At 72.1% G+C, this 108644-nt stretch carries 99 protein-coding genes and 1 tRNA gene; 42 read left to right on the top strand and 58 right to left on the bottom strand.

What is annotated here, in order from left to right; genetic code table 11:
* Positions 1-234: 234 nt before the first annotated feature.
* Positions 235-546, bottom strand: coding sequence for a hypothetical protein (locus B207_RS0107565; protein WP_018635917.1), 312 nt, complete (start codon positions 544-546; stop codon positions 235-237).
* Between the two features lie 165 nt (positions 547-711).
* Between B207_RS0107565 and B207_RS0107560 the strand changes: the two genes are divergently transcribed.
* From B207_RS0107560 to B207_RS36735, 3 genes are all read left to right on the top strand, one after another.
* Positions 712-1353 (top strand): CatB-related O-acetyltransferase, encoded by a 642-nt coding sequence (locus B207_RS0107560; RefSeq protein ID WP_018635916.1) that lies wholly within the window; start codon positions 712-714, stop codon positions 1351-1353.
* A gap of 481 nt (positions 1354-1834) precedes the next feature.
* Positions 1835-2068, top strand: a complete 234-nt coding sequence (locus tag B207_RS0107555; RefSeq protein ID WP_154675196.1) for a hypothetical protein — start codon at positions 1835-1837, stop codon at positions 2066-2068.
* Between the two features lie 82 nt (positions 2069-2150).
* Positions 2151-2399, top strand: a complete 249-nt coding sequence (locus B207_RS36735; protein ID WP_018635914.1) for a hypothetical protein — start codon at positions 2151-2153, stop codon at positions 2397-2399.
* A 186-nt stretch (positions 2400-2585) separates the two neighbouring features.
* Here B207_RS36735 and B207_RS0107545 read toward each other — a convergent pair whose 3' ends face one another.
* Together B207_RS0107545 and B207_RS0107540 are read right to left on the bottom strand one after the other, a co-directional pair.
* Positions 2586-3236 (bottom strand): hypothetical protein, encoded by a 651-nt coding sequence (locus B207_RS0107545; RefSeq protein WP_018635913.1) that lies wholly within the window; start codon positions 3234-3236, stop codon positions 2586-2588.
* A 450-nt stretch (positions 3237-3686) separates the two neighbouring features.
* Entirely contained in the window at positions 3687-4055 is a 369-nt protein-coding gene (locus tag B207_RS0107540; protein WP_018635912.1) for a nuclear transport factor 2 family protein, read from the bottom strand.
* Positions 4056-4287: 232 nt separating this feature from the next.
* Between B207_RS0107540 and B207_RS0107535 the strand changes: the two genes are divergently transcribed.
* The 3 genes from B207_RS0107535 (at position 4288) to B207_RS38045 (ending at position 6513) form a co-directional block, all read left to right on the top strand.
* Positions 4288-5184, top strand: coding sequence for a helix-turn-helix domain-containing protein (locus tag B207_RS0107535; protein WP_026310794.1), 897 nt, complete (start codon positions 4288-4290; stop codon positions 5182-5184).
* 168 nt (positions 5185-5352) lie between these two features.
* On the top strand, positions 5353-5778 hold the full coding sequence (locus tag B207_RS0107530) for a hypothetical protein (protein ID WP_018635910.1): 426 nt from the start codon (positions 5353-5355) through the stop codon (positions 5776-5778).
* Between the two features lie 147 nt (positions 5779-5925).
* A complete protein-coding gene (locus tag B207_RS38045) occupies positions 5926-6513 on the top strand; it encodes a DUF4291 domain-containing protein (RefSeq protein ID WP_230204889.1) in 588 nt (195 codons plus the stop codon).
* Positions 6514-6934: 421 nt separating this feature from the next.
* Here the strand turns inward: B207_RS38045 and B207_RS0107525 are convergent, their stop codons facing one another.
* From B207_RS0107525 to B207_RS0107510, 4 genes are all read right to left on the bottom strand, one after another.
* Positions 6935-7174 (bottom strand): ribbon-helix-helix protein, CopG family, encoded by a 240-nt coding sequence (locus tag B207_RS0107525; protein WP_018635909.1) that lies wholly within the window; start codon positions 7172-7174, stop codon positions 6935-6937.
* Between the two features lie 440 nt (positions 7175-7614).
* The gene (locus B207_RS0107520; protein WP_018635908.1) at positions 7615-7884 is read right to left on the bottom strand and encodes a phosphopantetheine-binding protein; all 270 of its coding nucleotides are present in this window, start codon (positions 7882-7884) and stop codon (positions 7615-7617) included.
* A 41-nt stretch (positions 7885-7925) separates the two neighbouring features.
* Complete coding sequence (locus tag B207_RS0107515) at positions 7926-9644, bottom strand: pyridoxal-dependent decarboxylase (RefSeq protein ID WP_018635907.1); 1719 nt, start codon at positions 9642-9644, stop codon at positions 7926-7928.
* Positions 9645-9667: 23 nt separating this feature from the next.
* The gene (locus B207_RS0107510; protein ID WP_018635906.1) at positions 9668-10342 is read right to left on the bottom strand and encodes a hypothetical protein; all 675 of its coding nucleotides are present in this window, start codon (positions 10340-10342) and stop codon (positions 9668-9670) included.
* Between the two features lie 970 nt (positions 10343-11312).
* On the opposite strand from B207_RS0107510, the gene B207_RS41155 reads away from it, so the two are divergent.
* Positions 11313-11726 carry an AfsR/SARP family transcriptional regulator gene (locus B207_RS41155; RefSeq protein WP_230204888.1) on the top strand — a complete coding sequence of 138 codons (414 nt, stop codon included), beginning with the start codon at positions 11313-11315 and terminating at the stop codon, positions 11724-11726.
* Between the two features lie 622 nt (positions 11727-12348).
* Here the strand turns inward: B207_RS41155 and B207_RS0107495 are convergent.
* The 3 genes from B207_RS0107495 to B207_RS0107480 all read right to left on the bottom strand — a co-directional run bounded on the left by B207_RS0107495 (position 12349) and on the right by B207_RS0107480 (position 13895).
* On the bottom strand, positions 12349-12600 hold the full coding sequence (locus B207_RS0107495; RefSeq protein WP_407671379.1) for a ribbon-helix-helix protein, CopG family: 252 nt from the start codon (positions 12598-12600) through the stop codon (positions 12349-12351).
* A 41-nt stretch (positions 12601-12641) separates the two neighbouring features.
* Positions 12642-12848 carry a hypothetical protein gene (locus B207_RS0107490; RefSeq protein WP_018635902.1) on the bottom strand — a complete coding sequence of 69 codons (207 nt, stop codon included), beginning with the start codon at positions 12846-12848 and terminating at the stop codon, positions 12642-12644.
* 312 nt (positions 12849-13160) lie between these two features.
* A complete protein-coding gene (locus tag B207_RS0107480; protein WP_018635900.1) occupies positions 13161-13895 on the bottom strand; it encodes a class I SAM-dependent methyltransferase in 735 nt (244 codons plus the stop codon).
* A gap of 747 nt (positions 13896-14642) precedes the next feature.
* On the opposite strand from B207_RS0107480, the gene B207_RS0107475 reads away from it, so the two are divergent.
* The 3 genes from B207_RS0107475 to B207_RS0107465 all read left to right on the top strand — a co-directional run bounded on the left by B207_RS0107475 (position 14643) and on the right by B207_RS0107465 (position 19788).
* Positions 14643-17966: a type ISP restriction/modification enzyme gene (locus B207_RS0107475; protein ID WP_063820890.1), complete on the top strand. Its 3324-nt coding sequence runs from the start codon at positions 14643-14645 to the stop codon at positions 17964-17966.
* A gap of 155 nt (positions 17967-18121) precedes the next feature.
* On the top strand, positions 18122-18358 hold the full coding sequence (locus B207_RS0107470; RefSeq protein WP_018635898.1) for a hypothetical protein: 237 nt from the start codon (positions 18122-18124) through the stop codon (positions 18356-18358).
* 503 nt (positions 18359-18861) lie between these two features.
* The gene (locus B207_RS0107465) at positions 18862-19788 is read left to right on the top strand and encodes a phosphotransferase enzyme family protein (RefSeq protein ID WP_230204886.1); all 927 of its coding nucleotides are present in this window, start codon (positions 18862-18864) and stop codon (positions 19786-19788) included.
* 13 nt (positions 19789-19801) lie between these two features.
* On the opposite strand, the gene B207_RS0107460 is transcribed toward B207_RS0107465, so the two are convergent.
* On the bottom strand, positions 19802-21184 hold the full coding sequence (locus B207_RS0107460; protein ID WP_018635896.1) for a helix-turn-helix domain-containing protein: 1383 nt from the start codon (positions 21182-21184) through the stop codon (positions 19802-19804).
* Between the two features lie 257 nt (positions 21185-21441).
* Between B207_RS0107460 and B207_RS0107455 the strand changes: the two genes are divergently transcribed.
* Both B207_RS0107455 and B207_RS0107450 read left to right on the top strand, forming a co-directional pair.
* Positions 21442-21726 (top strand): hypothetical protein, encoded by a 285-nt coding sequence (locus tag B207_RS0107455; RefSeq protein WP_035740244.1) that lies wholly within the window; start codon positions 21442-21444, stop codon positions 21724-21726.
* Between the two features lie 65 nt (positions 21727-21791).
* Positions 21792-22178, top strand: a complete 387-nt coding sequence (locus tag B207_RS0107450) for a hypothetical protein (protein WP_154675199.1) — start codon at positions 21792-21794, stop codon at positions 22176-22178.
* Positions 22179-22209: 31 nt separating this feature from the next.
* On the opposite strand, the gene B207_RS0107445 is transcribed toward B207_RS0107450, so the two are convergent.
* Complete coding sequence (locus tag B207_RS0107445; protein ID WP_018635893.1) at positions 22210-22635, bottom strand: helix-turn-helix domain-containing protein; 426 nt, start codon at positions 22633-22635, stop codon at positions 22210-22212.
* A 223-nt stretch (positions 22636-22858) separates the two neighbouring features.
* On the opposite strand from B207_RS0107445, the gene B207_RS0107440 reads away from it, so the two are divergent.
* From B207_RS0107440 to B207_RS0107405, 8 genes are all read left to right on the top strand, one after another.
* Positions 22859-23263, top strand: a complete 405-nt coding sequence (locus B207_RS0107440) for a hypothetical protein (protein WP_026310790.1) — start codon at positions 22859-22861, stop codon at positions 23261-23263.
* On the top strand, positions 23260-23547 hold the full coding sequence (locus B207_RS0107435; RefSeq protein WP_018635891.1) for a hypothetical protein: 288 nt from the start codon (positions 23260-23262) through the stop codon (positions 23545-23547). The genes B207_RS0107440 and B207_RS0107435 overlap by 4 nt, the downstream gene beginning before the upstream one ends.
* Before the next feature lie 86 nt (positions 23548-23633).
* Positions 23634-25196: an FtsK/SpoIIIE domain-containing protein gene (locus B207_RS0107430; RefSeq protein WP_018635890.1), complete on the top strand. Its 1563-nt coding sequence runs from the start codon at positions 23634-23636 to the stop codon at positions 25194-25196.
* The gene (locus B207_RS0107425; RefSeq protein ID WP_018635889.1) at positions 25193-25390 is read left to right on the top strand and encodes a hypothetical protein; all 198 of its coding nucleotides are present in this window, start codon (positions 25193-25195) and stop codon (positions 25388-25390) included. Before B207_RS0107430 ends, B207_RS0107425 begins: the two co-directional genes overlap by 4 nt.
* Positions 25387-27108 (top strand): replication initiator, encoded by a 1722-nt coding sequence (locus B207_RS0107420; protein WP_018635888.1) that lies wholly within the window; start codon positions 25387-25389, stop codon positions 27106-27108. The genes B207_RS0107425 and B207_RS0107420 overlap by 4 nt, the downstream gene beginning before the upstream one ends.
* A gap of 30 nt (positions 27109-27138) precedes the next feature.
* Positions 27139-27327 carry a helix-turn-helix domain-containing protein gene (locus tag B207_RS0107415; RefSeq protein WP_018635887.1) on the top strand — a complete coding sequence of 63 codons (189 nt, stop codon included), beginning with the start codon at positions 27139-27141 and terminating at the stop codon, positions 27325-27327.
* 135 nt (positions 27328-27462) lie between these two features.
* A complete protein-coding gene (locus tag B207_RS0107410) occupies positions 27463-27762 on the top strand; it encodes a hypothetical protein (RefSeq protein ID WP_018635886.1) in 300 nt (99 codons plus the stop codon).
* 243 nt (positions 27763-28005) lie between these two features.
* Positions 28006-29268, top strand: a complete 1263-nt coding sequence (locus B207_RS0107405) for a tyrosine-type recombinase/integrase (protein WP_018635885.1) — start codon at positions 28006-28008, stop codon at positions 29266-29268.
* A 187-nt stretch (positions 29269-29455) separates the two neighbouring features.
* Here B207_RS0107405 and B207_RS0107400 read toward each other — a convergent pair.
* Positions 29456-29527 (bottom strand) — tRNA-Val (locus tag B207_RS0107400).
* 794 nt (positions 29528-30321) lie between these two features.
* On the bottom strand, positions 30322-30780 hold the full coding sequence (locus B207_RS0107395) for a peroxiredoxin (protein ID WP_018635884.1): 459 nt from the start codon (positions 30778-30780) through the stop codon (positions 30322-30324).
* A gap of 680 nt (positions 30781-31460) precedes the next feature.
* Here B207_RS0107395 and B207_RS0107390 point away from each other — a divergent pair.
* Positions 31461-32177, top strand: a complete 717-nt coding sequence (locus tag B207_RS0107390; RefSeq protein WP_026310789.1) for a DUF4234 domain-containing protein — start codon at positions 31461-31463, stop codon at positions 32175-32177.
* Between the two features lie 590 nt (positions 32178-32767).
* Here the strand turns inward: B207_RS0107390 and B207_RS0107385 are convergent.
* Both B207_RS0107385 and B207_RS0107380 read right to left on the bottom strand, forming a co-directional pair.
* A complete protein-coding gene (locus B207_RS0107385) occupies positions 32768-33205 on the bottom strand; it encodes a DUF3052 domain-containing protein (protein ID WP_018635882.1) in 438 nt (145 codons plus the stop codon).
* A 399-nt stretch (positions 33206-33604) separates the two neighbouring features.
* Complete coding sequence (locus tag B207_RS0107380; RefSeq protein WP_035740239.1) at positions 33605-33994, bottom strand: YjbQ family protein; 390 nt, start codon at positions 33992-33994, stop codon at positions 33605-33607.
* A gap of 455 nt (positions 33995-34449) precedes the next feature.
* Between B207_RS0107380 and aceE the strand changes: the two genes are divergently transcribed.
* Positions 34450-37266, top strand: coding sequence for a pyruvate dehydrogenase (acetyl-transferring), homodimeric type (gene aceE, locus B207_RS0107375; protein WP_018635880.1), 2817 nt, complete (start codon positions 34450-34452; stop codon positions 37264-37266).
* 710 nt (positions 37267-37976) lie between these two features.
* Complete coding sequence (locus tag B207_RS0107370; protein ID WP_018635879.1) at positions 37977-38816, top strand: hypothetical protein; 840 nt, start codon at positions 37977-37979, stop codon at positions 38814-38816.
* 38 nt (positions 38817-38854) lie between these two features.
* On the opposite strand, the gene B207_RS0107365 is transcribed toward B207_RS0107370, so the two are convergent.
* Both B207_RS0107365 and B207_RS42275 read right to left on the bottom strand, forming a co-directional pair.
* A complete protein-coding gene (locus B207_RS0107365) occupies positions 38855-40348 on the bottom strand; it encodes a bifunctional phosphatase PAP2/diacylglycerol kinase family protein (RefSeq protein ID WP_154675194.1) in 1494 nt (497 codons plus the stop codon).
* Positions 40349-40622: 274 nt separating this feature from the next.
* Positions 40623-40976: a DUF5999 family protein gene (locus B207_RS42275; protein ID WP_268258194.1), complete on the bottom strand. Its 354-nt coding sequence runs from the start codon at positions 40974-40976 to the stop codon at positions 40623-40625.
* A gap of 391 nt (positions 40977-41367) precedes the next feature.
* On the opposite strand from B207_RS42275, the gene B207_RS0107355 reads away from it, so the two are divergent.
* The gene (locus B207_RS0107355) at positions 41368-42924 is read left to right on the top strand and encodes a glycosyltransferase family 2 protein (RefSeq protein ID WP_018635876.1); all 1557 of its coding nucleotides are present in this window, start codon (positions 41368-41370) and stop codon (positions 42922-42924) included.
* Positions 42925-43278: 354 nt separating this feature from the next.
* Positions 43279-45561 carry a hypothetical protein gene (locus B207_RS0107350; protein WP_018635875.1) on the top strand — a complete coding sequence of 761 codons (2283 nt, stop codon included), beginning with the start codon at positions 43279-43281 and terminating at the stop codon, positions 45559-45561.
* A gap of 7 nt (positions 45562-45568) precedes the next feature.
* On the opposite strand, the gene B207_RS0107345 is transcribed toward B207_RS0107350, so the two are convergent.
* Together B207_RS0107345 and B207_RS0107340 are read right to left on the bottom strand one after the other, a co-directional pair.
* Entirely contained in the window at positions 45569-45985 is a 417-nt protein-coding gene (locus B207_RS0107345) for a CoA-binding protein (RefSeq protein WP_018635874.1), read from the bottom strand.
* 70 nt (positions 45986-46055) lie between these two features.
* On the bottom strand, positions 46056-46811 hold the full coding sequence (locus tag B207_RS0107340) for an HAD family hydrolase (protein WP_018635873.1): 756 nt from the start codon (positions 46809-46811) through the stop codon (positions 46056-46058).
* Positions 46812-47017: 206 nt separating this feature from the next.
* Here B207_RS0107340 and B207_RS0107335 point away from each other — a divergent pair, with 206 nt between their 5' ends.
* Positions 47018-47320, top strand: coding sequence for a type II toxin-antitoxin system RelE family toxin (locus tag B207_RS0107335; RefSeq protein WP_018635872.1), 303 nt, complete (start codon positions 47018-47020; stop codon positions 47318-47320).
* A gap of 59 nt (positions 47321-47379) precedes the next feature.
* On the opposite strand, the gene B207_RS0107330 is transcribed toward B207_RS0107335, so the two are convergent.
* Entirely contained in the window at positions 47380-47961 is a 582-nt protein-coding gene (locus B207_RS0107330; RefSeq protein WP_026310786.1) for a TerD family protein, read from the bottom strand.
* 202 nt (positions 47962-48163) lie between these two features.
* On the opposite strand from B207_RS0107330, the gene B207_RS0107320 reads away from it, so the two are divergent.
* From B207_RS0107320 to B207_RS32970, 3 genes are all read left to right on the top strand, one after another.
* The gene (locus B207_RS0107320) at positions 48164-49663 is read left to right on the top strand and encodes a hypothetical protein (protein ID WP_230204895.1); all 1500 of its coding nucleotides are present in this window, start codon (positions 48164-48166) and stop codon (positions 49661-49663) included.
* 122 nt (positions 49664-49785) lie between these two features.
* Positions 49786-50718, top strand: coding sequence for a hypothetical protein (locus B207_RS0107315; protein ID WP_018635868.1), 933 nt, complete (start codon positions 49786-49788; stop codon positions 50716-50718).
* Positions 50711-55564 (top strand): hypothetical protein, encoded by a 4854-nt coding sequence (locus B207_RS32970; RefSeq protein WP_018635867.1) that lies wholly within the window; start codon positions 50711-50713, stop codon positions 55562-55564. Before B207_RS0107315 ends, B207_RS32970 begins: the two co-directional genes overlap by 8 nt.
* A gap of 100 nt (positions 55565-55664) precedes the next feature.
* On the opposite strand, the gene B207_RS0107300 is transcribed toward B207_RS32970, so the two are convergent.
* The 10 genes from B207_RS0107300 to B207_RS0107255 all read right to left on the bottom strand — a co-directional run bounded on the left by B207_RS0107300 (position 55665) and on the right by B207_RS0107255 (position 64135).
* Positions 55665-56738 (bottom strand): hypothetical protein, encoded by a 1074-nt coding sequence (locus tag B207_RS0107300; RefSeq protein ID WP_020607773.1) that lies wholly within the window; start codon positions 56736-56738, stop codon positions 55665-55667.
* A gap of 42 nt (positions 56739-56780) precedes the next feature.
* The gene (locus B207_RS0107295) at positions 56781-57083 is read right to left on the bottom strand and encodes a lycopene cyclase domain-containing protein (RefSeq protein WP_018635866.1); all 303 of its coding nucleotides are present in this window, start codon (positions 57081-57083) and stop codon (positions 56781-56783) included.
* A complete protein-coding gene (locus B207_RS0107290) occupies positions 57080-57451 on the bottom strand; it encodes a lycopene cyclase domain-containing protein (protein WP_018635865.1) in 372 nt (123 codons plus the stop codon). Before B207_RS0107290 ends, B207_RS0107295 begins: the two co-directional genes overlap by 4 nt.
* A gap of 20 nt (positions 57452-57471) precedes the next feature.
* Positions 57472-58152: a thiamine phosphate synthase gene (locus B207_RS0107285; RefSeq protein ID WP_026310785.1), complete on the bottom strand. Its 681-nt coding sequence runs from the start codon at positions 58150-58152 to the stop codon at positions 57472-57474.
* Between the two features lie 4 nt (positions 58153-58156).
* The gene (gene thiS, locus B207_RS0107280) at positions 58157-58450 is read right to left on the bottom strand and encodes a sulfur carrier protein ThiS (RefSeq protein ID WP_018635863.1); all 294 of its coding nucleotides are present in this window, start codon (positions 58448-58450) and stop codon (positions 58157-58159) included.
* Positions 58451-58575: 125 nt separating this feature from the next.
* Positions 58576-58899, bottom strand: a complete 324-nt coding sequence (locus B207_RS0107275) for an Rv2175c family DNA-binding protein (protein WP_026310784.1) — start codon at positions 58897-58899, stop codon at positions 58576-58578.
* A gap of 31 nt (positions 58900-58930) precedes the next feature.
* Entirely contained in the window at positions 58931-60517 is a 1587-nt protein-coding gene (locus tag B207_RS0107270) for a Gfo/Idh/MocA family protein (protein ID WP_026310783.1), read from the bottom strand.
* 88 nt (positions 60518-60605) lie between these two features.
* Entirely contained in the window at positions 60606-61892 is a 1287-nt protein-coding gene (locus B207_RS0107265) for an NAD(P)/FAD-dependent oxidoreductase (protein ID WP_018635860.1), read from the bottom strand.
* Between the two features lie 129 nt (positions 61893-62021).
* Entirely contained in the window at positions 62022-63203 is a 1182-nt protein-coding gene (gene thiH / locus B207_RS0107260) for a 2-iminoacetate synthase ThiH (RefSeq protein WP_018635859.1), read from the bottom strand.
* A complete protein-coding gene (locus B207_RS0107255) occupies positions 63203-64135 on the bottom strand; it encodes a thiazole synthase (RefSeq protein ID WP_018635858.1) in 933 nt (310 codons plus the stop codon). Before B207_RS0107255 ends, thiH begins: the two co-directional genes overlap by 1 nt.
* Before the next feature lie 304 nt (positions 64136-64439).
* On the opposite strand from B207_RS0107255, the gene pknB reads away from it, so the two are divergent.
* Both pknB and B207_RS0107245 read left to right on the top strand, forming a co-directional pair.
* Positions 64440-66401 carry a Stk1 family PASTA domain-containing Ser/Thr kinase gene (gene pknB / locus B207_RS0107250; protein ID WP_018635857.1) on the top strand — a complete coding sequence of 654 codons (1962 nt, stop codon included), beginning with the start codon at positions 64440-64442 and terminating at the stop codon, positions 66399-66401.
* Positions 66402-66549: 148 nt separating this feature from the next.
* Positions 66550-68433, top strand: coding sequence for a DUF5667 domain-containing protein (locus B207_RS0107245; protein WP_026310781.1), 1884 nt, complete (start codon positions 66550-66552; stop codon positions 68431-68433).
* A 90-nt stretch (positions 68434-68523) separates the two neighbouring features.
* Here the strand turns inward: B207_RS0107245 and B207_RS0107240 are convergent, their stop codons facing one another.
* The 5 genes from B207_RS0107240 to B207_RS32965 form a co-directional block, all read right to left on the bottom strand.
* Positions 68524-69882 carry a class II 3-deoxy-7-phosphoheptulonate synthase gene (locus B207_RS0107240; RefSeq protein ID WP_018635856.1) on the bottom strand — a complete coding sequence of 453 codons (1359 nt, stop codon included), beginning with the start codon at positions 69880-69882 and terminating at the stop codon, positions 68524-68526.
* Between the two features lie 46 nt (positions 69883-69928).
* On the bottom strand, positions 69929-70954 hold the full coding sequence (locus B207_RS0107235; RefSeq protein WP_018635855.1) for a 6-phosphofructokinase: 1026 nt from the start codon (positions 70952-70954) through the stop codon (positions 69929-69931).
* Between the two features lie 139 nt (positions 70955-71093).
* Positions 71094-71621 carry a polyadenylate-specific 3'-exoribonuclease AS gene (locus B207_RS0107230; RefSeq protein ID WP_154675193.1) on the bottom strand — a complete coding sequence of 176 codons (528 nt, stop codon included), beginning with the start codon at positions 71619-71621 and terminating at the stop codon, positions 71094-71096.
* Positions 71622-71766: 145 nt separating this feature from the next.
* Entirely contained in the window at positions 71767-73200 is a 1434-nt protein-coding gene (locus tag B207_RS0107225) for a glycoside hydrolase family 5 protein (RefSeq protein WP_084692034.1), read from the bottom strand.
* Positions 73201-73320: 120 nt separating this feature from the next.
* The gene (locus B207_RS32965) at positions 73321-74208 is read right to left on the bottom strand and encodes a lysophospholipid acyltransferase family protein (protein ID WP_084692033.1); all 888 of its coding nucleotides are present in this window, start codon (positions 74206-74208) and stop codon (positions 73321-73323) included.
* Positions 74209-74824: 616 nt separating this feature from the next.
* Between B207_RS32965 and B207_RS0107215 the strand changes: the two genes are divergently transcribed.
* The 3 genes from B207_RS0107215 to B207_RS0107205 all read left to right on the top strand — a co-directional run bounded on the left by B207_RS0107215 (position 74825) and on the right by B207_RS0107205 (position 78107).
* Positions 74825-75643, top strand: a complete 819-nt coding sequence (locus B207_RS0107215) for an alpha/beta hydrolase (protein WP_018635852.1) — start codon at positions 74825-74827, stop codon at positions 75641-75643.
* The gene (locus tag B207_RS36730; protein WP_051102454.1) at positions 75636-76745 is read left to right on the top strand and encodes a hypothetical protein; all 1110 of its coding nucleotides are present in this window, start codon (positions 75636-75638) and stop codon (positions 76743-76745) included. The genes B207_RS0107215 and B207_RS36730 overlap by 8 nt, the downstream gene beginning before the upstream one ends.
* Positions 76746-76874: 129 nt before the next feature.
* Positions 76875-78107 (top strand): ornithine cyclodeaminase family domain, encoded by a 1233-nt coding sequence (locus B207_RS0107205; RefSeq protein WP_026310779.1) that lies wholly within the window; start codon positions 76875-76877, stop codon positions 78105-78107.
* A gap of 68 nt (positions 78108-78175) precedes the next feature.
* Here B207_RS0107205 and B207_RS0107200 read toward each other — a convergent pair whose 3' ends face one another.
* The 5 genes from B207_RS0107200 to B207_RS0107180 all read right to left on the bottom strand — a co-directional run bounded on the left by B207_RS0107200 (position 78176) and on the right by B207_RS0107180 (position 82391).
* Positions 78176-79162, bottom strand: a complete 987-nt coding sequence (locus B207_RS0107200; RefSeq protein WP_018635850.1) for an ROK family glucokinase — start codon at positions 79160-79162, stop codon at positions 78176-78178.
* A 7-nt stretch (positions 79163-79169) separates the two neighbouring features.
* Entirely contained in the window at positions 79170-79772 is a 603-nt protein-coding gene (locus B207_RS32950; protein WP_018635849.1) for a hypothetical protein, read from the bottom strand.
* A complete protein-coding gene (locus tag B207_RS0107190) occupies positions 79769-80989 on the bottom strand; it encodes an ArsA family ATPase (protein WP_026310778.1) in 1221 nt (406 codons plus the stop codon). Before B207_RS0107190 ends, B207_RS32950 begins: the two co-directional genes overlap by 4 nt.
* A gap of 7 nt (positions 80990-80996) precedes the next feature.
* Positions 80997-81443, bottom strand: a complete 447-nt coding sequence (locus B207_RS0107185) for an SRPBCC family protein (RefSeq protein WP_018635847.1) — start codon at positions 81441-81443, stop codon at positions 80997-80999.
* 180 nt (positions 81444-81623) lie between these two features.
* Positions 81624-82391 carry a metallophosphoesterase family protein gene (locus tag B207_RS0107180; protein ID WP_026310777.1) on the bottom strand — a complete coding sequence of 256 codons (768 nt, stop codon included), beginning with the start codon at positions 82389-82391 and terminating at the stop codon, positions 81624-81626.
* 253 nt (positions 82392-82644) lie between these two features.
* Between B207_RS0107180 and B207_RS0107175 the strand changes: the two genes are divergently transcribed.
* Positions 82645-84459 (top strand): AMP-dependent synthetase/ligase, encoded by a 1815-nt coding sequence (locus B207_RS0107175; protein WP_018635845.1) that lies wholly within the window; start codon positions 82645-82647, stop codon positions 84457-84459.
* A gap of 62 nt (positions 84460-84521) precedes the next feature.
* On the opposite strand, the gene B207_RS0107170 is transcribed toward B207_RS0107175, so the two are convergent.
* From B207_RS0107170 to B207_RS0107160, 3 genes are all read right to left on the bottom strand, one after another.
* Positions 84522-85643, bottom strand: coding sequence for a glycosyltransferase family 4 protein (locus B207_RS0107170; protein ID WP_026310776.1), 1122 nt, complete (start codon positions 85641-85643; stop codon positions 84522-84524).
* 196 nt (positions 85644-85839) lie between these two features.
* Positions 85840-86022 (bottom strand): hypothetical protein, encoded by a 183-nt coding sequence (locus B207_RS0107165; RefSeq protein WP_051102460.1) that lies wholly within the window; start codon positions 86020-86022, stop codon positions 85840-85842.
* 164 nt (positions 86023-86186) lie between these two features.
* Positions 86187-87500, bottom strand: coding sequence for an NYN domain-containing protein (locus tag B207_RS0107160; protein WP_018635842.1), 1314 nt, complete (start codon positions 87498-87500; stop codon positions 86187-86189).
* A gap of 547 nt (positions 87501-88047) precedes the next feature.
* Between B207_RS0107160 and B207_RS0107150 the strand changes: the two genes are divergently transcribed.
* Positions 88048-89328, top strand: a complete 1281-nt coding sequence (locus tag B207_RS0107150) for a DUF4352 domain-containing protein (RefSeq protein ID WP_018635840.1) — start codon at positions 88048-88050, stop codon at positions 89326-89328.
* 171 nt (positions 89329-89499) lie between these two features.
* Here B207_RS0107150 and B207_RS0107145 read toward each other — a convergent pair whose 3' ends face one another.
* The gene (locus B207_RS0107145) at positions 89500-89910 is read right to left on the bottom strand and encodes an HIT family protein (RefSeq protein ID WP_018635839.1); all 411 of its coding nucleotides are present in this window, start codon (positions 89908-89910) and stop codon (positions 89500-89502) included.
* A gap of 187 nt (positions 89911-90097) precedes the next feature.
* Here B207_RS0107145 and B207_RS0107140 point away from each other — a divergent pair, with 187 nt between their 5' ends.
* Entirely contained in the window at positions 90098-90565 is a 468-nt protein-coding gene (locus B207_RS0107140; protein WP_018635838.1) for a VOC family protein, read from the top strand.
* Positions 90566-90626: 61 nt separating this feature from the next.
* Positions 90627-92378, top strand: coding sequence for a DEDD exonuclease domain-containing protein (locus B207_RS32945; protein ID WP_018635837.1), 1752 nt, complete (start codon positions 90627-90629; stop codon positions 92376-92378).
* A gap of 166 nt (positions 92379-92544) precedes the next feature.
* Here the strand turns inward: B207_RS32945 and qcrB are convergent, their stop codons facing one another.
* From qcrB to B207_RS0107095, 8 genes are all read right to left on the bottom strand, one after another.
* On the bottom strand, positions 92545-94152 hold the full coding sequence (gene qcrB / locus B207_RS0107130; RefSeq protein WP_018635836.1) for a cytochrome bc1 complex cytochrome b subunit: 1608 nt from the start codon (positions 94150-94152) through the stop codon (positions 92545-92547).
* Positions 94149-95480, bottom strand: coding sequence for a cytochrome bc1 complex Rieske iron-sulfur subunit (qcrA, locus tag B207_RS0107125; protein ID WP_018635835.1), 1332 nt, complete (start codon positions 95478-95480; stop codon positions 94149-94151). Before qcrA ends, qcrB begins: the two co-directional genes overlap by 4 nt.
* Positions 95477-96355, bottom strand: a complete 879-nt coding sequence (qcrC, locus tag B207_RS0107120) for a cytochrome bc1 complex diheme cytochrome c subunit (RefSeq protein ID WP_051102459.1) — start codon at positions 96353-96355, stop codon at positions 95477-95479. Before qcrC ends, qcrA begins: the two co-directional genes overlap by 4 nt.
* Positions 96356-96360: 5 nt before the next feature.
* Positions 96361-96999 carry an aa3-type cytochrome oxidase subunit III gene (ctaE, locus tag B207_RS0107115; RefSeq protein ID WP_018635833.1) on the bottom strand — a complete coding sequence of 213 codons (639 nt, stop codon included), beginning with the start codon at positions 96997-96999 and terminating at the stop codon, positions 96361-96363.
* Positions 97000-97246: 247 nt separating this feature from the next.
* Complete coding sequence (locus B207_RS0107110; protein WP_018635832.1) at positions 97247-97666, bottom strand: SseB family protein; 420 nt, start codon at positions 97664-97666, stop codon at positions 97247-97249.
* A gap of 106 nt (positions 97667-97772) precedes the next feature.
* Entirely contained in the window at positions 97773-98369 is a 597-nt protein-coding gene (locus B207_RS0107105) for a DUF3501 family protein (protein WP_018635831.1), read from the bottom strand.
* A 308-nt stretch (positions 98370-98677) separates the two neighbouring features.
* Complete coding sequence (locus B207_RS0107100; protein ID WP_026310774.1) at positions 98678-99118, bottom strand: rubrerythrin family protein; 441 nt, start codon at positions 99116-99118, stop codon at positions 98678-98680.
* 35 nt (positions 99119-99153) lie between these two features.
* Positions 99154-99582: a Fur family transcriptional regulator gene (locus tag B207_RS0107095; RefSeq protein ID WP_018635829.1), complete on the bottom strand. Its 429-nt coding sequence runs from the start codon at positions 99580-99582 to the stop codon at positions 99154-99156.
* A gap of 503 nt (positions 99583-100085) precedes the next feature.
* Between B207_RS0107095 and B207_RS0107090 the strand changes: the two genes are divergently transcribed.
* Together B207_RS0107090 and trpD are read left to right on the top strand one after the other, a co-directional pair.
* The gene (locus B207_RS0107090) at positions 100086-100511 is read left to right on the top strand and encodes a response regulator transcription factor (RefSeq protein WP_018635828.1); all 426 of its coding nucleotides are present in this window, start codon (positions 100086-100088) and stop codon (positions 100509-100511) included.
* 17 nt (positions 100512-100528) lie between these two features.
* Positions 100529-101782: an anthranilate phosphoribosyltransferase gene (gene trpD, locus B207_RS0107085; protein ID WP_084692028.1), complete on the top strand. Its 1254-nt coding sequence runs from the start codon at positions 100529-100531 to the stop codon at positions 101780-101782.
* A 219-nt stretch (positions 101783-102001) separates the two neighbouring features.
* Here trpD and B207_RS0107080 read toward each other — a convergent pair whose 3' ends face one another.
* The 3 genes from B207_RS0107080 to ctaC are packed head-to-tail and all read right to left on the bottom strand — an operon-like array spanning position 102002 to position 105038.
* Positions 102002-102418 (bottom strand): cytochrome c oxidase subunit 4, encoded by a 417-nt coding sequence (locus tag B207_RS0107080; RefSeq protein ID WP_018635826.1) that lies wholly within the window; start codon positions 102416-102418, stop codon positions 102002-102004.
* Positions 102415-104124, bottom strand: coding sequence for an aa3-type cytochrome oxidase subunit I (ctaD, locus tag B207_RS0107075; RefSeq protein ID WP_018635825.1), 1710 nt, complete (start codon positions 104122-104124; stop codon positions 102415-102417). Before ctaD ends, B207_RS0107080 begins: the two co-directional genes overlap by 4 nt.
* Positions 104121-105038, bottom strand: coding sequence for an aa3-type cytochrome oxidase subunit II (gene ctaC / locus B207_RS0107070; RefSeq protein WP_018635824.1), 918 nt, complete (start codon positions 105036-105038; stop codon positions 104121-104123). Before ctaC ends, ctaD begins: the two co-directional genes overlap by 4 nt.
* 431 nt (positions 105039-105469) lie before the next feature.
* Between ctaC and B207_RS0107065 the strand changes: the two genes are divergently transcribed.
* Together B207_RS0107065 and B207_RS42525 are read left to right on the top strand one after the other, a co-directional pair.
* Positions 105470-106636: a cysteine desulfurase family protein gene (locus B207_RS0107065; protein WP_018635823.1), complete on the top strand. Its 1167-nt coding sequence runs from the start codon at positions 105470-105472 to the stop codon at positions 106634-106636.
* Positions 106633-107046: a sulfurtransferase TusA family protein gene (locus tag B207_RS42525; RefSeq protein ID WP_018635822.1), complete on the top strand. Its 414-nt coding sequence runs from the start codon at positions 106633-106635 to the stop codon at positions 107044-107046. Before B207_RS0107065 ends, B207_RS42525 begins: the two co-directional genes overlap by 4 nt.
* A gap of 7 nt (positions 107047-107053) precedes the next feature.
* Here the strand turns inward: B207_RS42525 and B207_RS0107055 are convergent, their stop codons facing one another.
* Positions 107054-108034, bottom strand: coding sequence for a carbohydrate kinase family protein (locus tag B207_RS0107055; protein WP_026310773.1), 981 nt, complete (start codon positions 108032-108034; stop codon positions 107054-107056).
* Positions 108035-108284: 250 nt separating this feature from the next.
* Complete coding sequence (gene erpA, locus B207_RS0107050; protein WP_018635820.1) at positions 108285-108644, bottom strand: iron-sulfur cluster insertion protein ErpA; 360 nt, start codon at positions 108642-108644, stop codon at positions 108285-108287.

The following is a 108644-nucleotide window of genomic DNA, read 5'->3' as shown; positions in this document are numbered from 1 at the left end:
CCCGCCGGCCGAACGCGCCGGTGAACGGCTCGTCGACGAACACCTCGGCGAGGCGGTCCCGCAGCCGCATCGCCAACGTCCCCCGCGGGAACGCCGCCCGCGCGACCGCCACCGTCTGCGCCGGGATCTCCGGCAGCCCCTTCGGCTGCAACGACATGTGCCCCACCTCCCGCGGCCCACGAGGCGACCCGGACCGCACAGGAGATCATGCCGCACCCACGACACCCAGCCGAATTAAGCAGCAGAGTCACAGGTCGCCACAAAGAACCCGGTGCCGCTGCACCAGGCACGGATCGCAGCCTCCCGCCAGGCGACAGCTGCCACGATCACCAGGGTTGCCGGCACCAGTCCGACGAGACCGACCGGCCACGCCGACGGCACGGGGAACGCCACCGCGGGCACCGCCCCGAACAACGCGGACAGCACCCGGTACCGCCACCTGGCCCGCCGGGTCGGCACCAGCCACGCATGCTCGCCCTCGCCGCCGCGGGCTGCCTGGTCAGGAGCCGCGCCGACGGGCACGGGGCGGCCGGTGCCGTTGGCCATATCTCGATGATGCTGCCTGGTCCGGCGACGTGCGCCCGCAGAAGCCGCGCATCAGCCCGGCGGCGCACCAGCCGATCCCCGGGGCGTCCGCGGCGCCGTGGTTGGGTCTCACCATGGCTGATCGTCGCGGCCTGAGCGTTGCGACCCGATGGGAGGTGGTCTGTGATGGTGGACGTCCCCGCCGATCCGACCATGGTGCACCCGGTACCCGGGCAGCCGCGGGTGGTGCTGCTGAAACCGCTGTGCACCTCCCCGCTGATCGACGTCGGCGAGTTCACCTACTACGACGACCCCGACAACCCGACAGCGTTCGAGACCCGCAACGTGCTCTACCACTACGGACCGGAGAAGCTGGTCATCGGCCGGTTCTGCGCACTGGGCGCGGGCGTGCGCTTCATCATGAACGGCGCGAACCACCGCCTGGACGGCCCGTCGACCTTCCCGTTCCCGATCATGGGCGGATCCTGGGCCGACCACTTCGACCTCATCACCGGCCTGCCCGACCGCGGCGACACCGTGGTCGGCAACGACGTCTGGTTCGGCTATCGCACCCTGGTGATGCCCGGCGTCCGCATCGGCCACGGCGCGATCATCGGATCCGGCTCGGTCGTCGTGGACGACGTCCCCGACTACGGCGTGGTCGGCGGCAACCCGGCACGACTCCTCCGCCTCCGCCACAGCGAGGCGGACGTCACCCGCCTCCTGGCGCTGGCCTGGTGGGACTGGCCGATCGAGCACATCACCCGCCACATCCGCACGATCATGGCCGGCACCGTCGACGACCTCGAGGCCGCGGCCCCTCACTGAGACGAGCCGCTCCAAGCCCGGAAGGCGCACAACCACTCCGACCGCGTCGAGCCGACCGACTCGTGACGAGCGACGAGCGACGAGCGACGAGCGACGAGCGACGAGCCCGGCCTACAGCCCTGACTGAGATCGGTCACCGCCAGTTCCTCTCGCCAACGCGAGCCGCTCAGGATCTTCGGTTGGATGCGACGGCCCTTCCGAGCCAGGCGAGCCAGTGAGGAGATCGGCGCCGGCGGGCGCATCAGGATCGTCAAGAGAAAACAACGCCAACCAGAATGTGGATCGCGAGCAGGACCCGGCCCATCTCTCCCGCCGGCCACCGACGGGACGATGAGTGTTCTGCTCGAACACGGATCCGCCGCGGTCCGGAGGCAAGCGAAACCGTGATCGAGCCAGCGCGTCGACCAGGAACTGGACGACATGGACGATCTCGCCGCGAGGTGAAACTGCTGATGGTATGGACCGTCCTATGATGCGTGGCATGCCGAATCTGAGCGTGTCGGTGCGCGAAGCGACCCTGCAGGACGCCCGGACGCAGGCCGAAGCTGCCGGGCTCACTCTGTCGGCCTGGGTCGACAAGACCCTGACCGAGGCCATCTGGACAGCCCGGTTCGCTCGGCAACAGCAGCGCAACGCAGCGCTCGGGATCACCTCCGAGGCCCTCGACGCCGAGTTCTCCCGCCTGGAGGAGTTGCGCCGCCGTACAGCAGGGTGAGGTCTGGGCACGCGCGGACGCGCCAGCCCACGCCCTGATCGTTTCAGCCGACCTGTACAACCGGGCGGGTACGCGCCGGGTCGTGACGTGCCCGGTCATCCCCGGCGAACCCCTGCCACACGACGACTACGCCGCCGACGCCGGGATCACCACTCCGATCAAGGGCACGATCGTGCCCGAACTCGTCGCGTGGATGCCGGTGTCCGGACTGTCTCATCTCCTCGGCCCCGTCCCCGCCGACGCGTGGCAGCGAATCGACCAGATCCTGCGCCGCGGGGAGCTCCGAAGCCATCACGACACTTCAGCGGCGCCAGGAGAGCACCGAGTGTGACCATGAAACGTAGCGCGCAGACCCCGTCCTTCAGGGCGGTGACAGCGCGTCGACTCCGATATCAGGGTGACGGCGGAAAGGTACTCGGCGTCCGTTGGGAAGCAGGAACCTGTATCGCGAGGTACAGGAATCTTCGGCCTTCGGCCCGGAGGGGACGTCAAGAAGCGCATCGTCGCCATGTCGTCGTCACGCAGCGGCGGACGTCTGCGAGCGGGTGCGGGCGTACTCCTGCGGGTCGCGGATCTCCCAGACCGCTTGCCCGATCGCAAGGACGCCGCGGGCTGGAAGCGGGACGTCGCCGATCGTCGGGTTTTCTCCCAGCCGAGCCGGACGGCCGAGGTCTGTACCGTCGAGAGTGGCGGCCGCGTCGTCGATGAGGTACATCCGCTGTGGCATCAAGATACCGGTGTGCCCGCTGGGCATGACGCCGGCCAGTTGCAGCCGGCCGATACCCAGGGTTCTTGCCAGCCGTTCCCGGATGTGCAGCATTGTGGGGGATCGCCACGTGGACAGCGGCAACGTGCCATTGACACTGTTGAGGAACCGCAGCAGCGGTGTCTCCACCGCGGTGAACCGCCAGTCCAGGACCGGCGAGTCCAAGCGCACCCTGAGCGTGGCCGGACCGACCCACTCCAGGTCGAGGCGACCGTGGCCAGTGTGGTCACACGCAGGGCCGTAGTAGCGCGGACAGGCCGTGTCGAGCCGAGGACCATCGACGTAGATCGACCAATGCCCTCCCGGATCGCGATGCCACAGCGTCCGGTAGGGACCGAAATCGTTCTCCGGGAAGACCCGCAGCGCCAGCACATGGCCGGTGTCGAAGGGTAGCCCGAACACCCCCCAACCCTTCACGTGCTCATATCCCGGCCACGGCGCCTGACCCCGAACGGCGGGAAGGTCACCAAGCCGGTGGCGTAGATCCAGCATCTCCCCTCACCTCCTCTGCGTCCAGGCTGGCAGGCCAGACCTCAGCCGGCAAAGGGAATCTGACTATGACGATTTCCGCCCTCGAGGATCTGGCCCTGCTGGAAGTGGGCAACAAGACGGTTGGGCCCGAGTTCAGGGCGCACACCGTGGGGCAGGCATCAGTTCGAAACCGGACGGAACCGAGATCTACCGCTACAGCGAGAAATGCCACGGCGAGGACCAGGCGGGCCGCCCCGGCTACGGCCGCCCGGCCATCCACTTCGACCAGGATGATCGCGGACCGTGCCGGAGCTTCCACCGCTGTGCGGTCACCCCATCAAGCAGCCGCCGGCTTCTACCAGGGCCCCCCAGGAGCTGGGGTCAGGCTCCGGCCGGCACCTTGTCGAGGAAGCCGAGCACCTTGACGATGCGGCCATCGGTGCCGCGCTCGATCACGTCGAATCCGACGACAAGCGGTTCGGCGCCGGCCGGGCCAAGCCCCCAGGCGAAACGGGCCTGGTCGTGGTGGCCGTCGACCGGTCCGGCCAGTGTCATCGTCAGGCCGGGGAACCTGCTCCGCACCGCGCCGATCATCTCGTTGACGGCGTCGTGTCCCTCGGCTGTGGCGATCGGATCGATGTACCGGACATCAGGGGCCAGGATCTTCTCCACGGCTACCCTCCGGGTGGCGGAGTCGGTCTCGTTCCACGCCGCGAGGTAGCTCAGTACCAGAGTCTCGAAGTCGTTCACGGGCGGTCCTCACTCTCAGACACGGTGTCGGGTACGCCGCCGGCGTCGCACGAGGAAGCACGGGCGACCGGGACCCGGGACTCCGGATTCCGTGTGGCGGGCATCGCTGCCGACCCACGAGATCCCGAGCTGTTCCAGCGACGGCGGGCTCGATGCTGCCCGCCGCGGTGCGGCCCGTCGATTACCTGAGAGGTCATGGCCGACCTCCTGGCACGGCCCTTAGGGTCATGACATGGCCCTCCCCCGCACGCACGACCAGCCTGTGGGCGTCTTGCTACGTGGATGGCGGGAACAGCGCCGACTCACCCAGATGGACCTCGCCGAACGCGAGAGCGTCTCGACACGCCACATCAGCTTCGTGGAGAACGGGCGGTCCCGCCCGACAAGCGAAATGATCATTGTGTTGGCCGAACAGCTCGACGTACCGTTGCGGGAACGTAACCAGCTACTGCTGGCCGGGGGCTACGCACCGGCCTATTCGGAGCGCGATCTGACCTCACCGTCAATGTCAGCGGTGAGTGAAGCGATCGATCGGGTGCTCACCGGCCTCGCGCCGCTGCCCGCCGTAGTCGTCGACCGGCGCTGGGAGCTCGTCGCCGCGAACGACGCGATTGTCCTTTTCACCACCGGGGTGGCTCCGTGGCTGTTGGACCCCCCGGTCAACGTGCTCCGACTCAGCCTGCATCCCGATGGCATGGCCCCGCGCATCCTGAACCTGCCCGAATGGAAGGCGCACCTGCTCGATCGGCTGGCACGACAGGCAGAAGCAGCCGGGGATGATGTTCTCCGAGACCTGCACGCCGAACTAAGCGGATACCCCGCACATGCTGGGCACCGCGCCCGGGACCGTGACGCCGACGGCCACCATCGCCAAGCTGCTACGAGCAAGACGACCAACCGGGACAACAGCGATCAGGAACGGGTGGGCTCTCGGGCAGGAATGTGGGCAGCGAACACGATTGTCGTTCCGATGCACTACCAGTCGCCCCGAGGTGAGCTCGCACTCTTCACCGCCACCACAGTGTTCGGTACACCCACCGACGTGACCGTATCGGAGCTCGCGATCGAAACCTTCTACCCGGCAGACCCCGCCAGCGCCGGTCTACTCAACGCATCCCCGCACTCATAGGCGACAGCGGCGAAGGTGAGCGACGGGCTCGGGCAGCCCTCCTGCATGCTCGACAATCGATGTGGCTGGTCTCGATGCGTACGGCTTCGAGACGAGAGCAGGCGGTTCCGGGCCCTGTCCGCCGTGAAGTGCGCACCACACCCCCGCCTCAGCCGGTACCGTCGTTCAATGGACAGGGTCGAGTTCCGATTGGAGACCGAGCCGTTCCCGACCGGCGAGGCACTGACCGTCTGCCCGTATGTGAACGGCGTCGACCTCCGGGAACTCACCCGTGCCGTCGAACTGCTGTCCGCCGAGGCCGACGGCCAGCCCGACCTCGCCAGCAGCTACGCCGGGCTTCGCGACCCGGGCATCCGCTGGCCCAGCCGTCACTTCCTCGGCGAGCCGACCGTGACATGGTCCGGCGACACCGTCCTGCTCGGCTGCGTCTGCGGTGACGCCGGCTGCGGGCCGTTGACGGCGCGTGTCGACATCACCGACGACGCCGTCACCTGGCGCGACTTCCGGACCGGCCACCGCGGCTGGAACCTCGGCGACCTCGGCCCGTTCCGCTTCGACGCACTCGCCTACAGGACCGCGCTTCGGCAGACCTGAAGTGAAGCCGCTGATATCACGGACTTTCACGGGGTCGCGGGCTTAGGAAGGCACCGCGAACGGCGCCCACCCGGCTCCGCCTCCGCGCTTCTCAGAAAACCGGTTGACGGTTCCACTCATCCCCTACACGCTGGGTCGGTGCGAAAAGTGAAAGCACTTTACACCGATGAGACAGTCACGATCTACCAGGCCTACCCTGACAGGATCGCCGATCCAGCGCTCGATGCAGGCACATTCGTCTCTCCGTTCCTACCCGTAAGGATGACCTGGATCAAACCATCATTTCTTTGGATGATGTACCGCTCCGGCTGGGCCACGAAGAAGGACCAGGAACGGGTTCTTGCCGTTAAGATCAGACGCGACGATTTTGTCTGGGCACTTTCTCAAGCATGCCCGAGCTCGTTCGACAGACGAGTTTTCAAGGATCACCAGGAATGGCGATCCGCACTGGCCAGCAGGCCGGTGCGGATCCAGTGGGACCCCGATCGGGATCTTCACCTAAGACCAACGGACTCCCGCGCCGTTCAGGTCGGTCTTGCGGCAGAAGCCAGCCAGCTCTATGTAAGAAACTGGATCAGAAAAATTCGCGACGTGACGCCACTCGCACGCGAGGTTAGATCACTCGTACGAGAGGGTGATCTGCTGGCCGCCCGAACCCGGCTCCCGGCGGAGCGCATCTTCCCCCTGGACCCACACCTCGCCTCACGTATCGGTTCCACCGTAGCTGGCCCGTAAGCGGTAATTCAGCGCATGTGATTAACGGATGAGACACGCAGCCCCGCGCGACACGGATTCGACCGATCTCACGGTCCGGATCTTCAGCATGCCTTCCTACGTGGCAACTACCAGCGTGGACACCGGCTGCGATGATCAGCGATCATACGGAACCGGCGCGTGGGCGGGGCAGGGATCGAACCTGCGGCCACTCGCCTGCGAGGCGACAGAAGGCGAACACTGCACTTGACCTGCATACACACAGGTCACGACGGAGCGTCTACGACACAATCGCGTTGCGTCTAAACGATCTCCATTCGCATGATTCAGAGAGTCCGTCATGATGGAAATCACAGGCGTCGCCGTGCTGCCGAATCTTCCGAATGAGTCACAGAGGATCACCTATTGAGAACGAACGCCCCATCGAGGAGCCCTCGCACCGTCAGGCGACGTCGAGCCATGCACGGAGAGCCTGCCGGATCACCTCGCTGGCATTCGTGTGATCGGCAGCCGCACGACTCGCCAGGGCCGCGCGCAGCTTCGGATCAAGCCGTACCGGCACGACATCCCCTGGCGCCGACCCGATCGGCCGCCGCCCACCTCGGCGCCGCAGGACCTCCACGTCGTAGCCGGCCTCAGCTTCCCCAGCGAGCCGCGCCACGAGATCCTCGGCCATCGGCATCCCACCTGACGTGGGGACACGCCTTGTCTCGTCGGTCATCTCACCCCTCCTTGTCACGGCAGGAGACCCCGGCGCTTCGGACGCATCCGCATCGCGCGGATGATCATTTCAGTGTCATCACCAAGGAGCAGTAGGACGATCTCCAGAAGGTTGCCCGCCCGATCCGGACCCAGCCGAAGCTCCCGCGGTGGGTGGGTTCTCGTCGTCGAGCGCGCAGGCGACCAAGTAGTCCGCATCGGCCGCCCGGTGCCTACGAGCCGACCGGTGGATCTCCACATCCAATTTCGTAATACGAAACCTCGACCTGCGGCCAGACCCCGCCGGCCGGGCTGGCCCCGGAGGCATCGGCCGGCGCCTGGGCACCGTCCACGGCACGTGGCCGAGGGTACCCAGGCGCCGGCCGACCCGACTCTGAACGGAGGCGTCAGATCAGCGTCAGATCAGCGCTCGGGAAGGTCCCGGGCGCGCGCCCGCTCGAGCAGCGCGCTGATGCCGTTCAGGGTCTGGAGATGCTCACGATTCGTAGTGGTCAGGTCGATGGGAGATTCGGTGATCTCCTCCAGCAACTGCAGGAATTCCACCATGGTCAGCGAGTCGAGGACTCCTGTCTCAACGAGGTCCTGGTCCCAGGCGATCGCCTCCGTGGAGTCGGTGAACCGTCCAAGCAGCTCGGTCACCGGACGCATGATTTCGCTGTCAGCCTGTGTCACTGCCGTTCTCCCTGTTCTGCGAAGGATTTCTTTCGCGACAACTACGTGTTTGCGGAATCGGGTGAAAAGGCCCCGGGTGCGGCGAGGTCACGGATCAGCGCGTCTATCAGGTCCCGGGTCACGTGTGGCATGGCGTACAGGTGGGCGTACGGTCGCACCAGCCCGGCAACGCGCGTCGTCTCGCACGACAGCGAGTACCGAGTGACGATCAAGGTGCTGGGGCGACGGAAACGGACCGCGAGGGAGAACGGGCTGCGGGCCACCCACAGGTCCCGCCCCGACTCCGCCTGGAGGTCCCGCAGCCGGTCATGGGCGTAGCGGGCGAGGCGGTCGCACTCGACAGCCGCGCGGATCTGGTCGTCGTAGGAGCGACGGGCGAGATGGTCCCACATGACAAGCGGTGAGAAACCGTTGCGCGATCCGCCGAACGTGGTGTCCGCGGAGCCGATGTACTCCGACTCCGCCGGCGGGAGCATCTGCAGCCTGGTCCGGGTCATGTAGACGCCGCACGGCCAAGGCGTACCCATCCACTTGTGACCGCTGGTCGTGATCGAGTGGATCTGCGGAAGCCGGAAGTCGAACAGCGGCGGGGCCGCCGCCACCAGCCCGGCCTGGTGGGCCATCTGCAGGTAGGGCGCGTACCCGGCCCCGAGGGCGCCGTCCACGTGCACCCAGTAGCCGGTCCGGACGTCCGTGGGGCCGGGCCTGCCGTGATCGACGTGGCGTTCGTCGAGGCCGTGTTCCGCGCAGATGTCGTGCACCATCCGGGCGGCGGACGCGACGTCGTCGTAGGCGCCTTTGAACGCCGAGCCGTAGTTCAGGTTGACGATGACGGGGAATCCGCGGGCAGCAAAGAACCGCACGATCACCGCGAGCCGGTCGACGTCGATCGTGCCGTCTCCGTCTCCGTCACCGTCGCCATCCCCTTTCCCGTCCGCGCCGCCGGCCGAAGGCACCGCCGCCGGCCAGGGGGTTCCGCGACCCAGCGGATTCTCACCGGGAAAACGCCGCTCGCCGAGAGACCGCATGGTGTCGAGGCCCAGCAGCCGGGTCGCCTTCGTCACCGAGTAATGCGTGTCCGCGGAGAAGAGGACGACCGGATGGAAGGAGTCGGAGCCCTGCTCGCGGTGGGCGGCGGCCAGCGTGTTCCGGGCGGTTCCCGGGGCGGACGGGCCCGGGGTCGGGGTCGGGGTCGGGTGCAGCAGCGGGCTTCCGGACAGGTACTCCCGGGCGTTCCACAGCGCGTACAGGTTCCCTTCGCTCGCGCCCATGGTCAGCGTGTAGCCCCAGTACGACTCGGGATCGTCGTCCCGATGCGGCCAGCGGGCGTTCCACAGGGACGCGAAGTAGTCGAGGACCGCCCGTTCGAGGATCTTGGTGTTGTGCGTGACCGAACCCGTCCGATAGGGGTCACCCGCGTTGTTGACGGGCAGGTCCAGGTACGGCGCCAGCCGGTGCTGGTAGTCGAGGTCGCCGTTCAGCTGGAATCCCACCGAGTTCCGGCACTGCCGCTGCAGGTGGGCCCGTAACAGGGACTCCGCCTCGGTGTACTGCTCCTCGGTGAGAGCACAGGCCGGCAGCTGGAACCCGGCGTAGGGAATCCCGGGGACGTCGTCGTAGGTCTCCCGGGGATCGCTGCTCGGCGGCGTCACCGTGGGTGTGCCATCAAGCGTGCGCAGGCCGCTGAACGCCTTCTGCCAGGGGACGTCCGCCGGCCCGAACGGAATGTCGGTGGGAACGGACCTCGCCGGCCCGGTCATGTCTGCTCCTCCGTCTGACGAGGTCACGCCCGGGGGGCCGACGCGTCCCGCCAGAGCGGGTAGAGGGACGGGCCGCCGTCGGGCAGGGTGATCTCGTCGCCGATCGGGCGCATGCCCATCCCCTGCCACAGGTCCCGGTTCCGCGGGGTGGAGGCCTCCGCGTAGATCCCGTGGCCGCCCAGGTGCTCCGTCCGCAGCAGCGTGTGCATGAGGAGGACCGCGCTGCCACTGGCTCCCGACTCGGGGCGGGTCGCGGAGAACATCACGTGGAAGTGCGGCGGCAGGTCCGTCGGGTAGTGCTCGTCCAGGGCTCGCATCAGGGCCACCGCCCGATCGCCGTGGGGTCCGCAGGCCGCGGCCAGGCGCTCGTCGAAGCGTGCCTGCTCGGCACCGTCCAGCGCGGGCTCCCCGGGCGGGGACCAGACCGTCAGCGCCGAGTAACCCGGTGTGGAGCCGACAAGTCCCCGATGGTCGAGCAGCATCCCGGTGACGGTCCGGAAGAATCCCGCGAGCCACCGGTCACGCTCGGCGGACCCGCGCGGGATCACCCAGTCGATGATCGGATCGGCGGCGAAGGCGAGGGTGAGGGTCCGGGTCACAGCGTCCAGGTCCGGTGTGCCGCTCACCTCGAACTGAGTGCGCCGGCGCGCCGAGGTCGGGCCGCCTCCCGGGCTCGTTCCGGTGATCGATGTCGTCATCACGCCTCCTCCTGTGGGGTGCGCCGCAGGGCGCGGGAGCTGTGTTCGCCTGGCCGGCGACGCCTCGACCGGCCGCTGCCCGGGGGCGGCGGCGTCCACGAGAAGAAGTCCCGGGCCGCGGCTGGAACCAACGATGCTTTCGTGCCCTGGCGGAACCCTGACCTCAGCCTGACAGGTGACCGCAAAGCACGCGGCGAATAAAATCGGAAGGTTGCGCGCCATCCACACCCGACCAGGCGAGGTTCCCCGGGAGGCCACAGGGAACGTCTTTGCCGCCGAGGAGCGGAATTTCCGGCAACAGCCGGCCACCTGTTCACGAGTGGACGGACGGACCCGACCGGGCAGCCCGGCAAGAGGATCCCGGCGGCAGTCAGATATCCGGAGATCCGTCTCGACCTTTTTGTGCACCGTGAGGAAACTAACAAGCCCGGAAAGGGTTTCCGGGATACGGCATGGGTGCGCGCGCACCGTCTTATGCTGACCACGTGGCGGCCGAGTGTTGCGCGGTGCGGACGACAGCGGTGCGGACGACAGCGATACGGAGTGGTCGACGCTGCGCCAGGGGGCCGGTGTTTCCGTTTCGAGGATGTCGCGCGGCAGGAGAAGCCTGAGGTGAAGTTCAGGGTGCTCGGGTCCGTGGAGGTCGAGGTCGATGGCAGGGCACACCGGATTCCCGGGGCACGCCAGCGGCTGCTGCTGGCGACACTCCTGGTCAGCGGCCCACATCCGGTGCCCACCAAACTGCTCCAGGCCGAGCTGTGGGGCGAGCTGTGGGACGGAAGTTCACCGCCGACCCTCGAGAACTCGCTGCATGTCACCGTCTCCCGGTTGCGCAGGACACTGAGAAGGATCGGCGGAGGACGGCCTCCCGAGCTGATCACCTGCGCGCGCGGCTACCTGCTCGACGTCGACGCGGACGATCTCGACCTGGCTGTCTTCCGCGCCGGTGTCGCCCGGGCGGGCCCGGGTCATGCGCGGCACCGACCCCGAGCGGGCTCACGGCATCCTGCAGGAGTCGCTGGGGCTGTGGCGGGGGGCTCCACTGCAGAACATCGCCGCCGGCCCGGTCTGCCGCGCCACCGTGCTGCAGCTTGAGGAGGAGTACCTGGCCGCCGTCGAGGACGGTCTGCGGTTCAGCGTCGAGCACCGGGATCCGGCGTACGTCGTCGGCGAGCTGCGGCGGATGAGTTTCACGCACCCATGGCATGAACGTCTCATCGACCTGCTGATGATCTCGCTTTATCGGTGCGGCCGGCAGGCGGAGGCCATCCTGACCTACCACGATGTACGTGAGCGGTTGTCCCGGGAGCTCGGAGTGGAGCCCTCCGCGCTGCTCCGGAACCGTCTGGATGAGATCCTGCACCACGCGCCGTCGCTGGGCTGAACCTCCTCTCAAGAAGATGTCCGATTTCGCGGCCGGCTCCGGTGGGTACAGAGAGCCCCGTCACCCACCGTCAGGACACACGGATGCGGTGCAACAGGTCACAGAACGGTGACATTGACCGACAATCTACGTATGGGACCAGCTGAGACGACCGATCCTGACGAGCCAGCCGCGATCCTGGTCGAGGGGCTCGCCGACTGCGGCCGGATCGTGGAGACCATCCGCGACAAGGGCCCCGTCATCATGGATCTACGCGCCGTTGATACCGCCGAGGCCCAGCGGGTTCGGACTACGTCATCGGCGCGGCCTTCGCACTCCGTGCCGAGGCTTCCAGTCTCGGCGTCGGTGTCTTCCTGGTCGGCGGGCAAAATCTGCCCCCGGAACAGGAACGCCAGCTCCGTCACCGTTGAACCGGGTCCTGACCCTCTCCGCCCAGGACCCACCACAGCCACCGCGGACGTTTTGCAAACGACCAGCTTGTCCGGCCCCAAGGACACCACAGGCGCCCGCCGGAGGCCTAAGCCAGCTCCCCACAAACCCGGATGGACACTCAGTTGCTGTCGGATGAGCGGCATGGGGTCACTCGACGGAAACGAACGCTCCACCCACGAGTCTCGCGCCGTCAGGCGACATCGAGCCAGGCACGGAGGGCCTGCCGGATCACCTCGCTGGCATTCGTGTGATCAGCGGCCGCACGACTCGCCAGCGCCGCACGCAGCTCAGGATCAAGCCGCACCGGCACGACCTCGCCCGGCGCCGACCCGATCGGCCGCCGCCCACCCCGGCGCCGCAGAACCTCGACGTCGTAGCCGGCCTCAGCCTCATCGGCAAGCCGCGCCACGAGCTCGTCGGTCACCGGCACCCCACCTGACATGGGGACACGCCCCGTCTCGTCTGTCACCTCACCCCTCCTCGTCACGGCAGGAGACCCCGGTACTTCGGACGCATACGCATCGCATGAATGATCATTTCGATGCCGTCGCCAAGGAGCAGGACGACGATCTCCAGAAGGTTGCCCGCTCGATCCGGCCCCAGCCGAAGCTCCCGCTGCGGGTTCTCGTCGTCGAGCGCATAGGCGACCAGGTACCTCACAGCGGCGTGGAGGAGGTCGGCGTCGGCCACTCCTGCTTACGCGCCGACCGGTGGACCTCCACATCCACTATCGTAATACGAAACCTTGGCCTGAGGTCGGACCGCTACAGAGCGCTTCGGAACCGGACCAGCTTGCCCCGCCGAGACCAACCGGCACGGATCGGTGAACGGGTCGCCAGCAGCACCCGCCAGAACGCGCCGACGACGCCGGTTCGGCGCGCGATGAGCAAGCGTCGCACGGCGTGCACACCCTGTCGCGTCGAGCACGCGCAGCAGGACGAACGCCTTACCAGGAAGGGTCTTGCGGCATCCCGGCGTGCTGGAACGGGTCAGGCGACAGCCCTACGGCTTACGCGCGACACCGATGACATGCGCGCTCGTTCCGAGCATCGACGGCTCGGTTTCGGTCAGGCGGACCGCCCTGAGCAAATCGGCGGGGTCGACCATCCGCTGTTCCAGGTCCCCCAGCAGCCAGGCGAAACCCTCGACCGCGACAAGGCGAATGTCCCGGAAACCGGCGAGGTCGAGCTCCGCGCGCAGCTCCTCGGGATGGCGAAAATAGGCCCAGAAGCCGCCTTCGGCTGGCTGGGCCGGGTCCTGACTCAGACCGAGACGCAAATTGCGGTCAAAGTCGTCCCAGATCTCGCTGCTTCCCAGCAGACTCTTCTTCGTTGCGTCGAGAACCCAGGCGTGCCGGGCGATGACCTCGACCAGAACATCACCCCCCGGCCGAAGGACCCGGGCCGCCTCACGTAGCGCCGCGAGCCGATCATTCCGCTGGACGAGGTGATAGAGCGGGCCCATCAGCAGCACGGCATCGGCCGTCCGATCGGGCGCAGGAAGACGACAGGCCTCGCCGAGCTCGACTCGAAACGGTGCATGCGGCTGCGACCGGGACCGGGCCTGCGCCATCTCGACATGGCGGGCTACAGGGTCAATGAGAACAACGTCGTAGCCGCGGCCGGCGAGGTACGCGGCGTGGGTACCTGGACCGCCACCCACATCCACGACATGGCCCTGCCCGACCAGGAACCGCGCAAAGATGTCCCAGGTCCGCAACCGGACCAGGTCACCCAAGCCCGGCCGCTACAGACGATCGTCCTCGTCAACCAGCTCATACCGGGCCGCCACTCGGCTGTCGATCTCCACCCGACCCAGTATGGGAAGCCCGCCCACGCCTGGCGATCTGTTTTGGCTGCCCGCCGAGACCACGTCAACAGCCTCATGATCGCGCACTTGAGTGGTGTCTGAGCGCTGTACTCTCCACGCAGACCCAAGGATCGATCTTCACGAGAGTCAGAGCTTCGACGTACCGTCCCCGGGCAGACATAAATGCTGGTCAGAAGCTCGGCCGAAGATCGGCGAACATGCGGAACCAGCGCGTGGGCGCGGCAGGGATCGAACCTGCGACCACTCGCTTGTAAGGCACGGCTCGATCCTTGCGGCGGCGGAACGTGCACAGGTCGCGATGTCCACCGGTGTCCATGGTCGTCCGCCGACGTACGCGGTCGTTGCTACAAGCGCTGCTACACCCGGCCGGGCGTACCGGGGCCCGTTGCGCCCACCGTGGTCACGCCCGAAACGATCCGGGCAACGTCCATCGACGTCCGGTGGCCACATCTTGAGCACATTCCTGTGAATCGTTCGACGAGTCCGAGGGCGCTTCACTCGTACTGGGGTGCCCACGCTGGGGCCTAACCTCTGCCCATTCGACCTCGCTGTCCGCCACTGTTCCATTCTGGTCCCGGAGGGACAGGTGTCCCTGGTCGCGCCATTCGTCCCCGTATTATGATCAATGCCCGGATTGATCAGGGTGGGGGATGCATGGCGCGGGCAGGTCAGTCAACCGTGGGCACCGGCGCACTTGGAGGCGCGGTCGCCGCTGCCATCTCGACGTTCGGAGCCTCGGTCAAGGTGAAGCTGGTCGGCGTCGGCCAGCCGGAAGACCAGCTACGAGGCCCGCTGGAGACAATGCTTGCCAGCGTCGGCGCCGCCCTGGGCCTCACCGTCGTGCCTGTCGGTGAAACACCCCTCACCGAACTTGGCGTCCGTCCCGACTACGCCATACAGGTCAACGGAGCCTTCTGCGGATACATCGAGGTCAAGGCACCAGGCAAGGGAGCCGACCCTACCCGCTGGAAGTCCAGCACCAGGGACTACAAGCAGTGGGAGAAGCTCCGCGCGCTCCCGAACGTGCTCTACACCGACGGCAACGAGTGGGCACTATACCGATCCGGCGAGCTGGCCAGCCCTGTCATACGGCTACCCGGTGACGTGCGCACCTCCGACGCCGCCCTGGTCGCAGACGGCGACGGTGAGCTCGCCACCCTGCTGTCCTCATTCCTGACCTGGGCGCCGATCACGCCAACCACCCTGCGACAGCTCGTCGTCTCCGTCGCAGGCCTGTGCCGCCTGCTCCGCGGCGAGGTCGAGGATGCTCTACGCCGCGAGAAGACCAAGAAGGGGCCGTTCGGCAGGCTCGCGGCCGACTGGCGCGAGCTGCTGTTCCCCGACGCCTCCGACTTCGAGTTCGCGGACGGCTACGCCCAGACGGTGACCTTCGCGCTCCTGCTCGCCCGCGTGGACGGCATCGACTTCGAGGGCCGCAACATCACCGACATCTCGCGGCGCCTTGGCAAGAGCCACTCCCTGATGGGCAAGGCTCTCGACATCCTCACGGACGAGTCGGTCGCCGACCTGACCGTCACCCTTCGGACCCTTGTCCGCGTCGCGGGTGCCGTGAACTGGGACCTGTTCGCCGGCGTAAGTCAGGATCTCTACCTACGGCTCTACGAGGACTTCCTCGAGGAATATGACCCGGAGCTGCGGAAGCAGACTGGCAGCTACTACACACCGAAAGAGATCGTCGACGGCATGGTCCGTCTTACCGACGAGATACTTCGGACCCGGCTCGACCGACCACTCGGTTTCGCCAGCGACGACGTGGTCGTCGTGGATCCCGCAATGGGAACCGGCGCATTCCTGCTGCAGATCATTGAGAGCGCCGCACAGGTGTTCGGCGACGAGGGACCAGGATCGGTCGGCCCCAGACTTCAGCAAATGACCCGCAACCTTGTTGGCCTGGAACGCCAGGTTGGGCCGTTCGCGGTGGCCGAGATGCGGGCCATCGAAGCGTTCCACCGGCATCACGCCGAGCTGCCTGAGGAGGGGATGCGGCTCTACGTCGCAGACACCCTGGAGAACCCGAACAGCCAGAATGCGCACATCTACGCCAGCCTCGAACAAATTGCACGGTCGCACGTTGACGCCAACCGCTTCAAGCGGGAGGACGAGGTCGTCGTCGTGATCGGCAACCCGCCGTACAAGGACAAGTCGCGGGACTCCGGAGGCTGGATCGTGGACCGCGGGGAGACGGTTGCGCCGCTGGACGCCTTCCGTTCGCCCGGCAACGGCCGACTGGAATACGTCCTGTCGAACATGTCGGTCTTCTTCTGGCGGTGGGCTACGTGGAAGGTGTTCGACGCGCACCCCGGCGCCCCCACCGGCGTCGTCGCATTCATCACCCCTGGCAGCTACCTCGCCGGCCCGGGATTCCGCGGCATGCGCGAGTACCTGCGACGCACCGCCGACGAGGGCTGGATCATCGACCTCACGCCGGAGGGCCACCAGCCCGACGTCTCCACTAGGCCGTTCCCGGAGGTACAGCAGCCGCTGGCGATCGGCATCTTCGCCCGCACGTCCCCGCCGGACGACGCCCCGGGCACCGCCCGGCCCCCGGCCAGGCTGTCGTTCCTCGCGCTCCATGGACATCGGGACGTCAAGTTTCAGGAGCTGACCAACCTGACGTTGTCCGACCCGCGCTGGCAGCCCTGCGTTTCGGGATGGGGTGACCCGTTCCTGCCGAGTCGCGGGGAGAGCTGGGAGTCGCTGCCCGCCATGCCAGACCTGATGCCGTGGTCATCGCCCGGCGTGAAGACGGAACGCTCCTGGGTGATCGCCCTAGACAAGACCACGCTGGCCAACCGATGGGCCGCCCTGCTGGAGGGCGACTCCCAGAGCGACCGGGACACGCTCCTCAAAGTCACACGGAACCGCAGTGTGCTGAGCAGGCCCGAGTATCTGCCCGGCTTCGGCCCGGTCGGCGAACGGATGCGCCCCCTGCGCGACGAGCCCGAGGATGCACCCTGCCCGCCCATCCTCCCGTACGGGCATCGGACCCTCGACCGCAAGTACATCGTCGCCGATCACCGGCTGATGTACCCGGCCCGACCCGACCTTTGGGGCGTACGCGGCGGCGAGCAGCTTTTCGTCGCCGAGCAGCACGCCGAACCGATCACGTCCGGCCCCGCGCTCACCTTCAGCGCCTACCTACCGGACATGCACTACTTCAACGGGCGCGGCGGTCGGGCCTTCCCACTTCACCGCGATGGCGACGGGGCTTCCCCGAACGTCGCGCCAGGACTGCTCACCCACCTGACCCAAACCTGGCAGACCGCTGTCTCCGCGAGGGACCTCGTCGCTTACCTGGCCGGTGTCCTCTCCCACTCGGGCTATACCCGCCGCTTCGCCGCCCAGCTCGCCACACCCGGCGTGCGCGTGCCGCTGACCGCCGACCCCGAGTCGTACCGCCGCGCCGCCGACCTGGGGCGGCAGGTGATCTGGCTCCACACCTACGGCGAACGGGCCGTCGACCCCGCCGCCGGTCGTCCAGCCGCAGTGCCTCGCCTGCCCGACGACCGCCGGCCCCTGGTCGTCCACGGCATAACCGGCCCCGAGATGCCGAAGGAGTTCAACTACGACCCGGCGACCGAGACCCTTCACATCGGCACCGGCCAGATCCGCCCAGTCCCACCAGCGGTGTGGGACTACGAACTCTCCGACTGGCAGGTCGTCCGACGCTGGTTGCGGTACCGGCTGGGCATCGGCGGCAAACGATCCTCAGAACTCGACGACATCCGCCCGAAGGCTTGGCTACCGGACTTCACCACCGAACTGCTGAACCTACTCAACATCGTCGGGCGTCTGGTCGACGTGGAGGGCGCCCAGGACGAGCTATTGGGCACGATCGTCGACGGCCCGCTGGTCACGGTCGCCGATCTGCAGGCAGCGGGGGTCCTGCCCTTGTCGGCGTCGGTGCGTGGCCCTCGGATTGGAGGCGTCCAGCAGGACGAACTGTTCGGGAGCTGAACCAGCGCGCCCATTTAGCTCGGCAGAGTTCCGCCGTCTACGTCTGACCTGATCCGAAGCCGGGGGATGCATCGCGTGAGATCTCTACGGTCACGACACGACTGGACGCCCCGCCATAGCGCGTCAGGGGAAGCGGTCGTCATGAAGGTACGGAGATGACCGAGAACACAGCCCTGATTGATGAAGAGGACGGCTCTCGGTGGACAGCCATCGACCCCGAGATCTTCCACGGTGCCGTCGTCCAGGCGGTCAAGCGGATACGGGAAGAGTTTGGCGGCGGACTCCGCGATGCACTGGACATCCTCGTGCGCCGCTACGAGCGACTCCGGCGTGAACGGCCGGATGACTTCACCGTAGACGTCGAATCCTTCGGCTCAGACGTATATACCTGAGCCGGAGCCAAAAACGATCTCGAAGGGTGACCGCTGACAGGCTCGCCGCTGTCAAGCCGGACGGGTCGGGCTGTCCGGAGAGCGAAGCGCCCTGGCACTGTCTCCCGGCAGGGCGCTGGCGTGCCCTCTGCTCGTTTTCGGCTGCCCACCGGCGTGCGCGGTGAAAGTCCGCGGTATCCCGCCCCCGTGCCTCGGCTGGTTCACCACCCCGTGCTGTCGACCGGCGGCACCGCTCCGAACGTCTCGGGTCGTTCTACGCGGTGTGGGGTGCGACGGGCCCGGCGAGCACGGCCGTTCACGGCCGCGCGCAGGCGGTCGCGCGGCGCGGCCCGCACCGCGGCTTGATCTCAAAACGAGAGATTCGGCAACGACACAGCTCTCCACGGTGTCCGGTCCCGGGTGGCGCTTGACACGCCGGTCCTGCCTGAGGCCCGACGACGGTCCGGGTCCGCTGGCTCTGCGCTTCGGCGTACGGGCGGCGAGCGCTCGGCTAGCGTTCTGGTGTGGCGGATGGCAGCGGGGACGGCGTGGACTCCGCGGGTTTCGGGGAGGCTGAGGCGCGGTTGGTGCTGGTCGCTGCCTGTGCCGCGGCCGGCCTTGAGCCTGCGGGCGCTCGGATGCTGCGGCTGGGTGAGCACGCGGTGTTCCGCCTGACCTCCGTGCCGTTGATCGTCCGGGTCGGACGATCGGTTGACTACCTGGGAGCTGCGCGGCAGGAACTCGCTGTGTCCGCCTGGTTGAACTCCTCCGGTGTTCCGACGGTCCGCGCGGCTGAGGTGGATGCGGATCAGCCGTTGATCGTCGATGACCGGGTGGTCGTGTTCTGGCGGACCTCAGGCAGCGGGGACGACTACGGCACGACCGATGAACTCGCGACGACGCTGCGGCGGATGCATGCCCTCGTCCCGCCGGTCGGACTGGTCCTGCCCGCGTTCACCCCTTTCGGGAGATCATCGCGGCGGCTCGACGACGCGGCCCACCTCGACCCGGCCGACCGGAGCTACCTCCTGCACCGGGTCGGGGTCCTGGACGACGCCTACCGGGGCCTGAGGTTCGCGCTACCGCCGGGCCCGATCCACGGGGATGCGAACGTCGGGAACCTGCTGCATGACGACGATGGCACCCCGGTCCTGATCGACCTGGACGGGTTCGCCACCGGCCCGCGGGAATGGGACCTGATCCTGACCGCGATGTACTACGACCTGTACGGCTGGCACTCGGCAGACGAGTACGCCGCGTTCGTCGACGGCTACGGGTTCGACGTCATGTCCTGGGACGGATACCACGTCCTGCGGGACGTACGGGAGACGATGATGGTCGTCTGGATGGCGCAGAACATCGGGAACGACGACCGGACAGCGGCGGAGTTCGCGAAGCGGATGCGGGCGCTGCGGACGGGTGCGAGTCGGCGGGACTGGGCACCGTTCTGACCGCGGCCATCGACTATGCGGCGGCGGTCCAGAGGCGGAATGTCTCGGCCTGCTCGGTGAACTCCCGCGCGATGCTGCTGGTGCCAACCTTCGTCAACCGGGTCCGGAACTCCTGGACGTAGGCGGCGCACCGGGCGGACTTCAACTGCTCGCCGATCTGCAGTGCCTGCAACGCGACCCGGCAGGCCGGTTCCGGGTCGCCGTGGTCCAGGTGGGCATCGGCAAGCACCATGGCGGCGAAGAAGTCGCTGCGCGGGAACGCGCCGTCGGCGTTGGCGCCGACCGAACGGCCTGCCCACGTCCGGGCTCCGGCCGCACGTCCCAGATCACGGAAGCAGTGCCCGAACTCGGCGGACAGCTCGGCCTCGTCGAAGTAGCTGATGAACGCCGGGTCGTCGGTGGGGTTGCGGCGGTTGAACGCGCGCTCGGCCGCGGTCAGGGCGGCGTCGCAGGCGCTCGGGTCGCCGAGACGTGCATAGGCGCGGGCTTCCATGGCGTGGAACTGGGCGGTCAGGGTCGGGGTGGCCACGGCGGCGGTTCCGGTGGCGGCGGCGCGGGCCAGATTCGCGGCGTGCTGGAACTCGCCGAGAAATGATGCCTGGTGGCTCATGGCGGACAGGACGCTGCCGGCGAGCATGCGGTCTCCGCCTGTCTGCGCGACGTGCAGGGCGGGGAGAAAGTACCGCTGGGCCAGACCGTGCAGGCCGCTGTCATAGGCCATCCACGCGGCGAGCAACAACGCTTCGGCCACCGCGGAGTACAGGCGGGGACCCACCTCGGTTGTGTACTGGCCGCGCATCATCGCCTCGACATCGCCTGACAGAAACTGCACGAACGCGGTGCGCGCGTGGCCTCCGCCGTAGCGGTTGTCCAGGTCGGCGAACATGCCGGTGGTGGTCTGCAGCGCTTCGACGTCGGCGATGCCGACCCGCCGCCCGGTGGACGGCTCGCGGGTGGTCCGGTCCGTGGAGTGCAGGAGCCAGTCAAGCGCCGCTTCGGTCCAGATCGCGGGGTCGACCGGCGCGCCGTGTGCCTGCCGCGGCTGCTCCTGGTCGGCCTGCCACAGCCGGACCAGGGCGTCCACTCCGGCATCAACGCTGCGGGAACGGGACGCGGGCACGTCGAGGATGGCTCCACGCCGAGTGGCGGGCTTTCCGGGCTGAATGGCGTCGTCGTCATCGGCAAGGCCCAGCAACGCTCGGGGAATGTCGAGTCCCGAGGCGAACTTCTCGAAGATCTCGATGCTGCTGACGTGGCGCTTCCCGCTGAGGATCGTGCTGATCGCGGGCTGCGGGACGCCGGTCATGGCGGCTATCTGCGGCTGGGATGCCCCGGTCCAACGCCGGTAGATCGCGAGAACAGCACGCATGTCGCGATCGGCAAGTGCCTGGGCCATGTCCGGGCGATCCCAGAGTCCCGGCGGCGCGGTGGGCGTAGGGCTGCGTCGGGGCATGGAGGGCTCCCGTCCGGAAGGTGGCTGCCGGCACGTGGCGGCCTGCGTACCGTGCGCAAGTCTATCCACTCTCGGTATTCGGTCGCATATCTATTCCGGACGGTGGGGGCGCGTCAGCGTACGTCCAGAGCTGTCCCGCTTTCACGTGGACGATCTCCGCGGCGGGTGGCTCCAACGATGACGACGTGGAGGGCGGCCTCATGACGGCGACTACCGGAGCGGTCTGTGGACCGGCGCAGGACGCAGTTCTGTTCGGTGTGGTCAGGTTCGACCAGGACGATTCCAGCCGGGTACGGGACACGGTGATCACGTTCCGGTCGGCGGAGGATGCGGAGGCGTTCGCGCGGGATCGGTGCTGGACGCGGTACCAGGTGTGTCCGCTGCGGTTCTTCGTGGAGGAGAAGCCGGCGGAGCCGGGTGACTGGATGGTGCTCGGCGGGCAACTGGATCACCTGGTGACGCGGCGGGCACGGCGCTACCCGTGAGCCCGGACAATGCCCGTCCGTACCACCCAGACACGATCCGGGATCGGTCGCGTCCGGCGGTGGTGATGTTGCCGTGGGGTGCGGGCACGTGGGCGGTGGTGATCCAGCCGGGGTCGGACCTGGCGGATCTGCACCGGGCGTTGGCGGAGATGCCGGCGGGTCTGGAGTTCCACTCGGTGCACGGTGATGGGGACGTGATCCTCGTGTACCAGGTGCCTGCCGGGCAGGTATCCCGGCGAGACCTGCTGCGGCTGACCGGTTCTGCGCTCGACATCCCCACGGGGTTCCCGGACCGGTCGCGGTGGATCACCCGGGAGGAACAGCAGGCGTACCGGGCGGGGCACGCGGATGCGTTCGAGGCGATCCGGGTCTTCCTGAGCCGTCCCACCGGCGGCACCCCGGACGCGACAGGGCCAGGTTCGGCCGATCCTCGGGGGGTCAACCGAGCCTGACCCTGGGCCTGCGAGGGGCCGGATCTGGTGGCTACCGTGCCACCCGGTCCGGCCCTTTCGCATTTCCGGCCGGCACGACCGAAGCCTCGTTGTGCGGCTCGGTGGGCTGGCGGAGCTGGGCGCCGATGGCGGCAACGCTGCGTTCGATGCGGAGCAGGACGTCCAGGATCTGCTGATCCACGGGCAGGGGCCGTAGCGGCACCTCGTCGGGCTGCCTGCCGAGAAGGACGATCAACAGGTGGTCGTCGGCCCATCCCAATGCGCGGGAGATGGCGGCGAGCGTGGCGTCCTGGGCACGGCGCTTGCCGGTCGGGCGTGCCAGCTCACGCAAGGTCGCCACCGACACCCCGGACGCGGCGGCCAGGGCCTGCTGACTCATACGCTGCTGCCGCATCCGGCCTGTGATCGCCATGCCGACAGCCGGCCAGTCCTCGTGCGTCGACGCATCGCGGATCATCACGGCTCGCCACCCCCGTAGATTGCTTTTCGACAAAGACTAGCCGGCCTTCTGAGGCTGGCGGGAACACTGCCACGGCGACGGGCCCGGTTCTTATATCGAGGCGTTATCCCATGGCGTATATACGCTTGGCGAGCGCTCGTTGAGCGGTGCATGGTGGGTGGCGCCCGACAAACCCCGGACCACCCGGGGGTGGGGCTGACCCTTCGGAGGTTGACCATCCATGGCGGTTCCCCGGCGTATTCCCGTGCGCTTTGAGGACGTGTTCCCGGCGGGTGCTTTCGTGCTCGGTGTGGAACCGGCGAACGACTACGAGAAGGTGAAGGCGAACGCCCCCGACCCGCAGGAGCGGGACCTGAACACCGGTGAGCGGGTCTGGGTCGTGCGGGTCCTCGACCCGGACCCGACAGCCCGGCAGGCGGAACTGAAGGTGAAGGTGCCCGGTGAGGTGCAGCCGGTCCTGCCTGAGGCGATGCCGGGCACGCCGTTCCGGCCAGCGCTGTTCGAGGGGCTGACGGTCACGCCGTGGGTCGACACCAACGGCAAGTACCCCAAGCAGGGCTACGCCCTACGCGCCCTGCGGCTCCAGCAGGTCGGCACGGCACGGCGGACGGGGGCGGCGGCATGACCAGCCACGACAGCCACCCGCGGCGGTCCTCCACCCACCTCGCGCTGCACATCGGCACCGACTGGCACGCGACGTGCCACACCTACCCGAACCGGACGCCGATCCTGTCGGTCGACGCGAGTCTGTCCATGTTCAGCCTGTCCCCGGCCGGCGGCACCGTGACCGCGGATCACCTCCAGTTCGCCCGGACGCTGCGCGACGCGGTGACCATCTACCTCGCCGACTGCGAGCGCATCGCACGCGCCCAGCAGAACGAAAACCCGCCGACGGAAAACGCGGCGTAGCGACTCTTCCGCTTTCCCGGCAACGTTTCCTTTCTTCCCCTCCCCATTTCCGTGGTTTCGTGCGCTCGAAAACAGGTGGTATTGCCATGTCCAGAATCTACGGTGACCAGCGGATACCGCGGATTCCGTCCCGGCCGGACAGGGTCCGGGTCCCGCTATGGATGCTGCTCCTCGCGGTGGCCGGTAAGGGCCTGGTCCTCGGGGCGCGCTGGTGCTGGCGGCACCGGATCGCCGTCCCGGCCGGCCTCGGCGTGCTGGTGTTCGTCCACAGGTTCGGCCTGCCGGGCCTGGCCGGCCTGCTGGTCGGCATGGTGGCGGTGGCGGTGGTGTGGCGGCGGGTACACCCGGTGTCGTTCGGGTGGCTGGCGCGGTGGGTGTGGGGACGGGTCCGGCTGACGGTCGTCTACCGGCGGCGGTGGCGGGCGGCGATGGTGCACACCGACCTGGCGATCCGGGTCCCCACCTCCAACGCCGACCAGGTCACCTTCGACGACTACTACCCCCGCATCCGCTCGATCCGCTCCACACGGGCGGTTGACGTCCTGCGGGTGGAACTGCTGCCCGGCCAGACGCCGCAGCAGTGGGCGGAGCAGGCCGAAGCGCTGCGGCACGTGTTCCGGGCCCGGCGCTGCCAGGTCCAGGCCGAAGAACACCGGTTCGTCCGGCTGCACTTCCACCACCGCGACACCCTCGTCCGCCCCGTCACCCCCGGGGACCTCGACCGACCCCGTCCCGACGGGGCGGACCCGGATCACGGGGAGGATGCCGGGGCCGGGTCGGGTGTGCTGGTGGCGGAGCTGGGCGCGGTCCCGGTGGGCCGTTGTGAGGACGGTTCCCCGTGGACCCTCCCGGTGCGCGGGACGCATGTTCTCGTCGCGGGGGCGACCGGGGCGGGGAAGAGTTCGGTGCTGTGGTCGATCATCCGCGGCCTCGGCCCGGCACTCTGGGCGGGCCTGGCGGAACTGTGGGTCTGTGATCCAAAAGGGGGGATGGAACTCGCCTTCGGGGAACCGCTGTTCACCCGGTTCGCCACCACCACCGGCGAAGTCGCGGATCTCCTCGACGACGCGGTGGGGGTCATGCAACGGCGCACGGCCCGGCTGCGGGGGCGGACCCGGCTGCACACCCCGACCGTGGGTGATCCGCTGATCGTGGTGGTCGTCGACGAAATCGCCTCCCTCACCTCCTATGTCACCGATCGGGAGCTGAAGAAGCGGATCGGCGCGGCGCTGCCGCTGCTGCTGTCCCAGGGCCGTGCGGCCGGCGTCGTGGTCCTGGCCGCGGTCCAGGACCCCCGTAAGGAAGTGCTGCCGTTCCGGGACCTGTTCCCGGTCCGGGTCGCGCTGCGCATGACCGAAACCGAACAGGCCGATCTCGTGCTCGGCTCCGGCGCTCGGGACCGCGGGGCGCGGGCGGAGGAGATCCCGCTGTCGCTGCCCGGGGTCGGCTACGTCCTGGCGGAGGGACAACCCGAACCGGTCCGGGTCCGCGCGACGCACATCGACGACACCGAGATCAGCCGCACCGTCTGGGCCTACCGGCCGTCGACAGCAACCGGCAGCGGTGGGTGGACACCGGACCTCGACGCCTACACCGATCACGGCTCGGGCGATGGGGGCGACCCAGCGGGGTGGGGTGAGGTCGCGTGACCAGTCCGGACCCGACCTCGCCGCTGCCCCTCGTGCCGGTGTGCGCCACCTGCTCCCACCTCTACGTCACCCACCGGCGGGGCCGCTGCCGTGGCACCACCGACACCCACGCCCGGTGCGGCTGCACCCGGTTCACCACCCCCACCGGCCCCGACTGTCCGGACCTCGACGTCACGGAGGACCAGCCCGCGTGACACTCCCTCCCCCTGCCGGCCCTGACCTGGCCGACCCTCTCGACTCCACCACCCGTGACGATCGTGACGATCGGCCCGGCTCGCGGATGGCACGGATGCGGATGCCCCTTGCCCGTGCGGTCGTCGAAGCGGTCGCCGTGGAGAACGGCGTGTGCGTCCGGCCCATGGCCATGCGGCGGACGAACCTCGACACCGGCGAGACCGAGATCATCCCCGTGCCGTGCGGCGCCACCCTCGCCAGCAAATGCCCCACCTGCGCCGAGAAGGCCCGACGGCTGCGGATGGCGCAGTGCAAAGCGGGTTGGCACCTCGACGACGAACCGCTTCCCGACCCGGACCCCCCGTCCGACGACGCGAAGGTTCTTGCCGGGTTCCGTGCGGACCTCGAAGTCGCCCGGCGGGACGCCGAACGCGACAGTGACTCGGCTGGCGTCGCGGAGATCGACGCGCTTATCGGCCAGGTGGACGACGAACTCAACGCACTCGGCGTGCGGGGCAAGGCCGCTTCGGACAACCGGGATCGTCCTCGTCGGGCCCGGTCGACCCGGCGGCGGCAGGACGCGCCCGACCTGCCCCGGCTTCCCGTGGAGAAACGGACGGTCGGCCGGACCTACGAAGCTCCGGACGGGAGGGCCTGGCGGCCGTCGATGTTCCTGACGCTGACCTGCGACACCTACGGCCGGGTGACCTCCGACGGCACGCCCGTGGATCCGGGCTCGTACGACTACCGGCGCGCGGCCCGCGACGCGATCCACTTCCCGAAGCTGATCGACCGCTTCTGGCAGAACCTCCGCCGGGCCGTCGGCTGGGATGTCCAGTACTTCGCCGCGCTCGAACCCCAACGGCGCCTCGCCCCACACCTGCACGCGGCCATCCGCGGCACCGTCCCCCGGGCCCTCCTGCGCCAGGTGGCGGCGGCGACCTACCACCAGATCTGGTGGCCACCCTGCGACCGCCCGGTCTACCCGGACACCGCGCTCCCGGTCTGGGACCCAAACGGCGGGGCCTACCTCGACCCGGACACCGGCCGGCCGCTGCCCACCTGGGATGAGGCTCTCGACGCCATCGGCGAGGACGACGAACCCGCGCACGTCGTCCGCTTCGGCCCGCAACTGCGCGCGGACGGCGTCACCGCGAACTCGGCCCACACCGGCCGGATGATCGGCTACCTGACGAAGTACCTGGTGAAAGGCCTCGACGCCTGCCACGCGGCCACCACCGACGCACAGCGGCGGCACGTCGAACGGCTCGCGGACGCGCTGCGGCACGAACCCTGCTCGCCTACCTGCGCGAACTGGCTGCGCTACGGCGTCCAGCCGAAGAACCCGAAACCGGGCCTCGTCCCCGGCCGCTGCCGCGGCAAGGCGCACCGGCGCGAAACCCTCGGCTTCGGCGGACGGCGCGTCCTGGTCAGCCGCAAGTGGTCCGGCAAGACCCTGACCGACCACAAGCACGACCGGGTCGCGTTCATCCGGGAACAGCTCGAAGCCCTCGGCCACACCGCCACCGGCCCGGCCGCACCCGACACCGACCCGGCACGCACCGCGTGGACGCTGCTCCGGCCCGGCGACCCGGCCGCGCCCCGCCGCGAGCACCTGCTGTTGCAAGCCGTCGCGCAACGCCACGCCTGGCGCGCCCAGCTCGACGCGGCCCGGCGCGCCGCACCCGACGAACTTCCGGCAATCGGACCGCCTGCGGCTCCCGCGCACGCTGCCTGATCTTTCCGCCCTGAACTCGTGGAGAGCACCGTGACCAGCAAGCTTCTGCTGACGGTCGACGAAGCCGCAGACCTGCTCGGCGTCGGCCGTAGCACCGTGTACGACCTGATCCGCGGCCACCGGCTCGAATCCGTCCGCATCGGCCGCTCCCGCCGCGTTCCCCGCGCCGCTGTTCACGCCTACATCGACCGGCTGCGCGGCGACGGAGAAGCGGCATGAACGTCTGGCGGACCGGCGACTCGGCGCGCGGACCCCCGACCGTCCGGACGTTCGGCAAAGCGGCCCCGGCGGGTGCTGGAACACCCGACCGGGACCTGAGACCCCACCCCTGCCTGTGACAGGAGCGAAGCCCTGATGAGCATCTTCTCTTCCGGCAACTTCGGCGCGTGGCGCACCCCCGGCGGAGACTCTCCGCTCGTCGCGACCCACGTGACCCACACCGGCGACCACGAACTGACGATCCGGCCCGGCGCGGACGTCGGCGACCTGGTGGCGATCCTCGCGACGCTGCCCGCGGACGCCTTCTTCACCGAGCATTTCGGCGACGTCGACGCGGTGCTCGTGTTCCGCCAGGTGCCCGGACTTCCGGCAATGGTCCCCGCGAACGGGAAGCCCTCGGCGGATCCGGCGGCGGCAAGCCTCCCCCGTCCGTAGCGGCAATCCCGCCTGCCCCTCCCCCATTTTTCTTCCGTTCTCTGGTGGCGTTCAAAGCTGTCGGGGTGTCGGACGTGTCCAGGGTCGGCCGCAGGCCGATCGCGTAGCGACGCGCAGCGCCCTGGACGCGGCCGGCGCCCCGACAGACCATCCCAACGCCAGAGAACGGAACCCCACCGGCACCGGGCGGCGCGGCCCGACCCCGTGCGCGCCCTCCCCGTTCTTTCGGCAAGGAGAACACCCATGCCCAGCAGCACCAACGGCCCGGCGAACGGCCGGCGCAAGGAACGCACCAAGCGCGCGAACGGCCAGGGCTCGATCTACCAGCGCGCGGACGGCCTGTGGGTCGGCGCGGCCTACGTCCTCATGCCCGACGGCACGAGCAAGCGGCGGCCGGTCTACGGCAAGTCGGAAGAGATCGTCCGCGGCAAGCTCACCGAACTTCAGGCCAACTCCGATCAGGGCATTCCGGCAGAGGCCACCGGATGGACCGTCGAACGGTTTCTGAAGTACTGGCTGGAGCAGACCGTCAAGCCCAACAACAAACCGGCGACCTACCACGGATACGAGATGATGGTCCGCGTCCACATCTGTCCGGCGATCGGCAAGAAGCGACTGAACAGGCTGACCGCGGCAGACGTCCGGCTCTTCGTCCGGCAGATGGAGAACTCCTGCCTGTGCTGCCGGCGCGGGCTCGACACCCGGCGGCGGGCTGAGAACCGGCGGTGCTGCGCGATCGGCCAGTGCTGCCGGTCGCTCCCGTCCCGGCGGCTGGTGCAGCAGGCGCACTCGGTGCTGCGCAACGGCCTGCAGGCGGCCGTCCGCGAGGAACTGATCCGCCGCAACGTCGCGAAGCTCGTCAAGATCACGCCACCGCAGTACGGCATCAACCGCGGCCTGACCGTCGAGCAGGCGCGGGCACTGCTCGACGCGGCGGCCGGCGACCGGCTGTACGCGCTCGTGGTCCTGGCGCTCTTCCTCGGCCTACGCCGCGGGGAACTCCTCGGACTCCAGTGGTCCGACATCGACACCGACCGCGGCACCCTCACGATCCGCCGCACCCTCCAGCGCACCGGCCGCGCGCTCCGCCTGGTGACTCCCAAGACGGACACGTCGTTCCGCACGCTGCCGCTGATCGGCTTCGTCGCCGACGCCCTCACCGAACACCGCACGCTCCAGGACGCCGAACGGGACGCGGCCGGCGACCGCTGGGTGCACACCGATCACGTGTTCACCACGAAGATCGGAACAATGATCGATCCCGGCAACCTGCGCCGAACCTGGGACCCACTCCGTCAGGCGGCCGGCATCGACGAGGTTGTCTTCCATGGCCTGCGCCACACCTGCGTCACGCTGCTCCTGAACCTCGGCGTCCCACCCCACACCGTCCGCGAGATAGCCGGCCACTCCGCCATCGAAGTCACCATGACGATCTACGCCCACTCCTCGATGGCCGAGAAGCGCACCGCCCTGGCCCGACTCGACGATCACCTGATCGGCAACTGATCCACGACCCCCCCGACGGGCGGCCACCGTGCGCGTTGCTACACCCGTTGCTACAAACGGCCCGATTTCCCGACCCCAGAGGCGCCGCAGGCGCCCCGTCGGGGGGTCTCGGGGGGTCACCCCCCGGCAGACATTACGGCTGCGCCGCAGGCGATCGCAAGATCGACAAGCACGCGGAACCAGCGCGTGGGCGCGGCAGGGATCGAACCTGCGACCACTCGCTTGTAAGGCGAGCGCTCTCCCGCTGAGCTACGCGCCCGGGATGGTGCCAGCCTACGCAACACAGGGCCAGCACCAGCGACATCTTGCAGCTCGCGCGGCTCCCCTCCGCATCAGGAGGTTCACCGTGCCAGGAGGCAACGTTAGCGGATGATCGCGAGCTGTGGGTCAGGAGACGGGACGAGGCCTGCCGAACATACGGCTGAGGGCCGCGTCGACATCCGCTGCCAGGTCGCTGGAACGCGCCGCCGGCTCGGCGGAACGATCTGCGGGCGGCGGCGCATCCGCCGGAGGTTCTCCGGCGGCTTCGTTGCCCTTCTGGGCGTCTGCCGCGCTCGGATCCACTACTCGCGAGTCCGCCGGGGTGGCATCGGCCGGGCGGGCAGTGGCGGGCTGCGGCGGATTGGCCGCAGGCGGCCCGGACGCCTCCGGAGCCGGCGGAGGGGAGGCAGGGGCCGGCTCCTTGCGCGCCCCGCAGTCGCGGCAGAGGACTGTTCCGAGGGCCTTGGCGAGGCGGGTGGAGGCACACCGGTCGCAGCGGTCGAGGACCGTGTCCCATTCCGGGGCGGGGCGGCAGGTCGGGCAGACCAGGACCTGCTCGCCGTTGACGACCACACGGTGCCAGGGGCTCGTTCCCCGGACCGGGTCGGTCTGACGAGAGCTGCAGCGGAAACACGGCATGAGGTTCACCGTCCTCGGAGTCCGGCGGGGCACGTGGCCGCATCCGACCTCGCGGGGCTCCCGCACGGGCCCCGCACTGGGCCCGCGGGCCCAGTGCGGTTTCCGTGCGGGAGCCCGACGGAGCAGGATGACCCGCCCGCCGGCTCGTCGGAGCTACAGCGAGGCGAGAGCCTTGAGGTACTCGGCCTGGTCGCGTGCGTCCGGAATGTTGTTGACGACCTTCCAGCGCACCTTGCCCTCCTTGTCGATGATGAAGGTCCCGCGCAGGGAGATGCCCTTCTCCTCGTTGAAGACTCCGTAGGCCTTGGCCACCTCGCCGTGCGGCCAGAAGTCGGCGAGCAGGGGGAACTCGTAGCCCTGCTGGTCGGCCCACACCTTGTGAGCGAAGGCGGAGTCGACGGAGATGGCCAGCACCTGCACGTCGTCGTTCTGGAAGGAGCCCAGGTCGTCCCGGACGGAGCACAGCTCGCCCTGGCAGACGCCGGTGAAGGTCAGCGGGTAGAAAAGGAGCACGACGTTACGGCGGCCCCGGAAGTCTGACAGGGTGACAACCTCGTTGTTCTGGTCCTTCAACGAGAAGTCAGGGGCGACGGCTCCGACGTCGACGGTCACGAGCTCTTCCTCTCGATTGCGGTTAGGTTGCGCGTCCTGGGGTGCTGCTCGACCTCACAGTCTTCGCGACCTGTCGGGTCTCTCCGCCAGCATGCCACCGTGGGAGGCAGCCTTGGCGCCCGCCCGCTGCCGGTGTGCCGGATCCGGGACGTCCGCGCTGCCCTGCCGGCAGCGCCCACCAGTGCGCAGGTCTGGCCGTCCAACGCGGCAGCTCCAGGTCGGTGGGGTGGACCCGCCGCGACGGGGCCCGTGGGCTGCCAGGGCACGAGGGCTTCCCAGAGGCCACATCGACGCACACAACGGCCGATCTGCAGGTTGCCGCACAACCCGGTCCGGGGACACCGATGCGGCCGGGCGAGGTCCGATCGAGGAGGACGGCCAGCCGGTCAGGGGCGGAGAGGCCCACCCACAGGGCTCGAATCCGAAGGGTATCGGGGCAGATACGGAACGCGCATTTCCGGTCAAGGATCCGACAGAAAGGCGCGGGAGCGGGTTTCTGTGACTCCGGTGCCCTAGTCTGACCGGGCAACGGCCACGGTGAACAATCGGGCCGACCAACACGGAAGACAACTGGCACGGAATGCACGTCCGGCCGGTGATCTGGCCTGTGGCCCTGGGGGTCATGGGCGAGTCCGCGGGATGGCTGTCGGTCGCCCACGGACGCCGACAGCAGGGAGGTCGTGACCACCTTGACCAATCAGATGCCACCCCCCAGCCCGCCCGGCTGGGGACCCGGCGGCCAGGGAGGCCCCGGCGGGCCACCGCCTGGGCAGGGCGGCACCTTCGGTTCGTTCCCCGGCGGCCAGCCTGGGCCCGGACCCGGCGGCCCGAGTGGCCCTGGCGGGTACTACGGGGCGGGCGCGCCCGGGCCGGGCGGTCATCCCGCTCCCCCGTATCCGTCGGGCGGAGAGGGTCCGTACCCCCCGCAGCCATACCCCGGCAACCAGACCTATCCGGTACCCCCGGGATACGGACCACCGCCGGTCGGTGCCTCCCCGGTCGGCGCCGGAGTTCTCGGCAAGCGGCGCAACCCGTTCGCGGTCTGGCTCGGTCTCCCGATCATCACGCTGGGCATCTACAGCCTGGTGTGGGTCTACAAGACCAACAAGGAGCTCGCGGCCTACAACCCGCGCATCAAGGTCAATCCGACGCTGTCTGTCCTGGCATTTCTTATTGGTTGGGTTCTGATTGTTCCGCCGTTTGTGGCGACCTGGCGGCTCGGCACGCGGACCCGCGACGCGCAGCGTGCGGCCGGGGTACCGGAGATCAGCCCGGGGCTGGCCATGGTGCTGTGGCTCATCGGCGGTGGCGCTCTCTACCTCCAGTTCGAGATCAACCGGATCTGGAGCCGCTACCCCGGCGCGGTGGAAGGCCAGCAGGTACCGCTGAGCTTCTGAGCCTGTCAACGGCAGAGTCGTCGATCTGTCCGGTGTGACTTCAGCGCTTCGGGAAGCCCCGGGAGGCTTCAGGAGCGATCCCCGGAGTGCTGAAGACCGCGGCGGCCGGCCGTGCCGCAGAGGCCGTGCGGGAGCTCCGCGCGCGGAACGCGCCGTGCCCGCGCCGTCTCGCTGCCGACCGAGCCCGGGCCACGGCGGACATCCATGAGTTCCGCGGGATCCGTGGACGCCTGACCTCACCCGGGCGGGCGAGCCACAACCCGGCCGGACAGCCGATCATCCCGTCTGGCTGGCCCGTAGGAGGCGTTGCCGCTCAGGCCCCGACTCCGCTCTGCCCACCGGCTGGTGGCCCGACGGGTCGCCAAGGCTCGGAGCGAGCGCAGGGGGCGCCCGCGGCCGCTCGCCAGTCGGCTCTAACGGAGGGCCTGAGCCCTACGCCCCTACGACGGGCAGCTGGCGCCGCCGCCCTCCTCGACACCAGACCGCGCGACCAGACCGCGCGCTCACGGCGCCGCACCACCAGGGCCCGGGGCACGCCAGAGCGGATGGCGACGCCGCCGTCGCCATCCCCGGCTGGATGCCAGGCGCTCTCAGCGGTGGCGGACCCGCTGCGACTTGGGCGCTGCCAGCCGCATTCCGGCCCATTCGGCCGCGACGCTGACCGTGCTGGTCTGGACCAGGCCCGCGGTGGGCACGGCGTCGAGGACGTCGCTGGGTTCGACATGGCCCTCGCGACCCGCCTTGGGGGTGAGCAGCCAGATCACGCCTTCCTCGGACAACTGTCTGCGCGCGTCGATGAGGGCGTTGGCAAGATCGCCGTCGTCCTCGCGCCACCAGAGGAGGACGACGTCGATCACGTCGTCGGAGTCCTCCGGAACGAGCTCGGTGCCACTCGCCGTGATGACCGCGTCAAGCAGGTCCTGGGCGATGTCGTCGTCCTCGTTGAGCGACTGGACCAATGTGCCGGCCGCGACTCCCAGACGTTCCGCACGGCGCTGACCCTCGGCGTTCGCCGCGGTCGGACTCACCCTCCGATACCTCCTGCTCGTCTACACGACACCTCGCGGTGGCGAGGCGCCCCGGTCGTGGGCGGACCGGTCGACGACGATCCGCTCTCGCGCCCCGCCGTGGGCCTAGTCCACCGGACCATCCGGTGGGTGCGCAAGTGCCACGCCGGGGGTTGTGGACAAGCAGGGGGATGCCGGCCGTTCCACAACGATCTCCGCTGACACAATCTCGCTACCGTCAGGCCGTTCCGTCAACCCGTGTCGGCAAACCCACCGACATGATGTCACCATCGGCCCAACCTGCGGGTATGTGATGTCCGACCTCTCGGAACCCGTCCGTCCGGCCAGAGGGCTGCCATCAGGCACGACCGGGGCCGCAGCTGTAGCGGCCCGCCACCGGCGGCCGCAGACGGCGGGCCGTCAGCCAGAGAGAAAGGACAACCGGACAGTTCGTTCGAAGTTGTCCACATTCAGGTCGACCAGGGCCACCGACTGCCAGGTGCCGAGGGCGAGCTGGCCGTCCAGGACGGGCACCGTCAGCGAAGGTGGCACGATGGCCGGCATCACGTGTGATCTGCCGTGTCCTCGCGAGCCGTGTGCGTGTCGCCAGCGGTCGTCGGCGGGCAGCAGGGTGGCCAGGGCGGCGAGGAGGTCCTCGTCGCTGCCGGCACCGAGCTCGATGATCGCCACCCCGGCGGTCGCGTGCGGGACGAAGACGGACAGCAGCCCGTCTCCGCGCCCGGCGGCGAACTCCGCGGCCGCGGCCGTGAGGTCGACGATCCGGTCCTGACGTCCGGTGTGCACCGTCATCGTGGTCGTCTCCACGGCGATGTCCTCTCCTTCGCTGCGCGCGTTCGCAGTGCGCGTCCGCTGTGTGGTCTCCCACGCGATCCCCCAATCCAAGGGTGTTTCTTTCGCGTAGTCCGACCGGTCGGATATGTCACACCGGTTGCGCGATAGGCGCACGACGGCATGTCCCCGGCCGGCTCCCCGGATCGGCTCGACGCACACGGTCCGGAGTCGGGCACCGGTCCGGAGCATCCACGACCAGCGACCCCGGACCGGCCCACTCCCATCAGATACGACGCAACGTCGCCACCTCTCGACAGATGGTCATATCGCGGATGTTGATCAGGTGATATGAGGTCACGACGATGCAGTTTTGCTACCGCTCGGTAGGCAGGGCGTGCGTGACGGCCGTGTCGAGACGGAGCACGATAGTGAGAGGGCATCGGCGCAGGAGCTACGGAGAGCAGGAGTTTGGCGTGGCGCAGGACACAACGCGGAAGTTCTCGGTGATCACCGACGGGCTCCCGAGCCAGTTGCCGGACATCGATCCGTCCGAAACCAGCGAATGGCTCGAGTCCCTCGACGCCGTCATCGAGGAGTCCGGGCGGGGCCGGGCACGGTTCCTCATGCTCAAACTCCTCGAGCGTGCACGAGAGAAGGCCGTCGGTGTACCCGGCCTGACCAGTACGGACTTCCTCAACACGATCCCGCCCGAGCGGGAGCCCTGGTTCCCGGGCGACGAACACGTGGAGCGGCGCATCCGCGCCTACATCCGGTGGAACGCCGCCATCATGGTGAGCCGCGCAAACCGGCCCGAATACAACGTCGGCGGCCACATCGCGACATATGCGTCGAGCGCCAGCCTGTACGAGGTCGGCTTCAACCACTTCTTCCGCGGCAAGGATCACCTGACCTCCTCACCCGGCAGCGACTCCGGCGACCAGATCTTCATCCAGGGTCACGCCTCGCCCGGCATCTACGCGCGGGCGTTCCTCGAGGGCCGCCTCACCGAGGCGCAGCTGGACGCGTTCCGCCGCGAGGGCGAGCCGGGCGGGCTGTCGTCCTACCCGCACCCGCGCCTGATGCCGGAGTTCTGGGAGTTCCCCACGGTGTCGATGGGGCTGGGCCCGATCGACGCGATCTACCAGGCACGCTTCAACCGCTACCTGCTCAACCGCCAGATCAAGGACACCTCCCGCAGCAAGGTGTGGGCCTTCCTCGGCGACGGCGAGATGGACGAGCCCGAGTCGATCGGCGCGCTCGGCGTCGCCGCCCGCGAGGAGCTCGACAACCTCATCTTCGTGGTCAACTGCAACCTGCAGCGGCTGGACGGCCCGGTCCGCGGCAACGGCAAGATCATGCAGGAGCTGGAGTCGCTGTTCCGGGGCGCCGGCTGGAACGTCATCAAGGTCGTCTGGGGCCGCGACTGGGACCCCCTGCTCGCCAAGGACACCGACGGCGTCCTCGTCCACCGGATGAACACGACTCCGGACGGGCAGTTCCAGACGTACTCGACGTCGTCGGGCGACTACATCCGGGAGCACTTCTTCGGTTCGGACGCCCGCCTGCGCCGCATGGTCGCCGACCTCGGCGACGACGACCTGCGCAAGCTCTCCCGCGGCGGCCACGACTACCGCAAGCTCTACGCGGCCTACAAGGCGGCCACCGAGCACACCGGCCAGCCCACGGTGATCCTCGCCCACACGATCAAGGGCTGGACACTGGGCAAGGACTTCGAGGGCCGCAACGCCACGCACCAGATGAAGAAGCTCTCGAAGGCGGAGCTGAAGGAGCTGCGCGACCGTCTCTACCTCGAGATCCCGGACTCCGCCCTCGACGGGAACCTGCCCCCGTACTACCGCCCGAGCGCGGACTCCGAGGAGATCCAGTACATGCGGGAGCGCCGGGCCACGCTCGGCGGGTCGATCCCCCGCCGAGTGATGCGCGCCCGCCCACTCGCGCAGCCGCCGAAGTCCATCTTCGACGAGCTGCGGCGTGGTTCGGGCAAGCAGCCGGTGGCGACCACGATGGCCTTCGTCCGGCTGCTCAAGGACCTGATGAAGACCAAGGAGATGGGCACCCGCTTCGTGCCCGTCATCCCGGACGAGGCACGCACGTTCGGGATGGACGCGATGTTCCCCACGGCGAAGATCTACTCGCCGCACGGGCAGCGCTACGAGGCCGTGGACCGGGAGCTGCTGCTGTCCTACCGGGAGTCCGAGACCGGGCAGATGCTGCACGAGGGCATCAGCGAGGCCGGGTCGATGGGCTCGGTGATCGCTGCCGCCTCCGCGTACGCCACGCACGGCCAGCACATGATCCCGGTCTACGTCTTCTACTCGATGTTCGGTTTCCAGCGGACCGGCGACCAGATGTGGGCCCTGGGCGACCAGCTCGGCCGGGGGTTCCTCCTCGGTGCCACCGCGGGGCGCACCACGCTCAACGGTGAGGGCCTGCAGCACCAGGACGGGCACTCCCTGCTGCTCGCGTCCACGAACCCCGCCTGCGTCTCCTACGACCCGGCGTTCGCCTTCGAGATCTCGCACATCGTCCGGGACGCGCTCGACCGGATGTACGGCGAGCGGGACGAGAACGTCTTCTACTACCTGACCGTCTACAACGAGCCGGTCCCCCAGCCGGCCGAGCCGGCGGGGCTCGACCCGGCACAGATCCTGGCCGGTATGTACCGCTTCCGCACCGCGGACGCCCTCACCGGCGGCGACGAGGGGTCGGCCGGCGCGCCGAGCGACACGTCCACGCCACGGGCACAGCTGCTCGCCAGCGGCACGGGGATGCGGTGGGCGTTGTCCGCCCAGGAGATGCTGGCCGCCGACTACGGGGTCGCCGCCGACGTGTGGTCGGTGACGTCCTGGAACGAGCTGCGCCGGGAGGCGCTCGGCTGCGAACGACACAACCTGCTCCGCCCCGAGGAGCCGGCCGCGGTGCCGTATGTCAGCCAGATCCTCGCCGGGGCGCCGGGCCCGGTCGTCGCGGTCTCCGACTGGATGCGGGCCGTGCCGGACCAGATCTCCCGGTGGGTGCCGCAGGTCTACACCTCACTGGGCACGGACGGTTTCGGCCGGTCCGACACCCGGGCCGCGCTGCGGCGTCACTTCAACGTCGACGCCGAGTCGGTCGTCGTCGCGACCCTGGAGGCGCTGGCCCGTTCGGGCGAGGTCGAGCAGGCCGTGGTGGACGACGCGATCCGCCGCTACGGACTGCGCAAGGACGGCGCGGGTGAGGTCACGGTCGACGCCGCAGTGGAGGACGACGAGCCGGCCGTCGCCGGCTGACAACACACTCTCCGGCCGTCATCCACCCGAACACACCCGTCATACGCCCGCCGCGGGAGCGCGGCGGGCGCGTGACGGGCACGCCCGTGGGGGGGTGACGGCACTCCCTGCCGGTACCGGGCCGCTTCCTCACCGCGACCGCCCGCGGCACGGTCGCCCTCGTGCGGAGGACCGATCTCGACCCCGGGTGGTGACCCCGGCCGGTTGCGGCATGGGGCCACGACCCACTCGGCACCTTCCGGCACGCAGCGTAACCAAACACGTTCACCACGCTCCGCATTCACCGTGCTCCCGTCGTACACCGGCTAGCATCTGCACACCAACGATGCCACCAGCCCGGCGCTCCCTGTGACAAGCTGTCACCGACAATCGGTTCCGGATCGTCACCGGCGACACTATTGTCTCGGGAGTGACATCTACGGCCAACGGCCACGCGACGCAGTCACGCGTGAGCCGGCGGTCCGCGAGAAGCCGCGGGGCCTGCCCCGCGGTGCAGTGCCAGCCGCGCCACGGCACCGCCCTCACCGAGGGCAGGTGACCGGCCGGCGCGTGGTGCCCCCTGTGTCCGGTGCACCCGCGCGGTTCAACGCCGGCTCAGACACATCGCGGCCCGGTCGCCACGAGATCAAGGAGGAGCACGTGTCGCGTGTCCCGAGGAGCACCGGTCCGGTCGCCTTTCCGGGGGCCACCCGCCAGCCGGGCCGGCAGGCATGATCCTCCGGGCTCGCCGCATCGATCGGCTCGAGGAGCACCCGAACCTCCGCGGGATCCTCGGCATCCTCGCCCAGCTGGTGCACACCACGGACAGCGAGCTGGTGTCGCTCGCCGCGATGTGGCGTAACTCCGGCCAGCTCGCCTCCGCCCGGGACAAGGCCCTCGCGCCGGACTCTCCGCTCGTCGTGGAGGTCCTCGCCGCCTTCGACGCGCTCTCCGCGATCTACGCCGACGATCTGGCCGGCGCGGAGTTCGTCACCCTCGATCCCGCGATCACCTCCACCGCGCTGCGGGCGATGCGCGACGCACTCGCGGGTGCCTACGCCAAGCCGATCCTCAACCGCTCGGAGTACACCGCCCTCCTGCGGCCCTGGCGGACGGTCTACCCCCGGGTCCGTTCGCACGAACCTGATCTGGGGCCGGCGGCCGCCGATGTGAAGCGGGTCCTGGCGACCCTGCCGCGGCTGGCCCGCCGCTGCCACGACCCGGCCAGCCTCGAGGTGTTCGACGGCCTGCTGACGACCGTCCTCACCCGGGACGACGAGGCCCACCAGGTGGCGATGGAGCGGGCCTTCGACAGCGCCGTCCTGACCGGCCGGCGGCGGGTGTGGACCCTGGTCCGCCGCAGTGCCGCCGAGGGCTTCTGGCGGCTGTGCCCGGCGTGCCGCCGGCTGGCGACCGCCCCCGACTCGCTGTCGGACGAGCGGGTGATGGAGCTCTGCGCCGACCTGGCCTGCGCGCTGCTCGTCGAGGACCTGCTCGACCCACAGGTCTTCGCCCAGCTCACCACCCCGCTGCGGGCACTGATACCGCTTCAGGGCGCCTCAGGAGGCTGACGGCAGGCCCCTGGGCCCGCCGGGGCCCCCGCCTGCCGTCAGGCCGGCCGGTAGACCACCAGGCGGGCCGTGCTGGTGGTGACCGCGATCCGGCGGATGCCCTCCGAGACCTCGCCGTCGCTCGCGAACGGCAGCGGCGCGGCCTGACTGGACGAGATCCGCACCCGCTCCACCGTGCGCTGCTCGTAAACACGCGACCGGCCGAGCCGCCCCGTCAGGACGGCGCCGACGAGCCGCAGCCGGGCCAGCGGAGCGTCCGCGTCGACCACCCGCAGGTCGAGCAGGCTCTCGTCGAGACGGGTCCGGTAGGTCGGAGCGAAGCCGTCGGGCAGGTAGCGGCCGTTACCGACGAAGATCAGCCATACCCGCCGGGCCTCCCCGTCGATCTCCGCCTCGAAGGGCGAGTCGTTCCAGAGAACCCAGCTCAGCGCGAGCAGCATCGCCGGCCACTTGCCGATGCGGCGTTCGAACCGTTCCCGGACCCGCACCATGTCCGGGTAGCCGCCGAGGCTCGCCGTGTTCACGAAGACCCGGCCGAAACGGGCCCCGCCGGCCCCGAGCCCGTCCACCTGGCCCAGGTCCATCGCGACGGCGGTGCCTTCCCGCACCGCCTTGACGGTGTCCCCCGGCCCGGCCAGGCCGATGTCGGCGGCGAAGTGGTTCAGAGTGCCGGCGGGGAACACCGCGAGCGGCAGGCCCCGGGCGAGCGCCACCGAGGCGGCGGCGCTGATCGTGCCGTCACCGCCGGCGACCCCGAGCACCCGGCTGTGCCCGGCGACGCGATCGAGGGCGGCGCCGACGTCCTCGCCGGGGCCGACCTCGACGACCTGGGCGCCCGGCAGGTCGGCCCGCAGGACGGCGACGAGGTCGTCGTGGTGGCCTGCCCCGGAGCGGGAGTTGACGACCACACCGAGACCCGTCCCGTCCGGCAGCTCGGGAGCCCAGGCCGACGCCGGCCTGGCCCGGGCCGGGGTCCAGGGGCGCCGCGGCATGATCTTCGTGGTGAGCAGGCCGGCGCCGACCCCCAGCGCGGCGCCGGCCATCACGTCACCCGGGTAGTGGACACCCACGTAGACCCGCGAGAACGCGACAGCCGACGCCAGCGCGGCGACCGGCAGCGCGACACCGGGCGAGTCCAGCGCGACACCGGTGGCGAAGGCCGCGGCGGACGCCGCATGCCCCGACGGGAACGAGAAGGTCGTCAGGTCACGGCCGAGCCGGCGCAGCGGCGGGATGCCGTGGGTGGGCGGCCGGTCCCGGCGGAACAGCAGCTTGGCGGGACCGTTGGCGGCGGCGCTGGCGATTCCGAGTGCCATGAGGCCGCGCATCGCGGCCGGGCGCCGGCGGCCCTTCGACGCGCCCAGCGCACCCGCCACACCCCACCAGAGCAGCCCGTGGTCGGCGGCGTGGGAGAGCCGGGGCAGCAGCGGGTCGACCAGGGGCCGGGCACCCGCGATCGAGGAGAACATCGCGCGGTCGACGGCGGTGCAGGCCCGCACGAACCGCCGGGCGAGCTCGACGTCGTGCCGCATCAGGAACCGTGCGACGCCGGCGGTCGCTGACGTGTCGCGCGGCGAAACGGGGACACGGTCGAGCAGGAGCGGGAGGTCCTCGCGAAGACGCGGGACGCGGTCGCGAAGAGAGGGTCGCGGAATCCGTCGCGGGGACGTCACGCCGGAACCGTACCCGTTTGCCCGGTACAAACCGACCTTCCGCGCTGCGGCGGACCCACCGGCGGTCCGACGACGCCGCCGGACCAGCCCGCGCCGGACCAGCCTGGACCGGATCAGCCTGGACCGGCGCAGGTCAGACCGGTGTCGGTGTGGCCGCGGCCGAACGCCGCGGCGCGGGGGGCCGCGGGACGCATCCCGGTCGCGGCAGGGGCCGCCGGGGCTCCACCGTGCGGCCGGTGGGCAGGATCTCCCCGGTGTCCTCGAAGAGGATCACACCGTTGCAGAGGAGGCTCCAGCCCTGGTCGCAGTGCCGGTTGGTGACCACCGCCGCGTCGTGATCGGCGCTGTCCGCAGCCGGGCACGGCGGGTCGTGAGGGCACCGCCGACGTCCGGCGGAAGGAGCGGAGGAGGGGTCGCCGGACGGCTCTCCGCCCAGCGCTGGCGCCGGCGTGACCGGGGCCTGGTCGAAAACACTTCCTTGGTGCACGAGCACCAGAGGCTACGCCTCTCCGTTAGGCGCGTCACACGGGGGCGCCTGTGGGCCCACCGGCGTGTCACAGCCCAGGAGCCCGTAGAGGCTCCGGGGTGGCCGCCCGTTGCGCCCGGGTGTATCTCGGCGTGGCCGCCACCGACGGCGATCGCTCGCCGCCGCGGCACATCGGTAGATTGCAGCCCGACGCCGAGCGTTCGGCCTGCCTGGACCGCAGGATTGGTCCGGACGAGGACTGCACGCCACGCCGGGTGAAAGCCACAACGGACGAAGGCCGCTCAGTTCCCCACGTGCCCACCTCGACCAGCCGGGGAAACCAGGCCGGCGCGGGGTCGGGCCACGGGTCCGGCCGCCGTCCTGTCTGCTCCAGGCCTGTGGGGGGTCACGCATGGTGAACGACTGGCGTACCGCCGGCGTCGTTGGCACGAGCACTGACGACGCAGGCTCCGGCAGCACGGGCTCCGGCAGCACGGGCTCCGCCGCCACGCTCCCGCAGGCCGTCGGCTGGCCGGAGGTCTCCGTCGTCATGCCGTGTCTCAACGAGGCCGGGTCCGTCGGCATCTGCGTCGGCAAGGCGCTGGCGGGTCTGTCCGCGGCCGGGGTCGCCGGTGAGGTCGTCGTCGTGGACAACGGGTCGACGGACGGGTCGGCCGCCATCGCGACGGCGGCCGGCGCGCGGGTCGTGGCCGAGTCCAGGCGCGGCTACGGCAACGCCTATCTGGCCGGTTTCGCGGCCGCGCGGGGTCGTTTCCTGGTCATGGGCGACGCGGACGACACCTACGACTTCGCCGATCTCGGCGCCCTGCTCGCGCCGCTGCGCGCCGGCCAGGCCGACTACGTGCTGGGCTCCCGGTTCGCCGGGGAGATTCTCCCCGGGGCGATGCCGTGGCTGCACCGGTACGTGGGCAACCCGGTCCTGACCGGCATCCTCAACCGGCTGTTCGACGTCCGCTCGTCCGACGCCCATTCGGGCATGCGCGCCTTCACGACGGACGCCTACCGGCGGATGCAGCTGCGCTGCGAGGGCATGGAACTGGCCTCCGAGCTCGTCATCGCCGCCGGGCGGGCCGATCTGCGGATCGAGGAGGTGCCGATCACCTACCATCCGCGGGTCGGCGCCTCCAAGCTTCACTCGCTGCGCGACGGCTGGCGCCACCTGCGGTTCATGCTGCTGCTGGCGCCGCGTCACCTCTTCGTGCTGCCCGGCCTCGTCCTGCTGGGATTGGGCGCCGTCGGCCAGCTGGCGCTCCTGCCCGGTTCGCTGGATCTCGGGTTTCACCGCCTTGACCTGCATTTTTCGGTGCTGTTCGCCCTGTTCACCATCCTCGGCTGGCAGCTGGTGCTGCTCGGCGTGTTCGCGGACGTCCACAACCATGCGGCGGGGTGGCAGGAACGCCGCCGTTGGCCGCTGACGTCCATTCACCGGCGTTTCACCCTGGAACGCGGGCTCGCACTCGGCGCCGTCCTGTTCACCGCCGGTCTGGCGATCGACGGCTTCGTCCTGGCGCGGTGGCTCGCGAACGCGATGGGGCCGCTCAACGAGCTGCGACCGGCCTTGTTGGCGATGTCCCTGATGGTGCTCGGGGCGCAGACGGCCTTCGGCTCGTTCTTCCTGCGGCTGGTGACCGCGGGGCCGAGCGGCGGGCACGGCCGCTCCGGCTGGACGCCAGGGGCCGCGGCGGCAGCCACTGGCGCGGCACCCACCTGCGGGTCCTCCTGGCCCGTGGGCGGCAGTGCCACCCCCGGCACCGATCAGGCCACGGAAGGCGACGCCGCGACGCCCGGCCGGCCCCGGCCGGGGGCGGCGGCGGTGCCAGACGAGACCGCCTCTCCGGCCGGAGAGGCGGCCGCCCGAGGCCAGAGCGGCGGCCGGAGCGGCGCGGATGCTCCGGCCCCCGCGGGGCCGCCGGGCACCCCGCTCGGAATTCCCGCGCACCAGCACTGACGACGCGGATCGGTGAACAACGTGATCCACACACACAATCGGGGGCCCGAAGGGGACCATTCGGACAATTTCCGGGATGGATCGTGGACCATGGTTCCTGTGAAGGCACCAGGACAGGCCGGCGCCTCCGGCTCACTCGCGGCTCCCGAGGCTCCCGGCGGCATCGGGCGGCCCGACGACCATGCGCACCCGGCGGCCGGGGGACCCGTGAGTCTCGCCGGGACGCACCGTGCCCGGCCGGATCAGGTACCCGGAAGGGCGGGGCGCGCCGAGCCCTCCGATGCGCCGGCGCCGGGTCCCGCCGCGACTGCCCCGGGATCCGGGCGCGCGGCCCGTTCCCGGGGCCCCGGGAAGGTGGCGGAGACGGACCGGGCGCGTTCCGCCGACGGACGGTCCTCCTTCCTCGTCCGGCATGCCATGTTCGGAGTCCTGCTGGTGGTCGGCGTGGCGCTGCGCCTCGCCGCCGTTGTCGGCTTCCGGCCGGCATTCGAGTTCAGCGGCGACTCATACGCCTACATCCGGTTGTCCGAGCTGTCAGAACCCGACCCGATGCGCCCGGCGGGCTATCCGGCGTTCCTGCGGGTGCTGGTCGAGGCCGGTGCGGACCTGTGGGTCGTGCCCGTCGTGCAGCACCTGCTGGGACTCCTGCTGGCGACCGCCCTCTACGCGCTGCTCGTCCACCGCCGGGTCGCGGCCCCGATCGCCGCGGTCGCCGCGGCTCCGCTCCTGCTCGACGCCTACCAGGTGGTCATCGAGCACTTCGTGATGGCCGAGACGGTCTTCGCGGCCCTCCTCGTCGCCGCCATCGTTGCTCTGATGTGGTCCAAACGCCCGTCGGTCTGGGCACTCGCCCTCGCCGGCCTGCTCCTCGGCGCCTCCGGCCTGGTGCGCACGATCGGCGTGGCGCTCGGCCTGCTCGCCTTCGGCTACGTCGTCGCGCGACGGCTCGGCTGGCTGCGGGTCTCGGTGTTCGGCGTCTTCCTCGCGGCCCCGCTGATCGCCTACGCCTCCTGGTTCAGCACCGCGCACGGCAGCTTCGGACTGACCGGCGGTGACGCCGCCTGGTTGTACGGGCGGGTCGCCCCCATCGCCGACTGCACGAAACTCGACCTGCGGCCCGAGCAGCTCGCCCTGTGCTCACCGCATCCGGTCGGCGAACGACCCGACCCGAGCTACTACGTCTGGGATCGCAACAGCCCCGCCAACCGGCTCGGCGTCTCCGCCGCCGAACGGGAGGAACTACTCAGGGACTTCGCCCGGCAGGTCATCACCGCGCAGCCCACCGACTACCTGAACACGGTCGGCACGGACATCGCGCACTTCTTCCGGCCCGGGCGCCCCGTCGGACCCCAGGACTGGCCCGACGCCACCTGGCGGTTCCCCACCGACAACGAACCCCGGTACCTGCACAACAGCGAGCCACTGCTGGGCCTGCAGGGCGAGGCCGACCGGCCCGCGCGCACCTTCGAGGAGCCGTGGGCCGGCGTCCTGCGTTCGTACCAGACCCGCGGCTACACCCCGGGCCCCGCGCTGGCTGCCGCCGCCGGGCTGGGCCTGCTGGCCTGTCTGGCCGCGCTGCCGCGCATCGTCCCCGCCGGCCTGCGCGGCGGGGACGGGCGCGCACGGTGGCACGACCTGACCTCCGAGCGCCGCCGGACCGGCCTGGACTGCCTGTTCCTGGTCGCGGCGGGCGCGGCGGTGGTCGTGATCCCCGCCGCGACCGTCTGCTTCGACTACCGGTACATGCTGCCGCTGCTGTTCCTGCTGCCGCCGGCAGCGGCCCTCGCGACGCGCCAGGGCCAGCTGCTGGTCCTGGCCTGGCGCGAACGCCGCACCGCCGCGGAGACGCCGTGGCGCCTGTCGCCGGGTACCGCGCCCGACGACCGCGCCACCCCCGATGCGCCGTTCCGCCTTGATGATCCGTTCCCGCCCGCGGGAACGTCGCCGGCAGCCGGCTCCGCCGGCTGGCCCGGTACGGTCCGCCCCCCCGGCCCACCCGGCCCACCCGGCCCACCCGCCGCCGGCGCGGCCGGCGCGGCCGGCTCCTTCGACGCCGACCCGCCGACGATTCCCGGGGAGCCGGTCGACGACCACCCCACCGAGCCGCCGGTCGAGACCGGGCCGCCGGCTCCCCCACCCGCCTCCGGTACCCGTCCCACCTCCAGTACCCGTTCCGGCCCGGGCGCACGTTCTGGTCCCGGGCCGCAGCAGCCGGAGGTACGTCCGCGTGCCCGCCGGACCCCGGCGGGCACGGGCGGCCCTGCGGCGGGTGTGGGGCCCGCCGGGCTGCCGAAGCGGCCTCCCGGCGTCACCTACGAGGCCAGGGAACGCCGTCGCCGGCCGGCCGGCGACGGCACCTCCGGCCAGGGCCCGACGGCCCCCGTGCCCGCCCGGCCGACACGGCCCCCGGTGAGTCGCGGCCCGGATGCCCGGATGCCGACGCCGGCCGCCCGGCCGTCCACACCCGAGACCCGTTCCGGCGGGAGCGCCGAGCGGGCGAGGCCCCGCCGATCCCCCGGGGCAGCCGGGAGCCAGCCGCCCGGCCGGCAGGACGGCTGGGATCAGCCCACCACGCCCCGGGACGACAGCGGAGGCGGAGAACAGCCGGCAGCGGGCGGCCAGCCGGCATCCGGCTGACACCGGCTCAGTACCAGGCGAGGAGGCGCGGGCCCTCGATCCGCGGGCACGCGTCGACGACCACGTCCAGGCCAGCCTCACGGGCCCTGGCCTGGGCGGCCTCGTCGCGGACGCCGAGCTGCGTCCACACCGCGCCCGCGCCGATCTTCACCGCCTCGTCGATCACCGGGCCCACCAGGTCGGACCGGACGAACAGGTCCACCACGTCGACCGGGAAAGGGATGTCGCGCAGCGTCGGATAGCCCTGTTCACCGTCGATGACCGGTGCCGACGGATGGACCGGGATCGTCCGCCTGCCGTGCCGGCGCAGGTAGGCGGCGACGCCGTGGGCCGCACGCGCGGTGTTCTCCGACAGCCCGACCACTGCCCAGACCCTGGTGTCGGCGAGGACCCTGCGGACGACCTCGTCCGTGTTCTCCGTCATGGACGGTGTCAACCCGCCGCCGCGTGCGGGCAATCCCGGACGGGCGGCCGGAACGGCCGGTGTCGCGCTGTCAGGCCGGCCGCGGCGGGGCGGGCCGCAGCAGGGCGGGGCGGCGCCCGGCGGCGGCCAGCACGATCTCGGGAGTGAGATCGGCGACCCGGTCGACCTGTGCGGAGGCCAGGGCGAGCGCCTCGGGGCCAGGCGGGAAGTGCTCGTTCGGGACGGCGACGACCACGATGCCGGCCGCGGCGGCGGCGCGCAGCCCGTTGGCCGAGTCCTCCACCGCGACCGCCGCACCCGCGGGCACGCCGAGCCGCCGGACGGCCTCCAGGTACACGTCCGGGGCCGGCTTGCCCCGGGGCACCTCTTCGGAGGAGATGGTGTGCCGGAACTCGCGGCGCAGGCCGGACCGGTCCAGAACCAGGTCGATGAGCACCCGTGGCGACGAGCTCGCCAGGCCGAGCGGCCAGTGCGCGGCCATGGCCCGCACCGCCGCGACGGCACCGGGCAGCAGCGGCGGATCGTCACCGTAGCGAGCGGCGACGCGGCCGCGGACCTCGGCCGCGATCTCCTCGGCGCTGTCACCGGCGCCCAGCTCAACCAGGTAGCCGGACCACTCCGCGGTCGACATCCCCATCATCCGGGCGGTGCTGTCGTCGGCCCAACGCCCGCCTCGCTCGGCGACGAAGGCCTGGCGCACCTCGTCCCAGACCTGCTCCGAATCGAGCAGCACCCCGTCGAGATCGAAGATGACGGCGGCGACCTGTCCGACCCCGGATGCGGGTGTGGGTGTGGGAGAAGCGGCTGGTGGTGCGGGAGGGGTCACCGGCCCATCCTTCCCGCTCCTGTTCCGGGCGGCGGCCCCGGCTGCCGGAAAGCTCACCGCCGGGCAGGCGGCCGGCCGTCAGTCCGTCCCGGCACGAAGCGATACGATCAAGGGATGCACAACGCGCGTCGCGGTCAACGGCCGGCCCCCGGCCGGCCGGCCGCCCCGTCCGTCTCCTGTCACCGCCCGGCGGGCGGTCCCCGCCGGTGAGCGACAAGCACGAGGTGACACTCTCCGCCTCGGCCGAACGAGATCTGGCAAAGCTTCCTGAGCTCCTCGGCGCCGAGGTGCGCCGGTTCCTCGACGGCCCGCTGCGCAACGATCCCCGCAAGGCCGGCGCACCGCTCGTGGGTGAGCAGCAGGTCGGAATGTTCGAAGCCGCGGCGCGCGGCTGGCGGATGCTCTACCGGGTGGACGCGAACACCCGGACGGTCCGGGTGATGCTCGTCGGCCGGCGACAGAACGCTCCCCGCCTGCCCTTCGGCGGTGGCGGCCCTCCGCGGCGGTGACGCGCCGGCCGAACGAACCCGCAGCTGCCCGGCCGACACGTCCCGTCAGGCGTCAGGCGTCAGGCGACGTTCACACCGAAGTCGAGGGCGATGCCCCGCAGGCCCGACGCATACCCCTGGCCCACAGCCCGGAACTTCCACTCGTTGCCATAGCGGTACAGCTCACCGAAGATCATGGCCGTCTCGGTGGACGCATCCTCGGTGAGGTCGTAGCGGGCGACCTCGGCGCCGGTGGTCGCGTCGGAGACCCGGATGAAGGCGTTGCGCACCTGCCCGAAGGTCTGCCGCCGCGCGTCGGCGTCGTAGATGGACACGGCGAAGATGACCTTGGTCGCCTGCGGCGCCAGGAGGCGCAGGTCAACGGTGATCTGCTCGTCGTCCCCGCCGCCGCCGCCGACGAGGTTGTCGCCGAGATGGGTGACGGCGCCGTCCGGGCTGACCAGGTTGTTGAAGAAGACGAAGTGGCTGTCCGACAGCACGCGCCCCGCGTCACCCACCACGATGGCGGAGGCGTCGAGGTCGTACGGCGCTCCCGTGGTCTGCCGGACCTGCCAGCCGAGACCGACGGTCACGGCGGTGAGGTTCGGCGCGACCTTGGTGAGCGACACGTTGGCGCCTTTGGACAGCGACACCGAATTCATGCCGGAAGCCTAGCCCGCGCCGCGCCGGTCGCGCAGCCCCGCCCAGCCGATTTCGATCGTCGACCGGGCCCGGCCACGCCAGATGTCGGTGTGGCCCACCGCGGCGGACCACACCGGCCCGCGAGGTGCGGGAACGACCCCGGCTAGGGTCCTCGAAGTGGAGATCCGCCAGCCGCCAGTCCCGGCGCCTGCCGACTCGGGGATGATCCGGCGGCGCAAGGCCCTGGCGCTCACCCAGCCGCTGCACGACCTGGACACCCGCAAGTCCTATCTGGACGGCGGTGACTTCGAGGTCTACGCGATGGCCGAGCTCGCCCTGCATGCCATCGACCTGGTCACGGTCGCGATGGACTTCGACCGCGGGGCAGACCACGAGCAGGTGCTGCGCAGGCTCGTGCCGCTGACCGCCGCCCAGGCACCCGAGCGGTCACGCGCCGAGCACGAGCGGGTCGCGCGCTGGGTGCTGAGCAATCTGATCAACGTGGGCAGCGTGGACCGCGGCTTCGACGTCATCTACGGCACCTACCGGCCGGACGGGCGGTACGTGCGGCGGCGGTTCGACTTCAAGCTTCTCGTCGAGCTGACGGACGCGGGCGGGGAGCTTTACCTGCGCGCCACCGACGAAGCGGTGACCGTGCTGATCGGCGCTCTGGACACGGATGTGACCTCGGCGCAGATCGCCGCGGAGGTGACGCTCGACAACCTCATCCGCCGGGGCAGGCTGGCGGATGCCAGATCTGCGGCGGAGGCGGCGCGGTACCGCACGGTCCAGTACGCGGAGCAGCTACGCCGGCAGCTCGATGCGACCCGGCGCAACATTCTTGCCGTCGACTGGCTGCGCACCGTTCCGGCTCTGCTCGACGAGGCACTTGGCCACGTGGAGCAGCGCTACCGTCACGAGAACGCGATCCTGACCCACATCCGCCGCTACCGCGACGCCGCGGATGACGCGGACCACAAACGACAGGCCGCCGAGCTCGTCGCCATCGTGACGGACTGCATCCGCCGCCACACCCAGCTGCAGGCCCGCCTCCTGGAGGCCGGCGCGGTCTTCCGAGCCGAGCAGGACCGCCAGCAGTTCGCGGACGCCCCCTCCCGCGACGGAGTGGACCTCTACACGCAGGTCCTCATGCCCGTCCTCACGCTGCCCGGCGTGACGGCCCTGCGCCCGGCGATGGCCTTCTTCCCCGGAGCGGTTGGCGCCCGCACGCCGCGCGCGATGCGCCTGGTCGACCTGGTCGGCGGGCTCCTGGCTCCGCCCGTGGAGCAGGAGCCGCTCGGGCCGCCGGTCACCGAGACGGATCTCGTCCCGCTGCGGGAGCCGGAGAGGTACGACGACGAGACGTGGGCGCTGGCGACGGTGATCATGGACATTCCGCCGGAGTCGCCGCGGCGGCTCTCGGAACTGCTGGAACAGGCCAGGGTCTCCGGCGGGCCGGATGTCGCGGAGCTGGTGGCGCTGCTCTCCGTGCACGCGCTGAGCCCGCAGATCTCCACCGCCGCCCGCCAGGGAGACACCGTCGTGACCGTCGCCTGCGCCGACGGGACCGACCTTGACGACCCCTGGTTCGGCGGGGCGGACCTCCTCGTCGGCCGGGTCGGCATCACCGCCGCCCAGGCTGCCCCCGCCGACGTGACAGACATGACCGACGTGACCGACGACGCGGTATCAGCGCATGATCTCAGCCGGACCGTCGCATGATCTCTCTCGACCAGGAATCCGCGCCGCCCGATCCCGGTTCCGGCCCTGGCCCTGGCCCTGGCCCTGATCCTCGCCCGAACTCGAACCCGAGCGAAAGCCGCGAGAGCCGGCCCGAGCGCGGCGTGCGCCAGCGGCATGACGACGCCTACGACGCGGGGCGGCTCATCGCCTACGGCCTGCGCCCCAAGCTGGTGCCGGCGCGGGACACGCGGTACGCCGAACTGGTCCGACGCTATCTGCGGGACGAGGAGTTCGCCGCGCTCACCCGGGCCACGGCCGCCGGGCTCGGGCTGGTCGTGCTGGACGTGGCCGAACGCGCCGGACTGGTTGCGGGCGGCGCCGAGGAGTCGGTGTTCACCGTCCGCATGAGCGACTACGCCCGGCGGGCGGGCGGCGAGCACCGGTCGGCCGAGCGGCTGCTGCACGCGATCGGTCAGCTCGCCGTCGCCGCACTTGCCTTCCCCCGGCCGGCCGACCTTCTCGACGACACCTATGTCGGACGGGTCAGCGTCGACGGCGTGGACGCGTTCGTCCGTGAGGCCTGCCGGCTGCTGGACGAACGGGTCTGCGCCGATCCTGGCGCCGAGCTCGACCCACGCGGGGCCGGCGACGACCGGACGCTGGAGGCGGCATGGCGGCTGTACGCACGCCGCCCGGCGGCCGGAACGACCAGGGACACCCGCCGCCTGGCCGGTTCGACCACCGGGATCGTCGCCCGGGCGATGGGGTTCCTCGCCGAATCCGGCTGCCTGGTGCCCGTCAGTGACCAGGCCGGCGGCACCTTCCGCACCACGGCGCGGTATCAGATCCAGGTGCGTGAGCTCGCCGCCGACGCCGCCCTGGAGGAGCTCCTCGGCCTCGGCGTGGTGACGGTGAGCGACGGTTCCGGAGGAGTTCGGGTTCTCGCCGGCGCACCCGTCCTGCCCGGTACCGACGCGGTGGGAGGCGGACCGGCCGGTTCCGGCCAGCAGGCCGGAACGCAGGCGGGCACCGAGGCGACCGCACCGGATCACGCGGCGGGCCGACCACAGGGTCCGGAGGTGGGCGATGTTTGAGCTGTCCAAGGTTCGGCTCCATGCGATCGGGCCGCCTGGCGCGCGGTTCGGCGACGTCCTGCTCGATTTCTCCGGGGTTGGTGCTCCGGTGACCGGCCATCGCCAGCATGGGCTCTTCGCCGCGGACACCGGCCGTTCCGCTGGCGACAGCGACGTTCAGGACACAGCCACATCCCGGAACGGCAGCCCGAACGGCAGCCCGCCTGCCAGCCGCAACGCCCCAGCCACCGGCAACCGCCCGCCCGCCCCCGATCCCGATCCCGATCCCGGCTTCGCACCCGGTCCCAGCCCCGACCGCGGCAGCCCCGACCGCGGCAGCCCCGACCGCGGCAGCCCGGACGGGAGCGTCGCCGTCCGGCCGTCGCCGGCCTCGGTGCTGTTCCTGGAGAACGGCGGCGGCAAGAGCGTCCTGATGAAACTGATCTTCTCGGTCGTGCTGCCCGGGCGCCGCCAGGTGGTGGGTACGTCGAACGGCCGCGTCCTCGACAACTTCGTGTTGTCCCGGGACTGCGGGCATGTGATCTGCGAGTGGCAGCATGCCGTCACCGGCGAGCGGGTCGTCACCGGCAAGGCGAGCGAGTGGCGCGGCAGGCCCGGCGGGGATTCGTCCCGTCTCGCCGAGGCCTGGTACGCGTTCCGGCCCGGCCCGCGAATGGACATCACGAACCTTCCGCTGGTCCAGGACGGCCGGTTGGTCACGTTCACCGGCTTCCGCTCCCGGCTGACGGACGCCGGGGCGGGCGACCCCGCGCTGGCACTTGTCTGGGAGACGAGTCAGAGCGCCTGGAGCGAGCATCTCGACGCGCTGGGGCTGGATCCGGAGCTGTTCCGCTATCAGCGGGCGATGAACGCGGGCGAGGGCGAGGCGGCCGAGGCGTTCGCCTTCAGCAGCGACGAGCAGTTCGTCGACTTCCTGCTCCGCGCGGTGACGCCGCCGGAGGACCCGGCGGGTGTCGCCGACGTCGTCGACGGCTACGCGGCCAAGCTCGCCGCGCGGGCGGCGCTGGACGCCGAGCGCGAGTTCGTCGCCGGCGCGCTGGAACGGCTCACACCGCTGGTGGAGACCGTCCGCGCGCGCGGGGCGTCGGACGCCCGGCTGCGGGCGCTGCGCGGGGCGGTCCGCCTTGCCGCGGCCGGCGTCGACGCGACGATCGACCTGGCGGATGCCGGGGCGCTGACGCTGGGCACCCGCGGTGAGCGGGCCCGGGCCGCCGTCGACGCGGCCGAGCAGGCCCGGTCGCGGGCGGCGGACGACGAGTCGGCCGCGCGGCTGCGGGTGGCCGAGCTGCGCCTGGCCGAGGCCGAGGCGACCCGCGACGCGCTGGTCGGACGGCACGCCGCCGTCACCGAGGAACTGGACGCCTGGCGGGCGGCGGAGGACGTCCTGCGGCTCGCGGCGGCGTCCGGTGAGGCCGCGCGGCTCACCCGGCTGGTGGCGGACGCCGAGTCGCGGTCCGCTCCGGCTCTGACCGAGCGGGACGCCGCCGCGCGGGAGCTGGTGGCCGGGCTGGCCCGGCTCACCGCCGCGGCCCGGGCGGAGGAGTCCCGTGCCCGGGCGGGTGCGGCGGCGCACGACCTTGCCGCCGAGTCGGCGGCGGCTGCTGACCGGGTCGCCGCGGACGCGGCGGCGACCGCCCGGGCAGGCGCCGCCGCCCTGCGTGACCGGCGGGAGCGCACCGCCCGGGAGGTGGCCGACGCGGTGCGGGCCGGGCTGCTCGCCGAGGCCGGCGACCCGGGTCAGGTGGCGACCGAGGCCGCTGCGGCCATCCGCCGCGCGGACGACGCCCGGGCCGCTGTCCAGGAGGCGCTCGCCGCCGCCACCCGCTCCACCGACCGTGAGCAGGCGCAGGACCTCGCACGGGCCGCCGAGCGTGGCCTGGATGCCGCGGGCGGCGAGCTGACCAGGCTGACCGCCGAACTGGACGCGGCGCTGGCAGCCGCCGGCGCGCTCACCGCGGACGGTCGGGTCGCGGCCCTGCTCGGGCTGACCACGGATGACGGCGACCGGGTGGCCGACCTGGACCGGGTGGCCGACCTGGATGTCGACGCCGAAGCGGCGCTGGACGCCCTGGCCGCCGCGGTCCGGGCGGCCGAGGAGCGCCAGCTGGCGCTGTCCGTCGACACCGAGGCGGATCTGCGCGTCCTCAACGCGCTCGGTGACGGTGACCTGCGCCCCGCGCGGGCCGCGGTCTGCGCGGTGCTGGAAGCGCTCGCGCGGGCCGGGATCCCGGCGGTCTCCGGCTGGCACCATCTCGCCCACCAGGTCGACGAGAACGCACGGGACCAGGTGCTACGGGCCCGCCCCGACCTGGTCGACGGGGTTGTCCTGCCCCCCGGCTGGGACGTCGGCACCGCCCGCGAGGTGGTGGCGCGGGCGCGGCTGCTGCCCGACTGCGCGGTGGTCGTCGGCGCCGCGGAACTGCTGGCATCTCCGCACCCGCGCCCGGCCGAGGCCGCCGGCACGTCCGGCGAGGGTGCGGAGCAGGCTTTTCTCATCCCGCCGAATCCCGCGTTGTACGACGTCGCCGCGGCCGCCGCCGAGCGAGCGGCGATCCGGCGCCGGCACGACGAACGCAGTGCGCAGGCCGCCGAGCTGAGCGCCCGGGCCCGCGGCGACCGCGAACTCGCCGCGGGCATCGCCGGCTGGCGACGGGCCCACCCGCCCGGATGGGTGCCGGCGCTGCGTGACGCGGTGCGCGCGGCCCGCGGCGCGGCGGACGTAGCCGCGGATGCCCTGGCCGACGCCCGGGCGCGGGTTGCCGAGGCCACGCGCGCGGCGGAGCTCGCCGTGGCCGAGATCGACCGGCTACGCGCCGCCGAGCAGGAGCGCTCCGCGCGGGCCGCTGCCCTGGACCGCCTCGCACGGGTCGTGGGTGAGTCCGCGGGGCTGGGCGAGGAGATCGCCCGTCTGGAGGCGGTTGCGGCCGAGCAGTCCGCCGAGGCCGAGCGCCAGCGGGGCCGCGCCGCGGCCTCCCGCCAGGCGGCGCAGGAGGCTCTGCGTCGTGCCGATGACGCCGCCCGCAACGCCCAGGCGGCGCTGGCCGAGTCCGCGCTGGTGATGGGCGCCGGTGATCTGACGGCGGAACCTGCCGGCCTGTCGGTGCAGGAGACCGGTCTGTCGGTGCAGGAGGCCGGCCCGCCGGTGCAGGTGCCGATGCTGCGGGCGGCGTACGAGGCGGCCGAGCGGGTCTACGCCCAGGTGGAGGTCGGTGCGGACCTGCGCGGCGAGCTCGACCGGGCGCGGCGGGCGGAGGCGGCGGCGCGCGGCGGTGTCGACGGGCTGCCGGTGGCCGTCCGCGACCGGTGCGCCGCCCTGCTCGCCGGGCCGAGCGGCGGTGACACCGCGTCGCGGGCGGCCGCCCAGGCCGCCGCCCGGCGCGTCGCGGCCGATCTCGGGCGCGAGCTGGACACGGCGCGCGAACGGCTCGGCGGGCTGCGCCAGGAGATGCACCACATGGCGGGCCGGGTACGCGCCTCCGGCGCACGTCCGCTCGCGCCGGGTGAGGGCCCGCCGACTCTCGACGAGGCGCTGGACTGGCAGGGGACCCGGCGCGAGGCCCGTCACCGCGCCGAGGAGGGTGTCCGGGCCGCCCAGGCGGCGTTCGAGGACCTTGCCCGGGACACCGCAGACCACGAGCGGGAGCGGCAGGCGTTCCGGACGGCCGCCGGCTCGCTGGCGGACCTCCTCGCCGACGCGGAGACGGAAGGCACGGCTGGCAGCGACGAGGGCGCCCCGCGGGACGCGGGCCCGGTCGCCGAGCCGTTCGCCGGTGACGCCGCCGCGGCCGCCGCGATGGCCCGTGAGCTGCGGTCCACCTGGCGGCAGGCGGTGGCCGCGCACGGGGAGGCCGCCAGCCGGGTCCGGGCGGCGGCGGACGCCGTCGCGTCCTGGGCGGCGAGCGGCCGGTTCGAGTCGGTGCGCTCACCGGCCCGCCGGCAGATGGTGCGGGCCGGACGGGACGCCGTCGCCGCCCACGCCGAGGACTGGGCCGCCGCCCTGGCACCGCGGCTGCGCAGTCTGGACGACGACCTGGCCCACATCGGCCGTAACAGGGCCGCCATCGTCGCCCGGCTGGAGGGGATGGTGCGCGCGGCGCTCGGCACCCTGCGCTCGGCGCAGCGGCTGTCACGCCTGCCCGACGAGCTCGGCGACTGGTCAGGGCAGGAGTTCCTGCGGATCAGCTTCGCCGAGCCCGAGCCGGTCGCGTTGACGGAGGCCCTCGGCGAGGTCGTCGACGCCGCCGCGCAGGGCTCGACGTCCTCGACAGCCTCGACGTCCTCGACAGCCGGCGGGCGGCGGGACGGGATGACCCTGCTCCTGCGCGGCGTGCGCGCGGCGCTGCCCGGCGGCGTCCGGGTGGAGATCCTCAAGCCGGACGCGGTGCTGCGTACCGAGCGGGTCCGCGTCTCGCAGCTCGGCGACGTCTTCTCCGGCGGCCAGCAGCTGACCGCGGCGATCATTCTCTACTGCACGATGGCCGCACTGCGCGCGAATGACCGCGGCCGGCTGCGCGCCCGGCACGCCGGAGTGCTGTTCCTCGACAACCCGATCGGCCGGGCGAGCGCCAGCTACCTGCTGGATCTGCAGCTCGCCGTGGCGGAGCGCCTCGGTGTCCAGCTGATCTACACCACCGGGCTGTTCGACACCACGGCGCTGAGCGCGTTCCGGCTGGTCATCCGGCTGCGCAACGACGCCGACCTGCGCGCCGGCATGAAGTACCTGCGGGTGCAGGAACGGCTGCGCCCGGGGCTCACGCCGGCCCGGACCCCGGACGGGCCGGGGGTCTCCGGCATGGTCACCGCGTCCCGCGTGTTCCGACGGACGCACCCCGCGCCGGTCGGCTAGTGCCAGCGGCCGGCGGGGGCCGGCGGGGGCCGGCGGGGGCCGGCGGGGGCGCGGCCCCGGCCGGCGGGGCACGAGCGCACCGCTGGTGCCATGACCGGCACTAGCCCGTGGGGCAGGGGCGCACCTCGACGGAGCCGCCCGCCTCGGACTTCCGGCCGTCGAGGTCGGTGGCCACCACGGTGTAGGCCAGGGTCCCCGGCGCCGGGGCGGGCCCGATCGGGCCGGACCAGGTGGACCGGTCCTCGACGGCGGTCACCAGCGCGAGCGGGGTGGTGATCTCCGTACCGTCCGGCACGCGAGTGCGCACCTCGACGCCGAGGACACCGGTCGGGTCGACGACGGTCGCGGTCACGGTCGCCTGGTTCGGCCCCTGGCCGGCCGCACAGGTGGCGGCGAGGATCTCCGCCGGGGCCGCGGCGACGCTCAGCGACGGCGCGCCGGACACGGTCGCGGTGATCCGCAGGCTGCCACCGCCGGACCCGTCGACCGCGCGGACCGGCACCGAAAGGTCGACCGTGCCAGGTGGGGCGGTCTCCCTGTCCAGGGTGACCACGAGCGGCACCCTGGCGCCGGGGTCGACCACGTCCTGGCGCGGCACGACGCGCACCCAGGCGGGGGTACCGCCGACCCGCACACGCGCAGGCGCCGTCCCGACGCCCACCAGGTCGACGCTGACCGTCGACTCGACCGCGCCGAACGCGACGCTGGTGCTACTCAGGCCGATCGCCGGCCCGATCTGCTCGGTCTCGGGCCGGGCGCTTCCGCCGGCGCCGGGTGCCAGGCTCGGCGGGCCGGGCGCCGGTGCGCCACCGGGAGCGGGCGCGCCCGCGTCGGGCGGGACGACGGCCTCCCCGGCGGGGCCGGCGAGGGCGTCCGTTCCGGCGGTCGGTGCCGCCGCCGGGACGGCAGCGGGGTCCGGCCCGGGCTCTGTGGGGGCCGGTTGGTCCGGCGGTGAGGTGACCATCGCCGTGGCCGCGACGGCCGGCTGGGACGCCGACGGTGACTGCCTCGGAGCGATGTTGTGGACGAGGGCGAGGCCGACCGCCAGGGCCGCGGCGGCGGCGACCGCGGCCACGATCCGACCCCAGCGGATCGGCAGGATCCGCCGGGAACGGCCCCAGGGCAGGCGGTGACGACCCGCCGCCTCGACCTTGCCCTCCGTCCGTTGCCTCATTGCCCCCGAGCGTAGGCTCAGAAGTGGAAATGGGCGCCCGATTCACTCGTTTCCGTGACGAACCCCCCACCAGATCCACCACACCAGGGTCTGGGTCACCATCGCGAACCCGAACAGCAGATCCTCGACCGGCGCGTGGACGAGGCGCAGGCCGGTGATGGTGTCCGGGTCGTACCGGACGATGTCGAAGCCGGTCAGGATGCCGTTCGTGACCAGCTGGAAGAACACGATGATCGCGTAGGACGCCCAGAAGAGCCGGCGGGTGACCAGCCGCGTGCGCAGGATCCACAGGTCGAGGGCGAGGGTGACCCCGACGCCGGCGACCGCCAGCACGGTGTAGCTCACGGGTCGGGGCGGTCGGGGCGGTCGGGGCGGTCGGGTTCGTCACCGGCCTGCCAGCCGGTCACCGCCCGCACCGCCTCCAGGGCGAGGATGGCGCACACCGGCACGACCAGGAAGAAGAGGACCTCGTCCAGGGGAAGGCCGCCGGGCAGGATGATCCCCGTGGTCCGCCGCGGGTCGAAGGTCCAGTGGCCGTGGGCGATCGCGTAGAGGTCCCAGCCGACGAAGACGGCCAGCACCGGCGCGACGGCCAGGGCAAGCCGGCGGGGCCGGGCGTAGACCCTGGTCCGCAGCAGGATCTCCAGTGGTGCGGTCGCGAGCAGGCAGCCCAGCAGCACCGCGAGGTAGCTGAGGTGTTCCCACCGGCTCACGACGGGCGCTCCGCCACCGGTCAGGCGGAACGAAGGCGCCTGGCGAGGGCGGCCGCGGCGGCCCCGGGGTCGGGCGCGTCGGTGATACCACGCACCACCACGACCCGCCGCGCACCGGTCTCCAGGATGGCGTCGAGGGTCCCCAGGTCCATGCCGCCGGTGACGAACCAGGGCTTCGCGCCGGGCGCGAAGGGCGGTGCGTGCCGGGCGGCGAGCCGGGGCAGCTCCAGCCCGACCGGAGCGCGGCCTTCCTTCGTCGGTGTGGCGTGCACCGGGCCCACACAGACGTAGTCCACATCCGGGTCGGCCAGCGCCGCCAGGAACTGCTCGGGGTCGTGCGTGGACCGGCCGATGAGCACGTCCGGTCCCACCAGCTCCCGGGCCAGCCGCGGCGGGATGTCGTCCTGGCCGACGTGCAGGATGTCGACACCGGCGAAGACGGCGACGTCGGCCCGGTCGTTCGCGCTGACGAGCGCCCCGGCGGCGGTCGCCGCGTCGGTCATCCGGGCCAGGCCGGCGAGCTCGTCACGCCATTCCAGCCCCTTCTCCCGCAGCTGGATGAGGTCGACGCCGGGCGCGGCCGGTGTGCCGAGGACGTCGGAGTAGAAGCCGCTGCCGTCGCCGCGGCGCGCGGTGCACAGGTACAGGCGGGCGTCGAGCAGGCGGGCGAGCCGGTGGGCGCGGGTACCGGGCACGGGCATCGACTCAGCCTCCCGCGACGGCACGGACGATCTCCAGCGTGTCACCGTCGGCGAGCCGGACGGAGCCCGCCTCCGACGGGGTGAGCGCGGCCCCGCGCAGCTCCACGACCACCGACCCGGGCCGCAGACCGAGCTGGGTCAGCAGGTCCGGCAGCGCCAGCCCGGCCGGGATGTCACGGGCCTCCCCGTTGACGACGATCCGCGCCCGCGGTGGGCCGGCGGACGCCGCGGAACCGGCACTGGGTGCGGTGGGTTCCGGGGCCGGGCCGGAGCCCACCCCGGTCGGACGATCGACCATGTACCCGACCCTACGGGAGCCGGTGCCGGCGCTCCCGCTCCTTCGGCCGAGCGGCCCCACCCGCCCCGCCGCCCCTCAGGGCGAGGCGGCGACGGGTGGGGTTGCGGCGGGCGGGGCGGCGCGGCTCAGAATCCCAGCGCCTGGGCGCGGCGCCGAACCTCCTTGCCACGGTTCGCGGCCATGGCTGCGGCGGGGGTGCCGGGCAGGCTCGGGTCCTCGCGGAACATCCAGTCGAGCGCCTCGTCGTCGCTGAACCCGGCATCGGCCAGCAGGGTGAGCAGGCCCGGTAGGCCCTTGACCACCGTGTTGCCGTCGATGAACAACGCGGGAATCTTCAGGACGCCGTCGATCCGCCTCGCCAGGAGCGTGCGGTCGCGGATCATCTGGCGCACCCGGGTGACGGGCACTCCGAGTGCGTCAGCCACGTCGGGAACGTTGAGCCAATCCATGGTCAAGAGTAAACACCCTGGCCGGCGGAAGTCAGGCGGGCGTGGTCAGCGCACCTCCGGCCGCCGCGGAGCGGCGGGTCGCCTCCAGGACGGAGACCAGCGTGCGGTCCCGTTCCAGCGGGTCCCGGGCCAGCGGCCAGCCGGCCAGCAGGGCGTCCGCGAGGTCCCGGTGGAACCGCGCCGGATCGGCCGGCGGGGTGGGCAGCGTGGTGCGCCGCCCGTCATGCGTGACCAGCCGCGGCGAGCGCCGCCCGCCGAGCCCGCCGAGCCCATCGCGGGCATCCGGGCCGGGCCGGGTGTCCGGCCCGCCGGCGACCAGTGTCCCGGCCGTGCCCAGCACCCGCGTCCCCGGCCGCACACCGGCGGCGACGTCCGAGATCGTCACCTGGGCCTCGCAGCCGCCCGCGAAGCGGATCAGGACCCGGGCGTGGTCGGCGTTCGTCACGTGGTGCCACACCCGCTTGTGCCCGGTCGCACTGACCCACTCGACCTGGTCGTCGACGAGGTCGAGGATGCGCGCCAGCGGCGCGGCGCCGCGGTCGAAGATCAGGCCGCCACTGATCCGCTCGTCGTCGTGCCAGGTGCCGGCGGGACGTCGCAGGCCGCCGGAGAAGATCTCGATCCACATCGGCTCNCCGATCTCCCCCCGCCGCATCGCCTCCCGGACGGCCAGGTGGTCGGGGTCGTCCCGGCCCGCCGGGTAGACGGCGAGCAGGCGCGAGCGGCCCGTGGCCAGTTCGGTCAGCTCGTCCACCTCGTGGGTGGTGAGGCACAGCGGGGCGTGCACGACGACCTGCTTGCCGGCCTCCAGCGCGCGGCGGGCCCACTCCGCGTGGGTGTGGGTGGGTGTCGCGACGATGACCAGGCCGAGCTCCGGGTCGTTGACCAGGTCGTCCGGGTCGTCGACGAGCCGCGCGCGGCGCTCGGCGTCCTGCCCGGGGGTGCGGGCCATGCCTCCGTCGCACAGCGCGGCGAGCTCCAGGCCCTCGACGTCGGCCAGGGCCGTGACGTGCACGCCGAACACGTCCGGGGCGCCGACCAGCCCGGCCTTCACCGGCCCGTCATCGGCCGCGCCGAGCGCGTGCCGCAGCCACCGCCCGACAAGCCGGTGGTAGCGGGGGTCGGCCAGGACGTCGCCGCTGGTCCCGAGCGTGAACACGCCGAGGCCGGTGGACGGCCGCCAGGTGCAGATCGGGTGCTCGCCCATCTCGTGGCGGACCATCAGCAGCCGTTCGACGTCCTCGGCCACCTTGTCGGGGATGATCCACGAGTCGCGGGGGGCGAAGGAGCCGAGGCGGGCCCCGAGGGCGGCGCCGTCCGGGCCCGGCACCAGCGCCAGCTCGTAGGCGGGCGGGACCCGGCCCGGAGTGAGCCCGGACGCCTCGACGAGCGGGCTGTCCGCGGGCAGTGACCGGACCGTGGGGCCCGCCAGCAGCACCGGGACGGACTGGCGGGCCCGATCGAGCAGTTCCTGCTCGACGTGGTCGAGCGGGCGGTCGATCAGCACCAGCAGGGCGTCGGCCGAGCGCTGCGAGGTGGGCCCCAGCCCGGCGGCGCGCAGGTGGTCACCGAGCGCATTCACGCCGGGAAGGTTCGATACCAGGTGAATGCTTGGCACGCAGGCACTTTAGTGCAAACGCCCCGGACAGGAGCGAAGTCCGCACGTTCCGTGCGGCCGGCGCCTCCTGAGCGTGGTTCCGGCGGTTCTAGGTGTGCAGTTCCTTGAGGGCGATGTCCGGGTCGGCGAACTTCGCCGCGTCGGGAGCGGCGTCGGCGAGCAGCATCCGCCGGCCGGCGACCATGTCCAGCGGCCGGGCGACGGTGACCAGGGCGACCATCCTGCCGTCCGGCGCGAACCAGCCCGCCGACCAGCCCGGAGGCCGCTTGGCACCGGCCGGGGCCACGGCGGTGGGATCGCCGCGCAGCACCAGGGTGCTGTCCGGGCCGGGCAGCCCGGCGAACTGGATCATCCGGCCGAACTGCTGCGACCAGAAGTACGGCACCGGGTTGTACACGCTGTCGGAGTCAACGCCGGCCTCCCCCGGGGCCGGCTCGCCACCGGCGAGGGACCGCAGCAGGGTGGCGACAGCGACCCGGGGGGACTCCTGCGCGCACTCCCAGTGCTCGACGCGCATGCGGCGCTGGTAGCGCCGCGACCACCAGGCCGCGCAGTCCCCGGTCGCGACGACCGTCCCGGGCCGGTAGCCGCCCGCCGCGCCGCCGCCGGTGGCGTCACCCGCGCCGGGGACGGCCGAGAGCCACTCGTCCACGACGACGCCGCGGTCGAGCAGCAGCCCGGAGGACTCCAGCCAGCGGACGTCGGGACGCACCCCGACCCCGACGACGATGATGTCGGCGGGCAGGAACTCGCCGCCCGCGAGCTCCAGACCGTCCGCCCGGATCTCGGCGACGGCGGTGCCGACCCGCAGCTCGATGCCGGCGTGGCCGTACCAGGGCATCGTGTGCCCGCCGATCTCGGGGCCGAGCGCCGCCAGCAGCGGGGTCGCCCCGGCCTCGACGACGGTGACGGCCACGCCGTGCGCCGCCGCGTGCGTGGCCACCTCGGCGCCGATCCAGCCGGCGCCGACGATGGCCAGCCGCGCCCCCGGACGCAGCTCCGCACGCAGCGCGCGGGCGTCGTCGATGGTGCGCAGGACGCGCTGCTCGGGGGCTCCGGGCAGCCGCACCGGCGCCGCGCCGGTCGCGAGCACCAGCCCGTCGAACTCCACCGGGCCGCCGTCCGTCTCCAGCACACCGGGGCGCAGGGCGGTCGCGTGCCGACCGAGCAGAAGCTCGGCGCTGTCCAGGTCGAGCGGCAGCGTCGTGTCGTCCGTCCGGCCCGAGAGCACCGCCTTGGACAGCGGCGGCCGGTCGTAAGGCCGGTGCTTCTCGGCGCCGACCAGCGTGATCGTGCCGGAGAAGCCCTGCTCCCGCAGCTCCACGACTGCTCGCCCACCGGCGAGCCCGCCACCGACGACAACGATGCGGTCCATCAGCCCACCCGATCCATGCGGCCAGAGGCTACTTGGGTTGTCTGTCCACCGTCGCGCGCGAGTAGCCCCGGCCACACTCGCGCGCGGTCGGCCGGCCGCGCGGCGCACCATCGATGGCCGCCGCGGCGGTCAGCCGGCCGCCTCGACCAGTGGGAAGGCGTCCTTCCAGACCGGCTCGTAGCCGGCGGCCACCAGCATCGCGGCGATGTCGGCCGGGGAACGCTCGTCGGAGATGGAGAACTGTTCCTGCGCGGTGCCGGGCCGGCCGTAGCCGCCGGGTTCGGTGGACGAGCCGGCGCTCATGGTCGTCACCGCGATGCGGACCAGCCCGTCCCGCAGGGCGGCCGGTTCCCGGGTGGACAGCGAGATCACCGCGTCCGGTTCGAACAGCCGCAGCGCGGCGTGCGCCTGGACGAACTCGGCGTCGCCCACCACCACGGTCGGCGGGAAGCCGCTGGCGCTCGGCTTGATCCTCGGCAGCGCCACCGAGACCTCCGTCCGCCAGAAGCGGCGTGCGAGGAAGGCGGCGTGCGCGGCCATCGCGAGCACGTCGGCCCGCCAGTCCGGTGCCAGCCCGAGCAGCACGCCGAGGCCGAGGCGGCGCACCCCGGCGCCGGCCGCCGTCTCGAAGGACGCCAGCCGGCGGTCGTAGTCGCGTTTCCAGCCGGCGACGTGGACCTGCGCGTAGCGCTCCCGGTCGTAGGTCTCCTGGTAGTGGATGGCGCCTTCGAGACCGGCGGCGACGAGGCGGGCGTAGGTGTCGTCCGACCAGGTCTGGGTCTCGATGGAGATCGAGGACACGAACGGGCGGAGCCGCTCGACGATCTCGACCAGGTAGTCGGCGGAGACCTCGACGCGATGCTCCCCGGAGACCAGCAGGAGATGCCGGAAACCGCGGTCGACGAGCAGCTGCGCCTCGGCGGCGGCCTCCTGCGCCGTCAGCGTGCGGCGGGCGACCGTCAGCCCCTTGGCGAACCCGCAGTAGGTGCAGGACGACAGGCAGGCGTTCGAGACGTAGAGCGGCGCGAACAGCCGCACCGCCCGCCCGAAGCGCCGCAGCGTCGTGGCCCGCGCGAGCTGGGCGAGCTCCTCGAGCCGGCCGGTGGCCGCCGGCGAGAGCAGCACCGCGAGGTCTTCGAGGCCCAGCCGGCCGCCGGCGTCACCGCGCGCCGTGGCCCCCCGCCCGGCGGCGGCCGCGCGGCGCAGGACCGCGTCCACCTGCTCGGGGCCCGCCTGCGCCGAGGCCAGGGCCAGCCCGGGGATGTCCAGACCCGCCAGCTCGCGTGCGAACAGCCCCGGCGGGCTCGCCATCAGACGGCTCCGCCGGTCGTGGAGCCGAGGAAGCCGGTGAGCGGTGAGGACGCCGAGGCCTCCGTGGCGCCACCGGCCCGCCCGCGGCCGGCCAGCCGGCCGAGCCGGCCGGCGAGGGTCGCCAGGGCGAAGGCCCGGGCCATCGCGACCGGGTCGGCACTGATCGCGATCGCGGTGTTGACCAGGACGGCGTCCGCCCCGATCTCCATCGCCTCGGCCGCGTCCGACGGCGCTCCGAGGCCGGCGTCGACCACCACCGGGACGCCGGCGGTCGCAACGATCGCCTCGATCGCGTCGCGGGTGCGCAGGCCGCGGTTCGAGCCGATCCAGCTGCCCAGCGGCATCACGGTGGCGCAGCCGGCCTCCTCCAGCCGGCGGGCCAGCACCGGGTCGGCCGAGCAGTAGGGCAGCACCGTGAACCCGTCGGCGACCATCAGCTCGGCGGCCCGCAACGTCTCGATCGGGTCCGGGGCGAGCGTGCGGGGGTCGGGCGTGACCTCCAGCTTCACCAGGCCGGTGCCGGTCGCCGCGCGACCCAGCCGGGCCAGCCGCAGGGCCTCGGCCGCGTCCAGCGCGCCGGACGTGTTCGGCAGCAGCGTCATCCCGGCCGGCACGAAGTCGAGGACGTCGCCCTCGCCGGCCCGGGACAGGTCCACCCGGCGCAGCGCGACGGTGACGATGTCGGCCCCCGAGGCGATCAGCGCGTCCCGCATGACCTGGTGGCTGGCGAACTTGCCGGTACCGACCAGAAGCCGGCTCGCGTACGTCGTCCCGGCGACCCGGAACGGGTCCTCACCCACCAGCGCCGCCGCGGCGGCGAGCGCGGAGCCGGTGGCGCCGACGCCACCGACGCCACCGACGGGGCGGGCCGAGGTCGCTGGATCCTCCCCGGTGGCCTCCTGTGGCCGGGCCGGCGTGACCTGCTGTGTCATCAGACGGTTCCTCCCCACGCGCGCATGACCGCGATCGGGTCTGCGGGTCGCCGGCGGCATCGTGGCCGGCCTCTCAGCCCGCGTCCGCGGGCTCCCCGGTACAGGCACAGTCTAGGCGCCCGACGCGCCGGGACCAGTGGCTCCGGCATGTCCGACCCGACCGTGGACGTCCCGTCGACCCGGATCTCCCGGATCTGTGACGAAGATCCCGCCCGTTCGGGTCGAACGTGAGGGATTCCGCGCAGTAAGACCACTGTCCGACAGCTCGAACGGCCGATCGTAAACTGTCCCCGTGGATGCCACGGTGGCCGACCCTGTGATAGGCCGTCTTCTCGACGGTCGGTACACGGCCCAGGAAAGGCTCGCGGTCGGCGGGATGGCGACCGTGTACGTCGCGCACGACAACCGGCTCGACCGGTACGTCGCTCTCAAGATCATGCATCCGAACCTCAGCCATGACCCGGAGTTCGTGGCCCGGTTCCACCGGGAGGCCAACGCGGTCGCCCGGCTGAGCACACCACGCGCCGTCTCCATCCTCGACCAGGGCTCCGACCAGACGCCGACCGGCATTTTGCACTACCTCGTCATGGAGCTGGTCCGCGGCCGGTCGCTGCGCGAGTACCTCGGCAGCCGCGGGCGGCTGTCCGTGCCCGAGGTCGTCGAGATCTTCGAGCCCGTCGCCGAGGCACTCGCCGCGGCGCACGCCGCCGGCATCATCCACCGCGACATCAAGCCGGAGAACATCCTGCTCGGCGACGACGGGCAGGTGAAGGTCGCCGACTTCGGGCTCGCCCGCCCGGTCAGCCAGGCCACCCAGGCCATGACCGGCGGGGTCGTCATGGGCACCGTCGGCTATCTGGCCCCCGAGCAGGTCACCCACGGCACCGCCGGGATGCGCAGCGACGTCTACGCCGCCGGCGTCATGCTCTTCGAGATGCTCACCGGCCACCTGCCGCACACCGGTGAGACGCCGATGTCGGTGGCCTACCAGTCGGTCCACGGCGACGTGCCCGCTCCGTCCACGGTCGTCGCCGGCGTCCCCGCCGAGCTGGACGCGCTGACGCTGCGGGCGACGGCCCGCGACCCCGACCACCGGCCGGCCGACGGTGCGGCGCTGCTCGCCGAGCTGCGCGCGATCCTGCCCTACCTGCCGGCTCCGGACGCCGACGAGGAGTACCACTCCGGTTTCACCGGGCCGCTGGAGGCACCGAGACCGCCGGCGCCGAAGCCGGCCCCGCGGCCCGGGCCGCCGATCGCACCCACCAGCATGATCAACACCGGCGGCGGCCCGGGGCGCCGTCGTCGCCCGCCGGCGGGGGGGCGCTCGGGCCGGCTGCCCGCCGGGCCGGCGATCGTCGCCGGGGTCGTCGTGCTCTGCATCATTCTCGGGGCCCTCGCCCTGAGGGCGGTCGTGGGCAGCGCGGCCCCGGAGGTTCCGCTCCTCATCGGGCTGAGCAGGGAGGACGCCGACAAGGAGCTGCGGGATGCCGGCCTGGTCCCCCGCTACGGCGAGGAGATCGCGACCACGTCCGTCCCCGCGGGCCACATCGCCGCCCAGGATCCGAAGGACGGCGCAGCCATCAGGGACGGCGCCGTCGTGACGCTGCGGCTGAGCTCCGGGCCGCCGAGGACCAACGTCCCCAATCTCGACGGGAAGCCCGCGGACCAGGCCCAGGCCGAGCTGACGGTGGCGAAGCTGTCCGTGAGCGGGCGGACGACCGAGGCCAGCGACACCGTGCCCGCGAACTCGATCATCAGGACCGACCCGGCGGCGGGCACGGAGGTCGACCCGGGCACGCCGGTCTCCCTCGTCGTGAGCTCGGGGCCGTCGTCGGTCGAGGTCCCCCGTGACCTCGTCGGGCTGACCTTCGACGAGGCCAAGGCCCGCCTGGACGCCCTCAACTTCAACCTCACCGTCCAGCAGCAGTCGGTGAGCAGCGACGAGCAGGACCCGGGCCGCGTCGTCCGCACCTCACCGGACCCGGGCCAGCGCGTCGGCTCGGGCAGCACGGTGACCCTGTTCGTGGCCAGGGAGGAAGAGGACGACGACGATGGCGGCGACGGCAGCGGCGTCAGGGTCACGGTGCCCGACGTCGTCGGGAAGTCCTGGCCGGAGGCCGAGCGGATTCTGAACCGCGCCGGGCTGCGGGCCGACGGCTGGTCGCTCTTCGGCGGCACCGTCAGATCGCAGTCTCCCAAGGCCAACAGCAAGGCCGAGCGGGGCAGCACCGTCCGCCTGCAGCTGAGATCCGGGCTGGGCGACTGAGCGGCCCGCCAGCCCGCAGGCCCGCAGGCCCGCCAGCGGGACACGGTCCGCATCACGGGCGGGACCGGCACTGTCAGGTAGAGTCGATCTTCATCGGGCCGGCGAAGGCGGCCCGGCTACGGACGAGCCAGAGCCCGGGGGGGACGGCGTGGCGGCGAGAGGTGAACCGCGGCGGCGCGGCGCGCGGGCTGACCGGGCGGCCGAGCTGCTCGACAGCCGGCGCCCGCCGCGGAGCGAGGCCGAGGCGCAGCTGGCCCGCACCGTCGCCGCGCTGCGGGCGGTGCCGGCGCCGGCGATGGCCCCCGCTGCCCGCGCGCAGGCCCGCGCCCTGCTGCTCGACCCGCAGGCCGCTGCGTCTCCCGCCCCGGGCCTGGGCGCGCCGCCCGCTCACACCGGCTCCGCACCGGCGCCGCGGCGGGTGACCCGTCCGGGCGGGCCGGGCGCCCGGCGGGCGTTGCGCTCCGCCCGACCGGCGCTGATCGGAGCGCTGGCGGCGTCCGTCACCGCTGTCGGCGTCGCGGTGAGCGCCGCGCATGCTCTGCCCGGCGAGCTCCTCTACGGCGTCAAGCGACAGGTCGAGCAGATCCAGGTCAACCTCGCGGCCAACCGGGTCGACCGCGCCAAGGTCCAGCTCGCCGTCGCCCGCACGCGGATGGACGAGCTCGCCGCGGTGGTCGGCCCGACCGTGACCGCCTCCCGCACCCGAACCGAGCACGGGGGTGCCGGAGGCCGGCCGGCCGCGACGGGCTCCGCGGTCGACGCAGGTGAGGCCGACGGCCGCGGCGCCGCCGCCGAGCCGCCCTCGGGCGGGCCCGAGTCCCGCGGTATCCCGCCGGACGGCTCGCCAGAACCGTCAGCGGCCAGCGGCCGGCCCGCTCCGGAGGCCGAGGAGCAGCCCACCACACCGAGGGCGGCGGGCGGGTCGGCTCCCCCGGGCTCGTCGGACCCGCCAGACACGTCGCGTCCAGCCAGCTCACGGCCGGACACCGACAGCCGGCCGCAGGAGATCGGTGGCCGGCAGATCAGCACCGCCACCACACTGCTGCGCGACTGGTGCGAGGATGCCGCCGCCGGCAGCGAGGTGCTGATCGACGAGGTCCGATCGGGCAACGCCGACGCCTGGCGCATCCTGAACGACTTCGCGGCAGACCAGTCGGCCCGTCTGGACGCGCTGCTCGGCGCGTTCCCGGACAGCTCCGCGCCCGAGGTCGCCGAGGCGCGCCGCATCATCCGCGAGGTCGGCTCGGTCCTGACCTACCCGACTCCGGGCGACGGCAGCGCGGCGCCGCACGGCAGCGAGGCCCCGCACGACGGCGGTCGGGCGCCGGTCAGCTCCTCGAGCGATCCGGAACGACCACAGCCCAGCCCGTCCACCGGCGCGGAAGGCACGGGCGGACAGCCCGGTCCCGGCCGCCCCGCCGCCGAGCGCGGGCAGGAACCGGGCGGTGCCCTGCCGATGCTGCCGCGGGTCAGTTCCACGCCGCCCGGCCCGGCCGGTACCCCGCCGGGGGCCCTCGACATGAACCGGGACCTCGAGGTTGATCAGGCCCCGGGCGAGGAGCAGCGCTCGGGTGGGGAGCAGGCATCGTCCAGCAGCCCGGCGACACCTTCGCGGGGGCCGGGTATCCCCGCCTCCCCTGCTGCCACCGGTGACGACCTTCCGGCGATGCCGGACGTGCTCGACTCACTGCGGATCTTCGAGGCACCGGCGGAACCCGGCCCGGCCGCCACGGCCGTGGCGCCAGGCCCCGACGGCGGCGCGGCCGGCGGGAAGCCGCCCGATGGGGCCGCTCTCGCACCCCCGGCCTCGTCAACGCCGGCGACACCGCCAACGCCGTCAGCGCCGTCAGCCAGGGCAACGGCAACGGCAACGGGGGCACCACGGTCGGCGGAACCCGCGGGCGCTGCCGCCGGGACCCCCGCGGCGCCGCCCGACGCCCCGGTACCCGGGGCCGCCACGGCGCCGGCACCCGACGCGCCTCCGGTCAGCTCCACGGGAGCGGCGCCGGCGGCGTCCGCCCAGATCCCCTGACGCCACGGTTCTCTGGCGTCAGGGAACCCTGACGTCAGGGTTCCCTGACGCCACCGGCACCTCGCAGGTGCCGGTGGCTGCTGGCTTCCGTCAGCGGTGGTGGCTGTCCCGGTGGGCGCGGGTCTGCTGGAGCATCTCGGCGACCAGGAAGGCCAGCTCGAGCGCCTGCCCGGTGTTCAGCCGCGGATCGCAGGCGGTCTCGTAACGGCCGCCGAGGTCCGCCTCGCCGATCTGCTCGGCGCCGCCGAGGCACTCGGTGACGTTCTCGCCGGTCAGTTCGATGTGCAGGCCACCGGGATGCGTTCCCAGCCCCTGGTGCACCTGGAAGAACCCGAACACCTCGTCCAGGACGTCGTCGAAGTGCCGCGTCTTGATGCCGCCGACGTCGCGGGTGTTGCCGTGCATCGGGTCGCACGACCAGACCACGGGATGCCCGGCGGCGTTCACCTTGTCGATGATCGCCGGCAGGACGTCCCGCACCCGCTTGGCACCCATGCGCGCGATCAGCGTGAGCCGGCCGGGGATGTGGTCGGGGTTGAGACGTTCGGTGAGCTCCACGACCTCGTCCGGTGTCGCCGACGGGCCGATCTTGCAGCCGATCGGGTTGCCGACCCGGGAGAGGAACTCGACGTGCGCCCCGCCGAGGTCGCGGGTACGCTCGCCGATCCAGATCATGTGCGCGGACAGGTCGTAGACCTCGCCGGTCGACTCCTCGGTGCGCGTCAGGGCCCGCTCGTACTCCATGAGCAGGCCCTCGTGGCTGGTGAACATCTCCACGCCGGTCAGCGCCGCCGTGCGGTCGAGGTCGATGCCACAGGCGGCCATGAACGCCAGTGCGCGCTCGATGTCGACGGCCATCAGCTCGTAGCGGCGGCCGGCGGCCGAGTCGCGCACGAACGCCTTGTTCCACTCGTGGACCTTCGACAGGTCCGCGAAGCCACCGGTGGCGAAGGCACGCACCAGGTTCAGCGCGACCGCGCTCTGGTGGTAGGCCGCCACCATCCGCTTCGGGTCGGGCCGGCGGGCCTGCGGCGTCGCCGCGATGTCGTTGACGGCGTCACCGCGGTACGACGGCAGGCCCGTGGACGCCTCGATGTCGGCCGACCGGGGCTTGGCGTACTGGCCCGCGATCCGCGCGACCTTCACCACCGGGGTGCTCGCGCCGTACGTCAGCGCGACCGCCATCTGCAGGAGGGTCTTGACCTTGTCGCGGATCTTGTCGGCCGTGTTGGCCGCGAAGGTCTCCGCGCAGTCTCCGCCCTGAAGCAGAAAGGCCTCCCCGCGGGCGACCATCGCCAGCCGGTCGGTCAGCGACCGAACCTCGGGCGCGGTCACCAGCGGGGGCAGGCCCGACAGCTCGGCGAACGCCGCCGCCAGTTCCTCCGGGTCGGGCCAGGAGGGCTGCTGCCTGGCCGGCAGGGTCCGCCAGATGTCCAGCTCGTTGCTCACGAGTCACCAGGGTACGACCCCGGCGCCGAGGACTCGCGTGGTTCCGTCAGCCGAAGAAGACTTCGGCCTCCGCGTACAGATGCTCGGGGACCACCTTGAGCTCACCGGTCGCCTCGGCGAGCGGCACCCGTTCGACTCTTGTCCCGTGCAGCGCGACCATCTTCCCGAAGTCGCCGTCGTGCACGGCGTCGACGGCGTGCAGACCGAACCGGGTCGCCAGCCAGCGGTCGAAGGCCGTCGGCGTGCCACCCCGCTGGACGTGCCCGAGGACCGTCGCCCGGGTCTCCCGCCCGGTCCGCCCCCGGATCTCGGTCTCGAGCAGCGCGCCGATCCCCTGCAGCCGCTGGTGGCCGAAGGCGTCCAGCTCGCCCTCCCTGACCACCGTCGTCCCGGCGATCGGGGTGGCGCCCTCGGCGACGACGATGATCGGCGCGTACCGGGTGGCGAAGCGCTGTTCGACGAAGGCACAGACCTTGTCGATGTCGAACGGCTTCTCCGGGATCAGGATGACGTTGGCGCCGGCCGCCATGCCGCTGTGCAGCGCGATCCAGCCGGCGTGGCGACCCATCACCTCCACCACGAGCACGCGGTGGTGGCTCTCCGCCGTCGTGTGCAGCCGGTCGATCGCCTCGGTGGCGATGTTCACCGCGGTGTCGAAGCCGAACGTGTAGTCGGTGGCGGACAGGTCGTTGTCGATCGTCTTCGGCACCCCCACGACCGGAATGCCCTCGGCGTGCAGGCGAGCCGCCGCGCCGAGCGTGTCCTCGCCGCCGATGGCGATCAGCGCGTCGACGCCGGTGCGTTCCAGGGTCTCGCGCACTCGGGCCGGCCCGTCCGCGGCGGCGTACGGGTTCGTCCGGCTGGAGCCGAGGATGGTGCCGCCGCGCGGCAGGATTCCGCGCACCGCGGCGACGTCCAGTGGGACGGTGTCGTTCTCCAGCGGGCCGCGCCAGCCGTCCCGGAAGCCGACGAAACTGTGGCCGTAGACGCCCACCCCCTTGCGGACGACGCCGCGGATCACCGCGTTCAGGCCGGGACAGTCACCACCGCCGGTCAGCACACCGATCTTCACGCCCAGGGCCCTCTCTTCTGTGAGTCGCCCCCGATCTCTCGCGTTTCCGGCGGAAGCGTAGCCCGCAGAAGACTCCACTCCGAGACCATTCGCACACGCGGCGTGGTCGATCGGTCGACGGGCAGCCCAGGGAGGCTGGTCAGGCAGGCTGCGTGCCGGCCATGACCCGCGCCCGCAGCGGGACGAGGATCTCCCAGCGGGCCAGGTTGTGCCGAGCGTCGGCGAGGGCGTCGTGCGCGTCGGGCGGGGGCGGCGGCAGCGCCGGACTGCCGACGTCCTCCCAGAGCTGGCGCAGGTCATGCGTGAAGCGCGGCATCCGCCGCGGCAGCGCCGGCATCTTCCCGAACAGCTGGCAGAGAGCAACGTGGTCGTAGGCGGCGTACCAGGCCCACAGCTCCGGCGCGCCGTCCGTGATCAGGAAGCGGGCCACCTCGTCGCGGATCCGCTCCCGCGACATCCAGACCGGGCTTGACGGCGAAGGCAGCCGGTCCAGGACGTTGCGGCGCACCCAGGGCACCGCGTAGGACGGATCGAACTCCGTGGAGACCGCGTAGAACTCGCGCGCGCCGTCCTCACTGACGATGCCGATGCTCACCAGGTCCAGCCAGTGATGGCCGGCCTCGTCGCGCTCGATGAACTCGGTGTCGTAGAAGAAGCGGGCGCTCACGGGGTCCAGTGTGCTCCGCCGCTCCGGCAGCCCGGCCGGGGCCACCCTCTTCCGGGCCGGCCTGCCGGCTTCCGGGCCGACCAGCGGTCTTCCAGGGCGCCGCGCACTGCCGACGGACGTCCGCGGCGGTGCTCAGCGGCGGCGCTCAGCGACGGCGCAGGCGCACGAGGACGGGGCCGAGCACCGCTGCCGCCAGCGCGGCGCCCAGCAGTGGAAGGACCACCAGCAGCAACGGCGGGTCGGTGTCCGCTCCCGCCGCCTCCGGCGCCGCGGCCGGGGTGCCGGCACCGGGAGAACCCGCCGCACCTGTCCCACCCGCAGCGCCCGCCGCGCCATCCCCGCCGGTCGGCCCGGTCGGCCCAGTCGGCCCGGTCGTGCAGTTGACGGCACCGGCCCTCGGCGGGGCCACCGGGGCGGTGCCCTGGGCCGGCACGATCTCGACCCGCACCTCTGCCACGCCCGCCGCGGCGACCACACAGAGCACACCCGCGCCGGGCTCCGAGGTGACCTGGCCACCGGTCACCCGAGCCTGGTAGCCCACCGAGTAGTTCCAGCCCGGCACGATGACCGCGGTCGGCGTGCCAGGCGGCAGAGTGCCGCCACCGGCCCGCACCGGCCGGTAGACCAGACGGAACACCCCGGCCCCGTCGCTGCCGTACGACGTGGGCACTCCGGCCACCGCGGCCGGGTAGGGCCGGACGATCTCCGCCGGCGGCGTCGCCACGGCCCGGACCTCGCCGGGCCCGATGCCGGTCGCCAGGCGGCCGTCGGCATCCGGGGCGTCGTAGAACCAGCCGAGGCTGAACGCGTCGCCGGCGGCGGCCAGCTGGGCGGCCCGCGCCGGGGTGCCGTCCGCCCAGGCGGTGATGTAGCCGGCGCCGCCGTTCGCGGCGACCTGCGCGGCCGGGTCGAACGGCGCCTGCTGCCCGACCCACAGGGTGCGGTGCGGGTCGACGGCCCGCAGGGCGGCGGCGAGATCCCCCGCGGCGGGTGTCGGCGGCACCTCGAACCCGATCAGACCACCGGTGACCCGGAACCTTTCCGCCGCACGCCGCAGCCCGGCGGTCAGGTCGGACGTCGACGGCTGGTAGCCCCGGGCGCCGGGCACGATGCTCAGCACGACCGTGAGGCCGTGGTCGGTCAGGTCGGCCACCAGCGCGCCCGCCTGTTCGAGCCCGCCCTGCTCGAGGTCGCCCGCCGGCGGCTGCGCACCGGTGGGCGGGAAGCCGCCGCCGGAGGTCATCGGCAGCTCCAGCCGGGCGGCGGTGAAGCCGTAGTCGAGCCAGCGCCGCAACTCCTCGGCGGTGGGCACGGTCCCGGCCGGCACCGTGACACCCCGGGGCAGCACGACCCGCCCGGCGGCGTCCGTCAGAAAGTTCGCTGTTCTCGACACCGTTCCCGGCGGGGCCTCGGCGGCCGGCACGGACCCCGCACCGACGCGCCCGGCCTGCCCGACCCCCTCGCCGGAAGCGACCAGAAGACCCGCCAGCAGGCCCACCAGCAGCGTCGCCGGCCACCTCTTCGGGCGCCCGGCCCAGCGGCCGGATCCGATTCGCGAACCACCAGTCAAGCCGCGCACCGTGCAATAGTGCCGTGCTTCCCCCGAACGGGTCAGACCGCCCTGGGTCAGACGATCGGGCCCGGCTCCGGCAGCTCCGGCCCGGCCCACCACGCGGGACCAACCTTGCTGGTCATGGCCTCACGGCCGGGTGACGGGCGCCGGCTCGGGATCGGTCGGCTCCGCGGGGAGCGGCTGCTCCGCTCCCGGACGGGACTCGGCGGCTCCCGGCGGGGACTCCGCTCGGGAAGGCGCTTCGGCGCGGCTCGGGGCATCCGGACGGACCGGTGAGCCCGGCCGGGCCGGCGGCTCGGCCCGGCCCGGGGACTCCGCCGCGGCCTGTGCCTCGCGGGCGGCGGCGAGATCCTCCTTGCGCCGCTGCGCGTACATGTCGACGTACTCCTGGCCGGACAGCGACATCAGCTCGTACATGATCTCGTCCGTCATCGACCGCAGCACGAAGCGGTCGTCGGCCATCCCGGCGTAGCGGCTGAAGTCCAGTGGGCGCCCGATCCGGATCCCGACCCGGCGGATGCGCGGGACGTGCCGGCCGAGCGGCTGCACCTCGAACGTACCGATCATGGCTACGGGGATGACGGGCACCCCGGCCTCCAACGCCATCCGGGCAACGCCGATCTTGCCGCGGTAGAGGCGCCCGTCCGGCGAGCGGGTGCCCTCCGGGTAGATGCCGAGAAGCTCGCCGGAGTCGAGCACCCGGACACCGGTGCGCAGCGCCCCCTCGCTGGCACGGCCACCACTGCGGTCGATCGGGACCTGGCCGACCCCCTTGAAGAACTTGCGCTTGCTCCAGCCCTTCAGCCCGACCCCGGTGAAGTAGTCGCTCTTCGCGAGGAAGGTGATGCGCCGCGGCACGACCAGCGGCAGGAAGAAGGAGTCCAGGAAACTCAGGTGGTTGCTCGCCAGGATCGCCGGCCCGCGGGTGGGGACGTGGTCGAGACCCTCGACCCACGGCCGCCAGAACACCCGTAGCACCGGTGTCAGGATGGCCTTGACGACCCAGTACAACACGCAAGCTCCCAGCTTCGTCGCACCGCCGCCCAGGGACGGCATTCCCGAACGCCCGCGCCCGAACCCACCCGTGCCCGCACATCGAGGAACGGGCGCGGCCGGGATGCCCGCGGTGACCATATGGACCCCTCACGACATCGTCCACCACACGGCGCCGACGTCGGAGTGTCATTGTCCGTGGCCGGCACGGCCGAGTGCGCCCGGGTCCGCCCGGCACCGCACGAACACCGCCCGGCACCGCACGAACACCGCACGACTGCCGCACGAACACCGCACGACTGCCGCACCGGACGGACACGGTAGGAACACACCGGAAGATCGACTGGTTCGTCCGGGATGATGGAAAAGCGCATGACCATGGCCAGTCGGCCCCCGGCGTGCGAGCATGCGAAGGTCGGTGTCGGTTCCCTCACGACGAGGGGCGCACCGGGCCACCCCTGACGAACCCCGCGGGAGCCGGCCGGCAGCCGCCTCGGCAGCACCGAGGGCGCGCGAGCCGGCCGGCCGGTCGGCTCGCGGGCGATCGGTGGCACGGCGCCCGCCGTCCACCGGAGCACCCGATCGGTGGCCGCGGCGGGTGCGTTACGGGCGCTCGAGGCGAAGGGAGCGGATGACCATGGCGGGAGTCCCGGTGGCGGCTGTCCTGCCCGGCGCCGAGCCCTTCGACCTGCCCGGCGGGGGTGACGGCAGCACCGGCGTCCTGCTCGTGCACGGCTTCACCGGCTCGCCGCAGAGCATGCGGCCCTGGGGTGATCACCTCGCCGCCGCGGGCCTGCGGGTCCGCTGCCCGCTGCTGCCGGGCCACGGCACCCGCTGGCAGGACCTGGCCCGCACCACCTGGCACGACTGGTACGGCGCCGCCGACGCGGCCTTCGGCGAGCTGAGCCGCTCGTGCGAGCGGGTCTTCGTGATGGGCCTGTCGATGGGCGGCACGCTGACGCTGCGCCTCGCCGAGGTGCACGGGTCGCGGGTCGCCGGGGCCGTGACCGTCAACGCGAGTCTCGGGACCGACCGGCGGGCGGCTGTCCTGGCCCCGCTGCTGTCGCGGGTGCTGCCGACGGTCCCCGGGGTGACGAACGACATCCGCGCCCCCGGAGTCCGCGAGGTGGGCTACTCCCGGGTCCCGACCCGGGCCTTCGCGTCACTGCGAGGGCTGTGGGCCGTCACCCGTGCGGATCTCGGGCGGGTCGTCTGCCCCGTCGTGGCCTATCGCAGCACCACCGACCACGTGGTGGAGCCCACATCCGGGCGCCTGCTGCTGGCAGGGTTGACCGCCGCGCCCGTCGAGGAGCGGCTGCTCCACGACAGCTACCACGTCGCGACACTGGACAACGAAAAGGAAACGATCTTCAAGGGCAGCGTGGATTTCGTCACGGCCCGGTCCCGGCCGGACGAGTCCCATCCCCACGTGCCGGAGTCGGGTGACCATGACTGAGAGCTCCGCTGGATTCGGCTCCCCCGGCGCGGACCCTGACCGGATCCCCGACGAGCCCACGCCGCCCGCCGCCGGCCAGGGCAAGGCAGGTCGGGACGCGCTCACCGCGGGCACCGCCGGCCACGCCACCGGCGACAGCGGCACGGCGGCCGAGACCGACCCGGGTACCGGCGGTACCGGCGGCGCCGGTGGGGCTGCCGGTACAGGCGGTACCGGCGGCGCCGGTGGTGAGGTCGGCGAGGAGTTCGCGCAGGCCCCGGCCGAGCAGTCCCCGGAGCCCGGGCCTGCCGGCGGAGCCGACCACGGGGGTGGCCGGGGCACCGCCAAGGACCCCTCCCCCGCGAGCGTGCGGCAACCCCGGTCACCGGCCGCGGACGAGGCCGCCTTCCTGGACCTCGTCGCCCGCTTCGGCCAGGATCCGGTGCCCGGCGAGCGGCGCTGGCCGGCAGCCGAGGACATCGACGGGCCGCGACGCCCGTCGGTCATCATCATCCGGCCGGGCGGGCGGCAGCCTGACGGGATGCCTCCGGACGGCAGGCACCTCGTCGACGACGATCCTGCCGAGCGCACCATGCCGCCCGCGCCCACCAGCGGCGCCGGGCCGAGCGACCTGACCCCGGCCGGTGGGGCCGGCACTGCCGCCACGGGCGGCGACACCGAGGGCGGCGGCCCCGCCGACGGGTCCACCGCCGACGGGTCCACCGGCGACGGATCCGCCCGCGACCGGGTCGGTCGCGGCAGTGACCGGAGCGAGATCGACCGGCTCGACGACGCCGTGCGGGCCGCGTTCTGGTCGGGAGCGGGCAGCGGCGCGTCGTCACCCACGGCGAAGGCCTCCGAAGACGACGAGGACGACCACTACGTCCCGCCGCCGGCACCGCCGGTCCCGAAGATGCGGCCGGTCACCCGCTGGGCCCTCGGTTCCATCGCGCTGGGGGTGGCCATCCTGGTCGTCCCGTCGCTGATCGGGCTGGGCCAGGCGCGTTCCCGCGACGTCGCGGGGGTGCTGCTCCTCCTCGGCGGCGTGGGAACACTGGTCGTGCGGATGGGCGACCGGCTTCCGACCGACTTCGACGGACCGGACGACGGCGCGGTCGTCTGACCACAACCGGTGGACCGGGCGGGCCGCGGGCTCCGCCCGGGCCGTCGGCATCGCCGAACCAGCGCGGGCTGCCGCGGTGGCGCGGGCACGACGACCGGCGAGATGGCAGGCAGGAAGAAGGGCGGCTCCGTGCATTTCCACGAGCAGGTCGAGGTGCACGGGCACCTCATGGACACCGGCGTGCTGGCGCGGGTGCTGGACGACGTCCTGGCCTACGGCGGTGACTACAAGGTCGACAAGATCGACCTCGGGCGGCACCACGACGACGAGTCCCACGCCGTCATCACCGTCGGCGCGGACACCGTGTCGACGCTGGCGCGGATCCTCATGCGCATCCAGGTCCACGGGGTCAACAAGCTGGTGACCGGCACGGCCGTGACGCGGCCCGCCGACGCGGACGGCGTGTTCCCCGAGGACTTCTACTCGACCACGAACCTGGAGACCGTCGTCCACCTCGACGGCCAGTGGGTGCCTGTCGAGCACCCGGAGATGGACTGCGGGCTCGTCGTCTCCGACGGCCGGGTGCGCACCGTCCCGGTGGCCGACGTCCGTACCGGCGACATGATCGTCTGTGGTGTCGACGGCGTCAAGGTCGTGCTGCCCGTCTCGGACCACTCGTCCCGGCTGCACGGCGAGTTCGCCTCGATGTCGTTCAGCTCCAGCGCGGCCCGACCGCAGGCGGTACTCGTCCGCACGGTCGCCCGCCAGATCCGGGAGGTCAAGGCCGAGGGCTCCCAGGTCCTGTGGGTGGCCGGGCGCGCCGTGGTCAGCACCGGCGCCTCCCGGGCACTGACCGCGCTGGTCGAGGCCGGCTACGTGGACGTCCTGTTCGCCGGGAACGCCCTCGCCACCCTCGACCTCGAACGCGCCCTGTTCGGCAGCTCGTTCGGTCTGGGCAGCCCGCACAGCAGGCGGGTGCAGCGCGGCAACGAACAGCACATCCGCACCGTCAACACGATCCGGCGCGCCGGGTCGATCCGGGCCGCCGTCGAGTCCGGGCTGGTGTCCCAGGGCATCATGCACGCGATGGTGAAGGCCGGGAAGTCGTACGTGCTCGTCGGCTCGGTCCGTGACGACGGGCCGCTGCCCGACGTCCACACCGACGTCGTGGCCGGCCAGCGGGCGATGCGGGCGGCGCTGCGCGGCATCGGCTTCACCGTCATGGTCGCCACCACCCTGCACTCGGTCGCGACCGGCAACATCCTGCCCGCGTCGGTGCCGGTGGCCTGCGTCGACATGAACCCGTCGACGGTGGCCGGGCTGACCGACCGCACCTCGGCGCAGGCGCTCGGTGTGGTGGCCGACGCGGGCCTGTTCCTCGAGCAGCTCGCCGCCGAGCTGGTCCCCGACTACCACGCCTGACGCCCCTGTCCGGGCTGCCACGCCCTGGCCGGTCGCCGGGCCGCATCCGCTCGGCGGGCCGCATCCGCTCAGGCCGGAGTGGACGTCCCGCGGGCGAGGTCGGCGGCGCCGACGATGCCGGCGGCCGAGCCCAGGGTGGCCACGACCACGTCGGCCTCCGGGCGGTGGCCACGGCCCGACAGCGAGGAACGGAACGCGTCGCGGGCCGGGCCCAGCAGCAGCTCTCCCGCGTCCGAGACCCCGCCGCCGATGACGAAGCGGCTGGGGTCGAGGATCGCGGCGAGACTCGCGAGCCCCTGGCCGAGCCAGCAGCCGACCTGCTGCAGGCAGCCCACCGCGGCCGGGTCCCCGGCCTGCGCGGCGGCCGTGACGTCGGGCCCGCTCAGCTCGTCGACGGTGCGCCCGGCCAGCATCCGCAACGCCGCCTCCGGTGAGGCCGCGGCCACCTCACGGGCGCCCCGGACCAGCGCCCGGCCGCTCGCGTACTGCTCCCAGCAGCCGTCGTTCCCGCAGCCGCACCGGTAGCCGCCGGGCATGAACTGCATGTGGCCCATCTCGGCGCCGATCCCGAAGGCGCCGCGGCGCAGCTGCCCGTCCAGGACGATGCCGCCGCCGATACCCGTGCCGACCGTGACGCAGATCAGGTCGCTGTGGCCCTGCCCCGCGCCGAACCGGTACTCGGCCCAGGCCATGGCGTTGCCGTCGTTCTCCACCACCACCGGCAGGCCGACCCGGCCCGCCAGCACGTCCCGCAGCGGCTCGTCCCGCCAGGCGAGGTTGGGGGCGAACAACACGGTCGAGCGGTCACCGTCGATCCAGCCGGCTGCGCCTACTCCCACGGCGCGGACGTCGTAGGTCCGGCGGAGCTCGGCGACCAGCTCGGCGACGGCGTCGGCGACCTCGGCCGGATCATGGCTCGGGGTCGGTCGGCGCGCGGAGGCCAGCACTTTTCCCTGGTCGTCGACGACACCGGCGGCCACCTTGGTCCCGCCGACGTCCACTCCGATCGCCAGGTCTCCGTCCCCCGCGGGGGCGGTCGCTGACCTGGTGGTCACTGGATGCTCACCTCACATCTATCTTCTGGACGCGGGGCCGGGGCGACCCCGCGGACGTGGCGGGCCGCTCGCCCGACTTTCCCTGCTTTCCCTGTTTTCGTGGTTCTACCGGGATCTGCTCCGGGCCGGCGGTGGTTTCGCCGTCGGACGCCCCCGATCCGGGCGCGGGCGCCGGGGTGGCGGCCCCCGCCGCATCGGGGGCCGGGGCTCCTGCGCCTGGCTCGCCGCTGGCTGTCGGGGCGGCGGCTCGGCGGCGGGCGTCCGCGGCCCAGACCCCCCAGGCAGCGCGGGCGGCGGCGCCCAGTGACACGGCGGCGTCGATCAGATGGCCGGTGACCTCGGCGTGCTCGCCGCGCAGACCCGCGAGCACCCGGCACACCGGGCACACGCAGCACGGACCCTCGTGACCACTGCCGGCCGGCCCTGCCGTGCCGCCCGCGGCCTCGTCCGGGTCCGCAGCCGCAGCCGCGTCGGCGTCGGGCGTGCCCTTCGCGGCGGCCATCCACTCCTGCACCGCGGCGGCCAGAAGCGCGGCCTCCTGGGCGAGCGAACCGACGACCTCGCGCGCCGGGCCGGATTCCGCGGGGCCGGATTCCGCGGGGCCGTTCACGCCCGGACCCAGCGGGCGGGATCGGGCACGAACGACACCGTGAGCCGGTCCTCGACGAGGCAGGCGTCGAACACATCGCACCGGCGCAGTGCCGCGGGGAGCGGGACATGGCGCCGGTCCGCACCGACACTCACGACGAGATCGTCGCCGACCCGGGCGAGATCCACCTCGGACCGGTCGACGAACGGCAGCTCGAACGACATCACGTAACCGTCGCCGGCGCGTTCCACCAGGGGAGCCGGGCCCGCCCCGGCGCGGTGACGGCTGAGCACCCCGGCGGGGTCGCGCCCGCCGTAGGCCGCGGCGCCGAACGCCGCCAGCTCCTCCAGACCGAGCGGCTCACCCGCCCGGTAGGCCGCCACGAGGACTGGCAGCGGGGCGACCACCGTGGCGATCTCGGCCAGCTGTTCGCGGTGCGCCGCGGCCCAACCGGCCCGCCAGGCGTCGCCGCCGTCATGGCCGATGACCCGGTTGACGACCACCGCGTCCACCCCGATGCCGTGCAGCGACAGGCCGCGCAGCGTGCGGCGGGCCTGCGCGAGCGCGGACGTCTCCGGCGTCAGCACCAGCCGCACGCTGGTGACCACGGGATCGGCGAGCAGGGCCCGCATCTCCTGGGCCAGCGCAGTCAGCCCGGACACCGCCTCGTAGGCGGGCCCGGCCATGGCAGCGAGGCGGCCGGCGAACCGGCCGGCCAGCGGCAGCGGCAGCGCCGGCCGCATCCACCGGGCGAGCGCGCCGTCGGGAGGGCCGAGTCGGCGGCAGCCCCAGGCGAGCGTCTCCGGGCCTGCCAGCAGACGCAGGGCCGCGCTGGCCGGGCCGGCGTCCACGACGACCACGTCGTAGCGGTCGGCCCTGATCAGGTCACGCAGCTCCAGCAGGGTGAGCACCTCCAGCGCGCCGGGCAGCCGCAGAAGCTCCTCGATCTCCAGGATGTCGATCCCGGGCTCGGGCGCCCCGGCGGTGATCAGCGCACGGACCTGCGGCCAGCGCTCGGCGAACGCGTGCCGCAGGTCGATCTGGAGCGCGAGGAGACCAGGCTCCAGCTCGACCTCCGCCGGGCCGAGCGGATGGTCGAGGACACCGGTGAGGCCGGCGGCGGGGTCCGCCGAGACCACCAGGGTCCGATGGCCACGCTGGGCCGCGAGAGTGGCCGTCGCCGCGGCGACTGTCGTGGTCCCGCCCCCACCCTTGCCCGTCAGGAGCACACACCGCACTGAACAGTCAGCTCTCGACGAGCTTCTCGACGTGCTTCTTGAGGTCCTTCAGCGCCGCGTCCACGATGCCGCCCTGGACCTTGCGGCGGAGCAGGGCCGGGATCTTGACCTTCAGCTCCACCGTGAGCTCGTAGGTGACCTCGGTACGGCCGTCACCGAGGTCACGCAGCAGGTAGCTGCCGTCCTGCGCGGACATCGCCTGGCCGGAGACGAGGGTCCAGCTGACCTGCTCGTCGCCCTTCCAGGTGTACTCGTTGACGAACTCGTCCTTCATGACGACCGCGTTGATCCGGAACCGGGCCTGGCGCGGGCGCCCGTCCGGCCCGACCTCCAGGATCTCCGCCTCCTCGATCTGCCCGACCCAGGTCGGGTAGGCGGCGAGGTCGGCGATCGTTCCCATGACGACGGCCGGCCGGGCTTCGATGACGATCGACGACTGCGCGTGGTCCACCATGAACCGTCCGCACCTCCACATCTCATCGCCCCGGCGGGACCGGCGGATCCGGTCATGGGGCCACTGGCGCCCGGCGCGGGGCGCCGGGCGACCCGTGCGGCCGACCCGTGCCCTGGGGCGCAGGACGAATGCCCGATCGATCGTTGAGGCTACCGGAACGTGAGCGCCGCGCCGGGTGTCCTACCACTCGAGGACGTACGGCGTGCCCCGCGCGTTGAAATGCCCGACGTTGACACACCGCGTGGCGCCGATCTCCAGCTCGGCGACCAGGGGCTGGTGCACGTGGCCGAACAGCACGTACTGTGGCCGCGTGGCGTGGATGGCCTCCAGGACCGCCTCGCTGCCGCGCTCGAACCGCTGGGCGACGGTGTCGTACACCAGCTCCGGCACGTGCGGCGGGATGTGGCAGCACAGGACGTCCACCGCGCCGACGGCCGCCACCTTGGCCGCGTAGGCTTCGTCGTCGATCTCGAACGGGGTGTTCATCGGCGTCCGCAGGCCGCCGCCCACGAACCCGAAGGTCCGGCCACCGATCTCGATGGTCTGGCCGTCCAGCAGGTGCAGTCCCTCGCGCAGGAAGTCGGGGTAGAGGTCCGGCCGGTCCACGTTGCCGTACGTCAGGTAGGTCGGCGTCGGGAAGGCCGCGAACATGGCTGCGTACTGGCGCCGGACGGCGGCCTCCACGATGTCGGCACGATCGCCGTCGAGGCTGCCCCAGAGCCTGCGGGACCATTCCCGCGCCTCGTCGAAACGCTGCTCCGTCCGCAGGCTGATCATGCGGCCCACGGCCTCGGCCCCGAACAGGTCGCCCATGATCCCGCGGCCGTGGTCGCGATAGTCGATGAACAGAATAAGATCACCGAGACATACGAAAGCATCGGCTCCTGCCGCTGCGCCGGGAAGCGCGTCCGACCTCCCGTGGACGTCGCTCACCACATGCACCCGCACTCCAGAGAGCTTAGGCGAGCGGCCTTCACCGGGAGCATCCGCGCCTGCCGGGCGAACACGGCACCCGGTCTGCTTCGCCGGGAACGACCCGAAATCCGGAACGACCAATGACTCGCCGTGGCGGCGCTCACAGGCTAACGTCACGGGACCCACTGTCGTCACATGGCAGAAAACCAGGCCCTCGATCCTCACCCCGACCGGCACCCGCAGGCGGAGTCCCCGGCCAGACGGCCCTGCCATCGAAGGAGTTCCCGTGCGCGAGTACACCTCTCCCGCCCTGGTCACGGTGGCCGATGACAGGACGCTCAGCGATGACGTCTTCGCCAACGCGGACCGGGTCCCGGACAAGGTCATCGTCCGTTACAAGTCCGGTGACGGGTACGCGGACCTGACGGCGCGCGAGTTCCGCGACCTCGTCGTCCGGACCGCTGCCGGGCTGGTGGCCCTGGGCGTGGGCCCTGGCGACCGCTTCGCGATCATGAGCCGCACCCGGTACGAGTGGACGGTGCTCGACTACGCGGGCTGGGTCGCGGGCGCGGTCAGCGTTCCGATCTACGAGACGTCGAGCCCCGACCAGATCGAGTGGATCATCTCGGACTCGGAGTCCGTCCTCGCCGTCTGCGAGTCGGAGGAGCATGCCGCCCGGATCGCCCAGGTCCGCGACCGCGTGCCCTCGCTGCGCGAGGTGCTCGTCATCGACGGCGGCGCGCTGGACACCCTTGCCGAGGCCGGCGCACAGGCGGGCATCGGGGTGGACGAGCTCGCGGCCGCCCGGTCCGACGTCACCGCGGCGAGCATCGCCACGATCATCTACACCTCGGGAACGACCGGGCGCCCCAAGGGCTGCGAGCTGTCCCACCGCGCGCTGCTGTTCAACGCGCTGGCCGGCGCGGCGACAACGCCGGAGCACTTCACCGAGGACGCCTCGACCCTGATGTTCCTGCCGCTGGCCCACGTGCTCGCGCGGACCATGCAGTGCATGATCATCAACAACGCGCGGTGCATCGCCTACACGCCGGACACCAACACGCTGCTGGCCGACCTCGCGCTGGTCCAGCCGACCTTCATCCTGGCGGTGCCCAGGGTGTTCGAGAAGGTGTACGCCGGCGCGCGGGCCAAGGCCCACGCCGACGGCAAGGGCCGCATCTTCGACGCCGCCGAGGCCACCGCGGTCGCCTACAGCCAGGCCCTCGACCAGGGCGGCCCCGGCCTCGCCCTCCGGTTGCGGCACGCCCTGTTCAGCCGGCTCGTCTACGCGAAGCTGCGGTCCGCCCTGGGCGGCAACATCACCCACGGCATCAGCGGCGGTGCCCCGCTGAGCGTCCACCTGGGCCATTTCTTCCGGGGCATCGGCTTCTTCATCCTGGAGGGCTACGGGCTGACCGAGTCCACCGCGGGGGCGACGGTGAACCGGCCCGAGTCGATGAAGATCGGAACGGTCGGCCAGCCGCTGCCCGGGGTCACCGTGCGCATCGCCGACGACGGCGAGGTGCTGATCCGGGGCGATCTGGTCCTCAGCGGCTACCGCAACAACGAGACCGCCGGCAAGGAGGCGATCGACTCCGACGGCTTCCTGCGCACCGGAGACCTCGGCTCCCTCGACGAGACCGGCCACCTGCGCATCACCGGGCGCAAGAAGGAGATCCTGGTGACCGCGGGCGGCAAGAACGTCGCGCCCGCTCCGCTGGAGCAGCGGATCGGGCAGCACCCGCTGGTCGGGCAGGCGATGCTCGTCGGTGACCGGCGGCCCTTCATCGCCGCGCTGATCACCCTCGACCCGGATGCGCTCGCCGCCTGGCTGAAGGAGAAGGGCCGCCCCGCAGGCACCACCGCGGCCAGCCTGGCGGGCGATCCCGAGATGCGGGCCGAGATCCAGCGAGCCGTCGACGCCGCGAACGCCATGGTCTCCCACGCCGAGGCGGTCAAGAAGTTCGAGATCCTGCCGCACGACTTCACCATCGAAGGCGGCGAGCTGACGCCGAGCCTGAAGGTCCGGCGCAACGTGGTTCTCGAGCGCTATGCGGAGACGGTGGAGAGCCTCTACTCCGCGCCCCGCGTGACCGCCTGACCTCTCTCATCACCGGGGCACCGCGCCGGAGCGCCGGAGCTGCGCCGCGGGCGCCGGCGCGCTCAGCCCCACAGGATGTCGCGCAGTTCTCCGGCCAGGACGTCCCAGCGCCAGCGCAGCTCCACCCAGGCCCGGCCGGCCGTGCCCATCGAGCGGGCACGGTCCGGGTCGGCGAGCAGGTCGCCGACCGCGCGGACGAGCGCGTGCAGGTCCCGCCCATCGACCACCACACCGGTCCGCTGGTCGAGGACCGCGTCCGGCGCCCCCCCGCTGCGACCGGCGACGACCGGCAGGCCTGCCGCCGACGCCTCCAGGAACACGATGCCCAGGCCCTCCACCTCCAGCCCCGCCCGGCGGTTGCGGCACGGCATGGCGAACACGTCACCGGCCGCGTAGTGGGCCGGCAGCTCCTCCCAGGGCACCGAGCCGGTCAACACCACGTGGTCGGTGACGTCGTTCTCCCGGACGAGCCTGGTGAGCTCCTGCCGGTACGGCCCGCCGCCCACGAGAAGCAACGCGGTCTCCGGGACCCGGCGGCGCAGTGCCGGCAGCGCCCGGATCAGCATGTCCTGCCCCTTGCGGGGAACCAGCCGGCTCACGCAGACGACCACCGGACGGCCATCGAGCCCGTAGCGCTTCCGGATCTCGTCGCGACCGTCACCGGGGCGGAACAACGACGGGTCGACGCCGCTGGGCAGCCGGGCCAGGTCGGGCCGAGGCCCGAGGGCCGGCGCGAGACGGATCCGGGTGTAGTCCGTCAGATAGGTGACAGCGTCCGTCGTCGCCCCGATACGTCGCAGCACCTGCCGGGCCCCGGGCAGTGCCGCCCACCCCACCTCGTGGCCGTGCGTGCTGGCCACCACCCGACGGGCCGGCATCTCCCGGCGCAGCCGCGCTCCCAACAGGCCGAGCGGCGCCGCCGCACCGAACCACAGGGTGTCGCACCGTTCCGCCCGGGCGATCTCCCTGGCCCGGCGGAACACGTCCCGCGTGGGCAACATGAGCGACGTCGGATGCCGCACCACCGGGAACGGCGCCGCGGCGTCGAACTCGGCGGCTCCGCGCCAGGCGGGCGCGTACACGACGATCTCGTCGGACGGCAGTCGCGAGGCGAAGTTGTGCACATACGCCTGGATCCCACCCGGACGGGGCGGAAAATCGTTGGTCACAGCGAGCACACGCACGCCGCCATGCTCCCGCATGGCCCGGGCGAGGCCGCGGCTGGGACGCGCACCACCTCCCGTCGGCACCAGCGGGTACGCCCGATGACACCTCATCGCACCCGGCTGCGCACACAGAGCGTTCCCCGCCGCGACTGCCGCCCCCGGCGGACTGTCAGCGACACACCGCTGGAGCCGCATGTGTGCGGACCGGCACGACTCAGGCTGCTCGGAAACGGCGCGGCATACGAATCAGCCCCGCGGCGGCGAGGACCTCGATCGCCCGGCGCTCGTCGTCGTCCCAGTCCGCTGTGGTGTGCGGCGCCGCCAGCAGGAAACTCACCACGCAGTCCTCGCAGGCGGCGCTGCTCCGGGCCTCACACGTCTCACAGTCGATCAGCATCGTGCTCACCTCTCGTCCTTCACCCACCCGAGGCCGCCGGTGCCCACAGGGGCCCGCCGGTCGCGGTGGAACCGGACACCAGTTCGACACCGGTCACGCTAGGAGAGGGGTACGACAGTTTCTGGACCGCCGGAACCGGAACCGCCGGGGCCGCAGCCGCGGGCCTAGCGGTCCAGCCTGGACAGCATGGCGTCCGAGGAGACCGCGCGGGCGCCCAGCGAGGCGCAGTTCTCGGCCACCTCGCGGTCGGAGGTCACGACGGCCACCGGCCGCCCTGGCGGCTCGGCGCGGACGAGACGTCTGATCTCGTCGTCGGCCAGCTCGCCGGCCTGGCTGAAGACGACCCGCACCCCGCGCGGCATCGCGACTCCGACCGGCCGGGCGACGACCGCCGTCGCGTCGAAGACGACCGTGACCTCGGTGTCGAGGGCTCGGCCCGCAAGCGCGCCGAGCCCGGCCAGCAGTCGCGCGCGCTGCGCCTGCAGCGTGAGGGCACCGTAGCCACGCTTGGTCACGTTGTAACCGTCGATGATCAGGTGCAGGCCCGGGACGGCCAGGACATCGTCGATGATCGCCGGATCGTCCTCGGCTCGCCCTCTCCCGCCGACCCCGGAGAACGGGTCGAAGCCGCGGTCGTTCTCCGGCCTGCTGATCAGATCGGCGGGCCGCACGACCGTCGTCGGCAGGGAGAGCTCGCGACGGACACCGTTCGCCGCCGCCATCAACGTGTCGAGCAGCACCCGCAGCCGCGCCTCGTCCATGCTGCGGGAATCCCGGCTGTCCCGGCGGGTCGCGGACGCGGCGGCCTCCAGCTCGTGCACCCGCGCGCGCAGCCGCTTGGCTTCGGCCCCGCTGTCCCGCGCGGCCTGTGCAGCGATGTCCCGCGCGGTCTCCGCGGCGACGCTGACCTCCCGGGCCGCGATCTCGGCGCGCCGCACCCGGTCCCCCGAGGCCCGCAACCGGCGACGGGCCTCCTCCGCCTCGGCGCGGGCCTCCTCGAGCTGGGCACGCAGCTGCTCCTGCTCGGTGCGGGCGAGCCGCCGGACGGCCTCGATCTGCTCCTGTAGCCGGCTGATCTCCCGGGTGGCCTCGTCCATCCGCGCCGAGGACACCTCCTGCGCGGACGAGCGCGCGGCCTCCTCGACGAGCGCGGCCCAGTCGGGCAGACGAAGGATGTAGGCGATCGCGGCCATCTGGGCCGGGGGCGCGGCCGGAGGCGGGCCGTCCGGCGCGGTGATGGCGGTGACGAGGTCCGGGTTCGTCCGGCGGACCCACTCGGCGACCCGGCCGCGGAAGTGCGCGTCCTGCTCGATGGCGGCGGCGAGCGGCACGGCACCCAGCCGTGCGCGGCGCGACGCCTTGAAACGACGGACAGCGACCAGACTGGCCGGAACCACAGCGTCAGCGAGTTCGGCCAGCGCCTCCGCCGCGTACACGACGACCTGGGACCGCACGTCGACAGGAAGCGTCTCGGTCATCGGGGCGACCCGGCCGACCGCGCGCCGCGGATCGCCCTGGGCCGACGCGGGCGTCGGGGCGGGACCACAGGCACGGGAAACTCCGGAACAGGCGACGACAGCGACGGTCCAGAGTATCGGTCGCCCCGTCCGGGCCGCTCGGACGCCTTCCCCGCAGCCCACTCCGGCCAGCCGGACGGCAGGGGACGCCAGCAGGAACGTCGTGGGGCACAGCCGGGAACACAGCCGGGAACCAGATGGTGACCAGGACGGTCCGCCGCTCACCGAACGCCTCGACAGAACGACGGGCAGCACCGGGTGGAATGTCATTCGGGCCGCCCTCGGCGCGATCCTCGGCAATCGGCACCAGGCCATCTGGCTGGATGCGTGCACCTGACATCACCGTCAACGCCGTCATCGCCCGTCGCGCCCGACATCTGCGCGAACCCGGAATCCGCAACGGAAAGACACCCATTGTGGCCGGCGATATCCGACTTATGTAATCTCGCCGTGTTTATCGTGTGCTCCGCCCGTAGGAAGCGCGGCGGGGGCTGTCGAGAGGACCTCCGTGACCGACCAGACCCCCCCTGGCCACCCCCCGCCCGGTCAGGACAACCAGGAGACCTGGCGAGCGCCCAACAGTTCGTGGCAGCAGCCGCCGGCCTCGGATAGCCCGGCTGGCGGCGGGTCAGCCACGCCGCCGCCAGCGCCGGCTCCGCAGTGGCCGGCCCCGGGCGGCACGCCGGCCCCGGGGCCGCAGGGGGACGGCGGCGGGTGGCCTTCCACCACGCCCGCGGCTTCCTGGGGTGCTCCGCCCGCCGCCGGAGCGTCACCGGAGAGCTCGTGGCCGGGCGCCGGGCAGCAGCCCCAGCAGCAGTGGCCCCAGCAGGGCGCCGACACGCCGTGGGGCCAGCAGGGCCAGCAGGGCACCGGGTGGCAGCAGCCCGCCGGCCAGCAGGGCCAGGCCGGCAGCGGCTGGCCGACCCCCGCGGCGCCGGGGCAGCAGGGCACCGGCTGGCAGCAGGCCCAGGGCGGCTACCCGGGCCAGTACCCGCCCCAGGGCTATCCCCAGGCACCGCAGCAGGGCTACCAGCAGCCCGGCTACCAGCAGGGGTTCCCCGAGCAGCAGCCCGGAGGCTGGCCGCAGCCGGGCGGTACGCCACCGGGCGGCCGCCGCAACCCAGCGATGATCATCGTGCCGCTGGCGGTCGTCGCCGCTGTCGTTCTCGGCGTCATCATCGCGCTCTCCGTAGGCGGTGGTGACGATCCGGAGCCGACCGCCTCCGGCTCCACCCTCGCCCCGCGGGCCGTCCCGACCGGCCCCACCCTCCCCGATGTGACGACGCTTCCGGGCGGGTCGGTCCCGACACAGCCCGCGGCCGGGGCCCAGCAGCCCGGGGCGCCCGAGGGCTGTGTGCCGGTCACCCCGGCGGGCCCGCCGCCCGCGGGAGTGGCGGGCGTCGGCGGGGCCGGAACCGTCACGGGCAACGCGCGGTCGTCGGTGAGCGACTTCGAGGCCAAGGTCACCCTGAACTCGATCTGCAGCTCGACCGGCCGCGTCGAGGAGTACGGCGACCCGCCGAGCCGCGGCGCCTTCTACGTCGTGAACGTCACCGTCGAGGTGTCCCGGGGCGAGACGTCGGCGGCGCCGTCGGACTTCTACGTCCAGACGGAGGACGGCAGCCGCTACGACGGCGAGTTCACCTCGGTGGAGCCCGATCTGTACACCAGCGACGTCAAGGCGGGGCAGAAGGTGACCGGCAACGTGGTCATCGACGCACCGGCCGGCCATCACAAGCTGAACTGGGAGCCGCTGTTCGCGGTGGCACCCGCGACGTTCCAGTTCTGACAGCGAGTTCCGGCCGCCCGCCACGGTCGTTCTGACCGTGGCCGGGCCGCCGGCTCCCGCGACGCCGCCCGCCCGCCCGCGTGACACCGCCCAACCGCGAACGCCGCCCGCCCGTCCCAACCCCGCGCCAACCGGCCTGCCCCACTCCGCGGCGGGCAGCGCCCGCTGCGGTCACGCGCCAGCCGGCGCGGACAGCGCCGCGCGCAGGCGCTCGGCGACGTCGTCCATCATGGCCGGGTCCGGACTGCTGTCGGCCAGCGCGAAGCTCAGCTGCGACTCCGCCTCGATCGGCACGAGATGAATGTGGGTGTGCGGCACCTCCAGGCCCGCGAGCATCGCCGCCACCCGGCGGGGCCGGAAGACCGAGTCGATGGCCCGCCCCACGGTCGCCGCTGCGCTCCACACCGCGCTGAGCACCTCGTCGGGCAGGTCGATCCAGTGGTCGACCTCCAGGCGCGGGACCACGAGGGTGTGACCGGGCCGAATGGGCGCGATGGTCAGGAAGGCGACACTGGCCTCGTCCGCATACACGATGCGACCGGGCAGCTCGCCGTTGATGATCCGGGTGAAGACACTGGCCATAACGGGACCCTACCGAGATCACCGCAGACGCACGCGGAGGTCATCAGACCGGGGGCCGGTCAACAGGCTGGGAACAAATCACCTGAATCGTGACCAATTCCTACCAAACAGGCACGACAAGGCACGACCCTTTGCTGTAGGACACGCCGGAGACACACCGATGCACCAACGAACCCGGCGATACGGAATGATGCTTCAGGTGGCCAGGTTTGAGACGAACGGCATCAGGGTCGCTCGAATCAGTGTTGACTGCACCGACGTGGGTGTCATGGTCCGTTTCTGGGCCGCCGCGCTGGGTTACGAGATCTCCGAGCAGGCCGGCGATGCCGCACTGCTCCGCCATCCCGCCGGCGCCGGGCCGAAGCTGCTGCTCCGCCGGCGGGCCCGGCCGCGGCCGCCGCGATGGGCGGGCCGCCGCAGCAGCCGCCGGGAGGACCGGGCGGAGGAGGACGAGGAGAACCCCAACCGCCTGCACCTGGAGCTGTACGCCGTCGACGCCGAGCGGGTCATCGGCTGGCTCGCCTCGCTGGGTGCCCAGCAGCTGGCCCGCTACGAGGCACACGGGGAGACCGGCTACGTTCTGCGCGACCCGGAGGGCAACGAGTTCCGGGTGATGAACGCGGGGCCCACCGCCTTCGCCCGCCCCTTCTCCTGAGCTGCGCGTACCGGCGTATCGGCGGGCAGGCCTGTCGTACCCGCCCCCTAGGGTGTGTCCGGTGCGTCCCGTCCCCGCCGACACCAGTTCCGCCGGCACCAGTTCCGCCGGCACCAGTTCCGCTCGCGCCGACGGCCCGCCGCGCCAGGCGAGCCTGGCGGAGCTCGGCCGTCCGCTGTCCGACCTGACCTTCGTCGTCGTCGACCTGGAGACCACCGGCGGTTCGCCGGCGACGGCGGAGATCACCGAGATCGGCGCCGTGAAGGTGCGGGGCGGCCAGGTGCTGGGCGAGATGTCGACACTGGTCCGGGCGTCCGGCCCCGTGCCGGCGATGGTCTCGGTGCTCACCGGCATCACCGACGTCATGCTGGCAACAGCGCCCGCTCTGGACGAGGTCATGCCGACCTTCCTGGAGTTCTCCCGGGGCGCGGTGCTCGTCGCCCACAACGCGCCGTTCGATCTCGGCTTCCTGCGCGCGGCGGTGACGGCGTGCGGCTACCCCGTCCCCGCCTGGGAGCACCTCGACACGGTGCGGATCGCCCGCCGGGTGGTGACCCGCGACGAGACTCCGGACAACCGGCTGGAGTCGCTGGCGATGCTGTTCGGCAGCGCCAGCCGGCCGACACACCGGGCGCTCGCCGACGCCAGGGCGACGGTCGACGTCCTGCACGGGCTGTTCGAGCGGCTCGGCAACCTGGGCGTCACCACGATCGAGGATCTGCGGGAGTACAGCGCGCGGGTCTCCCCCGCCCAGCGGCGCAAGCGGCACCTCGCCGACGGGCTGCCCACCGGGCCCGGCGTCTACGTGTTCCGGGACGGAACCGGCCGGGCGCTCTACGTCGGAACGTCGCGGTCGGTGCGGTCCCGGGTGCGGACCTACTTCACCGCAAGCGAGCCCCGCACCCGGATGGCGGAGATGGTCGCGGCGGCGGCGCGGGTCGACGCGATCGGCTGCGCACATCCGCTGGAGGCGGAGGTCCGCGAGCTCCGGCTGATCGCCGAGTACAAGCCGCCCTACAACCGACGTTCCCGCCACCCCGAGCGGGTCGTCTACCTGCGGCTCACCGACGAGCCGTATCCGCGGCTGTCCCGCGTGCGGTCCGTCGGTGACGGCGTGGCGTTCCTGGGCCCCTTCGGCAGTACCCGGGCGGCGCAGGAAGCGGAGACCGCACTGCTGGAGGCCGTCCCGCTGCGCCAGTGCAGTACCCGGCTCTCGCCGCGCCGCCCGACGGCGGCCTGTGTGCTGGCCGACCTCGGCCGCTGCGGCGCGCCCTGCGACGGGCGGCAGAGCGGGCCGGAGTACGCCGAGGTCGCCGAGCAGGCACGCCAGGCGATGACAGGTGACCCGGGCCCGGTCCAGGAGGCGCTGGAGGAGCGCATCGCGCGCCTGGCGGCCGACCAGCGGTACGAGGATGCCGCCGAGGTACGCGACCGGCTGGCCGCCTACCTGCGTGTGGCGGCGCGCCGGCAGCGCCTCGTCGCGCTCACCGCAGTTCCGGAGATGGTCGCCGCGGCGCCGACCGCCGACGCCGGGTGGGACCTGTCGGTGATCCGCCGCGGGCGGCTCGTCTCCGCGGCCTCGGTGCCGCGCGGCATCGACCCCCGGCCCTGGGTCGACGCGGTCGTGGCGAGCGCGGAGACCGTACGGCCCGTGCCGGGGCCGACTCCCTGTGCCTCGGTGGAGGAGACCGAGCGGATCGGCCGGTGGCTCACCGGGCCCGGGGTCCGGCTGGTCCGGCTGGAGGGTGAGTGGAGCTGGCCGGCACACGGCGCGATCCGCGCGGCGAAGCGCTTCGCGGCCCCGCCCGCCTGAACGCCGCGGACATGACGAAGGGCCGCTCCCGACGGTCGTCGGGGGCGGCCCTTCGGAGGCCTCGTGCGCGTTCCGGCTCCTCCGAGCGCCGGAGCCGCCCGCGGCAGGCGGAACAGCTCCGGGCGACCCGGCGGTCAGTGCCCAGCGGTCAGCTGGTGCACGGCGGTCAGTGCTTGGAACCACCGCCCACCGGAGCGTCGCCTGCCGGCTTCTCGGTCTCCTCGGTGAAGAAACCGCCGACGGCCTTGCCGGCACGATGTGCCAGGCCCTTGCCGTGGGCTCCGTCCGCAGCGCCGGCCGGCAACGGGATCCGGTCGGTCGGGACCTGCGGGTAGTCGGAGACCGGCGACGGCTTCGGCCGGTGGTCCTCCACGAACTCACCGTTGGCGAGCTGGCGGATGATACCGGTCTCGATACCGTGATGCGCGATCTCCGCGTCCCGCTCGTTGAGCGAGATGCACAGCCGCTTGGTGACGACGTAGGCGATCGGCGGGACCACGATGAGCCCGATCCGGCCCGCCCAGGTCATCGCGTTCAGCGAGATGCTGAACGTGTGGGCGATGATGTCGTTACCACCCGAGATGAACAGCACCAGGTAGAAGCTGAGGCTCATCGCCCCGATCGCGGTGCGGGTCGGGGCCTCCCGCGGGCGCTGAAGCAGGTTGTGCGAGGCCTTGTCCCCGGTGAACTTCGCCTCCAGGAACGGGTAGAGCGCCGCCAGCGTGAACAGCACACCGGGCAGCACCGCCGTCGGCCAGAGCACCGCCGGGATGGTGTGCCCGAGCCCCCTGAACTCCCACGGCGGCATGAGCCGGGTGGACCCGTCCAGGAAGCCGATGTACCAGTCGGGCTGGGACGCCGCGCTGACCTTGGCCGGGTCGTACGGGCCGAACGTCCAGATCGGGTTGATCTGGGCGAGACCGCCGAGCAGGGCCAGCACCGCGAAGGTCAGCATGAAGAAACCGCCGGACTTCACGGCGAACACCGGGAAGACACGGTGACCGACCACGTTGTGCTCGGTCTTGCCCGGGCCGGGGAAGTCGGTGTGCTTCTGGTGCCACAGGATGCCCAGGTGCGCCCCGATCAGCGCGAGCAGGATGCCCGGCACAAGCAGGATGTGCACCACGTACAGCCGCGGGATGAAGTTCTCGCCGGGGAACTCGCCGTTGAACACCAGGAACGACGTCCAGGTGCCGATCACCGGGATCGACTGGGCGATCGAGGCGGCGATCCGCAGGCCGGTGCCGGAGAGCAGGTCGTCCGGCAGCGAGTAGCCGGCGAAACCCTCGACCAGCGCGAGCATCAGCAGGACGATGCCGATCAGCCAGTTGACCTCACGCGGCTTGCGGAAGGCACCGGTGAAGAACACCCGCATCATGTGGGCGATGATCGACGCGACGAAGACCAGCGCGGCCCAGTGGTGGATCTGGCGGAAGACCAGCCCGGCCCGGGTGTCGAAGCTGATGTCCAGCGTCGACGCGTACGCGCGGCTCATCTCCACGCCCTTGAGCGGGACGTAGGAGCCGTTGTAGATGATCTCGACGTTCGACGGGTCGAAGAAGAGCGTCAGGTAGATCCCGGTGAGCAGCAGGATCATGAAGCTGTAGAGCGCGATCTCACCGATCAGGAAGGACCAGTGGTCCGGGAACACCTTGTTGAAGTTCCGGCGGATCGCGCCCTGCGTCCCGAACCGGTCGTCGATGGCCCGGTTGACCTTGCGCGCCGGAGTCGGCCGCTTCTGGAACTTCGGGACGGGTGCCGATGCGGTGGTCATGAGCGCTCCCAGAACGCGGCGCCGACGGGCTCGGTGTAGTCCCCGTCACGGGCGATGAAGTAGCCCTCGTCATCCACCGCGATGGCGAGCTGCGGCAGCGACCGGCTCGCCGGCCCGAAGATCGCCCGACACCCGTCAGGCACGTCGAACACCGACTGGTGGCAGGGGCAGAGCAGGTGGTGCGTCTGCTGCTCGTAGAGGCTGACGGGGCAGCCCGCGTGCGTGCAGATCTTCGAGTAGGCGACGTGCCCGTCGACAGCCCAGTTCTCGCGGCCCTGGCGCGGCTTGTTCACGCCGGGCTCCAGGCGGATGAGGATCGTGGTGCTGTCCGCCTTGCTGTGCAGGTCCAGCTTCGGCTCATAGGAGAGGCTGCCGTCCGCCTCCTTCACCGGGATGGCCGGGAGCACGGTCTCGATCCCGCCGATCGCGATGTCGCCGAGCTTGACATAGCGGCCCTGCAGGTTGACGAGGCGAGCGCCCTTGACCCAGTGCGTGTGGTCGAGCTTCTTGCCGGGCTTGCTGTTGGTCAGGTTGAGCAGCGGCACCACCACCAGCCCGCCGAGGATCGTGCCGGCGGCGAGCAGGCTGCGCCGCAGCAACGGGTACCGGGCGAGGCCGGTGTCGGCGAAGCCGAGCGCGACCTCCTCCTCGGTGACCGCGATCTCCTCCTGCGGGGAGGTGAACTCGTGCCGCTCCTGCACCGCCTGCTCATGCGGCATCAGGCGCTTCGCCCAGAGGATCATGCCGACCCCGAGGCCGCCGACCGCCAGCCCGAGCGCGCTGCCCATGGCGGGCGTGTAGTACTGCGCGTGCTTGTCGCCGACGAAGTTGGTGATGATGAAGCCCACCGTGCCGACGATCGAGATCGTGAACCAGAAGGCGATGAGCCGCTCGGCGCGCCGGGCGGCCCGCCGGTCGTACTCGGCCGTGTGCGGCGCGCGGGGGGTGACTCCCCCACCGCCGCCCGTACCCTGCGCGGTGGCGGTGGCGGTGGCGCCGCCGGACCGCATGACCGTCGTCTCCGGGGTCTGGGAGGAGTCGGTCGGGTTCGGCGGGGTCCCGAGCACCTCGGGCCCGTCGTGCCCCGCGCTGACATCCGGGCCACCGGCACGGGGGTCGGAGTCGTCCTTCGGGCGCCCCGAGGTGTCGACAGGGTGCTTCGTCCTCTTGAAAATGCTGCTCATCGAATCCTGGTCTGCCTTGTCGGCCGGTTCTCCCTGGTAGCCGGCGTAGTGCATGCGCCGTTGCGGCGAGTCCGGCGTCAGGTCGTCGCCGTTGTCGTCGCCGTCCGCGGCCACTGGCCCGTGCGGGCCCTTCTCGGCGCTCACAGCTTCTGCCTCGCGCCGATCCAGAGGCAGACGCCGAGCAGCGCGCCGAGACCGATCACGATCGCGACCAGACCCTCGGGAACCGGGCCGTACTTGCCGATCGAGGCGCCACCGGGTGCGGGGGCGTCCTGGAGGTGGCGGACGTACGCGGCGACCGCGACGGCCTCCTCCTCGTTGATCTGGCCGGGCCCGAAGACCGGCATCGACTCCGGACCGGTCCGCATCGCCTCGACGACCTGGTCAGGTGTCGCCTGACTCAGGGACGGGGCGAACTTGCCGTAGGTCAGCGGGGCGCCGGCGCCGGCGGCCTGGTGGCACTGGGCGCAGTTCGCCAGGAAGAGCTCGCCACCCTCGGCGAGGTCGGCGTCGTTGAGCTCCTCACCCGTCAGGTTCGGAACCTCCGGGCCGCCGCCCAGCGACTGGATGTAGGCCGCTACCTGGTCGATCTGTGTTTCCGAGTAGAGCGGGTCCTTGCGGTCGGCCTGTGCCGCGGGAGCGGCGAGCGGCATACGACCGGTGGACATCTGGAAGTCCACCGCGGCGGCGCCGACACCGATCAGGCTCGGCCCCTGGGTGGATCCCTGGGCGTTCAGGCCGTGGCAGGTCGCGCACCCCTGGGCGAACAGGGCGCGGCCCTGGCGCACGGCCTCGTTCGCGTCCGGAGTCTCCGTCGCGTTGCCCCCGGGAGCGAGCACCGTCCACATGAACCCCGTGGCCAGCAGGCCGAGGAGCAGGACGATGGACGACGACCGCCGACGGCGGCGCACGGAGGCCGACCGGGATCGCCGGGCCTTCCTCACCGAGACGAGCCGGGGTCTGCCGGCCGCGCCCGCGGACGAGGACGCCGCGGATTCGGATGCCTTGGATGTGGTCATGTCGCTCACTGGAGGAGGTAGATGGTGGCGAACAGGGCGATCCAGACGACATCGACGAAGTGCCAGTAGTACGACACCACGATCGCCGACGTCGCCTTCTCGGGCGTGAACCGCCCGTAGGTCGACCTGGCCAGCACCAGAACGAAGGCGACCAGCCCACCGATCACGTGCAACCCGTGGAACCCGGTGGTCAGGTAGTACACCGACCCGTAGCCGTGCGACGCCAGGGTGAACTCGTTCTCCTTGAAGTACTCCCAGGCCTGACCGCCAACGAAGACGATCCCCATGATCAGCGAGATCAGGTACCAGCGGCGCAGCCCGATGACGTCGCCGCGTTCGGCGGCGAAGACCCCGAGCTGACAGGTCACGCTGGACAGGACCAGGATCACCGTGAAGAAGAGTGCAAACGGGACGTGCAGGTGCACGGGACCGATCTCGGACCCGGCCGGGTCGCCGGTGACCGGCGGCCAGTTGCCGCTGTTGACCGAGCGGATCGTGTAGTACATCGCGAACAGTGCCGCGAAGAACATCAGCTCCGACGACAGCCACACCACTGTGCCGACCGAGACCATCGAGGGACGGTTGGCCGCCGGGTGCGCTGGAGGAGCCTTCTCGAGGACAGGGGCTGAGGCCACGACGGTCATTCTGGCATGTGACGCCGCACGCGCCACCGTAGGTTCGACAATCGGTAGGACTACACGGCGTCGACGACGCGCCGCGAGCGCCCGCCGAGCATCCGAAAATCCGCCGGGTGCTGCCGAAACGCCTGCTAACACGCAGGTTCTGGCATGTGATGAGGCGTCGGCCACGCCGCGTGCCGGACCCCGAACCCGTCGGTTGTTGTGTCCCTCACCCAGAGCGGCGCGCCACGCCGGGGGTGGCCCGGACGGCTCAGTCCGCGAGGGCGGCGAGCGCCCGGATGCCCTCCGCGGGGAACGTCAGACCCTCCTCCGTCCCGGGGTCGACGGCGAGCATCAGATCCTCGGAGGGCCACATCCGCAGCAACGCGGCGAGCGCGACCCTGCGGTAGCGGTCGATGCCCGGCAGCGCGTCGGCGAGACGCTGCTCCGAGGTGAAGGTGGGGACGAACTGGCGGCCGTCGGCCTGCTCGGCGACGGGAAGCTTCACCACCCGCGCGTCGCCGTTGTCCCGGGACGGATCGCTGAGATCCGGGACGAGGACATCCGCGACGGCCAGCGCGCCCAGCGCCGCCGAGTCGTCGCGGTCGAGCGCCAGCCGGTGCAGAGCCTCGCTGGCCGGGGTTGCCCCGCCGGGGCCGAACCCGGCCGGGCCGTCGTGGTGATCGGTCACAGCGCCGCTCCTGTCGGGCCGGGAATCGAGCCTGTCCTGTGCTCGCATACCCGGGTCCGCCGCAGATGAACGGCCCGCGCCGGCCCGTCACAGCCCCGCAGAGCCGTCAGCCGGGCAGAGCCAGATCGGCGATCAGACTGCGCCGGGTCGCCCCGGTGACAGGGGTCCCGTCGCTGTAGGCCGGATGGTCGACCACCAGCTCGACGGGGACCTCGGGGTCGCGGAAGGCGTCCCGGGTCTCGTCCGTGAGCGGGAAGCGGAACATGTGCACCGACACGGTCTCGCTCGGGGCGTCGGGGTCCTCGTCAACGCCCGGGATCTCGACGGCGGGCACCCTCACTCCGCCGATCTCCAACGAGATCCGGCTCTGCACCCCGGACAGGCGGACGAGCTCGTCGCGGACGGCGTCCAGCTGGTCGAGCTCGATGAACATCGTGGCGGTGAGGGCGTGGCTGGACGGCAGCAGCCGCGAGTAGGCGTCCACCTCGTGGGCGACCTCGCCGGGAGCGCTGAGCCGCTCGGTGTAGACCATCTCCTGCACCTGGTAGCGCAGTGTCTCGGCGTTCTCGAACTCGAAGACCAGGATGTCGCCGACCCGCACGCGCCGCTCGGCACGGATCGGGATCATCCGGGCGCGGGCCTGGCTGCGCCTGGCCGAGTAGGACTGATGGTCCGTCGTGATGTCGGCGATGGTGAACGTCATCGTGCCGCCTCCTGCCCCGTCGCGCCGCCCGTCCTCGTACCCGCCGGTGTCTCCTGCGGGGCGCGAGGACGCAGAGAGGCCAGGGGCTCACGGACCGCGGCGGGCATCCGAAAAGGTACCGGGAGAGCCGGACGTACCGGGTGTCGAGGCTCCCGGGCCCCGGTGAGTCGATGTGCCGGAGCTCCGGGGCTGGACAGCCCGTCGAGACGGGCCTCCCAGCCCCGGCTCCCGGCCGGGGGCGGCCCGGGTTTCCCCGTGCCGCCCCCGGCCGTGGGGGCGGTGCGAACCGCCCGGGAACACGGCCGCGATCAGGCGTCCGCGGTCTCCTCGGCGACCACCGCGTCGAGGGCCTTCTTGAAGCGGCCGGCGTGGGTCTTCTCGGCGCGCGCCAGCGTGGCGAACCAGTCGGCGACCTCCTCGAAGCCCTCCTCGCGGGCGGTCTTCGCGAAGCCCGGGTACATCGCGGTGAACTCGTAGGTCTCGCCGGCCACGGCGCTCGCCAGGTTCTTGGCCGTCTTGCCGATCGGCTCGCCCGTCGCCGGGTCGCCGACCTCGGCGAGGAAGTCGAGGTGACCGAACGCGTGGCCGGTCTCGCCCTCGGCCGTGTCACGGAAGAGGCCCGCGGCCTCGGTCAGCCCCTCGATGTCCGCCCGGCGGGCGAAGTACAGGTAGCGGCGGTTGGCCTGGCTCTCGCCGGCGAAGGCCTCCTTGAGGTTCTCGTGGGTCTTGGTGCCGTCAAGCTTCGGCATGCGGAGTTCCTCCATGGACGTCATCATTGTTTCGATCACTGCCGCCGGCCCGGGCCCTGGCCCGCGCCGCCGGACTGACACTCCGGGCACAGACCACGGAACTGCAGGTCGTACCCGGTGATCGTGAAGCCGGACCGCCGTGCGATCTCGGCCACCATCCCGTCGGGGACGGGCTGGTCGATGTCCACCGCCCGGCCACACCGTTCGCACACGGCGTGGTCGTGCCGGCTGGTGTTCGCGTCGTACCTGGCTGCCGTGCCGTCCCCGAGGCTCAGTTCGAGGGCGTGCCCGGTCGCCACCAGCAACGCGAGCGCGCGGTACACCGTGGCGCTGCCGATACCAGGGGCAGCGACCCGCACGCGCTCGTAGACCTCGGCCGCCGTGGGATGGTCGGCGGCGGCCTTCAGCACCTCCAGCACGGCTCCGCGCTGGGGGGTGAGGCGTAGTTCGGTTCGCTCCGGCATCGGGTCACGTCCGTCATCGGTCGGTCGGTCGGCGCCCGCCCGCGCACAGGTCCCGCGGGAGGCACGGCCGGGACGGGCACTCGGACAATCGTTGAGAACGAGTATCAGTATCACGCCTGACGGTGTCCGATGGCAAACTCCTCCGGACCCGGAGGTCCGGCCACCGATCCACCGCCGGCACTCCGCCAGCCCCGGGGCCGGGCCGGCCTGACGGCCCCCGCGGCGATGTCCCCGTCTGCGACGGCCCTGACCGTACCGGCCGCCACCCGGCGCCGGTGACCCGGATGGGCACGCGACCGGCACGCCGCGAACAGATAGCCTTCGGAGCGGATACCGGGCCGGTGGGACGTCCGACACCACGGCCGGCACCCTGTGCGGCGGCCGCCCTGCGCGGCGACGCCCGGGGCCGCCGCCGGGGACCGGTGCCCACGCAGTGCCCGTACCGGCAGTCGTTCCCGATCGCCGCCCACGGCGGTCGCCCATCCGAGAGGCCCGTGGACGCCATGAGCACCGTTCTCGTCTACGCGAGCAAGCCCGACGTCCGAGCGCGTGTCCTGGCGGCCGTCGGGCGCCGGCCCGCGGCCGACCTCGACGAGATCGAGTTCGTCGAGGTGTCCGACGCGGCGACCCTCATCGACGCCGTCGACCATGGCGAGGCCGACCTGTGCATCCTGGACGCCGAGGCCACGCCGTCCGGCGGGATGGGGCTGTGCCGCCAGCTCAAGAACGAGGTGGCGGACTGCCCGCCCACGCTGCTGCTGGTCGCCCGGCGCGACGACCGCTGGCTGGCGACCTGGTCGCAGGCCGACGCGGTGGTCAGCCATCCCGTCGACCCGGGCGCGCTCACCGACGCGGTCGTCGGCCTGCTCCGGGAGCGTGCGACCGGCTCGGCGGTCCGCCGGCCGGTGGTCAACACCCGCGCCCACTAGGCCGGGTGGACCCCGTCATGACGAGCACATCGGCACCGCGTCAGGCCAGGGCGGTGCCGTCCGGCGCAGCCGCCGAGGCGTCCACGCACTCCACGACCGCACCTGACCCCGGCGCGCCCACCGGCACCGCTCCCACGACCCCCGCTCCGGCCGCCGCCGGCAGCGGGGCGGCCGGCAGCGGCCGGCGAGCCGCGCAGAGCTGGCCCGACCTGATCAGCCTGCTGATCTCCGGCGAGCCGCTGACCGCCGACCAGACCACCTGGGCGATGGCACAGATCATGGGCGGGCTGGCCACGCCCGCCCAGATCGCCGGTTTCATCATCGCGCTGCGAGCCAAGGGCGAGACCGCGCAGGAGATCGGCGGGCTGATCCGCGCGATGCTCGGCGTCGGCGAGACCCTCGCCCTCTCCGACGAGCTGCGGGCCGGCGCCGTCGACACCTGCGGCACCGGCGGCGACCGCTCCAACACGGTGAACCTCTCGACGATGGCGGCGATCGTCGCCGCCGGCGCCGGGGTCACGGTCGTCAAGCACGGCAACCGCGCCGCGTCGTCGGCAAGCGGATCGGCGGACGTCCTGTCCGAGCTCGGGGTGGTGATCGACCTGCCGCCGGCCGGGGTCGAGGCCTGCCTGTCCAGCGCCGGGATAGCCTTCTGCTTCGCGCCGGTCTTCCACCCGGCCATGCGCCACGTCGGGGCGATCCGCGGAGAGCTGGGTGTCCAGACCGCGTTCAACATCCTCGGCCCGCTGGCGAACCCGGCCCGGCCGGGTGCCCAGACGATCGGCGTCGCCGATGCCCGGCTCGCCCCGATCGTCGCGGACGTCCTGGCTGACCGGGGCACCCGGGGCCTGGTCTTCCGCGGCGACGACGGGCTGGACGAGCTCACCACCGCGATGCCGTCCACTGTCTGGGTCGTGACCGCCCCGCCCGGCGGGCAGGAGCGGGCGCGGGTGCGCCGGGACCGTTTCGACCCGCGCGACCTCGGCATCGCCACACCCGACGCGACCGCCCTGCGCGGTGCCGACGCCGCCTACAACGCCCAGGTGGCCCGGACCATCCTCGCCGGGGAGACCGGGCCGGTGCGTGACGCCGTCCTGCTCGCCACCGCGGCGGCCCTGGTTGCCGCCGTCGGGCCGACCGAGGCCCCGGTCACGGAGCAGCTGGGGGCGCAGCTCGGCCGCGCCGCGGCGGCGATCGACTCGGGTGCCGCGGCGGAGGCGCTGCGTCGCTGGGCGGAGGCCAGCCAGACCGCGGCGAAGGCCCGCGGCTGACCGCACCCGCCCGCCGGACCAGCCGAGGCCGGACAGGGCACGACAGATCACGAGGATCCGCGAGAGATCACGAGGATCTGCGAGGACCCACGACAAAGGGCCGCTGCCCCGGGTGACGGACCTGGGGCAGCGGCCCTTGTGCACGGCCGACGGCTCGGAACCTCGCGCGTGGCGCCGCACAGGTGCTCGGCGCCTCGCGCTCGGTGCCCGGCGCGCCTGTCAGTGCGTCGGCACCTCGTCCTCAGGCAGCGCCGGGTGCCAGAAGTTCTCCATGACCAGGCAGACGGCGAAGGCGAACGTCAGAACAGCGCCCAGGATGCTCAGCCAGATCCCGAAGGCGAGCCCCATGGCGGTGACCGACGCGCTCGCGCCGAGGAAGAACGGGTAGTAGCTGCCCGGGGTGAAGTGCCCGAGCTCCCCGGCGCCGTCGACGACCTCCGCGTCCGGCAGGTCCTGCGGGCGCATGCCGATCCGGCGGCCGGTGAAGACCAGGTAGCCGCCGACGAGGAAGCCCAGGCCCGCGCACAGGGTGAGTGCGGCGGTACCGGTCGGGTCCTTCGCCCAGAACCAGTAGACCAGGGCAACCGCCCCGGCGAAGATGCCGAAGAAGTTGAAGATGAAGCCTTCGATCTTCATCGCGCTGCTCCCTGACCCAGTTCCGGTGTGGCGTGATAATCCGCCTTGCCCGCGGCCCCCGGGAAGTGCAGGTCGAACGCCGGGCGCTCGGAGCGGATCCGCGGCAGGGACCGGAAGTTGTGCCGAGGCGGCGGGCAGGACGTCGCCCACTCCAGCGAGTTGGAGAAGCCCCACGGGTCATCGACCGCCGCGACCGGACCCTTGCGGTAGGAGTACCACAGGTTGTAGAGCAGCGGCAACGTCGAGAGGCCCATCAGGAACGAACCGGCCGTCGCGACGGTGTTGAGGGTGGTGAAACCGTCGTTCGGGCCATAGTCCGCGAACCGCCGCGGCATGCCCTGGGTGCCCAGCCAGTGGAACACCAGGAAGGTCGCGTTGAAACCGAGGAACAGCGACCAGAAGTGCAGCTTCGCGAGCTTCTCGTTCAGCATCCGCCCGGTGACCTTCGGGAACCAGAAGTAGACCCCGGCGAAGGCGGCGAACATGAGACCGGCGACGACGTAGTGGAAGTGCCCGACCACGAAGTAGCTGTCACTCACGTGGAAGTCGATCGGCGGGCTGGCGAGCAGCACACCGGTCAGACCACCGAACAGGAACGTCACGAGGAAGCCGACGGCGAAGAGCATCGGTGCCTCGAAGCTGAGTTGCCCGCGCCACATCGTGCCGATCCAGTTGAAGAACTTGATCCCGGTGGGCACCGCGATCAGGAACGACAGGAAGGCGAAGAACGGCAGCAGCACGGCACCGGTGACGAACATGTGGTGCGCCCACACCGCGACGGACAGGGCGCCGATGCCGACGGTGGCGAACACCAGGCCCTTGTAGCCGAAGAGCGGCTTGCGGGAGAACACCGGGATGATCTCGCTGATGATGCCGAAGAACGGCAGCGCGATGATGTACACCTCGGGATGCCCGAAGAACCAGAACAGGTGCTGCCACAGCATCGCGCCGCCGTTCTCGGCGGCGAAGATATGTGACCCGAACCTTCGGTCCGCGGCCAGTGCCAGCAGCGCGGCGGCCAGCACCGGGAACGCCACCAGCACCAGGATCGAGGTGACCAGCAGGTTCCAGCAGAAGATCGGCATCCGGAACATCGTCATGCCGGGGGCACGCATGCACAGGATCGTGGTGATGAAGTTGACGGCACCGAGAATGGTGCCGAGACCCTGCACCGTGAGGCCCAGCACCCACAGGTCGGAGCCGACGCCCGGCGAGTACACCTGGCTACTCAGCGGCGCGTAGGCGAACCAGCCGAAGGAGGCCGCCCCGCCCGGGGTCACGAACCCGGTGAAGACGGTGAGGCTGCCGAACAGGAACAGCCAGTACGACAGCGCGTTCAGCCGCGGGAAGGCGACGTCGGGCGCGCCGATCTGCAGCGGCACCAGGTAGTTGGCGAACGCGAACGCCAGCGGCGTCGCGAACATCAGCAGCATGAGCGTGCCGTGCATGGTGAAGAACTGGTTGTACTGCTCGTTGGAGAAGTACTGCAGGCCCGGGCGGGCCAGCTCGCCACGGATGAAGACCGCGAGGATGCCTGCGATGACGAAGAACGCGAACGACGTCAGGAAGTACATGATCGCGATGTCTTTGTGGGACGTCGTCCGCAGGTAGCCGAGCAGGCTCGTGATCGGCGGCTTGTAGTGCGTGTCCGCCGAGTCGTGTGCGTGCCCGGCCGGCCCGGCGGGCGACTCGTGCAGAAGGGTCACTGGACACTCCCGGTGGTGGCGCCGGAGGACGGCGACGCGCTGATCGCGGCGCTCTCCCGTTCCTCGATGAAGCGGTCGTACTCGGCACCGGGCACGACCTGTACGTAGAACGTCATCCGGTCGTGGTCGGTACCGCACAGCTCGGCACATCGACCGACGAAGGTCCCGGTCTCCGTCGCGGTGAGCTCGAACTCGTTGATGCGCCCGGGGACGACGTCCCGCTTGAACAGGAACTCGGGCACCCAGAACGAGTGGATCACGTCCGGCGAGGTGAGCACGAACCGGATCGACCGGCCCTCGGGCAGCACCAGCACCGGCGCCTCACCGGGGCGGCCGGTGACCTCGACCTGGTTGGTGCCCGGCTCCTTGCCGGTGTCGAGGTACTGGAACTGCCAGTTCCACCGGAAACCGATGACGTTCACCGTGACGTCGGGATTGTCCGAGAGCTTGGTGATCTCGGTCTCGTCACGGGCGGTGTAGTAGAAGAGGCCGGCCACGATCACAACCGGCACGACGGTGTAAAGGATCTCAACGGGAAGGTTGTACCGGACCTGGCGCGGCAGAACATCACTGCGCTTCCGGAACACGACGACCGCGTAGAAGATGAGAGCCCATACGAACACACCGACGGCCAGGGCGGCGATCACCGAGCCCTGCCACATGTTCAGGATCCGCGGGGTGTGGTTGGTCACACCGTCCGGGAATCCAAAGTTGGGGACGTCGCAGGCGGTAGCCAGCAGCCCTACGGCCGCCAGCATGGCGCCCATGCGCGCGCCCACGCGGCGCCGGGCCGGCCGTCGGTGTCCAACCCGACGGCTCGCCAGCTCGTCCGCGTCAGCGGTGTCAGCCGGGGCCATCGGCGTGTCCTCGACATCCGCGAGCGACGGCCGGGTCCGACCGAAGGATCTCCTCACCAGGTCCTGCCTCCCACGACTAGCGGGCGCGCGGCTGTGGGCGGATTCAGGTTCCGCCAACGCCTCGCGACCGCGTAAACGCTTCGCGGGCCGGCCGGTCCAACCGGCCTCGCTGCTTCGTCTTCCGACTGTCTTCGACACGCTGTAGATGGTGCGGCAGCAGCGTATCCCAGCAGCGGACGAGCTTCTCGCCGCAGGCCCCGTCCGGAGCTGTGAGACACGACCCGCGGGGCGTCGTGGACAGGCCCCAGGGCCCTTGATCCGGGCCAACCACCCGCCCCGTCCGGCCCCCGACAGGTGTGTGGGCCTCCCGCTTTCCGGTCGACGCCCCGCAAGGCCTTTCTGTTCCAGGCCCCTCCGCTGCGCGAATGCCCCGGCCGTGCTCCGGCGGGTGAGCCCGGTTACTCCGCAACGGGCGTAGCGTCACTCTCGTGCCGGCCTATCTCGACCACGCGTCGACCACGCCGCTGCATCCGGTCGCCCGCGAGGCGCTTCTCGCGGCGATCGACGACGGCTGGGCCGACCCCGCCCGGCTCTACCGCGAGGGGCGCCGGGCTCGGATGCTGCTGGACGCCGCGCGGGAGACCGTCGCCGGGGTGCTGGGCGCCCGCGCCCCGGAGATCAGCTTCACCGCCAGCGGCACCGCGGCGGCGCACCTGGCCCTTCTCGGCACCGCGGCGGGCCGCCGCCGGGCCGGCGGCGTGGTCATGGTCAGTGCCGTGGAACACTCCAGCGTCCTGCACGCCGCGCAGCGCCACGAAGGTGACGGCGGAGAAGTGGTGACGATCGGGGTCGACGGCCTCGGCCGCGTCGACCCGGCTGCCTTCGCCACCGCTCTCGACGACCGCCCGGACACCGCGGTCGCCGCCCTGCAGCACGCCAACCACGAGGTGGGCACCGTCCAGCCGGTCGCCGAGGTGGCGCGGCTGCTGCACGAGCGCGGGGTGCCCCTGGTCACCGACGCGGCGATGACCGTCGGGCGGGTGCCCGTCAGCCTGGCGGAGCTGGGCGCGGACGTCCTCACCGCGAGCGCGCACAAGTTCGGCGGGCCGCCTGGTGTCGGCTTCCTCGTGGTCCGCACCGGCACCCGGTGGGCCGGGCCGCAGCCGGCCGACGAACGCGAGTACGGGCGCGTCCCGGGTTTCCCGAACGTGCCGGCCGTCGTCGCGGCCGCCGCCGCCCTGGCCGTGCGGGCCACCGAGATCGAGGCCGAGGCACGGCAGCTGGCGGCCTGGTCGAGGCGGCTGCGCGAGCGTCTGCCGGTACTGGTCGAGGACGTCGAGCTGCTCGGGCCGGACAGCACCGACCTCGCCGTGAGGCTCCCGCACGTGGTGGCCTTCTCGTGTCTGTACGTCGCCGGCGAGGCCCTGCTCGGGGAGCTCGACCGGGCCGGCATCGCGGTCAGCTCCGGGTCGAGCTGCACCTCGGACACGCTGACGCCCAGCCATGTGCTCGTCGCGATGGGGGCGCTCACCCATGGGAACCTGCGGGTCTCGTTCGGGCGGGACTCCACCGAGGCCGACGTCGACGCCCTGCTCGCCGCGCTGCCGCCCGTCGTGCGCGCCGTGCGCGAACGGGCCGGAGCGGCCGGACTGTGACCGGCGACAGCACTCCCCCGCGGAGCCACACCCCGCCGGGTCAGACCCCGCCGGGTCAGACCCCCCCCGACCGGCCGCAGGCTGTCCTGGACGCCCGCGGCCGCCGCTGCCCGATCCCGATCATCGAGCTCGCCCGGCACATCGGTGACGTCGACGTCGGTCAGCTCATCGAACTGTGGGCGGACGACCCCGCCGCCGCGGCCGACGTGGCGGCCTGGTGCCGGATGCGCGGTCATGCCCTGGTCGGCGAGCGGACCCGGGCCGGGGGCACCGGATCGGCGGGTGCCGGATCGGCGGGTGCCGGATCAGCGCCCCCGGGAGAGACACCCGACGGAGCGGAGCNGCCCCCCGCCGCGACGACGCCGCCTCCGGGCGGAGGCGACGCCTACCTTGTCCGCCGGGTCCACTGAGCGAGGATCAGGCGGAGCGCAGGTGTGCGGCGATCTCGGCCGCGGCCTCGGCGCCGTAGGTCTCGGTGAGCCGCGCCACGACCTCGGTCCGCTCCAGGCTGTACTCCTGGGTGCCGACGGTCTCCAGCACCGTGGTCGCCAGCAGCGCCCCGACCTGGGCGGACCGCTCCAGCGACAGCTCCCAGGAGATGCCGGCGAGGAACCCGGCGCGGAAGGCGTCGCCGACACCGGTCGGGTCCGGCGTGCTGCGCGCGGGCACGACCGGCACCTTGACGGCCTCGCCGTCGGCGGACTCGATGACGACACCGTCCTTGCCCAGCGTCGTGACCCGGACCCCGACCATGGCGAGGATCTCCTCGTCGGTCAGGCCGGTCTTGGACGCCAGCAGCGCCTTCTCGTACTCGTTGCAGAACAGGTAGGCGGCGCCGTCGACGAGCGAACGGATGCTGTCGCCGTCCATCGTCGCGAGCTGCTGGGAGGGATCGGCGGCGAAGGGGTAGCCGCGCTCCCGGCACTCCGCCGTGTGGCGGAGCATCGCCTGCGGGTCGTTGGGGCTGACGACGACGAGGTCGAGGCCGCCGAAGCGTTCCGCCACCGGGCGGAGCTCGACGCTGGCCGCCTCACTCATCGCGCCGGGGTAGAACGACGCGATCTGGCAGAGGTCGTTGTCCGTGGTGCACACGAAGCGCGCGGTGTGGGCGATCTCGCTCACCCGGACCGAGGCGGTGTCCACGCCGTGCCGGTCGAGCCAGGAACGGTAGTCGGCGAAGTCCTCGCCGACGGCTCCGACCAGGATCGGGTTGAGGCCGAGGCGCCCCAGGCCGAAGCTGATGTTCGCGGCGACCCCCCCGCGGCGGATGCTGAGCTCGTCCACGAGGAACGACAACGAGACCCGCTCAAGCTGATCCGCGAGCAGCTGCTCGGCGAAGCGCCCAGGAAAGCGCATGAGGTGGTCGGTGGCAATGGAACCAGTCACGGCGATACGCACGAACACGCAGCCTACCGCCCACCCCCCAGCGGCCTGGCGGCTGGGCGCGGGCAGGACGATCCCTGTACGGCGCTGGTACGGCGGGAAAAGGTGAAGCCCGGCATGACCGCGATGTCATGCCGGGCTCGCTCCGCGCGAAACGGCGTGCGCCGCTTCGTACGGGATCGATCTGTGCAATACGGACTCCGCCGCGGGTCGGGTCGGAGCGGGGCGGCTGCCGCCGGAACGGCGCCGCCCCACCCCGGACCGATCAGTGGAAGGAGTCTCCACACGCGCAGGAGCCCTGCGCGTTCGGGTTGTCGATCGTGAAGCCCTGCTTCTCGATGGTGTCGACGAAGTCGATCGTCGCGCCGCCGAGGTACGGGAAGCTCATCCGGTCCACGGCGACCTTGACGCCGGAGAAGTCGAGGACGGTGTCCCCGTCGAGCTTGCGCTCGTCGAAGAACAGCTGGTAGCGCATGCCGGAGCATCCGCCGGGCTGCACGGCGATACGGAGCTGGAGGTCGTCCCTCCCCTCCTGCTCGAGCAGGGTCTTCACCTTGCCGGCGGCCGTGTCGGTGAGAACGACGCTGCTCGTGGTCTCGGTCTCGGTTGTGTCCTGCACGGTCAT

This window comes from Parafrankia elaeagni, assembly GCF_000374165.1.
Classification (GTDB): domain Bacteria; phylum Actinomycetota; class Actinomycetes; order Frankiales; family Frankiaceae; genus Parafrankia; species Parafrankia elaeagni.
The sequence above is the reverse complement of the archived record's forward strand: the minus strand, read 5'-3'. Positions and strand labels throughout refer to the sequence as shown.

What these genes read in the sequence shown, in the direction of transcription:
- B207_RS0107565 (WP_018635917.1), bottom strand. Translation starts at nt 546, where the DNA reads ATGGCCAACGGCACCGGCCGCCCCGTGCCCGTCGGCGCGGCTCCTGAC.
- B207_RS0107560 (WP_018635916.1), top strand. Translation starts at nt 712, where the DNA reads ATGGTGGACGTCCCCGCCGATCCGACCATGGTGCACCCGGTACCCGGG.
- B207_RS0107555 (WP_154675196.1), top strand. Translation starts at nt 1,835, where the DNA reads ATGCCGAATCTGAGCGTGTCGGTGCGCGAAGCGACCCTGCAGGACGCC.
- B207_RS0107535 (WP_026310794.1), top strand. Translation starts at nt 4,288, where the DNA reads ATGGCCCTCCCCCGCACGCACGACCAGCCTGTGGGCGTCTTGCTACGT.
- B207_RS0107530 (WP_018635910.1), top strand. Translation starts at nt 5,353, where the DNA reads ATGGACAGGGTCGAGTTCCGATTGGAGACCGAGCCGTTCCCGACCGGC.
- B207_RS0107525 (WP_018635909.1), bottom strand. Translation starts at nt 7,174, where the DNA reads ATGCCGATGGCCGAGGATCTCGTGGCGCGGCTCGCTGGGGAAGCTGAG.
- B207_RS0107515 (WP_018635907.1), bottom strand. Translation starts at nt 9,644, where the DNA reads ATGACCGGGCCGGCGAGGTCCGTTCCCACCGACATTCCGTTCGGGCCG.
- B207_RS0107510 (WP_018635906.1), bottom strand. Translation starts at nt 10,342, where the DNA reads ATGACGACATCGATCACCGGAACGAGCCCGGGAGGCGGCCCGACCTCG.
- B207_RS41155 (WP_230204888.1), top strand. Translation starts at nt 11,313, where the DNA reads ATGCGCGGCACCGACCCCGAGCGGGCTCACGGCATCCTGCAGGAGTCG.
- B207_RS0107495 (WP_407671379.1), bottom strand. Translation starts at nt 12,600, where the DNA reads ATGTCAGGTGGGGTGCCGGTGACCGACGAGCTCGTGGCGCGGCTTGCC.
- B207_RS0107475 (WP_063820890.1), top strand. Translation starts at nt 14,643, where the DNA reads ATGGCGCGGGCAGGTCAGTCAACCGTGGGCACCGGCGCACTTGGAGGC.
- B207_RS0107470 (WP_018635898.1), top strand. Translation starts at nt 18,122, where the DNA reads ATGACCGAGAACACAGCCCTGATTGATGAAGAGGACGGCTCTCGGTGG.
- B207_RS0107460 (WP_018635896.1), bottom strand. Translation starts at nt 21,184, where the DNA reads ATGGCCCAGGCACTTGCCGATCGCGACATGCGTGCTGTTCTCGCGATC.
- B207_RS0107455 (WP_035740244.1), top strand. Translation starts at nt 21,442, where the DNA reads ATGACGGCGACTACCGGAGCGGTCTGTGGACCGGCGCAGGACGCAGTT.
- B207_RS0107450 (WP_154675199.1), top strand. Translation starts at nt 21,792, where the DNA reads ATGTTGCCGTGGGGTGCGGGCACGTGGGCGGTGGTGATCCAGCCGGGG.
- B207_RS0107445 (WP_018635893.1), bottom strand. Translation starts at nt 22,635, where the DNA reads ATGATCCGCGATGCGTCGACGCACGAGGACTGGCCGGCTGTCGGCATG.
- B207_RS0107440 (WP_026310790.1), top strand. Translation starts at nt 22,859, where the DNA reads ATGGCGGTTCCCCGGCGTATTCCCGTGCGCTTTGAGGACGTGTTCCCG.
- B207_RS0107435 (WP_018635891.1), top strand. Translation starts at nt 23,260, where the DNA reads ATGACCAGCCACGACAGCCACCCGCGGCGGTCCTCCACCCACCTCGCG.
- B207_RS0107430 (WP_018635890.1), top strand. Translation starts at nt 23,634, where the DNA reads ATGTCCAGAATCTACGGTGACCAGCGGATACCGCGGATTCCGTCCCGG.
- B207_RS0107410 (WP_018635886.1), top strand. Translation starts at nt 27,463, where the DNA reads ATGAGCATCTTCTCTTCCGGCAACTTCGGCGCGTGGCGCACCCCCGGC.
- B207_RS0107405 (WP_018635885.1), top strand. Translation starts at nt 28,006, where the DNA reads ATGCCCAGCAGCACCAACGGCCCGGCGAACGGCCGGCGCAAGGAACGC.
- B207_RS0107380 (WP_035740239.1), bottom strand. Translation starts at nt 33,994, where the DNA reads ATGACGGTGCACACCGGACGTCAGGACCGGATCGTCGACCTCACGGCC.
- B207_RS0107370 (WP_018635879.1), top strand. Translation starts at nt 37,977, where the DNA reads ATGATCCTCCGGGCTCGCCGCATCGATCGGCTCGAGGAGCACCCGAAC.
- B207_RS0107365 (WP_154675194.1), bottom strand. Translation starts at nt 40,348, where the DNA reads ATGCGGCACGACGTCGAGCTCGCCCGGCGGTTCGTGCGGGCCTGCACC.
- B207_RS0107355 (WP_018635876.1), top strand. Translation starts at nt 41,368, where the DNA reads ATGGTGAACGACTGGCGTACCGCCGGCGTCGTTGGCACGAGCACTGAC.
- B207_RS0107345 (WP_018635874.1), bottom strand. Translation starts at nt 45,985, where the DNA reads ATGACGGAGAACACGGACGAGGTCGTCCGCAGGGTCCTCGCCGACACC.
- B207_RS0107330 (WP_026310786.1), bottom strand. Translation starts at nt 47,961, where the DNA reads ATGAATTCGGTGTCGCTGTCCAAAGGCGCCAACGTGTCGCTCACCAAG.
- B207_RS0107320 (WP_230204895.1), top strand. Translation starts at nt 48,164, where the DNA reads ATGATCCGGCGGCGCAAGGCCCTGGCGCTCACCCAGCCGCTGCACGAC.
- B207_RS32970 (WP_018635867.1), top strand. Translation starts at nt 50,711, where the DNA reads ATGTTTGAGCTGTCCAAGGTTCGGCTCCATGCGATCGGGCCGCCTGGC.
- B207_RS0107300 (WP_020607773.1), bottom strand. Translation starts at nt 56,738, where the DNA reads ATGAGGCAACGGACGGAGGGCAAGGTCGAGGCGGCGGGTCGTCACCGC.
- B207_RS0107285 (WP_026310785.1), bottom strand. Translation starts at nt 58,152, where the DNA reads ATGCCCGTGCCCGGTACCCGCGCCCACCGGCTCGCCCGCCTGCTCGAC.
- thiS (WP_018635863.1), bottom strand. Translation starts at nt 58,450, where the DNA reads ATGGTCGATCGTCCGACCGGGGTGGGCTCCGGCCCGGCCCCGGAACCC.
- B207_RS0107275 (WP_026310784.1), bottom strand. Translation starts at nt 58,899, where the DNA reads ATGGATTGGCTCAACGTTCCCGACGTGGCTGACGCACTCGGAGTGCCC.
- B207_RS0107265 (WP_018635860.1), bottom strand. Translation starts at nt 61,892, where the DNA reads ATGGACCGCATCGTTGTCGTCGGTGGCGGGCTCGCCGGTGGGCGAGCA.
- thiH (WP_018635859.1), bottom strand. Translation starts at nt 63,203, where the DNA reads ATGGCGAGCCCGCCGGGGCTGTTCGCACGCGAGCTGGCGGGTCTGGAC.
- B207_RS0107255 (WP_018635858.1), bottom strand. Translation starts at nt 64,135, where the DNA reads ATGACACAGCAGGTCACGCCGGCCCGGCCACAGGAGGCCACCGGGGAG.
- B207_RS0107215 (WP_018635852.1), top strand. Translation starts at nt 74,825, where the DNA reads ATGGCGGGAGTCCCGGTGGCGGCTGTCCTGCCCGGCGCCGAGCCCTTC.
- B207_RS36730 (WP_051102454.1), top strand. Translation starts at nt 75,636, where the DNA reads ATGACTGAGAGCTCCGCTGGATTCGGCTCCCCCGGCGCGGACCCTGAC.
- B207_RS0107185 (WP_018635847.1), bottom strand. Translation starts at nt 81,443, where the DNA reads ATGGTGGACCACGCGCAGTCGTCGATCGTCATCGAAGCCCGGCCGGCC.
- B207_RS0107165 (WP_051102460.1), bottom strand. Translation starts at nt 86,022, where the DNA reads ATGCTGATCGACTGTGAGACGTGTGAGGCCCGGAGCAGCGCCGCCTGC.
- B207_RS0107160 (WP_018635842.1), bottom strand. Translation starts at nt 87,500, where the DNA reads ATGACCGAGACGCTTCCTGTCGACGTGCGGTCCCAGGTCGTCGTGTAC.
- B207_RS0107145 (WP_018635839.1), bottom strand. Translation starts at nt 89,910, where the DNA reads ATGGCCAGTGTCTTCACCCGGATCATCAACGGCGAGCTGCCCGGTCGC.
- B207_RS0107140 (WP_018635838.1), top strand. Translation starts at nt 90,098, where the DNA reads ATGATGCTTCAGGTGGCCAGGTTTGAGACGAACGGCATCAGGGTCGCT.
- qcrB (WP_018635836.1), bottom strand. Translation starts at nt 94,152, where the DNA reads ATGACCACCGCATCGGCACCCGTCCCGAAGTTCCAGAAGCGGCCGACT.
- qcrC (WP_051102459.1), bottom strand. Translation starts at nt 96,355, where the DNA reads ATGACCACATCCAAGGCATCCGAATCCGCGGCGTCCTCGTCCGCGGGC.
- ctaE (WP_018635833.1), bottom strand. Translation starts at nt 96,999, where the DNA reads ATGACCGTCGTGGCCTCAGCCCCTGTCCTCGAGAAGGCTCCTCCAGCG.
- B207_RS0107105 (WP_018635831.1), bottom strand. Translation starts at nt 98,369, where the DNA reads ATGACGTTCACCATCGCCGACATCACGACGGACCATCAGTCCTACTCG.
- B207_RS0107100 (WP_026310774.1), bottom strand. Translation starts at nt 99,118, where the DNA reads ATGCCGAAGCTTGACGGCACCAAGACCCACGAGAACCTCAAGGAGGCC.
- B207_RS0107095 (WP_018635829.1), bottom strand. Translation starts at nt 99,582, where the DNA reads ATGCCGGAGCGAACCGAACTACGCCTCACCCCCCAGCGCGGAGCCGTG.
- B207_RS0107090 (WP_018635828.1), top strand. Translation starts at nt 100,086, where the DNA reads ATGAGCACCGTTCTCGTCTACGCGAGCAAGCCCGACGTCCGAGCGCGT.
- trpD (WP_084692028.1), top strand. Translation starts at nt 100,529, where the DNA reads ATGACGAGCACATCGGCACCGCGTCAGGCCAGGGCGGTGCCGTCCGGC.
- B207_RS0107080 (WP_018635826.1), bottom strand. Translation starts at nt 102,418, where the DNA reads ATGAAGATCGAAGGCTTCATCTTCAACTTCTTCGGCATCTTCGCCGGG.
- erpA (WP_018635820.1), bottom strand. Translation starts at nt 108,644, where the DNA reads ATGACCGTGCAGGACACAACCGAGACCGAGACCACGAGCAGCGTCGTT.